Annotated in this window: 112 protein-coding genes, 5 pseudogenes, 1 riboswitch and 1 other annotated feature (1 of these 119 only partly in view); of the genes and pseudogenes, 49 read left to right on the top strand and 68 right to left on the bottom strand. The window is 50.6% G+C overall.

Going from position 1 to position 113906, the window contains the following annotated elements; genetic code table 11:
* The 3 genes from QNN86_RS01195 to ugd form a co-directional block, all read left to right on the top strand.
* Window positions 1-40, top strand: partial view of a hypothetical protein gene (locus QNN86_RS01195; protein ID WP_279277967.1) — the final stretch only. It extends 2828 nt beyond the left edge of the window; 40 of the gene's 2868 nt are visible here — the last part of the coding sequence; its start codon lies off the left edge, out of view; the stop codon is at window positions 38-40.
* A complete protein-coding gene (locus QNN86_RS01190) occupies window positions 30-404 on the top strand; it encodes a GtrA family protein (RefSeq protein ID WP_181617241.1) in 375 nt (124 codons plus the stop codon). The genes QNN86_RS01195 and QNN86_RS01190 overlap by 11 nt, the downstream gene beginning before the upstream one ends.
* A gap of 285 nt (window positions 405-689) precedes the next feature.
* Window positions 690-1856 (top strand): UDP-glucose 6-dehydrogenase, encoded by a 1167-nt coding sequence (ugd, locus tag QNN86_RS01185; protein WP_181617240.1) that lies wholly within the window; start codon window positions 690-692, stop codon window positions 1854-1856.
* Window positions 1857-2009: 153 nt separating this feature from the next.
* Here the strand turns inward: ugd and QNN86_RS01180 are convergent.
* The 12 genes and pseudogenes from QNN86_RS01180 to hisL all read right to left on the bottom strand — a co-directional run.
* Window positions 2010-2144: pseudogene (locus QNN86_RS01180) on the bottom strand (protein CapI); the annotation flags it as partial.
* A 16-nt stretch (window positions 2145-2160) separates the two neighbouring features.
* A protein-coding gene (locus QNN86_RS01175; protein ID WP_181617239.1) for an IS3 family transposase occupies window positions 2161-3272 on the bottom strand; the annotation gives its coding sequence in 2 pieces (ribosomal slippage) (window positions 2161-3011 and window positions 3011-3272; 1113 coding nt in all).
* Window positions 3273-3352: 80 nt separating this feature from the next.
* Window positions 3353-3868, bottom strand: a pseudogene (locus QNN86_RS01170) (NAD-dependent epimerase/dehydratase family protein); the annotation flags it as partial.
* A gap of 196 nt (window positions 3869-4064) precedes the next feature.
* On the bottom strand, window positions 4065-4676 hold the full coding sequence (gene hisIE, locus QNN86_RS01165; protein WP_181617238.1) for a bifunctional phosphoribosyl-AMP cyclohydrolase/phosphoribosyl-ATP diphosphatase HisIE: 612 nt from the start codon (window positions 4674-4676) through the stop codon (window positions 4065-4067).
* Complete coding sequence (gene hisF / locus QNN86_RS01160) at window positions 4670-5446, bottom strand: imidazole glycerol phosphate synthase subunit HisF (RefSeq protein ID WP_181617237.1); 777 nt, start codon at window positions 5444-5446, stop codon at window positions 4670-4672. The genes hisIE and hisF overlap by 7 nt, the downstream gene beginning before the upstream one ends.
* On the bottom strand, window positions 5428-6165 hold the full coding sequence (hisA, locus tag QNN86_RS01155) for a 1-(5-phosphoribosyl)-5-[(5-phosphoribosylamino)methylideneamino]imidazole-4-carboxamide isomerase (RefSeq protein WP_181617236.1): 738 nt from the start codon (window positions 6163-6165) through the stop codon (window positions 5428-5430). Before hisA ends, hisF begins: the two co-directional genes overlap by 19 nt.
* On the bottom strand, window positions 6165-6755 hold the full coding sequence (gene hisH / locus QNN86_RS01150; RefSeq protein ID WP_181217839.1) for an imidazole glycerol phosphate synthase subunit HisH: 591 nt from the start codon (window positions 6753-6755) through the stop codon (window positions 6165-6167). Before hisH ends, hisA begins: the two co-directional genes overlap by 1 nt.
* Window positions 6755-7822, bottom strand: coding sequence for a bifunctional histidinol-phosphatase/imidazoleglycerol-phosphate dehydratase HisB (gene hisB, locus QNN86_RS01145; RefSeq protein WP_279277968.1), 1068 nt, complete (start codon window positions 7820-7822; stop codon window positions 6755-6757). Before hisB ends, hisH begins: the two co-directional genes overlap by 1 nt.
* Window positions 7819-8898 (bottom strand): histidinol-phosphate transaminase, encoded by a 1080-nt coding sequence (hisC, locus tag QNN86_RS01140; RefSeq protein WP_137399470.1) that lies wholly within the window; start codon window positions 8896-8898, stop codon window positions 7819-7821. Before hisC ends, hisB begins: the two co-directional genes overlap by 4 nt.
* Window positions 8895-10199: a histidinol dehydrogenase gene (gene hisD / locus QNN86_RS01135; protein ID WP_115258136.1), complete on the bottom strand. Its 1305-nt coding sequence runs from the start codon at window positions 10197-10199 to the stop codon at window positions 8895-8897. The genes hisC and hisD overlap by 4 nt, the downstream gene beginning before the upstream one ends.
* Window positions 10200-10326: 127 nt before the next feature.
* The gene (gene hisG, locus QNN86_RS01130) at window positions 10327-11226 is read right to left on the bottom strand and encodes an ATP phosphoribosyltransferase (protein WP_096756624.1); all 900 of its coding nucleotides are present in this window, start codon (window positions 11224-11226) and stop codon (window positions 10327-10329) included.
* A 47-nt stretch (window positions 11227-11273) separates the two neighbouring features.
* Window positions 11274-11396, bottom strand: a sequence feature (His leader region).
* Complete coding sequence (gene hisL, locus QNN86_RS01125) at window positions 11372-11419, bottom strand: his operon leader peptide (protein ID WP_100250077.1); 48 nt, start codon at window positions 11417-11419, stop codon at window positions 11372-11374. It overlaps the preceding feature by 25 nt.
* A 175-nt stretch (window positions 11420-11594) precedes the next feature.
* Here hisL and QNN86_RS01120 point away from each other — a divergent pair, with 175 nt between their 5' ends.
* The 4 genes and pseudogenes from QNN86_RS01120 to QNN86_RS01105 all read left to right on the top strand — a co-directional run bounded on the left by QNN86_RS01120 (window position 11595) and on the right by QNN86_RS01105 (window position 15020).
* Window positions 11595-12419, top strand: a complete 825-nt coding sequence (locus tag QNN86_RS01120) for an SDR family oxidoreductase (RefSeq protein ID WP_181617233.1) — start codon at window positions 11595-11597, stop codon at window positions 12417-12419.
* Window positions 12420-12460: 41 nt separating this feature from the next.
* Window positions 12461-13445, top strand: a pseudogene (locus QNN86_RS01115) (LysR family transcriptional regulator).
* 161 nt (window positions 13446-13606) lie between these two features.
* The gene (gene yoeI, locus QNN86_RS01110; RefSeq protein ID WP_101706264.1) at window positions 13607-13669 is read left to right on the top strand and encodes a membrane protein YoeI; all 63 of its coding nucleotides are present in this window, start codon (window positions 13607-13609) and stop codon (window positions 13667-13669) included.
* Entirely contained in the window at window positions 13659-15020 is a 1362-nt protein-coding gene (locus QNN86_RS01105) for an APC family permease (RefSeq protein WP_162604171.1), read from the top strand. The genes yoeI and QNN86_RS01105 overlap by 11 nt, the downstream gene beginning before the upstream one ends.
* Before the next feature lie 101 nt (window positions 15021-15121).
* Here the strand turns inward: QNN86_RS01105 and sbcB are convergent, their stop codons facing one another.
* Window positions 15122-16546: an exodeoxyribonuclease I gene (gene sbcB, locus QNN86_RS01100; RefSeq protein WP_181617231.1), complete on the bottom strand. Its 1425-nt coding sequence runs from the start codon at window positions 16544-16546 to the stop codon at window positions 15122-15124.
* Window positions 16547-16945: 399 nt separating this feature from the next.
* Between sbcB and phsA the strand changes: the two genes are divergently transcribed.
* From phsA to QNN86_RS01065, 7 genes are all read left to right on the top strand, one after another.
* Window positions 16946-19219, top strand: coding sequence for a thiosulfate reductase PhsA (gene phsA / locus QNN86_RS01095; protein WP_181617230.1), 2274 nt, complete (start codon window positions 16946-16948; stop codon window positions 19217-19219).
* Between the two features lie 14 nt (window positions 19220-19233).
* Window positions 19234-19812 carry a thiosulfate reductase electron transport protein PhsB gene (gene phsB / locus QNN86_RS01090; protein ID WP_115258140.1) on the top strand — a complete coding sequence of 193 codons (579 nt, stop codon included), beginning with the start codon at window positions 19234-19236 and terminating at the stop codon, window positions 19810-19812.
* Window positions 19809-20576: a thiosulfate reductase cytochrome B subunit gene (phsC, locus tag QNN86_RS01085; protein WP_181617229.1), complete on the top strand. Its 768-nt coding sequence runs from the start codon at window positions 19809-19811 to the stop codon at window positions 20574-20576. The genes phsB and phsC overlap by 4 nt, the downstream gene beginning before the upstream one ends.
* Before the next feature lie 128 nt (window positions 20577-20704).
* Entirely contained in the window at window positions 20705-21877 is a 1173-nt protein-coding gene (dacD, locus tag QNN86_RS01080) for a serine-type D-Ala-D-Ala carboxypeptidase DacD (protein WP_181617228.1), read from the top strand.
* 124 nt (window positions 21878-22001) lie between these two features.
* A complete protein-coding gene (gene sbmC, locus QNN86_RS01075; RefSeq protein ID WP_181617227.1) occupies window positions 22002-22469 on the top strand; it encodes a DNA gyrase inhibitor SbmC in 468 nt (155 codons plus the stop codon).
* Window positions 22470-22576: 107 nt separating this feature from the next.
* Window positions 22577-23635, top strand: coding sequence for an FUSC family protein (locus tag QNN86_RS01070; protein ID WP_181617226.1), 1059 nt, complete (start codon window positions 22577-22579; stop codon window positions 23633-23635).
* 238 nt (window positions 23636-23873) lie between these two features.
* Window positions 23874-24209 (top strand): DUF496 family protein, encoded by a 336-nt coding sequence (locus QNN86_RS01065; RefSeq protein WP_003834176.1) that lies wholly within the window; start codon window positions 23874-23876, stop codon window positions 24207-24209.
* Between the two features lie 42 nt (window positions 24210-24251).
* On the opposite strand, the gene QNN86_RS01060 is transcribed toward QNN86_RS01065, so the two are convergent.
* From QNN86_RS01060 to pduA, 21 genes are all read right to left on the bottom strand, one after another.
* Window positions 24252-25118: an L-threonine kinase gene (locus tag QNN86_RS01060; RefSeq protein ID WP_181617225.1), complete on the bottom strand. Its 867-nt coding sequence runs from the start codon at window positions 25116-25118 to the stop codon at window positions 24252-24254.
* Window positions 25119-25212: 94 nt separating this feature from the next.
* A complete protein-coding gene (locus QNN86_RS01055) occupies window positions 25213-26427 on the bottom strand; it encodes an acetate/propionate family kinase (protein WP_181617224.1) in 1215 nt (404 codons plus the stop codon).
* Window positions 26412-26864: a propanediol utilization protein PduV gene (gene pduV, locus QNN86_RS01050; protein WP_181619493.1), complete on the bottom strand. Its 453-nt coding sequence runs from the start codon at window positions 26862-26864 to the stop codon at window positions 26412-26414. The genes QNN86_RS01055 and pduV overlap by 16 nt, the downstream gene beginning before the upstream one ends.
* A gap of 4 nt (window positions 26865-26868) precedes the next feature.
* The gene (gene pduU, locus QNN86_RS01045) at window positions 26869-27219 is read right to left on the bottom strand and encodes a propanediol utilization microcompartment protein PduU (RefSeq protein ID WP_181617223.1); all 351 of its coding nucleotides are present in this window, start codon (window positions 27217-27219) and stop codon (window positions 26869-26871) included.
* Window positions 27219-27773, bottom strand: a complete 555-nt coding sequence (gene pduT, locus QNN86_RS01040) for a propanediol utilization microcompartment protein PduT (protein WP_046275683.1) — start codon at window positions 27771-27773, stop codon at window positions 27219-27221. The genes pduU and pduT overlap by 1 nt, the downstream gene beginning before the upstream one ends.
* A gap of 2 nt (window positions 27774-27775) precedes the next feature.
* A complete protein-coding gene (gene pduS, locus QNN86_RS01035; RefSeq protein ID WP_181617222.1) occupies window positions 27776-29131 on the bottom strand; it encodes a cobalamin reductase PduS in 1356 nt (451 codons plus the stop codon).
* The gene (locus tag QNN86_RS01030; RefSeq protein WP_181617221.1) at window positions 29128-30240 is read right to left on the bottom strand and encodes a 1-propanol dehydrogenase PduQ; all 1113 of its coding nucleotides are present in this window, start codon (window positions 30238-30240) and stop codon (window positions 29128-29130) included. The genes pduS and QNN86_RS01030 overlap by 4 nt, the downstream gene beginning before the upstream one ends.
* Before the next feature lie 10 nt (window positions 30241-30250).
* On the bottom strand, window positions 30251-31636 hold the full coding sequence (gene pduP, locus QNN86_RS01025) for a CoA-acylating propionaldehyde dehydrogenase PduP (protein ID WP_181617220.1): 1386 nt from the start codon (window positions 31634-31636) through the stop codon (window positions 30251-30253).
* On the bottom strand, window positions 31633-32640 hold the full coding sequence (gene pduO, locus QNN86_RS01020) for a two-domain cob(I)yrinic acid a,c-diamide adenosyltransferase PduO (protein WP_181617219.1): 1008 nt from the start codon (window positions 32638-32640) through the stop codon (window positions 31633-31635). Before pduO ends, pduP begins: the two co-directional genes overlap by 4 nt.
* Window positions 32641-32648: 8 nt before the next feature.
* On the bottom strand, window positions 32649-32924 hold the full coding sequence (locus QNN86_RS01015) for a EutN/CcmL family microcompartment protein (protein ID WP_181617218.1): 276 nt from the start codon (window positions 32922-32924) through the stop codon (window positions 32649-32651).
* A gap of 3 nt (window positions 32925-32927) precedes the next feature.
* The gene (gene pduM, locus QNN86_RS01010; RefSeq protein ID WP_181617217.1) at window positions 32928-33419 is read right to left on the bottom strand and encodes a microcompartment protein PduM; all 492 of its coding nucleotides are present in this window, start codon (window positions 33417-33419) and stop codon (window positions 32928-32930) included.
* Window positions 33416-34048 carry a phosphate propanoyltransferase gene (locus QNN86_RS01005; RefSeq protein WP_115258153.1) on the bottom strand — a complete coding sequence of 211 codons (633 nt, stop codon included), beginning with the start codon at window positions 34046-34048 and terminating at the stop codon, window positions 33416-33418. Before QNN86_RS01005 ends, pduM begins: the two co-directional genes overlap by 4 nt.
* The gene (locus tag QNN86_RS01000; protein ID WP_096756646.1) at window positions 34048-34512 is read right to left on the bottom strand and encodes a BMC domain-containing protein; all 465 of its coding nucleotides are present in this window, start codon (window positions 34510-34512) and stop codon (window positions 34048-34050) included. Before QNN86_RS01000 ends, QNN86_RS01005 begins: the two co-directional genes overlap by 1 nt.
* A gap of 23 nt (window positions 34513-34535) precedes the next feature.
* Window positions 34536-34811: a propanediol utilization microcompartment protein PduJ gene (pduJ, locus tag QNN86_RS00995; protein WP_001057752.1), complete on the bottom strand. Its 276-nt coding sequence runs from the start codon at window positions 34809-34811 to the stop codon at window positions 34536-34538.
* 19 nt (window positions 34812-34830) lie between these two features.
* Window positions 34831-35181 (bottom strand): glycerol dehydratase reactivase beta/small subunit family protein, encoded by a 351-nt coding sequence (locus QNN86_RS00990; protein WP_096756647.1) that lies wholly within the window; start codon window positions 35179-35181, stop codon window positions 34831-34833.
* The gene (locus tag QNN86_RS00985; protein ID WP_181617215.1) at window positions 35171-37003 is read right to left on the bottom strand and encodes a diol dehydratase reactivase subunit alpha; all 1833 of its coding nucleotides are present in this window, start codon (window positions 37001-37003) and stop codon (window positions 35171-35173) included. Before QNN86_RS00985 ends, QNN86_RS00990 begins: the two co-directional genes overlap by 11 nt.
* A 15-nt stretch (window positions 37004-37018) precedes the next feature.
* A complete protein-coding gene (gene pduE, locus QNN86_RS00980) occupies window positions 37019-37537 on the bottom strand; it encodes a propanediol dehydratase small subunit PduE (protein ID WP_115258155.1) in 519 nt (172 codons plus the stop codon).
* A gap of 14 nt (window positions 37538-37551) precedes the next feature.
* Complete coding sequence (pduD, locus tag QNN86_RS00975) at window positions 37552-38226, bottom strand: propanediol dehydratase medium subunit PduD (RefSeq protein ID WP_096756649.1); 675 nt, start codon at window positions 38224-38226, stop codon at window positions 37552-37554.
* A gap of 10 nt (window positions 38227-38236) precedes the next feature.
* The gene (pduC, locus tag QNN86_RS00970) at window positions 38237-39901 is read right to left on the bottom strand and encodes a propanediol dehydratase large subunit PduC (protein ID WP_096756650.1); all 1665 of its coding nucleotides are present in this window, start codon (window positions 39899-39901) and stop codon (window positions 38237-38239) included.
* 18 nt (window positions 39902-39919) lie between these two features.
* The gene (gene pduB, locus QNN86_RS00965) at window positions 39920-40732 is read right to left on the bottom strand and encodes a propanediol utilization microcompartment protein PduB (protein WP_181617214.1); all 813 of its coding nucleotides are present in this window, start codon (window positions 40730-40732) and stop codon (window positions 39920-39922) included.
* Window positions 40732-41013 (bottom strand): propanediol utilization microcompartment protein PduA, encoded by a 282-nt coding sequence (gene pduA / locus QNN86_RS00960; protein ID WP_003030255.1) that lies wholly within the window; start codon window positions 41011-41013, stop codon window positions 40732-40734. Before pduA ends, pduB begins: the two co-directional genes overlap by 1 nt.
* A gap of 525 nt (window positions 41014-41538) precedes the next feature.
* On the opposite strand from pduA, the gene pduF reads away from it, so the two are divergent.
* From pduF to ldtA, 23 genes are all read left to right on the top strand, one after another.
* On the top strand, window positions 41539-42348 hold the full coding sequence (gene pduF, locus QNN86_RS00955; RefSeq protein ID WP_117343317.1) for a propanediol diffusion facilitator PduF: 810 nt from the start codon (window positions 41539-41541) through the stop codon (window positions 42346-42348).
* A 204-nt stretch (window positions 42349-42552) separates the two neighbouring features.
* On the top strand, window positions 42553-43464 hold the full coding sequence (gene pocR, locus QNN86_RS00950) for a transcriptional regulator PocR (protein ID WP_181617213.1): 912 nt from the start codon (window positions 42553-42555) through the stop codon (window positions 43462-43464).
* Window positions 43465-43795: 331 nt separating this feature from the next.
* A riboswitch (cobalamin riboswitch) is annotated at window positions 43796-43971 on the top strand.
* 87 nt (window positions 43972-44058) lie between these two features.
* Window positions 44059-45438: a cobyrinate a,c-diamide synthase gene (locus QNN86_RS00945; protein ID WP_181617212.1), complete on the top strand. Its 1380-nt coding sequence runs from the start codon at window positions 44059-44061 to the stop codon at window positions 45436-45438.
* A complete protein-coding gene (gene cbiB, locus QNN86_RS00940) occupies window positions 45435-46394 on the top strand; it encodes an adenosylcobinamide-phosphate synthase CbiB (protein WP_181617211.1) in 960 nt (319 codons plus the stop codon). The genes QNN86_RS00945 and cbiB overlap by 4 nt, the downstream gene beginning before the upstream one ends.
* Window positions 46395-46404: 10 nt before the next feature.
* Entirely contained in the window at window positions 46405-47037 is a 633-nt protein-coding gene (locus tag QNN86_RS00935) for a cobalt-precorrin-8 methylmutase (RefSeq protein WP_181617210.1), read from the top strand.
* Window positions 47034-48182, top strand: coding sequence for a cobalt-precorrin-5B (C(1))-methyltransferase CbiD (gene cbiD, locus QNN86_RS00930; RefSeq protein ID WP_181617209.1), 1149 nt, complete (start codon window positions 47034-47036; stop codon window positions 48180-48182). The genes QNN86_RS00935 and cbiD overlap by 4 nt, the downstream gene beginning before the upstream one ends.
* Window positions 48167-48772: a cobalt-precorrin-7 (C(5))-methyltransferase gene (locus QNN86_RS00925; RefSeq protein WP_115258160.1), complete on the top strand. Its 606-nt coding sequence runs from the start codon at window positions 48167-48169 to the stop codon at window positions 48770-48772. Before cbiD ends, QNN86_RS00925 begins: the two co-directional genes overlap by 16 nt.
* Window positions 48762-49331, top strand: coding sequence for a decarboxylating cobalt-precorrin-6B (C(15))-methyltransferase (locus QNN86_RS00920; RefSeq protein WP_115258161.1), 570 nt, complete (start codon window positions 48762-48764; stop codon window positions 49329-49331). Before QNN86_RS00925 ends, QNN86_RS00920 begins: the two co-directional genes overlap by 11 nt.
* The gene (locus QNN86_RS00915; RefSeq protein WP_181617208.1) at window positions 49324-50097 is read left to right on the top strand and encodes a cobalt-precorrin-4 methyltransferase; all 774 of its coding nucleotides are present in this window, start codon (window positions 49324-49326) and stop codon (window positions 50095-50097) included. The genes QNN86_RS00920 and QNN86_RS00915 overlap by 8 nt, the downstream gene beginning before the upstream one ends.
* Window positions 50078-51133, top strand: coding sequence for a cobalt-precorrin 5A hydrolase (cbiG, locus tag QNN86_RS00910; protein ID WP_181617207.1), 1056 nt, complete (start codon window positions 50078-50080; stop codon window positions 51131-51133). Before QNN86_RS00915 ends, cbiG begins: the two co-directional genes overlap by 20 nt.
* Window positions 51133-51858, top strand: a complete 726-nt coding sequence (locus QNN86_RS00905) for a precorrin-3B C(17)-methyltransferase (RefSeq protein WP_181617206.1) — start codon at window positions 51133-51135, stop codon at window positions 51856-51858. The genes cbiG and QNN86_RS00905 overlap by 1 nt, the downstream gene beginning before the upstream one ends.
* Window positions 51855-52640 (top strand): cobalt-precorrin-6A reductase, encoded by a 786-nt coding sequence (locus QNN86_RS00900; protein ID WP_181617205.1) that lies wholly within the window; start codon window positions 51855-51857, stop codon window positions 52638-52640. Before QNN86_RS00905 ends, QNN86_RS00900 begins: the two co-directional genes overlap by 4 nt.
* A gap of 10 nt (window positions 52641-52650) precedes the next feature.
* The gene (gene cbiK / locus QNN86_RS00895) at window positions 52651-53445 is read left to right on the top strand and encodes a sirohydrochlorin cobaltochelatase (protein ID WP_115258164.1); all 795 of its coding nucleotides are present in this window, start codon (window positions 52651-52653) and stop codon (window positions 53443-53445) included.
* On the top strand, window positions 53442-54155 hold the full coding sequence (locus QNN86_RS00890) for a cobalt-factor II C(20)-methyltransferase (RefSeq protein WP_181498348.1): 714 nt from the start codon (window positions 53442-53444) through the stop codon (window positions 54153-54155). The genes cbiK and QNN86_RS00890 overlap by 4 nt, the downstream gene beginning before the upstream one ends.
* Window positions 54152-54889, top strand: a complete 738-nt coding sequence (gene cbiM / locus QNN86_RS00885; protein WP_096756666.1) for a cobalt ECF transporter S component CbiM — start codon at window positions 54152-54154, stop codon at window positions 54887-54889. The genes QNN86_RS00890 and cbiM overlap by 4 nt, the downstream gene beginning before the upstream one ends.
* A gap of 2 nt (window positions 54890-54891) precedes the next feature.
* Entirely contained in the window at window positions 54892-55173 is a 282-nt protein-coding gene (locus tag QNN86_RS00880) for an energy-coupling factor ABC transporter substrate-binding protein (protein WP_096756667.1), read from the top strand.
* Window positions 55160-55837: an energy-coupling factor ABC transporter transmembrane protein gene (locus QNN86_RS00875; RefSeq protein WP_181619492.1), complete on the top strand. Its 678-nt coding sequence runs from the start codon at window positions 55160-55162 to the stop codon at window positions 55835-55837. The genes QNN86_RS00880 and QNN86_RS00875 overlap by 14 nt, the downstream gene beginning before the upstream one ends.
* 8 nt (window positions 55838-55845) lie before the next feature.
* On the top strand, window positions 55846-56661 hold the full coding sequence (locus QNN86_RS00870) for an energy-coupling factor ABC transporter ATP-binding protein (protein ID WP_414210522.1): 816 nt from the start codon (window positions 55846-55848) through the stop codon (window positions 56659-56661).
* A complete protein-coding gene (locus QNN86_RS00865) occupies window positions 56658-58178 on the top strand; it encodes a cobyric acid synthase (protein WP_414210521.1) in 1521 nt (506 codons plus the stop codon). Before QNN86_RS00870 ends, QNN86_RS00865 begins: the two co-directional genes overlap by 4 nt.
* Complete coding sequence (gene cobU, locus QNN86_RS00860; RefSeq protein WP_181617203.1) at window positions 58175-58720, top strand: bifunctional adenosylcobinamide kinase/adenosylcobinamide-phosphate guanylyltransferase; 546 nt, start codon at window positions 58175-58177, stop codon at window positions 58718-58720. The genes QNN86_RS00865 and cobU overlap by 4 nt, the downstream gene beginning before the upstream one ends.
* Entirely contained in the window at window positions 58717-59460 is a 744-nt protein-coding gene (gene cobS / locus QNN86_RS00855; protein WP_181617202.1) for an adenosylcobinamide-GDP ribazoletransferase, read from the top strand. Before cobU ends, cobS begins: the two co-directional genes overlap by 4 nt.
* Before the next feature lie 25 nt (window positions 59461-59485).
* A complete protein-coding gene (cobT, locus tag QNN86_RS00850; protein WP_181617201.1) occupies window positions 59486-60550 on the top strand; it encodes a nicotinate-nucleotide--dimethylbenzimidazole phosphoribosyltransferase in 1065 nt (354 codons plus the stop codon).
* Window positions 60551-60667: 117 nt separating this feature from the next.
* Window positions 60668-61594 (top strand): L,D-transpeptidase, encoded by a 927-nt coding sequence (gene ldtA / locus QNN86_RS00845; RefSeq protein WP_181617200.1) that lies wholly within the window; start codon window positions 60668-60670, stop codon window positions 61592-61594.
* A 30-nt stretch (window positions 61595-61624) separates the two neighbouring features.
* On the opposite strand, the gene QNN86_RS00840 is transcribed toward ldtA, so the two are convergent.
* From QNN86_RS00840 to QNN86_RS00820, 5 genes are all read right to left on the bottom strand, one after another.
* Window positions 61625-62299 carry an ABC transporter ATP-binding protein gene (locus QNN86_RS00840; protein ID WP_135911860.1) on the bottom strand — a complete coding sequence of 225 codons (675 nt, stop codon included), beginning with the start codon at window positions 62297-62299 and terminating at the stop codon, window positions 61625-61627.
* A 10-nt stretch (window positions 62300-62309) separates the two neighbouring features.
* A complete protein-coding gene (locus QNN86_RS00835) occupies window positions 62310-63998 on the bottom strand; it encodes an ABC transporter permease (RefSeq protein WP_181617199.1) in 1689 nt (562 codons plus the stop codon).
* Window positions 63982-65019: an extracellular solute-binding protein gene (locus QNN86_RS00830; protein WP_181617198.1), complete on the bottom strand. Its 1038-nt coding sequence runs from the start codon at window positions 65017-65019 to the stop codon at window positions 63982-63984. The genes QNN86_RS00835 and QNN86_RS00830 overlap by 17 nt, the downstream gene beginning before the upstream one ends.
* 221 nt (window positions 65020-65240) lie before the next feature.
* Entirely contained in the window at window positions 65241-66308 is a 1068-nt protein-coding gene (gene dctP, locus QNN86_RS00825) for a TRAP transporter substrate-binding protein DctP (protein WP_181617197.1), read from the bottom strand.
* A 52-nt stretch (window positions 66309-66360) separates the two neighbouring features.
* The gene (locus QNN86_RS00820; protein WP_181617196.1) at window positions 66361-66951 is read right to left on the bottom strand and encodes a nuclear transport factor 2 family protein; all 591 of its coding nucleotides are present in this window, start codon (window positions 66949-66951) and stop codon (window positions 66361-66363) included.
* A 109-nt stretch (window positions 66952-67060) separates the two neighbouring features.
* Here QNN86_RS00820 and QNN86_RS00815 point away from each other — a divergent pair, with 109 nt between their 5' ends.
* Window positions 67061-67948 carry a LysR substrate-binding domain-containing protein gene (locus QNN86_RS00815; RefSeq protein WP_414210520.1) on the top strand — a complete coding sequence of 296 codons (888 nt, stop codon included), beginning with the start codon at window positions 67061-67063 and terminating at the stop codon, window positions 67946-67948.
* Between the two features lie 457 nt (window positions 67949-68405).
* On the opposite strand, the gene QNN86_RS00810 is transcribed toward QNN86_RS00815, so the two are convergent.
* Window positions 68406-69539, bottom strand: a complete 1134-nt coding sequence (locus QNN86_RS00810) for a hypothetical protein (protein WP_414210519.1) — start codon at window positions 69537-69539, stop codon at window positions 68406-68408.
* Between the two features lie 163 nt (window positions 69540-69702).
* Window positions 69703-72369, bottom strand: a complete 2667-nt coding sequence (locus QNN86_RS00805; protein WP_414210518.1) for an AAA family ATPase — start codon at window positions 72367-72369, stop codon at window positions 69703-69705.
* Between the two features lie 479 nt (window positions 72370-72848).
* On the opposite strand from QNN86_RS00805, the gene QNN86_RS00800 reads away from it, so the two are divergent.
* The 5 genes from QNN86_RS00800 to QNN86_RS00780 all read left to right on the top strand — a co-directional run bounded on the left by QNN86_RS00800 (window position 72849) and on the right by QNN86_RS00780 (window position 81700).
* Complete coding sequence (locus tag QNN86_RS00800) at window positions 72849-75131, top strand: hypothetical protein (protein ID WP_414210517.1); 2283 nt, start codon at window positions 72849-72851, stop codon at window positions 75129-75131.
* A 38-nt stretch (window positions 75132-75169) separates the two neighbouring features.
* Window positions 75170-76396 carry a hypothetical protein gene (locus QNN86_RS00795; RefSeq protein WP_414210516.1) on the top strand — a complete coding sequence of 409 codons (1227 nt, stop codon included), beginning with the start codon at window positions 75170-75172 and terminating at the stop codon, window positions 76394-76396.
* A gap of 637 nt (window positions 76397-77033) precedes the next feature.
* Window positions 77034-77978: an ArdC family protein gene (locus tag QNN86_RS00790; RefSeq protein WP_414210515.1), complete on the top strand. Its 945-nt coding sequence runs from the start codon at window positions 77034-77036 to the stop codon at window positions 77976-77978.
* Window positions 77979-78347: 369 nt separating this feature from the next.
* On the top strand, window positions 78348-80246 hold the full coding sequence (locus QNN86_RS00785; protein WP_414210514.1) for an SIR2 family NAD-dependent protein deacylase: 1899 nt from the start codon (window positions 78348-78350) through the stop codon (window positions 80244-80246).
* Window positions 80243-81700, top strand: a complete 1458-nt coding sequence (locus QNN86_RS00780) for an argonaute/piwi family protein (RefSeq protein WP_414210513.1) — start codon at window positions 80243-80245, stop codon at window positions 81698-81700. The genes QNN86_RS00785 and QNN86_RS00780 overlap by 4 nt, the downstream gene beginning before the upstream one ends.
* Before the next feature lie 252 nt (window positions 81701-81952).
* Here the strand turns inward: QNN86_RS00780 and QNN86_RS00775 are convergent, their stop codons facing one another.
* Together QNN86_RS00775 and QNN86_RS00770 are read right to left on the bottom strand one after the other, a co-directional pair.
* Window positions 81953-83008 carry a reverse transcriptase family protein gene (locus tag QNN86_RS00775; RefSeq protein ID WP_414210512.1) on the bottom strand — a complete coding sequence of 352 codons (1056 nt, stop codon included), beginning with the start codon at window positions 83006-83008 and terminating at the stop codon, window positions 81953-81955.
* Between the two features lie 188 nt (window positions 83009-83196).
* Entirely contained in the window at window positions 83197-85248 is a 2052-nt protein-coding gene (locus tag QNN86_RS00770) for a retron Eco8 family effector endonuclease (RefSeq protein ID WP_171005104.1), read from the bottom strand.
* 379 nt (window positions 85249-85627) lie between these two features.
* On the opposite strand from QNN86_RS00770, the pseudogene QNN86_RS00765 reads away from it, so the two are divergent.
* A pseudogene (locus QNN86_RS00765) lies at window positions 85628-85959 on the top strand (zincin-like metallopeptidase domain-containing protein); the annotation flags it as partial.
* A gap of 424 nt (window positions 85960-86383) precedes the next feature.
* On the opposite strand, the gene QNN86_RS00760 reads toward QNN86_RS00765, so the two are convergent.
* The 8 genes from QNN86_RS00760 to virB11 all read right to left on the bottom strand — a co-directional run bounded on the left by QNN86_RS00760 (window position 86384) and on the right by virB11 (window position 94311).
* Window positions 86384-87457: a hypothetical protein gene (locus QNN86_RS00760; protein WP_414210511.1), complete on the bottom strand. Its 1074-nt coding sequence runs from the start codon at window positions 87455-87457 to the stop codon at window positions 86384-86386.
* 365 nt (window positions 87458-87822) lie between these two features.
* A complete protein-coding gene (locus QNN86_RS00755; RefSeq protein ID WP_414210510.1) occupies window positions 87823-88872 on the bottom strand; it encodes a DNA-methyltransferase in 1050 nt (349 codons plus the stop codon).
* A complete protein-coding gene (mobC, locus tag QNN86_RS00750) occupies window positions 88865-89668 on the bottom strand; it encodes a MobC family replication-relaxation protein (protein ID WP_414210509.1) in 804 nt (267 codons plus the stop codon). Before mobC ends, QNN86_RS00755 begins: the two co-directional genes overlap by 8 nt.
* Before the next feature lie 8 nt (window positions 89669-89676).
* Window positions 89677-91413, bottom strand: a complete 1737-nt coding sequence (locus tag QNN86_RS00745) for a type IV secretory system conjugative DNA transfer family protein (RefSeq protein ID WP_414210508.1) — start codon at window positions 91411-91413, stop codon at window positions 89677-89679.
* A 778-nt stretch (window positions 91414-92191) separates the two neighbouring features.
* Window positions 92192-92497, bottom strand: a complete 306-nt coding sequence (locus QNN86_RS00740; RefSeq protein WP_205946787.1) for a dpoa decarboxylase — start codon at window positions 92495-92497, stop codon at window positions 92192-92194.
* Between the two features lie 49 nt (window positions 92498-92546).
* A complete protein-coding gene (locus tag QNN86_RS00735) occupies window positions 92547-92849 on the bottom strand; it encodes a TrbM/KikA/MpfK family conjugal transfer protein (protein ID WP_200111838.1) in 303 nt (100 codons plus the stop codon).
* Between the two features lie 47 nt (window positions 92850-92896).
* Window positions 92897-93295 (bottom strand): cag pathogenicity island Cag12 family protein, encoded by a 399-nt coding sequence (locus QNN86_RS00730; protein ID WP_408575099.1) that lies wholly within the window; start codon window positions 93293-93295, stop codon window positions 92897-92899.
* The gene (gene virB11 / locus QNN86_RS00725; RefSeq protein ID WP_408575098.1) at window positions 93292-94311 is read right to left on the bottom strand and encodes a P-type DNA transfer ATPase VirB11; all 1020 of its coding nucleotides are present in this window, start codon (window positions 94309-94311) and stop codon (window positions 93292-93294) included. Before virB11 ends, QNN86_RS00730 begins: the two co-directional genes overlap by 4 nt.
* 37 nt (window positions 94312-94348) lie before the next feature.
* Here virB11 and QNN86_RS00720 point away from each other — a divergent pair, with 37 nt between their 5' ends.
* A complete protein-coding gene (locus tag QNN86_RS00720; protein WP_408575097.1) occupies window positions 94349-95356 on the top strand; it encodes a hypothetical protein in 1008 nt (335 codons plus the stop codon).
* A gap of 309 nt (window positions 95357-95665) precedes the next feature.
* Here QNN86_RS00720 and virB10 read toward each other — a convergent pair whose 3' ends face one another.
* The 15 genes from virB10 to QNN86_RS00645 all read right to left on the bottom strand — a co-directional run bounded on the left by virB10 (window position 95666) and on the right by QNN86_RS00645 (window position 107650).
* On the bottom strand, window positions 95666-96883 hold the full coding sequence (gene virB10 / locus QNN86_RS00715) for a VirB10/TraB/TrbI family type IV secretion system protein (protein WP_414210507.1): 1218 nt from the start codon (window positions 96881-96883) through the stop codon (window positions 95666-95668).
* Window positions 96884-96902: 19 nt separating this feature from the next.
* On the bottom strand, window positions 96903-97808 hold the full coding sequence (virB9, locus tag QNN86_RS00710) for a P-type conjugative transfer protein VirB9 (RefSeq protein ID WP_414210506.1): 906 nt from the start codon (window positions 97806-97808) through the stop codon (window positions 96903-96905).
* On the bottom strand, window positions 97808-98491 hold the full coding sequence (locus QNN86_RS00705; protein ID WP_408575096.1) for a virB8 family protein: 684 nt from the start codon (window positions 98489-98491) through the stop codon (window positions 97808-97810). The genes virB9 and QNN86_RS00705 overlap by 1 nt, the downstream gene beginning before the upstream one ends.
* Window positions 98484-98621 (bottom strand): lipoprotein, encoded by a 138-nt coding sequence (locus QNN86_RS00700; protein ID WP_040000618.1) that lies wholly within the window; start codon window positions 98619-98621, stop codon window positions 98484-98486. Before QNN86_RS00700 ends, QNN86_RS00705 begins: the two co-directional genes overlap by 8 nt.
* Window positions 98622-98703: 82 nt before the next feature.
* Window positions 98704-99768 (bottom strand): type IV secretion system protein, encoded by a 1065-nt coding sequence (locus QNN86_RS00695; RefSeq protein ID WP_408575095.1) that lies wholly within the window; start codon window positions 99766-99768, stop codon window positions 98704-98706.
* 10 nt (window positions 99769-99778) lie between these two features.
* A complete protein-coding gene (locus QNN86_RS00690; RefSeq protein ID WP_039356896.1) occupies window positions 99779-100003 on the bottom strand; it encodes an EexN family lipoprotein in 225 nt (74 codons plus the stop codon).
* 11 nt (window positions 100004-100014) lie between these two features.
* On the bottom strand, window positions 100015-100719 hold the full coding sequence (locus QNN86_RS00685) for a type IV secretion system protein (RefSeq protein WP_164268132.1): 705 nt from the start codon (window positions 100717-100719) through the stop codon (window positions 100015-100017).
* 20 nt (window positions 100720-100739) lie between these two features.
* Window positions 100740-103484: a VirB3 family type IV secretion system protein gene (locus QNN86_RS00680; protein ID WP_414210505.1), complete on the bottom strand. Its 2745-nt coding sequence runs from the start codon at window positions 103482-103484 to the stop codon at window positions 100740-100742.
* Window positions 103485-103494: 10 nt separating this feature from the next.
* On the bottom strand, window positions 103495-103788 hold the full coding sequence (locus QNN86_RS00675; protein WP_200111846.1) for a TrbC/VirB2 family protein: 294 nt from the start codon (window positions 103786-103788) through the stop codon (window positions 103495-103497).
* The gene (locus QNN86_RS00670; RefSeq protein WP_408575093.1) at window positions 103788-104495 is read right to left on the bottom strand and encodes a lytic transglycosylase domain-containing protein; all 708 of its coding nucleotides are present in this window, start codon (window positions 104493-104495) and stop codon (window positions 103788-103790) included. The genes QNN86_RS00675 and QNN86_RS00670 overlap by 1 nt, the downstream gene beginning before the upstream one ends.
* An 89-nt stretch (window positions 104496-104584) precedes the next feature.
* Window positions 104585-104806: a hypothetical protein gene (locus tag QNN86_RS00665; RefSeq protein WP_414210504.1), complete on the bottom strand. Its 222-nt coding sequence runs from the start codon at window positions 104804-104806 to the stop codon at window positions 104585-104587.
* Window positions 104807-105202: 396 nt separating this feature from the next.
* Window positions 105203-105412, bottom strand: a complete 210-nt coding sequence (locus tag QNN86_RS00660) for a TraR/DksA family transcriptional regulator (protein WP_048211278.1) — start codon at window positions 105410-105412, stop codon at window positions 105203-105205.
* Window positions 105402-105986, bottom strand: coding sequence for a DUF2857 domain-containing protein (locus QNN86_RS00655; RefSeq protein WP_408575104.1), 585 nt, complete (start codon window positions 105984-105986; stop codon window positions 105402-105404). Before QNN86_RS00655 ends, QNN86_RS00660 begins: the two co-directional genes overlap by 11 nt.
* Before the next feature lie 54 nt (window positions 105987-106040).
* Entirely contained in the window at window positions 106041-106235 is a 195-nt protein-coding gene (locus tag QNN86_RS00650) for an AlpA family transcriptional regulator (RefSeq protein ID WP_048211280.1), read from the bottom strand.
* A 608-nt stretch (window positions 106236-106843) separates the two neighbouring features.
* The gene (locus QNN86_RS00645) at window positions 106844-107650 is read right to left on the bottom strand and encodes an AraC family transcriptional regulator (RefSeq protein WP_408575092.1); all 807 of its coding nucleotides are present in this window, start codon (window positions 107648-107650) and stop codon (window positions 106844-106846) included.
* A 76-nt stretch (window positions 107651-107726) separates the two neighbouring features.
* On the opposite strand from QNN86_RS00645, the gene QNN86_RS00640 reads away from it, so the two are divergent.
* The 4 genes from QNN86_RS00640 (at window position 107727) to QNN86_RS00625 (ending at window position 111297) form a co-directional block, all read left to right on the top strand.
* Window positions 107727-109763, top strand: coding sequence for an FUSC family protein (locus QNN86_RS00640; protein ID WP_408575091.1), 2037 nt, complete (start codon window positions 107727-107729; stop codon window positions 109761-109763).
* Window positions 109753-109968: a DUF1656 domain-containing protein gene (locus QNN86_RS00635; protein ID WP_048822680.1), complete on the top strand. Its 216-nt coding sequence runs from the start codon at window positions 109753-109755 to the stop codon at window positions 109966-109968. The genes QNN86_RS00640 and QNN86_RS00635 overlap by 11 nt, the downstream gene beginning before the upstream one ends.
* Window positions 109965-110828, top strand: a complete 864-nt coding sequence (locus QNN86_RS00630; protein ID WP_408575090.1) for an efflux RND transporter periplasmic adaptor subunit — start codon at window positions 109965-109967, stop codon at window positions 110826-110828. The genes QNN86_RS00635 and QNN86_RS00630 overlap by 4 nt, the downstream gene beginning before the upstream one ends.
* A gap of 112 nt (window positions 110829-110940) precedes the next feature.
* The gene (locus tag QNN86_RS00625; RefSeq protein WP_408575089.1) at window positions 110941-111297 is read left to right on the top strand and encodes a helix-turn-helix domain-containing protein; all 357 of its coding nucleotides are present in this window, start codon (window positions 110941-110943) and stop codon (window positions 111295-111297) included.
* A 573-nt stretch (window positions 111298-111870) separates the two neighbouring features.
* On the opposite strand, the pseudogene QNN86_RS00620 reads toward QNN86_RS00625, so the two are convergent.
* Window positions 111871-112789 (bottom strand): annotated as a pseudogene (locus QNN86_RS00620) (hypothetical protein).
* 236 nt (window positions 112790-113025) lie between these two features.
* Window positions 113026-113832 (bottom strand): SDR family NAD(P)-dependent oxidoreductase, encoded by an 807-nt coding sequence (locus QNN86_RS00615; protein WP_408575088.1) that lies wholly within the window; start codon window positions 113830-113832, stop codon window positions 113026-113028.
* Between the last annotated feature and the right edge of the window lie 74 nt (window positions 113833-113906).

The following is a 113906-nucleotide window of genomic DNA, read 5'->3' as shown; positions in this document are numbered from 1 at the left end:
TAAGGTGAGGAAATATAAAGGTGTGGATAATGATTGTTAGATTCGCCATTGTCTCAGGTCTCGGATGGTTAATTGATTTTTCTATCTTTGCTTTATTAAACTCATTAGAGTTTCCTATTTGGTTGGCTAATATTGTTGGTGCTACTATCGCTGTATTATTTGTTTTTTTTGCATCAGTCAGGAAGATTTTTCAATATAATGGTCACTATGTTTTATGGAAGCTTTTTAATTATACGGTTTACCAAGTAATTGCTATAGTTTGTGCATCACTACTCATTGATTTCATAGCTCTGCAATTTGGAATGTTGCCTATAGTAGCAAAAGTTATAGTTACACCTTTAACCTTCTATGCGAACTTCCAGTTTATGTCTTTTTTGACTACTGGACGATTACGTATAAAGTAGATGTCAATTTAGATATGTAAATTCATCATTCTTTCAGCGATGTCGCTGAGTATTAATTGTATTTTTATAAGCCTGGGCCCAAAACACCTAGGCTTTTTTGTCTAAATTCTTATTGATTTTAACTTTTTTCTTAATATTAACTTAATAAATGAGGTCTATAGTAATGAAGTAAATCTGAATTGTACTGTCTTTCATTGACACTTCATCAACTCAGAGGTTACAACTTTTAATACATGTCATGATGATACAAACATGATGAGCAAAAGTTAACACTGAGATAATGAAATGAAAATCACCATTTCTGGTACCGGATATGTTGGTCTGTCAAATGGTATTCTGATTGCTCAGAGCCACGAGGTGGTGGCCCTGGATATCATCCAGACGAAAGTCGAGATGCTGAATCAGAAACAATCGCCGATTGTGGATAAAGAGATTGAAGAGTATTTGGCGACCAAGTCGCTAAATTTCCGTGCAACGACTGATAAGTGTGATGCCTACCGCGATGCGGACTACGTTATTATCGCGACACCAACTGATTATGATCCAAAAACTAATTACTTTAATACCTCAAGTGTCGAGTCTGTTATTCGCGACGTTGTTGCAATTAATCCAGAGGCAGTAATGGTAATTAAATCTACCATCCCGGTAGGTTTTACTAATTCTATTAAAGAAAAGCTGGGCACCGGCAATGTTTTCTTTTCCCCTGAATTCCTGCGTGAGGGTAAAGCACTATATGACAACTTGTACCCATCTCGTATTGTCATTGGCGAGCGTACAGAACGCGCCGAGCGTTTTGCTGCTCTGCTACAGGAAGGAGCCCTAAAAAAAGACATACCGACCCTATTTACCGACTCGACCGAAGCCGAAGCTATTAAGCTGTTCGCTAATACCTATCTGGCGCTGCGTGTAGCCTACTTTAATGAGCTGGACAGCTACGCTGAAACTCTGGGCCTAAATTCACGACAGATTATTGAAGGGGTATGCCTGGATCCGCGAATTGGAAACCACTATAACAACCCGTCATTTGGCTACGGCGGTTACTGTCTGCCGAAGGATACCAAGCAGCTGCTGGCCAACTATGAATCGGTGCCGAATAACATAATCGGTGCGATCGTCGACGCTAATCGTACTCGTAAAGACTTTATTGCCGACTCTATTCTCGCGCGCAAGCCGAAGGTAGTGGGCGTTCATCGCCTGATTATGAAGTCAGGTTCGGATAACTTCCGCGCGTCCTCTATTCAGGGGATCATGAAGCGTATTAAGGCCAAGGGTATCACGGTAATTATTTATGAACCGGTGATGCAGGAAGATGAGTTTTTTAACTCCCGAGTGGTGCGTGACTTCGAAGCCTTTAAGCAGGAGGCTGACGTGATTATCTCCAACCGTATGGCGGACGAGTTGGCGGACGTGAGAGATAAAGTCTATACCCGTGATCTGTTTGGTAATGATTAAACGTTAGATTTGTGCCGTTCCCGGCGGCGTTTCGCTTGGCCGGGCTACGATAGAAAAAGCCCGCACTGTGAACTGTACCCCAAAAGTTGGACACCCAACTATAGGGCAGGATCGTCTACCGGGGTGGGGTCAGTCCAATGTTAGGGCTTCTTTTTAAACCTTATAAAACTCACGATACCACTCGACGAAGTTTGTTACCCCGTCCTTTACCGATGTCTGTGGGCGGAAGCCGACCAGATCGTACAGCGGCTGCGTCTCTGCGTTCGTTTCCAGTACGTCGCCCGCCTGTGTAAATAGACCCGTTTTAGTTCCATGCATTTTTTGAGATCCCGGCCAAATAATGGTGCTGTCGGTATTCCTCCGGTGTCATATTGTTCAGTGACTCATGCGGGCGTTCACAGTTATATTCTGATAACCATTTCTCCGTGATTTCCCGCACTTCATTCAGCGTTCTGAACAGATAAAAATCGAGTATTTCTGTACGGTATGTTCGGTTAAAGCGCTCAATAAATGCGTTCTGTGTCGGCTTACCCGGCTGGATAAACTCCAGTTTTACTGCATGTTTCTCTGCCCATTCAGCCAGTGCCAGTGAGATAAATTCTGGACCATTATCCATGCGTAGCATGACCGGATAGCCGCGATTTGCCGCGCTCCTGTCAAGTACACGGACCACACGCAGAGCTGGCAGATTCAGATCGATTTCAATCGACAACGCCTCACGGTTAAAGTCATCAACGACATTGAACGTGCGAAAACGACGGCCACAGACCAGGGCATCATGCATAAAGTCGACAGACCAGCTCTGGTTCAGCGCTTCCGGCGTGGCCAGTGGCGAGGGATTACGCACCGGCAACCGCTGTTTGCCCTTACGGCGAAAATTCAGTTTCAGCAGACAGTAAATACGGTGGATCCTTTTGTGATTCCACGAGTGTCCCTGCCGCCTCAGAACCTGAAAAAGTTTCGGAAAGCCGTATCGTGGGTATCGCTCGGCCACTGCCTGCAACGCGACAATAACGGGTTCGTCCCGCGTGGTATCCGGACGGTAATGGTAAACCGTTCTGCTCAGGTTCAGACTCCGGCAGGCCTGACGGATACTGAGTCCAAATGTCGTTATCAGATGAGTGACCAGCTCACGCTTAAAGGCTGGTTTTAAAGCTTTTTTTCGATAACGTCTTTCAGTGCCCGGTTCTCCAGGCTAAGGTCGGCAAACATCTGTTTGAGACGGCGGTTCTCGTCCTCAAGATCCTTGATTTTTTTTATATCAGAAGCTTCCATGCCGCCGTATCTGGACTTCCAGTTGTAGTAAGTGGCTTCAGAGATACCGGCCTCCCGGCAGACATCTTTAACGGTTCGTCCGGCTTCAACCGACTTAATCACAGCGATGATCTGATGCTCAGTAAAACGGGCTTTACGCATAGCGATCTCTTTCGTTGGCAGATTGATTATGCCGGATGATCTCTAAATATGAATGGCACGATTATGCGGGATACTTACACCTGCATCGGCATCATGTTCTTTTTCGCCTCAATACCCAGCGTTTCTTCCTGCGCCGTGATGTAGTCCATCATCGACCGGCGAACTGTTACCGATATTGTAAACGCGATACGGTGCCGAGCTGGTTGCTGGGGAGCCGTTTTCGACGGTCCATTCACTGTTTGCCTCAGGAATAACATCTTGCAGACGAATTATGGCTTCGGCAATATCGTCAATATAGGTGAAGTCGCGCTTCATCTTGCCGTAGTTATAAACGTCGATAGTTTTTCCTTCAACCATAGCTTTAGTGAATTTGAACAACGCCATATCCGGCGTCCCCATGGACCGTACACGGTGAAGAAGCGCAGTCCGGTAGTAGGTAAGCCGTACAAGTGGGAGTAGGTATGCGACATTAGCCCCTTGGCTTTTTTGGTGGCGGCATATAGAGACACAAGGTGGTCAACGCTATCATCGATTGAGAACGGCATCTTACGATTCAGTCCGTAAACCGAACTGGAGGAGGTGTAGAGCAGGTGCTGGCTCACGCGAAAACCGATAAAGCCTGCCGCGCCGGTGACCAAATGTTTGATAGCATTCCTTAACATTTATTCAGATGCGAACGTCTCATTACGCGCGATCACACCGTCAGCTCCTGGAAAGATATAATCGTAATCTGTCATTTAGGTAATCGGAAGGAAGACTAAAAAAAACCGGCATGACGCCGGTATCAGTCTATTATTGATGGCGTTTGCGTAAATTCTCAATCACCGTCGTTAGATCGAGATCCTGATCCTGCAGCAGTACCAGCAGGTGGTACATCAGGTCGGATGCCTCATTGGTCAGTTCGAAACGGTCATGTACCGTTGCGGCCAGCGCGGTCTCCACGCCTTCTTCACCGACTTTCTGGGCGATGCGTTTGGTGCCGCTGGCATACAGCTTAGCCGTGTAGGAACTCTCCGGGTCCGCCGTTTTACGCTCAGCAAGTAGCTGTTCAAGTTGATACAGGAACAGCCACTGGTGGCTGGCCTCGCCAAAACAGCTGCTGGTCCCTTTATGGCAGGTGGGCCCAATCGGGTTCACCAGCACCAGTAACGTGTCGTTATCGCAATCGGGCGTAATGCTGACCACATTGAGGAAGTTGCCGGAGGTTTCGCCCTTGGTCCACAGGCGCTGTTTGGTGCGCGAGAAAAAGGTCACTTTGCCGCTTTCAAGGGTTTTGTCCAGTGCTTCAAGGTTCATATAACCCAGCATCAATACTTCGCCGGAGACCGCATGCTGTACGATAACCGGCATCAGTCCGTCGGTTTTTTCCCAGTCCAGTTCGCGGCATTGTTGCTTCGTTAACATATCCTGATCTCCACGCCCTGTGTTGCCAGGTACGTTTTTAATTCACCAATATTAATAATCTGTTTGTGGAACACTGAAGCGGCGAGCGCGCCATCAACATCCGCATCCCGGAAGGCAGCAAGGAAGTGTTCCATGGTTCCCGCGCCGCCGGAGGCGATCAGCGGAACGTGGCATACCTCCCGTACTTTTTTAAGCTGTTCGAGATCGTAGCCGTTACGCACGCCGTCCTGGTTCATCATATTGAGGACGATTTCACCTGCGCCGAGTTTTTGCACCTCTTGAACCCAGTCGAGGGTTTCCCACTGGGTGACGCGGGTACGGCTTTCATCGCCGGTGTATTGATTAACGTGATACTTCCCGGTTTCGGCGTCATGCCAGGTATCGATCCCAACCACGATGCACTGCACGCCAAAGCGTTCGGCCAGGCGGGTAATCAGCGACGGGTCAGCCAGCGCCGGGGAGTTGACTGAAATTTTATCAGCGCCGAAGGTCAGTATTTTCGCGGCATCGTCCACTGACTTAATCCCGCCCGCCACGCAGAACGGGATGTCGATCACTTCTGCTACGCGCGATACCCAGCTCTTATCGACTACACGTCCATCGCTGGAGGCGGTGATATCGTAGAACACCAGCTCATCTGCGCCCTCGTCGGCATATCGTTTTGCCAGCGGGACGATGTCACCGATGACCTCATGATTACGAAACTGGACGCCTTTCACTACCTGACCATCGCGAACGTCCAGACACGGAATTATGCGTTTTGCCAGCATTGGATGGCCTCCTCAACGGTGAATTTTCCTTCCAGCAGCGCGCGTCCGACGATCACGCCGCGCACGCCGGTTCCGCGCAGGGCGGCAACGTCATCGATATCACCAATACCGCCGGATGACTGAAAGGCTACCTGCGGATATTTAGCGCAGACTTCTTCATATAGCGATACGTTAGAGCCTGCCAGCGTGCCGTCGCGGGAGATATCGGTGCACAGCACATGCTTCAGGCCAACGGGTAGGTAGGTTTCCACCAGTTCTTCCAGCGAAACGCCGGAGTCTTCCTGCCAGCCGCTGACTGCGACCTGCTTGTTGCCTTGATCGTCAATACGCACATCCAGCGCCAACACCAGCGCATCCGCACCGAAACGCTCGAACCAGCCTTTGACGACTTCAGGTGATTTTACCGCCGTCGAGCCAACCACAACGCGCGCCACGCCGGCGGCCAGCAGGGTCGCAACGTCCTCTTCTGTGCGCACACCGCCGCCAACCTGTACCGGTACGTTGACACCGGCGACCAGCGTTTTAATCAGCGGGATCTGACGCTTGAGCGGATCTTTCGCACCGGTTAAATCGACCAGGTGCAGAACCTGTGCACCCTGTGCGGCGTAATCCTGCAAACGCGGCAGGGGATCGTTGCCGTAATCACGCTGGGTGGCGTAATCGCCCTGGTGGAGACGCACAACCGTGCCGTCGATTAAATCTAATGCCGGAATAATCATCACATCTCCAGAAAATTTTTCAGCAACAGCGCCCCAGCGGCACCCGAGCGCTCAGGGTGAAACTGGACGCCGAAGAAATTGTCTTTTTGTACTGCTGCAGTGAACGGTTCACCGTAATGGCACTGGGCAATGGTCGAGGGATTGACCGGCATTGCGTAGCTGTGAACAAAATAAAAATATGCGCCATCGTCAATGCCGCGGAACAGACGATTTCCCGCCTGCGGATACACCCGGTTCCAGCCCATATGCGGTAGCGGCAGGCCAAAGTCAGTCATCTTAGGTACGTCCTGCTCAATAATACCCAGCAGGTCAACACCATTGCTCTCTTCGCTGCGCCGACCAAGCAGTTGCATGCCTAAACAAATCCCCAGAACCGGTTGGGTACAGGCTTTGATCAGCTCAATCAGTTCGCGTTCACGTAGCTGATCCATCGCCGCCTGCGCGGTCCCGACGCCGGGCAGAAAAAGCTTATCGGCGCGCAGTACCACATCGGCGTCGCGGCTGACGATGGGGTCATAACCGTGACGCGCCACGGCAGATTTCACCGAGTTGAGGTTGGCACAGCCGGTGTCGAGGATCACCACGTTCATCACAGCACTCCTTTTGAGGAGGGAAGGGTATCGCCCTCAACGCGAATCGCCTGGCGCAGCGTGCGGCCAAAGGCCTTGAACAGGCTTTCCACACGGTGGTGATCGTTTTTGCCCTTGGTCTTCAGGTGCAGCGTCACGCCCATAGTGTAAGAGAGCGAGCGGAAGAAGTGCTCGATCATTTCGGTGCTCAGATCGCCAACGCGCTGATAGGTGAATTCAGCCCGGTATTCCAGGTGCGGACGTCCGGAGATATCCAGCGCGCAGCGGGCCAGGCATTCGTCCATTGGCAGCACAAACCCGAAGCGGTTGATGCCACGCTTGTCACCCAACGCCAGTTTTAACGCTTCGCCCAGCGCCAGACCGGTATCTTCTACGGTGTGGTGATCGTCAATATACAAGTCGCCCTTGACGGCGATTTCCATGCGAAAACCGCCGTGGGTCGAGATTTGATCCAGCATGTGGTCAAAGAAGCCGACGCCGGTATTAATTTTGCTGCGGCCCTCACGGTCCAGCCACACTTTGACGTCAATCTGCGTTTCTTTGGTATTACGCTCAACGTGGGCGTAGCGGTCGCGTTTGGTCAGCTGTTCGCTAATCATCGACCAGTTCAGGGTGTCACGGTGGTAGCGTAACCCGCCGATTCCCATGTTTTCAGCCAGCTGAATGTCGGTTGCGCGGTCGCCAATCACGTAGCTGTTCGCGGTATCCAGCGCCTGTTCAGCCAGATACTGTTCGACCAGCTTCACTTTTGGTTTACGGCAGTCGCATTCGTCTGCTGGCAGGTGCGGGCAGATCAGCACCTCATCAAACACCACGCCCTGCGAGGTGAAAATCTGCATCATCAGGTTATGCGGCCCGTCAAACTCAGCCTGCGGGAAGCTTTGCGTTCCCAGTCCATCCTGGTTGGTGATCATCACCAGTTTATAACCGGCATTTTGCAGCTTGAGCAGGGCAGGGACAACCTCCGGCTCAAAGGCCAGTTTGTCAAAGCGATCAACCTGAAAGTCACTTGGCGGTTCTGAAATCAGGGTTCCATCACGGTCAATAAAAAGATACTTCTGGCTCATACTTGCTCCGCACGTAAAGCGTCAATGACGCGCTGGCTTTCTTCACGGGTGCCGACGGTGATCCGCAGGCAGCCGCTTAATGAAGGTTGTTTGTTCTGGTCTCGTAAGATAATGCCCTGATCCCACAAAGATTTAAACACAGAACTGGAAGCGGTAAAGCGGGCCAGAATATAGTTGGTTTCAGAGGTGAAAACCTGCTCCACGCAGGGGATCGTGTTCAGGGTATCCACCAGGTACTGACGCTCTTGTAGGATCTGCGCTACGCGTTCACGCATGGCGGCAATGCCTTGTGGCGTCAGCGCCTGGGCGGCGATATCGGCTACCGGCGTCGACAGCGGGTAGGGGGCGATCACTTTCAACAGCAAGTTAATCACCTCTTCATTGGCCAGCGTAAATCCGCAGCGCAACCCTGCCAGCGCAAACGCCTTGGAAAGGGTACGCAGAACCACCAGGTGTGGATATTCCGTTAACCAGCCGGCCAGCGTCGCCTGCGGACAGAACTCAATGTACGCTTCATCGGCGACCACAATGGCTTTACCTTGGGTCATTTCAAGCAGCGAGCGTAGATCTTGTGGGTTAATCAACTGGCCGGTCGGATTGTTTGGGCTGCAAACGTAAACCACCTTCACGCCATTAAGCTTGTCGGCAATGCCCTGGAGATCGAGCTGCCAGTCGGCAAGCGTAGGCACGGTGCGGCATTCCACGCCGATGGTCTCAGCGCTGACGCTGTACATGCCGTAGGTCGGCGGGCAGTAAAGAATGGCATCCTGGCCGGGTTCACAAAACGCGCGTACCAACAGTTCGATACCTTCATCTGCCCCTCGGCTAACCAACACCTGCTCCGGTTTAACGCCCGCGTACTGTGCGTAATTCTCAATCACCGCTTTTGGCTGACATTCCGGGTAACGGTTAAGCGTCTGCTGGCTGAGCTGAAACTCAACGGCCGTCGGGAACTCGTTGGCATTCAGCCAGACGTCGCCATTACCGCCCAAACGACGGGCAGACTGATAGGGCGTCAGTTCGCGGACATTTTTACGGGCTAAATCGGTGACGCTAAGAATGTTGTCAGTGCTCATGCTTGCTCCTTGAGGGCGTTAACACGCAGGGTGACGGCATTTTTGTGGGCGGTCAGTCGCTCCGCGGCGGCCAGCGTTTCGATGGTTGAGGCGAGAGCTGAGAAACCTTGTGGCGACAGTTCCTGGACGGTCATCCGCTTTTGGAAGTCTGCCAGCCCGAGGCTTGAACAGGTCGCGGTGTAACCGTAGGTCGGTAGCACGTGGTTTGTCCCTGAGGCATAATCACCGGCGGATTCCGGTGACCAGTCACCGAGAAACACGGAGCCGGCGCTGGTGATGTCATCGACCAGTTCACGGGCGTTACGGGTCTGAATGATCAGATGCTCTGGGCCGTACTGGTTAGAAATGGCGATGCACTGCGCCAGATCCCGGGTCACAATCAGACGGCTGGCGCTCAGCGCCTGACGCGCTGTTTCCGCGCGTGGTAGTTCAGCAAGCTGGCGTTCAACGGCGTCAGCCACGCGGCGGGCTATCCCGGCATCTGGCGTCAGCAGGATCACCTGAGAGTCCGGGCCGTGCTCGGCCTGCGAGAGCAGGTCTGAGGCGACGAAATCCGGGGTCGCGCCGCTGTCGGCAATCACCAGTACTTCGGAAGGACCGGCCGGCATATCAATGGCCGCACCGTCCAGACGCTGGCTTACCTGACGCTTGGCCTCCGTTACCCAGGCATTACCGGGGCCAAAAATTTTGTCTACTTTGGGTACCGATTCGCTACCGAAGGCCAGCGCGGCAATCGCCTGAGCGCCGCCGACGTTAAACACTTCCTGCACACCGCACAGCTGCGCTGCATACAAAATTTCGTCGGCGATAGGCGGTGGCGAGCACAACACCACGCGTTGGCAACCGGCAATACGGGCAGGTGTGGCGAGCATTAATACCGTAGAGAAGAGCGGCGCTGAGCCCCCCGGAATATACAAACCGACGGAGCTGACCGGACGGGTTACCTGCTGGCAGCGCACGCCGGGCTGCGTTTCAATATCTACCGCGGGCAGTTTTTGCGCGTTGTGAAACGTTTCAATATTTTTCACCGCGACCGCCATCGCCTGCTTGAGGTCCTCACTCAGACGCGCGCTGGCGGCAGAAATCTCTTCGGCACTGACTTTCAGCGCGCTGACGGTGGTTTTATCAAATTTGGCGCTGTATTCGCGCAGCGCCGCATCACCGCGTGATTTGACGTTATCCAGAATGTCGCTGACAGTACGGGTGATGCTGTCCGAGGCAGAGATTGCCGGGCGCATCAGCAATTCGCGTTGCTGTTCGATGCTGCAGGTATTCCAGTCAATCAGGGTATTGAAGCTCATGGTCGTTACTCCATTATCGGGTGTTGCCGGATGGCGGCGCTGCCTTATCCGGCCTACAAGACCCGTAATATCAATGATTGTGACAATTCTTGTAGGCCTGATAAGCGAAGCGCCATCAGGCATCAGATCACTCCATCATCTTCTCAATTGGCAGCACCAGAATCGAACTGGCACCGAGCGCTTTCAGTTTTTCCATGGTTTCCCAGAACAGGGTTTCGCTGCTGACCATGTGCATGGCCACGCGCTGCTGATCGCCTGCCAGTGGCAGAATAGTTGGACGCTCTGCGCCTGGCAGCAGGGCGATGACCTCGTCCAGACGTTCGGTTGGGGCGTGCATCATGATGTACTTGGATTCGCGGGCCTGAATCACGCCCTGAATGCGGGTCAGTAATTTATCGATCAGCTGCTGCTTGGCTTCCGCCATCTCGCCGTCGCGCTGGATCAGGCAGGCTTTGGAGCGGTAAATCACTTCGACTTCACGCAGGCCGTTGGCTTCCAGCGTGGCGCCGGTTGAGACCAGATCGCAAATCGCATCGGCCAGGCCCGCACGCGGGGCAACTTCTACTGAGCCGTTTAGCAGGCAGGATTTAAACGTGACGCCTTTCTGATCGAGATAACGTTTCAGCAGGTGCGGGTAGGAAGTGGCAACACGTTTACCGTTCAGCGAAGCCGGGCCGTCCCAGGCTTCGTCCGCCGGGGTGGCTAACGAGAGGCGACAGCCACCGAAGTCGAGACGACGCAGCGTAAAGTAGCGCGGATCTTCGCCCTGCGCCCGGCGGTTGAGCAACTCTTCTTCTAAAACGTTTTCACCAATGATGCCGAGGTCAACCACGCCGTCCATCACCAGACCCGGAATATCGTCATCACGCACGCGGAGAATATCAATCGGCATGTTCTCTGCCATCGCAATCAGGCGCTGGGTGTGAAGATTAATTTTAATGCCACAGCGGGCCAGTAATTCGCGTGAATCATCGCTTAAGCGGCCTGATTTCTGCATAGCTATGCGTAAACGGGTATTGTCTAACATTCTCTTGTCCTCGTTATCCTGTCTGAATCGGTCTGGGTCACGCACCAAAAAAAAAGCCCCCGGAAGAATTCTTCCGGGGGCTTTCTCATGCGCTCATGCACCACTGGAAGAGTTAAATGTCTCCCAGCACACATCGCCTGAAAGACTAGTCAGGATGATGGTGATGATGGTGTTTAAATTGAGCGCGTGTCATAAAATTTTCTCGATGAATGTTTATTCATTTGATGTCTTTTAACCTAAACCACTTTAGTCACCGAAAGCAAGGGCTTTTTTTGATCATTAATTCATTTCATATTGATACTATGAATTGTCAGCCACCGTGGGCTGGCGTAGCCTTGGGTAACAGGCCACAAGTCAGGAGAGAAGGCATGAAAAAGGTCGCAATTGTCGGGTTAGGTTGGTTAGGCATGCCGTTAGCCATGTCGCTGGCGGCGCGAGGCTGGCAGGTCACCGGCAGCAAAACCACGCTGGATGGGGTGGAAGCGGCCCGTATGAGCGGTATCGAAAGCTACTCGCTGCGCCTTGAACCTGAGCTGGTGTGCGCGTCAGACGATCTCGATGCGCTGATGGATGTCGATGCGCTGGTCATCACGCTGCCCGCCCGCCGTAGCGGTCCGGGTGAAGATTTTTATCTGCAGGCGATGCAGGAGCTGGTCGACAGTGCGCTGGCATACCGCATTCCACGGATTATTTTTACCAGCTCGACGTCGGTGTATGGTGACGTACAGGGAACCGTGAAGGAAGGCTCGCCGCGCAATCCGGTGACGGCAAGCGGTCGTGTGCTGAAAGAACTTGAGGACTGGCTGCATAACCTGCCGGGGACCTCGGTAGACATTGTGCGCCTCGCCGGGTTGGTTGGACCGGGCAGACACCCAGGGCGTTTTTTCGCCGGTAAAACGGCACCGGATGGACAGCATGGCGTCAATCTGGTGCATCTGGACGATGTGGTGTCGGCGATAGCTTTGCTGCTCCAGGCACCGAAAGGAGGACACATCTATAATATATGTGCGCCTATGCATCCGGCGCGTAATGTGTTCTATCCCCAGATGGCGCGTTTGCTGGGGCTGGAGCCGCCGGAATTCCGGGACGGTGTGGATAACGGTAAAGGTAAAGTCATTGACGGCAACCGAATTTGCAATGAACTTGGGTTTGAGTACCAGTATCCCGACCCGCTGGTGATGCCGATGGAGTGACAGACCAGCAGCGTGCCGTCATATACCGCCAGGGGGCGAGTATGAAACCACTGCTGGACGTTCTGATCATCCTCGACGCGTTAGATAAAGAGGGCAGTTTCGCGGCGGCGTCGGCAAAACTGTTTAAGACGCCGTCCGCGCTGAGTTATACAGTCCATAAGCTGGAAAGCGATCTGAATATTCAATTGTTGGATCGCAGCGGGCATCGGGCGACGTTCACCCGCACCGGGCAGATGCTGCTGGAAAAGGGGCGGGAGGTACTGCATACCGTCCGCGAACTCGAAAAACAGGCCATCAAACTGCATGAAGGTTGGGAGAACCAGCTGGTTATTGGCGTGGATGACACTTTTCCTTTTTCACTGCTGGCCCCGCTTATCGAATCCTTCTACCAGCACCACAGCGTCACGCGGCTTAAATTTATCAACGGTGTACTGGGCGGCTCCTGGGAGGCGCTCACCCAAGGGCGGGCCGATATTATCGTCGGAGCGATGCATGAACCGCCTTCCGCGAGTAACTTTGGTTTTGCGCGTTTAGGTGACCTCGAACAGGTGTTTGTGATTGCACCGCATCACCCGCTGGCGCAGGAAGACGAACCACTGCAACGGCGTACCATTAAACGTTTCCGTGCCATTGTGGTGGGGGACAGTCCTCATCTGGCGAGCTTGTCGGGTTCTCAACTGCTTGACGATCAGGATGCAATCACCGTTTTTGACTTTAAAACCAAGCTGGAACTGCAGATCAGTGGCCTGGGATGCGGGTATTTACCGCGCTATCTGGCACAACGTTTTTTGGACAGCGGTGCCCTGATAGAGAAGAAAGTGGTCGCACAAATTATATTTGAACCGGTGTGGATTGGCTGGAATGAACAGACGTCAGGATTAGCCAGCGCCTGGTGGCGAGATCAGATTTTAGCAAATAGTGCTATCGCAGGCGTTTATGTAAAATCGAGTGTCGATAAATCAGGCTGTTAGAGAAAAATATTTATTTTTGGCTATCTCATTCTCTTGTTATTTCTCTCCAATTTAGTGCAAAATACGCCGCTTGCAAAAAATGACATTAGCCGACGTTTTAATACGCGTCGGTTATTTTTTTGCATCAAACCAATCATTCATAAAAGAGGCCGGGCTTCGTACCGGATAGATACTTACTAAAAACCGACAGTTGTTGTCGCTGAGGAATTCGTAAAAATGGGGCAATTTTTTGCTTACGCGACGGTATTCACCGTAAAGGGGAATGACCATGTCGCATAACGTTACTCCAAACACCTCTCGCGTGGAATTACGTAAAACGCTTACGTTGGTTCCGGTTGTTATGATGGGCCTTGCCTATATGCAGCCGATGACGCTGTTCGATACATTTGGTATCGTTTCGGGCTTGACCGATGGTCATGTCGCGACGGCTTATGCTTTTGCGTTGGTTGCCATTCTCTTTACTGCGTTGAGCTACGGTAAACTGGTTCGCCGTTTCCCGTCTGCTGGCTCTGCGTACACCTATGCTCAGAAATCCATTAGCCCGACCGTAGGCTTTATGGTGGGCTGGTCATCGCTGCTGGACTATTTGTTCATGCCGATGATCAACATCCTGTTGGCTAAAATCTACTTTGAAGCGCTGGTGCCGTCGGTACCGTCGTGGATCTTTGTTGTCGCGCTGGTGGGCTTTATGACCATCTCGAATCTGCGCAGCATCAAGGCCGTCGCGAACTTTAATACCCTGATTGTTATTTTGCAGATGGGTATTGTGGCAGTGATTGTTGGCCTGATCATTTACGGCATTATGCACGGCGAAGGCGCAGGCACGCTGACCAGCACCCGTCCATTCTGGTCTGAAGGCGCGCACGTGGTGCCGATGATTACCGGTGCAACTATCCTGTGCTTCTCGTTCCTTGGTTTTGACGGCATCTCTTCGCTGTCAGAAGAAACCAAAGACGCAGAGCGCGTTATTCCGAAGGCTATCTTCCTGACCGCGCTGATTGGTGGCCTGATCTTTATTGGTGCCTCCTACTTCCTGCAGCTGTACTTCCCGGATATCTCTCGCTTTAAAGATCCGGACGCGTCACAGCCGGAAATCATGCTGTACGTTGCGGGTAAAACCTTCCAGTGGGGCGTGCTGGTGTTCTCCAGCGTCACCGTACTGGCATCCGGTATGGCGGCACATGCGGGCGTTTCTCGTCTGATGTACGTGATGGGGCGCGATGGCGTTTTCCCGACCCGTTTCTTCGGTTATATTCACCCGAAATGGCGTACTCCTGCATGGAACGTGCTGCTGGTTGGCGCGATTGCGCTGCTGGCAATCAAATTTGACCTGGTGACGGCGACCGCGTTGATCAACTTCGGTGCGCTGGTGGCGTTTACCTTCGTGAACCTGTCTGTTATTTCACAGTTCTGGATCCGCGAAAAGCGTAACAAGACGCTGAAAGATCACTTCAACTACCTGGTCATGCCGGTGTGTGGTGCTCTGACCGTCGGCGCGCTGTGGGTTAACCTGGAAGAAAGCTCGATGGTTCTGGGTCTGATCTGGGCGGGTATTGGTCTGGTTTACCTGGCTTGCGTAACCAAAAGCTTCCGCAATCCGGTTCCACAGTACGAAGATATCGCGCAGTAATCGATGTTTGCCGGACAAGGGGCTTGTGCCACCATCCGGCAAACTGTCTAACCGGAGACATGTTCTCCGGTTTTTTTATACCTGCGTGTTAGTTTCTCTTTTTACACAATCTCTTCGGCGTATTGCCACAGTGATTTCAGCAGCACCAGCTTCTCTTTGTTGTCCGCATATTGCTGACTCAGTATCTGCAATTCATTGGCGTAGTTCTGTAAAAATTCCGTTGTAAACACCTGACGGCGATGTTCCAGCCAGCGCTGCTGTTCAGCCTCATCCAGCGTGCCGGGAAAGTTACGCGCGCGGTAATTAAACAGCAGCTTTTCAATGCGCTTATCAACAAAGGTCACATCCAGCGCCGGTAAATTGCGAGGGTCGGTTTCCAGCACGATTTTCATCGCGGCACGGTCGGCATCGCTGAAAAAACCGTTATACAGTTGGGTATCCACGTTGTCTGACGGTGTGAAGGGTTCTGCCTCGGAAAAAATAGCCACCACTTTATCGCGAACCTGCGGGTTTTCACGCAGGACGTTAAGATTATCCAGACAATGCTGACGGTTAATTCCCAGACGGTCAGCGTCTTCCGGGCGTAGCGTGTTGGCCTGTGCCAGAACCGGGCATTTGTTGATGTGCACTAGTTTCACGGGTACCGCCACGTTATCGCCCAGATCGGCTTTGGCCGTGTAAAGCCGCTCACGCAGCGTGTCGCTGTCCAGCTCAAGCAGGGGAGAAATATCACCGGCTAAGTCAACCATGATGACCGCGTTGCGATTGTCCGGGTGCCAGGCGAGCGGCGCAACCCAGCTGGTATTGCCGCGCCATGCGCCGAACATGCCAGAGACATGAACCAACGGTTTCATTTGTGGGACATCGATCAGGGCGGCAAGCTTATGCTTGTTCCGGTGGCTATAGAGATAGTCGAACAGACGAGGCTGACGTGACTTAACCAGCTGCGCCATCGCAATGGTGGCGTACACGTCGGCCATTGCATCGTGGGCGTTGGCGTGTTCAATGCCGTTGGCTTTGGTCAAATGCTCAAGGCGGAAACTGGGTAACCCGTCGTCGTTTTCTGGCCAGTTAATGCCTTCCGGGCGCAGGGCATAACAGGCGCGCATAACATCCAGTAAATCCCAACGTGAATTATCGTGCTGCCAACTCCAGGCGTAGGGGTCGTAGAAATTGCGGTACAGGATATTGCGCGTCACTTCGTCGTCGAAGCGCACATTGTTATAGCCCACAATACAGGTTTTGGGCACGGTAAACAGGGCGTGAATGCGGGCAGCAAACGTTGCTTCGTTCTCTCCTTTTTCACGCGCTTCCTGCGGGGTAATACCGGTGATAAGTACCGCTTCCGGGTGCGGCAGATAGTCGTCCGCAGGCTTGCAATAAAAAACCTCTGGATCGCCGATAATGTTGAAATCGTTATCCGTGCGGATGGCCGCAAATTGCGCGGGCCTGTCCAGCGCCGGATGGGTACCAAAGGTTTCGTAATCGTGGAAGAGGAACGTAGGGTGCTGCTTGCCGTCATTCATTGTTCAGTTATGTCCGGGATCAATTTAGCGCTTTTATAAGAGTACCAAAAAATAGCGAGGTAATCAGCAATGCGATTATCTGTTCGGGGAATCAGGTCGCAATAAAATTGAGATGAACGGTGCTTTTATATATTTCTTGAATTAATTAAACGATCGAAACTGTATTTGTTGGCATGATTATCATCAAGGATAATTTCATTTTAATAATTTGATTGATAACCATTATTGTTATTTTTACGGTTAATTGTTGAGTTTTGGAAGTTTTAAAAGTCTTTGTAAACAATAGGTTCTGATTCGTCAGGATGTTCTTGCTTCATTGTAAGGAAATGTGAGTGAGGTTAAAAATTAATAATATAAACTCCATATAATAATTGGATATATCTAATAACAGGAGGTTATATGAGCATTAGTCGGCGTAACTTTTTGCGCGGCGTGGGTATTGGCTGCTCCGCATGCGCAATAGGAACTTTTCCACCGGGGGCACTGGCGCGTAATGCACCAGAGAGTATCAAGGGGAAAACCTCACTCACGCCAAGTCTGTGCGAAATGTGTTCATTTCGCTGTCCCATTCAAGCTCAGGTCATTAATAATAAAACCGTTTTCATCCAGGGGAACCCTAATGCGCCGCAGCAGGGTACCCGGGTCTGTGCCCGAGGGGGCAGCGGCGTGAGCCTGGTTAACGATCCGCACCGTATTGTTAAACCGATGAAGCGCACCGGCCCGCGTGGCGCAGGAGAATGGCAGGTCATTAGCTGGCAGCAAGCCTATCAAGAAATTGCCGAAAAGATGAGTGCCATAAAAGCGCAATATGGTCCTCAGGGCGTTGTCTTCTCTTCTAAATCCGGCTCGCTTTCCGGTCATTTATTTCACCTGGCGACGGCCTTCGGTTCGCCGAATACCTTTACCCATGCCTCGACATGTCCCGCCGGGAAATCCATTGCCGCTAAAGTGATGATGGGCGGCGATCTGGCCATGGACATCGCCAACACCCGTTATATGGTCTCTTTTGGCCATAACCTCTATGAAGGTATTGAGGTTGCCGACACGCACGAACTGATGACCGCGCAGGAGAGAGGCGCGAAGATGGTCAGCTTCGACCCTCGCTTGTCCGTATTTTCCAGTAAAGCGGATGAATGGCATGCCATCAGGCCTGGCGGCGACTTGCCGGTACTGATGGCAATGTGCCACGTCATGATTAAAGAAAACCTGTATGACGCGCAGTTTGTGGAGCGTTATACCACGGGGTTTGCACAGCTGGCAGAGGCCGTACAAGAGACAACGCCTGAATGGGCGCAAAAGCTGGCTGATGTTCCTGCTGAAGTTATTACCCGCGTAACCCGGGAAATGGCGGCCAGCGCGCCTCGTGCCATCGTCAGCCCAGGCCACCGCGCGACGTTTTCTCAGGAAGAGATCGACATGCGGCGGATGATCTTCACCCTCAACGTGCTGCTGGGCAATATCGAACGTGAAGGCGGCATGTGCCAGAAAAAGGCGGCGGCAACCTACAACAAGCTGGCTGGCGAAAAGGTCGCACCGGTGCTGGCAAAACCGGATGTGAAATTACCGAAGCCAACCGCGCAGCGCATTGATCTGGTGGCACCGCAGTTTAAATACATCGCCGCGGGTGGCGGGGTCGTGCAAAGCATTATTGATGCCGTGTTAAAGCAGACTCCTTACCCGGTGAAGGGATGGATCATGTCCCGACATAATCCTTTCCAGACCGTGACCTGCCGGCCCGATCTGGTCAAAACCGTGGAACAACTGGATCTGGTGGTCAGCTGCGATGTCTATTTAAGTGAAAGCGCGGCCTATGCTGACTATCTGTTACCGGAATGCACCTACCTTGAGCGTGATGAAGAAGTCTCTGATATGTCAGGGCTGAATCCAGCTTATGCATTGCGCCAACAGGTGGTTGAACCGATTGGTGAGGCTCGTCCGAGCTGGCAAATCTGGAAAGAGCTGGGTGAACAGTTGGGCCTCGGGCAATTTTACCCGTGGCAGGATATGCAGACGCGCCAGCTGTACCAGCTCAATGGCGATCACGCCTTATCCGCAGAACTGCGTCAGAAGGGATATCGGGAGTGGGGCGTACCGCTGTTATTTCGTGAACCTGAGGCCGTGCGCCAGTTTATCGAGCGCTATCCTGGCGCAGTGCCCACGGACAGCGACGGTACTTACGGGGAGCAACTGCGATTCAAATCCCCGTCAGGCAAAATCGAGCTTTATTCCGCAGAGCTGGAATCGTTACTTCCCGGCTACGGTATTCCACGCGCCCGCAATTTTGCCCTGAAGGGTGAGAATGAACTCTATTTCATCCAGGGCAAGGTGGCGGTTCACACCAACGGAGCGACGCAATATGTGCCTTTACTCAGTGAACTGATGTGGGACAACGCGGTGTGGATCCACCCGACGACCGCGCGTGAAAAAGGGATTAAAAGCGGTGACGACATCTGGCTGGAAAACGCCACCGGCAAAGAAAAAGGTAAGGCGCTGGTCACGGCCGGTATTCGACCCGATACGCTGTTTGTTTATATGGGGTTTGGCGCCAAGGCCGGGGCTAAAACGGCGGCAACAACGCACGGTATTCATTGCGGTAATTTACTTCCGCACGTGACCAGTCCGGTTTCCGGAACGGTGGTGCACACCGCTGGCGTGACGCTGCGTCGGGCATGAACAAGGAGAACATCATGAATCAATCCACAAACCCCTATGTCATGCTGCATGACGAAAAACGCTGCATTGGCTGCCAGGCGTGTACGGTTGCCTGCAAGGTTTTGAACGATGTGCCGGAGGGGTACAGCCGCCTGCAGGTGCAGATCCGCACCCCGGAAAAAGAGTCAGACGTCCTGTCTCATTTTCAGTTTGTGCGGGTTTCTTGCCAGCACTGTGAAGATGCGCCCTGCGTGAGCGTTTGCCCGACCGGTGCTTCATTTCGTGACGAAAACGGTATTGTGCAGGTGGACAAGTCGCGCTGTATTGGCTGCGATTATTGTGTTGCGGCCTGTCCGTTCCATGTGCGTTATCTGAATCCGCAAACGAGTATCGCTGACAAATGCAATTTTTGTGCAGATACCCGCCTCGATGCCGGGCAGGCGCCGGCCTGTGTTTCTGTTTGTCCAACCGATGCGCTGAAGTTTGGCCGCCGCGACGACCCGGAGATCCAGCACTGGATAAGTCAAAAAGAGGTATATCGCCAGCAGGATACGCGCAGTGGTGAGGTGAGTCTTTATCGGCGTAAAGAGTATCATCAGGAGGGGAAAGTATGAATGCTATCTGGGGAGCAGAGCTTAATTATGCGCCGGACTACTGGCCGCTGTGGCTCATTTACGCAGGTGTGGTCATCCTGCTGATGATTGTGGGGCTGGTGGCGCACGCGCTGCTGCGTCGGATGCTGGCATCTAAAACAGCAACCGGTGAAGAACATCGCGACTACCTTTACTCGTTAGCGGTCCGCCGCTGGCACTGGGGAAATGCGCTGTTGTTCGTTCTGCTGCTGGTAAGCGGGTTGTTTGGTCACTTTTCGATCGGACCGGTGGCGCTCATGGTGCAGGTACACACCTGGTGTGGCTTTGCATTACTGGCCTTCTGGGTGGGCTTTGTACTGATAAATGCCACCACCGGCAACGGCTGCCACTATCGGGTGAAATATCGCGGACTGATTTCGCGCTGCCTGCAGCAGACGCGCTTTTACCTGTATGGAATTATGAAAGGTGAAGCGCATCCGTTTGCCGCGACGTCAGAGAGTAAATTTAATCCTCTGCAGCAGTTAGCCTATCTGGCCATCATGTATGCGCTGGTACCGTTGTTAATCATCACCGGTTTGTTGTGCCTTTACCCGCAGTTCATCGGCGCAGGTCCTGTGATGTTAGTGTTACATATGGCGTTGGCGATTATTGGCATTCTGTTTATTTGTGCCCATATCTACCTGTGCACGCTGGGCGACACGCCGGGGCAAATCTTTCGCAGCATGATAGACGGTTATCACCGGCATCGCAGCCATCACGCAGATGTAACACCGCGTAAAGGGTAATTGATTACCTGAAATCTTCGTTTTACGGCAAGAAAATGTGCCTTAAGTCACATTTTCTTGCAATTTATCTCTGTTTGTTCGTCAGAATTTCCGTAAAAAGAACGGCTATTTTTCCTTTTTTTGAGGACATGCTGTTGAAACGCCGTTTGTTTATTGCCGCTTCTCTTTTCGCGATGAGTTTTTCCTCCGCCTTTGCGGCGGATGTCACCCGTTTTGCTCCCCAACCCCCGGCTATCAATGCGGGCGCGTGGGTGCTGATGGATTACACCACAGGCCAAATTCTTACCGCAGGTAATGAGCACCAGCAGCGTAATCCCGCCAGTCTGACCAAGCTGATGACCGGCTATGTTGTGGATCGCGCCATTGACAGTCAGCGTATTAGCCCGTCAGACATTGTCACCGTTGGACGCGACGCGTGGGCAAAAGACAATCCGGTATTTGTCGGTTCATCGTTAATGTTCTTAAAACAAGGCGATCGCGTTTCAGTGCGTGATTTAAGTCGCGGCTTAATTGTCGATTCTGGCAACGATGCCTGCGTTGCGCTGGCGGATTATATCGCCGGTGGGCAACCACAGTTTGTCGCAATGATGAACAGTTATGTGCAAAAGCTGAAGTTGCAGGACACCCATTTTGAAACGGTGCATGGACTGGATGCTCCAGGTCAGCACAGCTCGGCTTACGATCTGGCGGTGTTATCGAGGGCTATTATTCACGGCGAGCCTGATTTCTATCATATGTACAGCGAGAAAAGCCTCACCTGGAACGGCATCACCCAGCAGAACCGTAACGGTTTATTGTGGGATAAAACCCTGAACGTGGATGGGCTAAAGACGGGGCACACCTCTGGTGCCGGGTTTAACCTGATTGCATCTGCGGTAGACGGACAGCGTCGATTAATCGCCGTTGTAATGGGGGCCGAGAGTGCGAAGGGGCGTGAAGATCAGGCGCGTAAGCTGCTGCAATGGGGACAGCAAAACTTTGACACAGTGCAGGTTCTGCGAAGTGGTAAGCAGGTCGGCGTTGAGCGGATCTGGTATGGCGATAAAGAAAAAATCAGTCTCGGTACTGAGCAAGATTTTTGGATGGCGCTGCCTAAAGCTGAAGTGGCGAATATTAAAGCAAAGTATGTGCTTGATAAAAAAGAGCTGGTGGCGCCCATTGCCGCACATCAGCGCGTGGGCGAAATTGAACTCTACGACCGGGATCAACTGGTGGCGCATTGGCCGCTGATGACGCTGGAGTCTGTCGGTGAGGGGGGCGTGTTTTCGCGCCTGAGCGATTATTTTCACCATAAGGTGTAGATTTCTGTTTGTGCGCGAGACTGGCAAGACTGCGAATCTGCTCACATAATAATCACTGTTTGCTTGTGGCCGTAATACGCAGAAATTATACTGTGTTTTTATACAGTAACATGCGGGAGGTTATATGGCGTATGAGATAAAGCAGGTAGAAAGACGCAGGATTGCCGGGTTTCACATGGTTGGACCGTGGGAACACACGGTAAAGCAGGGGTTTGAACAGCTGGTTATGTGGGTCGACGGTAACCAGATTGTGCCGCTGGAATGGATAGCCGTCTATTACGACAACCCAGACGTGGTTCCGGCAGATAAACTGCGCTGCGATACCGTAGTTTCAGTGCCTGAAGGTTTTGAGATCCCCGAAAACAGCGAAGGGGTGATTCTGACTGAACTGGCGGGCGGCGACTATGCCGTGGCCGTTGCCCGTGTTGAAAACCATGACTTTGCCACACCCTGGTATCAGTTTTTTGACCGTCTGTTGCAGGATTCGTCCTGGCAGTTATCGGCCAAACCATGTTTTGAAATTTACCGAAACAATGGCATGGAGGACGGATACTGGGATATTGAAATGTACGTGCCGGTGCAGGCGAAGTAACGGTTTTGGGTGTGAATCAGGATAAAAGGCCTGTTGATAACGGTAATGTTTTCACTGAAAAAACAGGTACAATTCTGTTCTTTGCTATTCCCTGACGGAGTGCATGAGTGCGTGCAGATAAGTCACTGAGTCCTTTTGAAATTCGCTTGTATCGTCATTATCGTGTGGTGCATGGTATTCGCATCTCGCTGGCGTTTCTTCTCACTTTTCTGCTGGTTCGCCTGCTGGACATCCCTGAAGGTACCTGGCCTCTGATCACGCTGGTGGTGATCATGGGGCCGATTTCCTTTTGGGGCAATGTCGTCCCCCGAGCTTTTGAACGTATTGGTGGCACGATTCTGGGTTCGGTTCTTGGGCTGGTGGCGCTCCGGCTGGAGCTCATTTCATTGCCGCTGATGCTGATATGGTGTGCGGTGGCGATGTTCCTGTGCGGCTGGCTGGCATTGGGTAAAAAACCGTATCAGGCGCTGCTGATCGGCATCACGCTGGCCGTCGTGGTTGGCGCCCCCGCGGGCGATATGAACACGGCACTCTGGCGCGGGGGGGATGTGATTCTCGGCTCTCTACTGGCAATGCTGTTTACCTGGATCTGGCCGCAACGCGCATTTATACACTGGCGCATTCAGCTGGCGCACTGCATTACCGGCTATAACCGGGTATATCAGGCAGCGCTATCACCCAACCTACTCGAACAACCCCGGCTGGATAAGCACTTACAGCAGTTGCTGAGTGACGTCGTTAAAATGCGTGGCTTAATCATTCCGGCCAGCAAAGAAACCCGCATTCAAAAATCAGTTTTTGAGGCCATTCAAACGATTAACCGAAATCTGGTGTGCATGCTTGAACTGCAAATCAACGCGCTGTGGGCAACGCGGTCCAGTCATTTTGTGATGTTGAATGCGCACACGCTGCGTGAATCTCAACTCAGGATGCAACAAGCCTTATTGACGATTAGTCACGCGCTGTATGAAGGCAACCCACAGCCGGTCCTTGCGAATACCGAAAAACTCAACGATACGGTAACCGAGTTACGTCAGCTTATTGAGGAGCACCAGGGCGACAACGTCGCAGAAACGCCCATTCATGGCTTTGTCTGGCTGAATATGGAGATGGCGCGACAGTTGGAACTGCTCTCGCATTTAATCTGCCGCGCTTTGCGCAAATAAAGCGCAGCTGAGGGGTTTGACATTACTGCTGCTTCGATTCAGCAACAATTAAGGGTATGATACTGAAAAAGGCTAAAACCATTGGTAACTGCAATGGCTTTACCCTCGATAACTCAGGTTTCAACCGTGCATTGTCGATGCAGATGCAACTTGAAGTATGGCGGGCATGAAAGTAATGTTGACCCACTTTAGCCGTTGTTTAAACGAATCCGAATCTCACATTATCAGGGGTGTAAAAATGGAAACTACCAAGCCTTCTTTCCAGGACGTGCTGGAATTTGTTCGTCTGTTCCGTCGTAAGAACAAACTGCAACGTGAAATCCAGGACGTTGAGAAAAAGATCCGTGACAACCAGAAACGTGTTCTGCTGCTGGACAACCTGAGCGACTATATCAAGCCAGGCATGAGCGTTGAAGCGATCCAGGGCATTATTGCCAGCATGAAAAGCGACTATGAAGATCGTGTGGATGATTACATCATCAAAAATGCTGAGATCTCTAAAGAGCGTCGCGACATTTCTAAAAAGCTCAAAGCCATGGGTGAAGTGAAAAACGGCGAAGCGAAAGCAGAGTAATGTTGCAAACGATAGGGGGGCGTAATGCGGCCCCTATCGTCTCTACTGTAATTCAACCCCGCCCGTTACCATCCGCAGCAAATGCTGCTCCGGCCAGTGTGTAGTCAGTTTTTTCTGCACCAGCATCCATTTGATATAATCCACGTCGTGACGCGTTCTGTCCAGCATCAGGCCAACCACGCTGCCGCTATGTGCCACGTTCACACCGTATAAATCACATTCTTCAACCAGCGATAATAACGAATCGAAATCCGGTTTTGGCAACAACATCTGGCTGGCAATGGCGCTTAGCGTGGCCGCTTCGCCCATCCGGTACGGGTTTTGACTTGAGCAAGCTTCCTGCACTTTTTCCCAAGCTCGTTTGAGGGCGGGTGCGCCTGCCTGTAACCCCGCCTGGCGCGGGATCCGGTGATAGTCTGCCGTGCGTAACGTTTCCGGGCTTTCGAGAACCAGCAGGTCGAGGTGGGGCTGCGCTTCACAGGCGATCTGAGTGGAAGCATTGTTATGATCAAAAAGTGTTAACTGGCGAAAAACGGTGCTGTCGGTAGGTTCGAGCGAAACGCAAAGCTGCGCTAACGTGGCTTCATCTAACTGATGGCCCAGATGGTGGGCGGTAGCGATGGCGGTGGCGGCAATATCTGCCGTACTGCTGGCCATCCCTTTGGCGATGGGGATCGTGGAGTGGATATCAATACGAATATCCTGACTGACATGTGCCGGATATTGCCAGTGCTGCAACAAGCGGTCAACCATCGACCGTGAAAGAGGCCGCTCATCGGCAAGCGGCGATCCGGAGCTGACTTCAACGGTGCTGTACCATTCAACCGGGCAGGAGACCAATTTCTCGCTGCCCAGAATCCAGCCCTGGATAAGTTCTCCGCATGATGCGGGGCATTGCGCAACAGCCACGTCTTTTCACCTTTGTGATTAGCAATCTTCGGCGCATAGTGTCATGGCGATCGCGCTATTACCATGATGTGCCGCAATCTGCGGCGCAGCAGTGTTAAGCGGGAATGCTCAGCGTCACAGTTTCTGCAATCGCTATACGCATGACGTCTTGCGCGATCATCAGCTCTTCGTTGGTATTGATGACGGCCACTTTGACCATCGCGTTTTCTGTCTGAATGAAGGTCGCATTACGTTGGTTTTTGTCCTCATCTACCGCCAGCCCTAAGAAATTGAGGTTGTGGCAAATGGCTGCCCGGGCACGAGCAGAGTTTTCGCCAATACCACCAGTAAACACCAGCGCATCCAGACCGCCCATTTGCATAATGTAGCTGCCAATGGTGGCTCGAATTCTTTCGGCAAACAGCGTCAGCGCCAGCGCTGCCTGACGGTTTCCGCTATCAGCCGCCTGTTCCACGTCACGGTAGTCAGGTGAGATGCCGGAAACGCCAAGCAGCCCCGACTCATTATTGAGTAACTGATTTAGCTGCTGTGGTGTTTTGCCTTCACGTTGGGCAATCCACGGCAAAATGGACGGATCGATGTCGCCGCTACGGGTGCCCATCATCACGCCAGACTGTGGGGTAAAGCCCATTGAAGTATTAACGGATTGTCCGCCCTTGATGGCGCAGATGCTGCTGCCGTTGCCCAGATGGCAACACACCACCCGCAGAGCGCTGAGCGGCACGCCCAGTTTTTCAGCCAGCGTATGGCTGACGTATTTGTGGCTGGTACCATGGAAGCCGTAGCGACGAATACCCAGCTCCGAATAATAACGCCAGGGCAGGGGATAGATAAACGAAGGTTCGTCCAGCGTCTGATGAAAGGCCGTATCAAAAACCGCCACGGCAGGTGTGGCCGGTAACAGCTGGCGAAAAACAGCAATGCCTAGCGCATTCACCGGGTTATGCAGTGGCGCCAGTTCTGCCAGACGTTCTATTTCCGCCAGTGATTCATCAGTGACCAGGGCTGAATCTTTAAAGATTTCGCCGCCGTGTGCCACACGGTGACCAACGCCGTCAATATCCTGCAGGCTATTGATGATGTTATGGTTGAGCAGTTTTTCCAGTAACAACGTTACCGCTTCACGGTGATCGGCAATCGGCAATGTTTCCTGCCATTTTTGCACCGGGGTTTTTATCGTGACCTTTGCATCAGGCATCCCGATGCGCTCGAGCAGCCCCTGACAGAGCATCTCGCCCTGCGGCATCGCCAGTAACTGAAACTTCAGAGAAGAGCTGCCTGCGTTAATGGCCATTATTTTGTGAGACATGACGATTCCTTTGCGTGCAGAAAATTGAACATCTCATCAACGCCGGTATTGTTCACCGCGCTGGTAATAAAAACGTTTTGCGCCCCGGCCTGCCTCAACCAACCCTCGACGAGGGCAATCTGCTGCGGGTTAGCTAAATCGGCTTTGGTCACCAGACCGATAACGGGCCGGTTCATGGGGCCGGTAAATCCAGGTGAAAAAGGTGACCAGGGCGCGTCAGCGTTGAGCACCAGCGCGATAACGTCGGCTTCACAGGCGCTGACCAGCAGCGCACTATACAGGCAGCGGTTCTCCAGATATTCCCCAGGTGTGTCTATCGCCGTGGGAGACCAGACGATAGCCTGGGTTTTCTGATAATTAAGCGCTTCGCCACGCATACACTGGGTGAGCGATGTTTTCCCACTTTGGCTGGGTCCAATGAACATGATGCGTTTCATCACGTCATGTCCGCGTAATCGGGCAGGCGGTAAAACGCATCATTTCGCCCAGCGTGCGGGTCACCTGCTTCAGCGCGTACTCAACGGCCGAAACATCACCGGTTAATACGACTGCGCCGGTAAAGCGGTCCAGAAAACCGATCTCCACCGCACCTGATTTAGTCGCGATATCACAGGCGATAATGGAGGCTTCGCTGGGCGTAATGGTTAAAATGCCAATCGCCGAGACTGAATCCTGCAAGCCAAGTTTCTTGAACAAATCTTTACCAGGATTAGCAATAAGATGCGCCAGTGTGACCTGTTTTCCGGGCACATATTCCTGAATCATACGATCCGTTGTCGACTGTATTTCCATCACCCCTCCACCATTTGGCGCCACATGCTTTCATGCGGACGTGGGATCACCGAGCGATAGACCAGAAGACCTTTTTCACCCGCACTTTCACTGGCGACCGTCACGGCGTTATTCACATCGGAAACATCGCCCGCGACAACCATGTAGCACTTACCGCCAATACCAAACGCCATATGCACTCTTACCAGCGTGACATTGGAGGCTTTTACCGCGCGGTCGGCGGCACAAATACAGGCCGCAACGCTCCAGGTTTCAACAATCCCTACCGCCTGGCGTTTATCTACACTATTGAGTCCGCTGATCGCCGGCAGAACGCTGGCATGAATGTTAGGCAGGACCAGACTGTCGACGAGCATATCTCCAGCAAGTGAGGTTCCTGTGGCAATGGCCTGCTGTATTGCGCCAACATCACCACCCAGCATCAGCAAAAATTTTCCCGGGCAGATGGTTTTACTGACCAGCAAATTCACATTAGCGCTTTTCAGCATCGCATCGCCGGCTTCCATTCCTTTGGCAATGCTGGTGAGTTCTAAAATCCCTATAGCCTGAGACATGGTTAACCTCTTATTACCGTGATGGACTGATCTGTGATTTCGCTGACAATACCGTCAATACTGGCGTGAACCGGCGCACCTAATGCGCCCTCGGGTATCTCTGCAACACATTGGCCGCGCACAACGCGCTCCCCTTTTTGCACACAAGGAATGGCACTGGCACCAATATGCTGGCGTAACAACAACGTTGTTTTTTCAGTGGGATGATCTGTCTGGTCTAATGGTGCATCGTGATACCAGTCACTGAGACCCAGTTTGGTAATAAGCCGTTTCACCGGAATCAGACGGTACTTCGCCATTTCATCTTCAGGGTTTAACGGGCCTTCATAACGATGATTGAGCGCACGTAGCTCGCGTTTGAGCATGCGGTTAATGCGCATCGGAGAAATCCCCACCGGACAGGCCACGCTTTCACAGACGTTGCATTCTGAGCAGGTCAGGGCGGTGAGCAGCAATTGCGGTGTGGCGGCCTGCTGATAGTTGACTGCACGCACCAGCAAATGTGGGGAGAGCTCATGGCCAATCAAGTGTCGTGGACACAGGTCTGTGCACAACCGGCACTGCTCGCAGACGGTTTTGGCAACCGAAAGCACGGTGCGTTCATCCTGTATTCGTCGCTGGATCAGCGCATGGGATTTCGGTAGCACCAGCAGGCCACCGGTCGTTTTACTGACTGGCGTATCCAGAGAAGTAATCAGACCGCCCATCATCGGACCGCCGTTAATAAATCCGGGGTCATCGACGGTAGCGCCGCCAGCCAGTGCCAGTACTTCGCGCAGCGACATACCGACAGGTACGGTCAGGGTAACCGGCCGGGCAACTGCGCCATTGACGGTTAATGTACGACGCGTAACGGGGAACTGCTGTTCAACGGCTCGTGCGATGTTAAGTACGGTCTGGACGTTATTGACCACCACGCCCACACTAACCGGGAGAGCAGCAGGAGGCACCCGCCGTCCGGTTGCCATCCAGATTGTCAGCACTTCATCGCCAGCCGGGTAGACATCAGGCAAAATGTGTAACCTGATATCGGCGGGCAGGAGAGGTGTTAACGCACTGATGGCTTTCTGATATTTTTCTTTAAGGGCGATAATGCCGGCGCTGGCGCCAGTGGTCTTCATGGCATACTGCACGCCGCGTATCAGTCGGGCCGCCTGCACGGCCATTAATTGCTGATCAACCTTCAGCATCGGCTCGCATTCTGCCGCATTGACCAAAAACGTATCGACCTGCGCCTGCAGTTTGACGTGTGCAGGAAAGCCAGCGCCACCGGCTCCCACCACACCCGCAGCGCGCACGCGATCGCGTATTGTCTGAGCATCATAACAAATGGGTTCAGCCGTCATGGCTGTATTCATAGTAATTCCTCAAGCAGTTCCTGAACGGCAGCAGCATCAGCAACGCGTGGATTCGTTTGCAGCGTGGCATCCGCCAGAGCTGCCTGAACCATCGAGGGGATACGCTGTGACCAGGTTTGCTTTCCGTCTTTGAGCGCGTCAGTAAAAGAGGGTAATGCGCACTGTTTTTTGAGTTGCTCAATATGATGAATTAGCGCATTGAGTGCCGCCGTATCGTTTGCAGTATCAGGGCATAAATGGCAGGCCTTCGCGAAGCGGGCATAGCGTTTCGCAGCCCTGGGCTCGCGGGCATTAAAGTGAATCACAGCGTTCAGGAGTAGTGCGTTGGCCAGACCGTGCGGCAGATGAAACTGACCGCCAAGCTGATGCGCTATGGCATGGTTAATCCCAAGACCGGCCTGGCTAAACGCCATCCCCGCGAGGGTCGAGGCGTTGTGCATTTTCCCCCGAGTTGCCAGACAATCGCCTTTGCTGACGGCGACGGGCAGATACTGGAAGACAATTTGCGCTGCTTTTTCAGCCAGGGCGTCAGTGAAGTCGCTGGCCTTGGTGGAGACGTACGCTTCAAGCGCATGCGTCAGCACGTCCATTCCGGTATTGGCGGTGATGGCAGGCGGTACGCTGACCACCAGCATTGGGTCAAGGATTGCCATATCCGGGTAGAGGGCATTATTAAATAACGGATATTTAATGCCTTTCTCCGGATCGCCGATCACGCAGGCGCTGGTCACTTCAGAGCCTGTGCCGCTGGTGGTCGGGATGGCTACACAGGTTTCGATTTCGATGCCAAACTGACGGCTGAACCAGACAATCGCTTTCGCTGCATCAAGCGCCGACCCTCCACCAAAGCCAATCACCACATCCGGTCGCAGGGACTGCATTTGTGCAATCCCTTGTACTACCGTATTGATGGTGGGATCGGGTGTGATATCACTGAACACGCTAATGCGATTATCCGCAGGCAGCGCATCGCGCAGCGTTGCAATCAGCGGCGAACGCGCAAGAAAACCATCGCAAATAATCCAGATATGCTTATTCGTGAAGCGTTTGAGCACACTCAAACTGCCCTGGCCGCTGTACAATCGAGTTTGCAGTGAAAAGCTATTCATTACGGCCTCATTAGCGGATAGAAAAACCGTTGGTCAGCACGCAACGACGAGAACGTGCAAACGTCCGCGCAGACGTTGTTCCTTCACCGGTTGGGGTGGCGATGGTAAAGGTGGTAAAACCTTCGCCGCCGACGCCAATACCGGCGTAAGAGGGGCCATTTTTCACAAAAATAGACGTTTGCAACGTGCGAGCAGCAAGATTTAAACGTGACACATTTTGCGAGTGCATAATGGCGGTGTGGTGCAGTCCCTCTTCAACCTTCAGCGCCAACGTTAGCGCACTGTCAAAATCGTTGACCGTCACGACAGGAAGCATGGGCATCAACTGTTCGCTGGTAACCCACGCATCGTCAGCTTTGACGATGCCCATCAACAGACGAGGCGCTTTTGTCGGAACGGGTATACCCGCCGCTTCCAGTAACGTTGCCGGACTTTTTCCGACAAGCTTCTTATTCGCCATTCCCTCTGGCAGACAGGCGGCGCGTAGTTTGTCCACTTCTTCGCTGTTTAGCAGCAATGCCCCAAAAGACTGCATTTGTTGAATCAGTCGTTCGGCAACCGCTTCAACAACAATCAGGCTTTTCTCGGCAATACAGGGCAGGTTGTAATCAAACGAGGCACCGTTGATGATGTCTTCCGCTGCCTTCACCAGATCGGCGGTTTCATCAACGATGCAGGGGGGATTCCCGGCGCCTGCGCCAATGACTTTTTTCCCGCTTTTCATGCCCATAGCCACAATTCCCGGGCCACCGGTAATCGCCAGAACTGCGATTTTAGGGTGCGCCATCATCTGCTGGGTAGCTTCAAAAGTGGGTTCTGTGACTGTGACGACAAGATTTCGGATCCCGCAGCAGCGAAAAGCAATATCTTCAATCATGGCAATCAGCTTGAGTGAAACCGCTTTAGCCCCCGGGTGAGGACTGAAGTAAACGCTATTCCCCGCAGCCAACATACTGATGCTGTTATTAATAATGGTTTCCGTTGGGTTGGTGCTAGGGGCGACAGAGCCAATTACGCCAAAGGGGGAGTATTCAAATAACACCATGCCACCATCGCCGGTGAGGGCGGTTGTGGTCAGGTCTTCTATACCGGGGGTGTTATCCAGGGCGGCTTTATTTTTGAGGAACTTATCCTCTTTGTTGCCCATTCCTGTTTCGTCCGCGCTTTCTGCCGCCAACGAGGCAATATGAGGCGTTAGTTCGTCCCGCAGAGCACTAATAATGGCGCTGCGGGTTTTCAGTGGGCATTGCTGATAACGTAAAAAGGCCTGATGCGCGGCATCGATTGCTTCACCGACGGAGGGAAAAATACCGCCACCTTTTACCTCGGTTTTTGCCGGTACGAGCTGTTCTGTCAAAATGGTGCGGATAAGGGTTTCAAGTTCTGATGTATTCATTGATGTGTTCTCACGTTAATCGCCGCAATGGCGGTTTCTGCAATATCCATATCCTGCTCAACGCTTCCTCCGCTGATGCCAAGACCCCCAAGAAGTAAACCCTCGCGCCATAGTGCATACCCGCCACCAAACGTGACGACTTTTCCTTGCATATGGCTTTCCAGCCCGTAAAGGGCTGCGCCCGGTTGCACCGCTGAGCTAAGTTCATGCGTGGCGGTTTTCATCGCCACGGCGGTCCACGCTTTTTTCGGCGCAAGCTCACTACTGACGAGCAGTGCATCGGGCATGCGCCAGGTCACCGTTTGTGTACCGTTAGCATCCACAATGCTGATGACGACAGGGACTTGCAGCGCTTGTGCCCGCGCTACTGCAGAACAAGTTAGTTGATGGAGTTCCTGAAAAGACAATGACATAGCAGACTCCTTAATTGCCGGTGTCTGGATCGCTGCCACGTAACGCTCAGCCACCTTCTGAATAATAGTGCTTTGGTGCGCGTCATAATCTTCAGCCCTGGCGAGCGCATATAAACAATCGGACAGACGGTTGATATAGCGCATAAGTACCTGTCGGATAGAGGCATCTGTGGAGAGTTCGACAAGCCGTCTTTCAGCGCGACGGGCAAGCGTGCGGGCGAAGTGCAGACGGCTGGCGGCTTCACAGCGTCCGGGTAAAATAAAACTGTGCAGGGGAGGCACTCGTGCCATCGCGGTATCGATGGCGGCCTCGAGGGCTGCAATGTCTTCCGAGCTGATATAACGCTGGGTGGGCGTGGGCTGCTCGCTTTCACTGGCCAGTTCGGCACTGAACCAAAACAGCTGTAACTGAATTTCTTCAAGTAACGCACGGTGTTGCGGGCTTTGTGCCGCGCAGACGCAAAGACTCAGCGCCGCGTTGAGTTCATCCAGCGTACCGTAAGCTTCAACGCGCGGGTGTGTTTTACTGACGCGCTGTCCGGTAAAGAGCGCTGTCGTACCGGCATCGCCCGTTCGGGTATAAATCGCCATTGTTCCTCCTAGCGAGAAAGCGTGTCGACAATGCCAACGATGGCCAGATCGATAGCCTCATTGGGGCCGGTAAAAACGTGCCTGGCGCTGGAGCCGCTGCTGAGTAAAACCAGCTCACCGGTACCGGCACCCACGGAGTCAACTGCGACCTCGTCACCCGCTGTTGGCGATTGCGGTAGTTCGCCGTCGGCCGTTACCCGACGTACCAGTAACAGTTTTTTTCCAACCAGTGACGGTGATTTTTGCGTGGATACCACGACGCCTGTAACGCGTGCCAGATGCATGGTTCACTCCTGCTTAATTAATTGGATATTGCGCATACTGACGGTTTCTTTTGCCAGTGCGGTCACAACACATCGACGGCGTAGCACCAGAAACCCACCTTGTAATCGGGCTACATCGGCATAACTTAAAAGCGTATTGGGATGCAGAATGATGGTTTGCCCGCGTTCATCACTGAACTCCAGCGGCAGTCGCGCGAGTTTTCGTACGGGGATCGCCGGTAGCAATTGATGCTGCAGCGATATCTTCACGCGAACGCCACAGGCCAGGGCTTCGTGGAGAGTGATCGCTGACACATCGGATGAATCGTGTTGCGCAATATGCGCCAGCAGCGGTAAATCAGCGTGCTCGATAATCAGAGCGGAGTACTGACAAACCAGCGCCCGGGGATCGGCTTCCCGTAACTGCGCGACGCTCAGAGAGAGCGAACTGTCCGCGCGTTTTTGTAATCGGGAGACGACCTCCCCGATGATGCGTTGCAGCAGTTCATTGTTCATCGTGAGCTCACCAGCGTGGCGAATGCCTGTGGGCTATCCGCCCCTGCAGCATTGGCTTCGTCAGTGTCGATATGCATTTCAAGACGCATATCCGGCGATACGCGAACGGCAACGTTATCGAAGATCAGTCTGCGTTCATCTCCATTGATGGCGACGGAGACTTTATCGCCATGTGACACGCGTAGGATCAGCGCATCAAGCGGTGACATATGAATGTGCCGCTGGGCGACAATCACTCCGCATGAGATATCCAGTTCAGCAAAAGGACTCACCAGGCGAATGCCCGGCGTTCCCTGAATATTGCCGGACATACGCAACGGCGCAGCGATACCCAGCGTGCGGGCGTCGGTGCGGGAGATTTCTACCTGGCTGGTGCTACGCAGCGGTCCCAGCAAACGCACATTTTTTAGCTGGCCTTTTGGACCCACCAGCGTAACGGTCTGATCTGCGGCATATTGTCCAGGCTGCAGCAGACCTTTTTTCTCGCTGATGGGCTGATTGGGAAACAAACGAGCGTAATCTTCAGCACAAAGATGGATATGACGATTAGAGATCCCCAGTGGAATAGGGCGCTCGCGCATTTCATCCAGTACTTTACTGACCGTAGTCTCCAGTTGCTGTTTATCCATTACGCTTCACCTCGTTTACCAGAATGCAGGCAGAGTGAGCGAGGCTCTCCCTTCTGGCGCGGACAGGCAGGGTCGAGACACAGATTGCAGCTAATCAGGTCTGTATCTTGTGGTGCTTCGGGTAATTCACTTTCCACAACCACCTGTACTTCCACCTCGACAGGTGTGGGTTCAGGGATGGGCTCAGGTGTCGAAACGACGCTGTGCGAAAGGATGCCTTCCCCGGGTCTGGAAATGACTTTGTGCGCAACCAGACCTTCCCGCTGGTCTGCAAAGCTGGCACCGGTGGAAATGGCCGCCTGCACGGAGGCCACATCACCGATGATTTTGATCACCGTCCAGCCTGAACCGTTGGTTTTTTCGAGGCCCACCAGCGTGATGGAGGCGGCTTTCGCCATGACATCCGCGCAACTGATGGCTAATGCCAGACCACTAACTTCAAGTAATCCCAGTGATTGCTTCACGCTGTGCTCCTTGTTGCAACGGTTTAAGCGGATTTAGGTAAAATGGCTTCGACGTCGCTGTGTGGACGCGGGATGACGTGGCAGGATTTCACCTCGCCAACGGCGCTGGCGGCAGCGCTGCCAGCGTCTACAGCAGCTTTAACCGCGCCGACATCCCCACGAACCATGACGGTGATAAGGCCCGAGCCAATTTTTTCGTAACCAACCAACTGCACGTTAGCGGATTTCACCATGGCATCAGCGGCTTCAATAGCGCCGACAAGCCCTTTTGTTTCAACCAGTCCCAGTGCGTTATTCATACTGCTTTTCTCCTGTGGATTATGAGTGGCATTCCCGGAAGGGAATGCCTTTAACCAGCCGCGCAGCGTTATTGCCGATGCGCCGACGAGCGTGGCTATCTTGTTGATACGTCAGCGTAAAAAGTGGCGCTGAGGTCGGTAAATTTTTGTAGTGCACAACCAGTTGTTCCCGGTTACATCCAATGCCGACGAGCAGCGGTGACTGACATGCCGCCAGCCATGCGCTGTGGATGATGTCGGCGGAATGGCTCTCCTGAACCACAAAGGGGATCCCTTCTTCTTCAATACCCAGCAGGACGTCATTCCAGAGTGACATGTCCTCTCCCAGGGTGAAGATCACGATAGCCGGTGCGCTGAGGTTACTTTCCATGAGCGAATGCCTTGTACCAGGAGAGGATAAGCCCAGTTGCGACAGCATTTCGTGGGCCTTCGGTACCGCGAATATTGCCGCGACCCGCAACCAGTCGGTAGTGCGCCAGCGCATCCGTTACCAGTTGTGGAACTTCGAAGTCCAGTGACGAGCCACCAACCAGAACCACAAACGGGATGTCGCGAATATTACCTGTGGGGCTAACCTGACGAAGTGCTCTCAGCGCATTGGTAACAAAAACGCGCTCCTTGGCGCTGCGACGAATGACGCGAACTTTCTCCAGCGCCAGGTCCCCGGGTAATGGCACCAGTTCATCGGGTTTCACCACGCAGACCCGGGCGAATACCGTTGGCGGCAGGGGAGAAGGAAAGAACTGAACGCTGCCATCTTCGTGGCGAAGGTGGAACAGGCTTTCTACTTTTGCCAGCGGATATTTTTTTATCTCCTCGGCGAGGTAGCGGTCTTCCAGCCCCAGTTCGCGGGCAATGATCATCGTGACCATATCGCCCGCGCCTGCCAGGTGTGTGGCAATAATTTCGCCTTTTGGATTAATGATGGAGGCATCAGTGGAACCTGCGCCGAGATCCAGAATGGCCAGCGGACGCGTCGTGCCCGGCGTGGTGAGGGCGCCCAGGATGGCCGCTTCGGCTTCAGCGCCGCCTACCTGCACGTCGATGTTGAGCTTTTGCGTGATCTCCTGGGCTATCATTGCCATTTGCAGGCGATCTGATTTCACCATTGAGGCAATACCCACCGCCTGTTCCAGCGAGAACTCTCCGGCGAGTCCCCCCGTCACGCTGACGGGAACGGAGGTATCAACGGCCAATAAATCCTGAATGAAGATTTCATGGCTGGGTTTGTTGGTTAACTCCGCCATCGTCTGGCGAACATGCTCCAGCATGCCGCCAATATTGGTTCCCGCTTCGCCAGTCACGTTATCAAGCCGTGGGCATTCGCCTACCGCTTTCATAATGGCATCCGCACCCGCGGCAACGTCGACGCGAACAGTACGTCCTTGCGACTGGAGTTCGAGGTTTCCGGCAGGAATAGCTCGCGCTTTTACATCACCTGACGGTGTTTTCACGACGACCGCTGAGCGGTTGCCGATCAGCGCGCGTGCCATGGGGACAATATTTTTGGTCTCGTCCGCATTCAGGTTAAAAACAGTCGCAATCCCGTAAGGGTTCGAGAGCGTTTCAATCACCTTTCCGGGTATAGCGACCTCAATAGCCGCCAGCATTCCTAACGGGATCCGGTCGATATAGAGTACTTCGTCGACGATAGGCAGCGGCGTAGTGAGACGGTTGCTGACCAGCACGCCATCGTCCTGTTGCAAAATAACGCCGGCTAGCTGATATCCGGCGCGAACGGAGGCATTAATCATGGTAGCAACATCGGCAAAATCGAATGCCGATGACACCACCAGGATATAAGGCATATCCGCCGGACGGGTTAACAACTCTTCCGGCGTAATTGTGACGCCAACACCTAACCCGACCCCACCAGGCGTTTTAGGGTTGTGACCGATCATGGTCGACTCGGTGATGATAGTTTCGGTGATCGTCTCCATCGCCACATCACCAATGACCGGCGTGGCTTCGTTAATACGGATGAGCGAAATATCGCTGACATTGATGCCTGCATTTTTTGCTGCAAGCGTAAGCGCCTCCTGAATACCAAACACATTACGCAACGTGCCCTTAATTCCAGTCGTTTCAGCCAGTGCGCTGGTTGTAATGCTCAGCGTGCCAGCATCATCCAGCGTCGCGAGAGCGACTTCTGTTGATGAGTTGCCTATGTCAATGCCAGCTATATATCGCATCATTTTTCCCTAAAATTAATCGTCACCTTTGAGTTTCTTACGCTCGACGTACAGCACTGCCGCTTCACGCACGAAGGCTGCGCAAATCTTTGCCTGATAACGATTTTCGAGATCGTCGGCGATGGCCATCAGCTCGTCTTTGGTTGAGCGGTATGGGCGCAGGGCGTTGTAGATCTCAAGGATGCGATCGTCAGGCACCGCGGTCAGTTCTGCGGCACGTTCAAAGTTCATCGCCAGCCTGTCACGTCCGGCATCTTTGGCGATATCCGCCTGAATGCGCAACGTTTCTGGTGTGATACGCATATCCTGTGCGGTGACCTTATTGCTCAGCACATTTTCGAGAGTGAAGTCATCCAACGTTTTATTGGTGGCGGTTTTTACCCACTCAGGGTGTTTATTGGCGAGCGGGTAATCCGTCACTTTCGCGGTATGCGCTGATGAACCAGTCGCGGCTGGAGTGACGGTCTCTCCCTGCAGGCTGTTCATTCGGCTCAACACATCCCGAACCATCGATTCAATTGCGTCGGTATTCATGGAGTTATCCTTTATCAAAGCGCCACGCGCAGTTCCTGCGGGTTTTTGCCCGTCACGACGTATTTGGTCTCTTTAATGTGCAGAATGGCTGATTTCGCCTGGTACTTCGGACGCGCCATCTGATCATTCAACGTCGGGACCGGTTGTGGAGATTCACGCTTGGCGTAACGCGCGGCGTTCTTACCAATCTGACGGTAGGTTTCCAGCGTCAGGAGTGGGGCCTGAGGGAACAGCTCCAGGTTAGAAAGCGGCGGTAACCCCTGCTGGTGGATAACCGTGGTGCCTTTGGACTGGATGCCGATTGAAATACCGGAACCACTCAGACGGTTACCTTCCACGGCGACAAACGCCACATCGGAGGATTTAAAGCAGCGGATGACGCGTGCTTTAATGCCTTCTTCTTCAATACCCGCGATCACTTCGCGCAAAATATTCTTGTGCGGAATACCGACGATATTGACGGTCTGCGAGAGCCCAAACGCCGGACCAACGGCAATAATCACTTCATCCTGCTGCTGGCCCTGTTTGGCTTCGCCAATTTCGGTCAGAAAACTGTCACCTGGCGCGGTTGCCATCTGCGGTGCGGTTGCCGCGGCAGACGAGCGGAAAGAAACAGGCTTATCGCTGGTCTGCATTTCAGACAGCACATCTTCAATTATCTGGCGCAGCAGCTTTTCATTGATTTCCATAGTTCACCCCTTAGCCAAGCTCGTTGGGATCAAGTGCGCCGGGGATGTTTTTAATTTCTTCCCAGCGTTCGCCTTGCAGGCGATAACCTGTTGCCGGACCGGCATAATCGTTGACGTCATTCACCGCGGAAAGCACCTGTCCGTCGCCGACGATAATGGCGGAGGTATGCAGATAGTCTCCGGTTAACTTGGCTTTCTGGATGTTGAGCATATCCTGAGCAACATCGGTAAATCCGCCCTGGGCCAGGGCTTTCACCACTTCCAGTCCGTTGCGGTTTTTGCTGATGATCTCTTGCGCAAACTTAATGTCTTCAACGATGTTACGTTCTGGCATATCTTTCGAGCCGTGGGCGTAAGTCGCGGCTTCAACTTCTTCATCGGTGATGGGTGGCAATCCCATTCCAGCAAACACTGCCTGCAGTGCGCGGGCCGCTTTGTTACGAATGGCGATGACGTCTTCTTCACGCACCGGACGCAAACCCCCGTCGACTTTCAGGTCACGCTGGAGAACGTTGTAGTCGTCAAAGTCTTCGGCATCTTCGTTAGAGCCTGCAAACATGTTGTCGTAGTTCGGCACGGCGGAATAGCCGGAAGAGATGAAGTCAGTTCCTGGCAGGAATTGCATCAGCAAACGCGCGGTACGGCGCATATCCGAGTGGGTAAAGGTTTGGTCGTTACTGGAGGCGCATTCGAGATCCAGTGACGAGCAGATCAGGTTTTCTGCCAGCACTGCGCGGATACCTGACGGTACGGCGGAAGGGACGCCGATGCAGCTAACGGACCCGTTCTGTAAACCCTGCACGCCAGCGGCTTTGGTGATGTAAATGCAGCGGGCTTCCAGATACAGCATGGATTTACCTTCTGCATAACCCATCTGCACTTCTGAGCCAGAGCCTGAGGTAAAGCGCATTTTCAGACCGCGTGAGGCATAAGAAGAGGCCAGGAAGCCTTTTGACCATGGGGTATCGTCACCATCGGTAAAGACCGGTTCAGTACCGTACACGGAAATCGTTTCTGCATAGCAGGTATGGCCTAACATGCCGAGTTTGAGCTCGGTGGCTTCTTCCAGTGAGCACTGGGTTAATACGCCGGGACGCCCAACCTGTGAACCGACCAGCAGAGCAATAGCGTTAAACGGTGCATAGCGTGCCACGGCAACGGTTGTTTCCTGCTCGTCAAATCCACGCCATGCGCCTTCTGCTGCATCGGCCGCAATCTGCACCGGGTTGTCTTTAACGTTAGTGACGTGCGCTTGTTGAGAAGGGGTACGGCGAGCACGCATTTTCTGCATCGACATCATCATTTCGACGACGTTCATATGCGAAACCACTTCGACAATTTTTGCTGGCGTCATCGCGGTGGTCAGCGGAACGATGTCTTTGCGTTTCACATTAGGATCGCAGAGCATATTGGCGAGTTTGACCGAGTCCATCGCCATCACTTCTTCAGCGCGCGCCAGATTAATACCGTAGCGGGCAATGAAATGGTCTATCAAATCAAATTCACTGGCGGCTTTACCATCCAGTTCGGTGACCATACCGTTAACGATTTTTATGGACGGTTTTGGGTCGTTCGGGCTTTCCATCGCAATGAAGCCTTCTTCGATCCACTCCTTAACGAAGCCGTCCTGATTCACAGGGCGTTTCGCCAGTGCTTCAAATCTTTTCGATCTCATGAATCAGCCTCACGGGTATCAGATGTAGGACGGACGATCGTTTTTCGGTTCTGAGCCGAGGGTCGCGAGCACGGTTTTACCGATTTCGCGGGCAGAGATAACGGCCTGACGAACGGCGCCGGAATCACCGGAAATGACCAGGATGGCTTCGTTACTGAAGCTGGTGCCATGGGCAGGGGAGCTGTAGGCAACGACTTCTACGTTGGCGGATTTCAGCGCGGTATCAGCCATCAGTACACCAACCGATGCCGGTGCGCCGACGATCACACCACAGGCACGACCAATGGGTGCGCCGAAGGCTTTTTCCAGCGCATAGCTGGCACGTGCGGTGTATTGCATTTCGATATGACCGGCTTCATTGGCGTAGACATCACCAAATGTGCGATCCAGTTCTTTCAGCGCGACTTCAATTCCGCGTTTTACGTCGGAAACATCATTGCCGCCGAGGATAATCAGTGAACCGTGGCCTGCTCCGCCTTTGGTATCTCGCGGAAGCTCAATGCTCACCACTTCAGTATTGGTGGCTTTTACCGCTTCATCAGCGGCCATGATATGTGGGCCTGCGCCGGTACGGGCGCCCAGAATGCCAATGGAGCGATAGCGTTTTTCAAGCTTCATCGCGTCCAGTAAGGCGCTGTCGACGTTGGCGATCACCAGACCGACGGTGTCGCCAATCGCGGTGCCGACAAATTCCGTTAAACTGCAGCTTTTCTCTGCCATAGCCGTCTCTCGTGTTGGATGATTATTTTCAGGGATAGCCTTGTGTTCCGGCGTTGCCACTCGAGCAATCACCTGCGCCATGATCTGTTCAACCAGTTCATTGCTGCTCATCAGCTAATTCCCTTCGGTAAGATTTTTTCGACATCGGTATGAGGACGTGGGATCACGTGTACGGCTTTCACTTCACCCACATTACGAGCGGCAGCGGCACCTGCATCTGTTGCCGCTTTTACCGCGCCAACATCACCGCGAACAATCACGGTGACCAGCCCTGAACCAATTTTTTCGTAGCCGACCAGCATCACATTGGCTGACTTCACCATTGCATCTGCGGCCTCTATGGCTGCAGTTAAGCCTTTGGTTTCTACCATTCCTAACGCTTCTTGTTGCATAAAGACCTCGTCTGGGTTGTTCCGATTTTCATGACTATAAAAAGAAGCGAGGAAAAAGAATGGCTGACTTGAAACGGAGAGTGAAAAAATAGTAAGCGATCGGTGATATAAAATTGCTTTATTTTCTTTTATATTATTGTTTTTAAATGTTTTTTGTTATTTTGTGAATATGAAAATTTGGTTATGTCAATACCAGATTTACATTTTTTCTAGTGACACGATAAATATCATTTGCTATGCGGTGGAAATGAAATTGTGATGTTTGTTTGAAAACAGAAATCTGCTGTTGGCAATATTTTATTATTTTTATAATGCGTTTTTAATAGGGCTAATGCCCGTTTTTGTTAGCTGTTTTAATAATGCTGACAGCAAGAATTTGTTATCACTACACGATTTTAAAAAGGTGGAAGTGCTCAGATTGCCAACAATTTGCCGACGGCACTTTTTATAGTAAGCCTTGAAGTACTCTACTGCCAGCAGGGAGTCCGCTGGTACAGACACGAACTCTGCTTAGAAGGTGTCACAATGAACGATTCACTAAAAGCGCAATGCATTGCCGAGTTTTTAGGTACCGGGCTGTTCCTGTTTTTTGGCATTGGATGCCTGAGTGCCCTTAAGGTGGCCGGTGCGAGTTTAGGGTTATGGGAAATATGCATCATTTGGGGTCTTGGGATTTCGCTGGCGGTCTACTTGACTGCCGGAATATCCGGGGCACACCTCAACCCTGCGATTACCATCGCTCTGTGGCTGTTTGCCTGTTTCCCTGGGCGTAAAGTTTTACCCTATACGGTCGCGCAAGTCGCGGGTGCCTTTGGCGGCGCGTTGCTGGCCTATTTGCTGTACGGCAGTTTATTCATTGAATATGAGACTGCGCACCATATGGTTCGTGGCAGTCTTGAAAGCCTGCAACTGGCCAGTATTTTTAGTACTTATCCAGCCTCTGCGCTTAGCGTATGGCAAGCGGCGCTGGTGGAAGTGGTCATCACGTCCATTCTGATGGGCATGATTATGGCGCTGACGGACGATGGCAATGGGGTGCCTAAAGGTCCTCTCGCGCCATTGCTGATTGGTATTCTGGTTGCCGTCATCGGTGCATCAACAGGTCCGCTCACAGGATTTGCCATGAATCCGGCGCGTGATTTTGGTCCTAAGTTGTTTGCCTGGTTTGCCGGATGGGGAGATGTTGCGATGACGGGGGGACGCGATATCCCATACTTTATCGTCCCGATTGTGGCACCGATCATCGGTGCGTGCGCCGGGGCAGCAATTTATCGTTACTTTATTGGCAAAAATTTACCGTGTAATACTTGTAAGCTGGAGGAAAATGAGAGCTAGCTTCATGGAAATTGTTTATTTCTGAAATGCAAAAACTGATTTCGTGATCCGGTTTCCTGAACAGCTTAAAAAGTCTCCCCACAATGGGAGACTTTTGTTATGGTCCATTAACACCTTTTATCATTGCGTCTAATAGCGAGATGAAAAGTGAATGTGAATAATGTGTTTTTATTTATAACAATAAATTAACTGAGAGGTTTTATCATGATTTCTGCGAGCGCCCTGAACTCAGAACTCATTAATAAAATCGCACAGGATTTTGCACAGGCCACCAGTCTGGCCGTTGTGGTTGTCAATATTCACGGTGATGAAATTTCTGAACTCTTTAATTTTACCCCTTTCTGCCAGTTGATGCGCCAGCACCCGCAGCACAGCACGCGATGCCGTATGAGCGATCGTTGTGGCGGTCTGGAGGCATCAAAATCAGACCAGCCGTGTATTTATCGCTGTCATGCCGGCCTTACCGATTTTTCAATCCCTTTAGTCATTGCCGGCCACCTGGTTGGTTTTGTTTTATGCGGTCAGGTGCGCTTAAGCAATGACGTAGGTCTGGTTGATATTTTGAATGTTGACGACCGCTGGCAGGCCGATCCCGAACTGCTCAGTGAATTCAGTAATGTGCCTGAAATGGACTATTCTCGGGTCATCGCCTCAGCCGATTTGTTGAAGCTGATTGTGGAAAATTGCCTTAAAAAACAATTGAATTTTGTTGTTATTAAAGACAGTCCACCACAGTCAGAGTCGGTGCGTCCAACCCGTAGCCCGACTCCGCATGACAGTAAAATGAAAAAAGCGTTGCGCTATATCGACGCACATTTGTCGGATGAGCTTCGCCTCGAGGAGGTGGCTTCTCATGTTTATCTCAGCCCGTACTATTTCAGCAAGCTGTTCAAAAAATATCAGGGAATTGGTTTTAATGCCTGGGTAAATCAACAGCGAATGGCAAGTGCTAAAGAGTTGCTTTGCCATAGTGACTGGAGTATTGCCAGCATTGCGCGAAATTTAGGCTTTTCACAAACCAGTTATTTTTGCAAAGTTTTCCGCCAGACGTACCAGGTGACGCCACAGGCTTTTCGCCAACAAATTAGCGTTGTTTCGTCTGATGAATCAGCATAAATAGCAATAATTTGCTATTGCCGATTTTTGATATCGTATTGTATGTCTGTCATTATAAAATGAAAAATAAGGATAGAAGGCAATAAATTGTCATAGCGCAACAAAGTAATAGCGTCTGAAGGATAAACTGCACCAGTTTTTATTTTTGTGATGAGATACAGTGTCTGTGTGAATGACTTTCTTTATTATTGTTTGGAGATTTCATTCGTAACGCAAATTTAAGAATGAACTGGATGATGCCATATCATTGGCTAAATGAGCGTAAAAGATATTTAAATGAATTTTTGTCATGAGGTGTGTTAATTCATCTCATGCCTGGAGCTTAATAGAATTGGCTCCTGAGCTGACAGGTTTACCACGTATGTGGTAGGGAAGGGGGTGAGAATCCCCCGCAGCCCCCGCTGCTGTGATGCTGACGACCCCGTATAGACCACTGATCGCGAGATTGGGAAGGACGGGTGAGAATGACGCTAAGCCAGAAGACCTGCCTGTCAGTGACTACCAACAACTTCGGTGGGAAGTGGGTTGCTCAGATGTATACAGTCGAAAGACTGGGTATCTCTACACCCCTACCACCCTGAACAGGATCAGGGTATGGCGGCTAATTTTCGCGCGTTTGTTCTTGCAGGTACCGGAAGCGGCTGTGGTAAAACCACAGTGACGCTGGGCTTGTTGAGTCTGCTGAAAAAACGCGGTTTGCGCGTCCAGCCTTGCAAGGTCGGTCCTGATTATCTGGATACCGGCTGGCATACCGCCGTATCTGGCACAGCCTCCCGCAATCTTGATAGCTTCATGCTCCCCACTTCCACGCTGAACGCCTTATTTTGCGAACATATGCAGCACGCGGATATCGCCGTCATCGAAGGCGTTATGGGGCTGTATGACGGTTATGGTACGGACCCCAATTACTGCAGTTCCGCCGCGATGGCGAAGCAACTGGGCTGTCCGGTCATTTTGCTGGTGGACGGTAAAGCCGTCTCAACGTCAATTGCCGCCACGGTGATGGGATTCCAGCATTTTGATCCAACGCTGAACATTGCTGGCGTGATTGTTAACCGGGTAAACAGCGAAACGCATTACCAGCTACTTAAAGTCGCCATCGAACGCTACTGTTCGATACCGGTATTGGGCTATGTACCCCGCGTGGATGGCGTGGCGCTTCCGGAACGTCATCTGGGACTGGTGACCGCACGTGAATCAATCGTCAACCAGTTGCCGTGGCAGGAATTTGCTACAACGCTCGAGCAAACGTTAGATATCGACGCGCTGCTGGCCTTAAGCCAGTTAGGCACCCCACCGGTGGGCGAATGGCCCGCGCTTCCTGCCGCCGATGCCGGAACTGGACTGACGCTTGCCATTGCTGATGACGAAGCATTCAACTTCTACTATCCGGATAACATTACGCTACTGGCGCGCACGGGCCTCAATATTGTCCGTTTCAGCCCGCTACACGACAGCCGTCTCCCTGACTGTCAGATGATCTGGCTAGGGGGCGGATACCCTGAACTGCACGCTGCCGGGCTTGCCCGAAATTCCACCATGCTGGCGCAACTGCGTGCAGCTCATCAGCGCGGTGTGGCGATTTACGCGGAGTGCGGTGGTCTGATGTACCTGGGGAGTTCGCTGGAAGACAGCAACGGCGATATCTGGCCGATGGCGGATATTATTCCCGGTCACAGCAAAATGGGCAAACGTCTGACCCGATTTGGCTATTGTGAAGCGCAGGCCGAACAACAAACCTTACTCGCTGCGCCCGGTGACGTGCTGCGCGGACATGAATTTCACTATTCCGATTTTACCCCTCAAACCCAGGCCGTGATGAGCTGTCGCAAAGTTCGCGATGGCGAAACGTTACAGGCGTGGTCTGGCGGTTGGCAGGTTGGCAATGCGTTTGCCAGCTACCTGCACGTTCATTTTGCTCAGCGTCCGGAGATGCTTAATCACTGGCTGGACGCCGCGAGGAGCGTGAAATGACACTGCTCGCGTGGTGTGTCGCCTGGCTGCTTGATTTTATCATTGGCGATCCGCAGAGCTGGCCGCATCCGGTACGTTGGATTGGCAATCTCATTACCGCTGTGCAGCGCCTGGTGCGCCGCTACTGCCATAGCGATGGCATGCTGCGTATCGGTGGCGCAGTGCTGTGGGTGGTGGTGGTCGGCGTGACCTGGGGCGTTTCATGGAGCGTACTGGCGCTGGCACAATCGCTTCATCCGTGGCTGGGTTGGGGCGTCGAGGTGTGGATGATCTTTACCGTACTGGCGGGCCGCTGTCTGGCTAATGCTGCCCGGGATGTCGAACGTCCACTGCGTGCCAATAATCTCGCGGAAAGCCGGGAAAAACTCTCCTGGATTGTCGGACGTGACACCTCACAATTGCAGCCGAAACAGATCAATCGCGCAGTGGTGGAAACCGTCGCTGAAAACACCGTTGACGGCATCATTGCGCCGCTGTTCTTCCTGTTTCTCGGCGGCGCGCCGCTGGCGATGGCCTACAAAGCGGTGAACACCCTGGACTCCATGGTTGGCTATAAAAATGAAAAGTACCGCGCTATCGGTATGGTCAGCGCGCGACTGGATGATGTTGCGAACTTTATTCCTGCCCGGCTGAGCTGGCTGTTGCTGAGCGTGGCTGCATTTTTGTGCCGCCAAGACGGATCGCGTGCTTTACAGATTGGCTGGCGCGATCGCTGCAACCACAGCAGCCCAAACTGTGCATGGTCGGAGGCATCCGTTGCCGGGGCATTAGGCATTCGGCTGGGTGGTCCTAACGACTACTTTGGCGAACGCGTTGAGAAACCGTGGATCGGTGATGCACAACGAGACATTTCAGTAGACGACATTTCCCAAACGATACGATTGATGTGGGTAGCATCGACCCTGGCCCTGGCGCTGTTTATCGCGCTGCGGTGTCTGTTGGTCGGTGTGGCCTGAGGACAAAAAGATGCAATACATTCAGCAACCCCTGGCGATTGAAGCCAAAAGTTTCGACATCATTGGCGACATTATTCGTGAAACCCGCCCGGACTATCAGTTTGCCAGCCCGTTGCATGAGGCCATCATCAAGCGAGTGATCCACACCACCGCTGACTTCGACTGGCTGGACATTTTGTGGTTTTCCGATGACGTACTGGCGCAGTTTTGCGCTGCGTTAGGCCGCTCAAGCGTGATTTATACCGATACCACGATGGCCCTTTCCGGGATCAACAAAACGTTGCTGGCAAAATTCGGTGGTGAATGCCGCTGCTACATCAGCGACCCGCGCGTGGTGCGTGCAGCAAAAGAACAGGGGATCACTCGTTCGATGGCGGCCGTCGACATTGCGGTGCAGGAAGAGGGGGAAAAGCTGTTTGTCTTTGGCAATGCGCCGACGGCGCTGTTCCGCCTGATGGAACACGATGTTGCCGTGAGCGGCGTGGTCGGTGTGCCGGTAGGATTTGTCGGCGCGGAGGAGTCGAAAGATGCGCTGACGAAAAGTCATCTGCCTGCCATAGCAGCCCTGGGCCGCAAAGGCGGAAGCAACGTCGCAGCCGCTATCGTCAACGCGATGCTCTACCACATGCAGGGGGCGCGATGAGCGACCAACCCTTTGACGCACCGGTATGGCACAACGGTAAAGCGCTGCGCAAAGGGTACACCACCGGATCGTGTGCGACGGCAGCAGCCAAAGTCGCTGCGTTGATGGTATTGCGTCAGCATTTGATCCATCAAGTATCCATAGTCACCCCGTCCGGGGTCACGCTATGCCTGAACGTTGAGTCGCCGCACATTGAAGGGCAGCAGGCGATTGCCGCTATTCGTAAAGACGGCGGCGATGATGTAGACGCCACCCACGGGATGCTGATTTTTGCTCGCGTGACGTTAGACGACAGCGGCGAAATAGCGCTGCAGGGCGGCGAAGGAGTCGGCACGGTCACCCGCAAAGGAATAGGCTTACCGGTAGGCAGTTCGGCGATCAATCGCACGCCGCGTCAGACCATCGAGTCAGCGGTTCGCGAGGCGATCGGCCCAAATCGTGGGGCACAGATTGAAATTTTTGCCCCGGAAGGTGAAGAGCGGGCGCAGAAAACCTACAACTCGCGTCTGGGTATTCTGGGCGGCATTTCCATTATCGGCACCACCGGCATTGTTACGCCGATGTCGGAAGAGAGCTGGAAGCGCTCACTATCGCTGGAGCTGGAAATTAAACGTGCGGCGGGACTGGAGCGCGTGGTGCTGGTGCCGGGTAACCACGGTGAACGTTTCGTCCGCGAACAGATGGGGATTGACACGCAGGTGGTGGTCACCATGAGCAACTTTGTCGGCTACATGATTGAAGAGGCCGTCCGCCTTGGATTCAAGCAAATCGTCCTCGTCGGGCATCCGGGTAAGCTCATCAAAATTGCAGCGGGTATTTTCCATACCCACAGCCATATTGCTGACGCGCGTATGGAAACCCTGGTCGCCCATTTGGCGCTGCTCGGCGCGCCGCTGGAATTACTGACGCTGGTCAGCGACTGCGATACCACCGAAGCGGCGATGGAACACATCGACGCCTACGGTTTTCAGCATATTTATAACCATCTGGCTAAACGTATCTGCATGCGTGTCCTGCAGACCTTGCGTTTTACCAAAAACCCGCCGACCTGCGACGCCATCATGTTCTCTTTTGATAACCAGATCCTCGGCAGCAACCGCCCGGTCGCAGAGATTGCGCAGGAGATGACATGCTTACCGTTGTAGGGATGGGACCTGCGGGGTTGCATTTGATGACGCCCGCAGCACGCGAGTCTGTCGCTACGGCGGATGTGCTGGTCGGTGGTAAACGGCATTTGCAGCAGTTCCCGGATTTTACCGGCGAGCGGTTTGCCCTTGGCGCCAATATCCCGGAGTTATTAACCTGGATTGGCGAGCATCAGGGGAAGCATGTAGTGGTACTGGCCTCTGGCGATCCGTTGTTCTACGGCATTGGCACCCGGATGGTGGCGCATTTTGGCATTGAACATGTGCGCATTATTCCTGGCATCAGTGCGGTGCAATATCTGTGCGCGCAGTCCGGTATTGATATGAACGACATGTGGCTGACCAGTAGCCACGGCCGTAGCGTCTGTTTCGATGAACTGGCACGACATAACAAGGTGGCGATGGTCACGGATGCCCTGTGCGGTCCACGCGAAATTGCACATCAGCTTATTGCCCGTGGTAAGGGGCATCGCTGGATGGTGATTGGCGAAAACCTGGCAATGGAAAATGAACGCATCCACTGCCTGCCGCTCAGTGAAATTAATGCCGACTATGACATGAATGCAGTGGTGATCCTCGATGAAAGATGAGCTTTTTCTGCGTGGAGAGAAGGTGCCGATGACCAAAGAAGCGGTCCGTGCACTTGCCCTCTCAAAACTTGAATTACACCGCGCCACGCACCTGATTGATATTGGCGCAGGAACCGGCAGCGTGTCGATAGAAGCGGCGTTGCAATATCCATCGCTACGCGTGACGGCGATTGAACGTAACCCGGCGGCACTCAGGCTGCTGGACGAGAATCGCCAGCACTTTGCCTGTGCCAACGTCGATATTTATCCCGGTATCGCGCCGATGACCATCGCGGAAAAAGCGGATGCCATCTTTATGGGCGGCAGCGGCGGTCACCTGACCGACCTGATCGACTGGTCGATGCGCCAACTGCATCCCGCCGGACGGCTGGTAATGACCTTCATTCTTCAGGAAAACCTGAATACCGCGCTGGCGCATCTGGAGCACCTTGGCGTGCAGGGTGTGGACTGCCTGCAAATGCAGGTGTCATCACTGACCACGCTTGGCAGTGGCCACTATTTCAAACCGAATAATCCCGTTTTTGTTATCGCCTGTCAGAAGGAAGGAAACCATGTCTGAGATATTTGATCCCCGTAGTGTGTGGTTTGTTGGCGCTGGTCCTGGCGATCGCGAGCTGATTACCCTCAAAGGTTACCGGTTGCTGCAGCAGGCGCAGGTAGTTATCTATGCCGGATCGCTGATTAACACCGAACTGCTGGAATATTGCCCACCTGGCGCTGAGTGTCACGACAGCGCCGAACTGCATCTGGAACAGATCCTCGACCTGATGGAAGCCGGTGTAAAAGCGGGTAAAACGGTTGTGCGTCTGCAAACCGGCGACGTCTCGCTGTACGGCTCGGTCCGCGAGCAGGGTGAAGAGCTGACCAAACGCGGGATTGAATGGCAGGTGGTGCCAGGCGTGAGCGCGTTCCTCGGGGCAGCGGCAGAACTCGGCGTCGAGTATACGGTACCTGAAGTGTCGCAGAGTCTGATCATTACCCGTCTTGAAGGTCGTACGCCGGTACCGGAGCGCGAACAACTGGAGGCGTTTGCCAGTCACCAGACGTCAATGGCGATTTATCTTTCCGTCCAGCGTATCCATCGGGTGGCTGAGCGTCTGATTGAAGGCGGTTATCCGGCGACCACGCCAGTGGCGGTCATCTATAAAGCCACCTGGCCTGAAAGCCAGACCGTACGTGGCACCCTTGAGGATATTGGCGACAAAGTGCGCGATGCGGGGATCCGCAAAACGGCGCTTATTCTGGTCGGCAACTTCCTGGGCTCGGAGTATCACTACTCCAAACTCTATGCGGCGGACTTTAGCCATGAATACCGTAAAGCCTGAGTCTATCGCGTTGTTCTGCCTGACGCCCGGCGGTGTTTTGCTGGCGAAGCGTCTGGCGGCAATGCTACCGGTGACCTGTTTCACCAGTGAAAAATTGCTGGAGGAGGGATTTCTTCCCTTCGAAAACGGGTTTGCCAATGCGGCCCGCGATGCGTTTGCGAACTATTCGGCGCTGATTTTTATCGGCGCGACCGGTATTGCGGTACGCGTGCTGGCCCCGCTGGTTAACGACAAGTTTTGTGACCCGGCGGTGGTCGTGATCGATGAGCGTGCGCAGCATGTCATCAGCCTGCTGTCGGGCCATGCGGGGGGCGCTAATACACTGGCGCGTTACCTGGCGGGCATGCTGGGTGCGGATCCGGTGATCACCACGGCGACGGATGTGAATGACATGGCGGCGCTCGATACGCTGGCGTTTCAGCTGAATGCGCGCATGACCGACTTCCGTTCAGTGGTAAAAATCGTCAATCAGATGCTGGTCAGCAACAAACGGGTTGGCCTGTGGTGGGACGACGAACTGGCGCAGGACGTCAGTCATTGCGATCGTCGTGGTTTCATCACGGTGACTGACCTGAACCAACTCCCTGAGCTGGATGCGCTGATTTGCATCACCTTGCGGACCGATCTCCCCGAGTTGCCCCTTCCGCACTGGAAGCTGGTGCCACAGCGGGTTGTCGCCGGGATTGGCTGTCGTCGCGATACGCCGTTCCCGCTGTTAGCTGAACTGCTTTCCCGCCAACTTGAAGCCCAACGGCTCGATCCGTTGGCACTAAAAGCCATCGGCAGCATCACGCTGAAAAAAAATGAACAGGGGCTTATCCAACTGGCTTCCTGCTGTCGCGTACCTTTCGAAACCTTTACTGCTGACGCGCTGCGTGAGCATGAACACCGTTTTCCTGCCTCATCGTTTGTGCGTAAAACGGTCGGGACGGGGAGCGTCTCCGGTCCTGCAGCCTGGCTGCTGAGCCATGGACAACTGTTAGGCGAGACCCTGCGTGAACAGGGCGTCACTATTACTTTGGGAGTTTCACACTGATGTTAACCGTAATTGGAATTGGTCCTGGCTCGCAGGCAATGATGACCATGGAAGCCGTTGAAGCACTGAAAGCGGCAGAAATTATCGTGGGTTACAAAACCTACACCCACCTGGTAAAAGCCTTCACCGGCGATAAGCAGGTGATCAAAACCGGGATGTGCAAAGAGATAGAACGCTGCCAGGCGGCGATTGAGCTGGCGCAGGCCGGTCATAACGTGGCGCTAATCAGCAGCGGCGATGCCGGAATTTACGGCATGGCCGGGCTGGTGCTTGAGCTGGTCAGCAAGCAGAAGCTGGATGTTGAGGTCAAGCTGATCCCGGGGATGACTGCCAGCATTGCCGCCGCCTCTTTGCTCGGTGCTCCGCTGATGCACGACTTCTGCCATATCAGTTTAAGCGACCTGTTAACACCGTGGCCGGTGATTGAAAAACGCATTGTGGCCGCGGGCGAAGCTGACTTCGTGATTTGTTTCTATAACCCGCGCAGCCGTGGTCGCGAAGGGCATCTGGCGCGGGCTTTTGAGCTGCTTTCTGCCAGCAAAAACGCACAAACACCGGTGGGTATCGTGAAGTCAGCGGGACGTAAAAAACAGGAAAAATGGCTGACCACGCTCGGCGAAATGGACTTTGAACCGGTAGATATGACCAGCCTGGTGATCGTCGGCAACAAAACAACCTACGTGCAGGATGGCCTGATGATCACGCCACGCGGTTACGTACTGTGAATTACGGTGATGTGCTGGTCATGGGGGGTACCAGCGATGCGCGCATGCTGTGCCAGCAACTGGATGCGGCGAACGTGGCTTATACCCTGTCAGTGGCCACCCCAACGGGGAAACAGCTGGCGGGCGATATTAAAGGTCAGGTGCGCTGCGGACGTCTGGAGCGGGAGCACATGATTGCCTGGTTGCAGGAAAACCGTACGCGCTGGGTGATTGATGCCTCACATCCGTATGCCGAAGTGGTGAGCCGTAACATCATGAGCGCCTGTGAAGCGGCGGGCGTGCTGCTGAGCCGTTATCAGCGCCCTGAGCAGCTGAGTGGCTTAACGCACCCGCATCTGCACACCGTTCAAAGTATTCAACAAGCCTGCGACGTAGCGCGTCGCTTTGGCGAGCGTGTGCTGCTGACCACCGGCAGCAAAGATCTGGCTATCTGGCGCGCGGGGCTGCCGGAAAAAACGCTGCTGGCCCGCGTACTGCCGGTGCCTGACGTTATCCAGCAATGCGCCGATCTCGGATTTGGTGTGGGTGAAATCTTCGCCCTGTGCGGGCCGTTTAGCGCTGAGTTCAACGCCGCCTTTTACCGTCAGTGTCAGGCTGATGTGGTCATCACCAAAGCATCGGGCGCAGAAGGTGGTTATCAGGAAAAAGTACAACCCTGTCTGGATGCCGGGATCCCCTGCATCGTGATTACACGTCCGGCACCGTTGGTGACGGGAGAAGAATTACTGGAAAGTCAGGCCGCATTTGCGGCGCGTTTAACGCGCTGGCTGGCCACGGTTTAAGGAGTTAGAGATGAAAAAGGCGCTTCTGGTGGTTAGCTTTGGTACCAGCTATCACGACACCTGCGAGAAAAATATTGTGGCCTGCGAACGCGATCTTGCGGCCAGTTGCCCAGATCGTGACCTGTTCCGGGCATTTACCTCCGGGATGATCATTCGCAAGCTTAAACAGCGTGACGGCATCGACATCGACACGCCGTTGCAGGCCCTGCAAAAGCTGGCGGAGCAGGGGTATCAGGATGTGGCAATTCAGTCGCTGCACATCATTAACGGTGATGAGTACGAAAAAATAGTCCGTGAAGTACAAAGCATGCGCCCGTTGTTTGCCCGCCTGACGCTGGGAGTTCCCCTGCTGAGCAGTCATGATGATTACGCACAACTGATGCTGGCGCTGCAGCAGCAGATGCCGTCGCTTGGTGAGCGCGAAAAAGTGGTGTTTATGGGGCACGGGGCCAGCCACCACGCTTTTGCCGCTTATGCCTGCCTCGATCACATGATGACCGCACAGGGGTTCCCGGCACGGGTGGGGGCGGTAGAGAGCTACCCGGAGGTGGATATTCTTATCGACAGCTTAGGTCGCGAAGGGATAACGGCGGTGCATCTGATGCCATTAATGCTGGTTGCCGGCGACCACGCTATCAACGATATGGCCTCCGACGAAGACGATTCGTGGAAAACATTATTTAATGCCGCAGGCATTCCGGCCACGCCGTGGCTGAGTGGTCTGGGTGAGAACCCGGCGGTACGCGCCATGTTCGTGGCACATTTACAGCAGGCGCTGAGCGTGGCGCTGGAGGAAGCAGCATGAGCGGTAAACTGTACGCATTGAGCACCGGGCCAGGTGCCTCCGATCTGATAACCGTGCGCGCGGCGCGCACGCTCGGCTCGCTGGATATTCTTTATGCGCCCGCCGGGCGTAAAGGTGGCGACAGCCTGGCGCTGTCTATCGTTCGGGAATATGTCGGTGAGCAGACTGAAATTCGCTGCTGCCATTTCCCGATGAGCGCCGACAGTGCCGAAAAAGAAGCCGTCTGGGATGAGGTCGCCGCTGCACTGGTTGCGGAAGTGGAGGCCGGCAAGCAGGTCGGTTTCATCACCCTCGGTGATGCCATGCTGTTCAGTACCTGGGTCTTTTTACTCCAGCGAATTGGTAATCCTGACTGGTTAGAAATTGTCCCCGGTGTGACCTCATTTGCCGCCATTGCCGCGCGTTCAAAAACGCCGCTCGCCATGGAGCAGCAGTCGCTGGCGGTGGTTTCGTGTACCGCGCCGGAAGCGGAAATCCGACAGGCGTTAAAGCAGCATGACAGCCTGGTGCTGATGAAGGTCTACGGTCGGTTTGCACGCATCAAGGCGTTGCTGCAAGAAGAAGGCATTCTGGACTGCGCGTTAATGATGTCCGAAGCCACGCTACCGGGTGAGCAGTGCTGGCGCCAACTCAGTGAAGTGAGTGACGATCAGCCGCTGCCGTATTTCTCGACCATTCTGGTCAATAAACAGTGGGAGTATGAAAGATGAAGCTAGAACACCAGCTAAAACAGCTGTCTTTCAGCGGGTTGGCTGCGGCGCTATTGCTGATGATTGTGCCTGAGCAGGCGTTTGCTATGCACATTATGGAAGGCTTTTTACCGCCGATGTGGGCGCTGGCCTGGTGGCTGCTGTTTTTACCCTGCCTGTGGTATGGGCTGGTGCGCCTGCGCCAAATTGTGCAGGAAGATAACCACCAGAAAGTGTTACTGGCCCTGTGTGGCGCGTTTATTTTCGTGCTGTCAGCGCTGAAAATTCCATCTGTTACCGGGAGTTGTTCGCATCCGACCGGGGTCGGTCTGGCGGTGATTCTGTTCGGGCCAGGCGTGGTGGCCATTCTCGGGGCCATCGTTTTGTTATTCCAGGCATTATTGCTGGCACATGGCGGTTTGACCACGCTGGGCGCTAACGGTATGTCGATGGCGGTTATTGGTCCGGTCGTCGGCTATATGGTGTGGAAGATGGCTTGCCGTGCGGGGTTCCGTCGTGATGTCTGCGTCTTCCTCTGCGCCATGCTGGCCGATCTGGTGACCTATTTTGTGACGTCGGTGCAACTGGGTGTTGCTTTCCCTGACCCGTCCGTAGGTGCTACGGGCTCCATCATCAAGTTCATGGGGATTTTCTGCCTGACGCAGATCCCAATCGCTATCGCAGAAGGCTTGCTCACGGTGATGATTTATGACCAGCTCACCAAACGGCAGCTCATCACCGCACAAGGACATTAACCATGAAAAAGACGCTGATTCTGTTAGCAATGGTGATTGGGCTGGTTGTCCTGCCATTTTTCATCAACCACGGTGGAGAATACGGAGGATCAGATGGCGAAGCGGAAAGCCAGATTCAGGCCATCGCTCCGCATTATGAGCCGTGGTTCCAGCCGCTGTATGAGCCAGCCAGCGGTGAAATTGAAAGTCTGCTGTTTACGCTTCAGGGATCGCTCGGTGCAGCGGTAATTTTCTACATTCTGGGTTACACCAAGGGCAGACAACGCCGTGATGACCGGTCTTGACAGGCTGAGCTACCAGAGCCGCTGGTTTCATGTCATACCGCAGCGCAAATTTCTGCTGTGGTTAGTGATGATGATTCTGGCGTTTACCCTGCCTCCGTTGGGGCAGGGTATCGAGCTGTTACTCATTGCCGCACTGAGCTGCTGGCTGCTGCGCATCTCTTTCTGGCGTTGGTGTCGCTGGATGGCATTGCCGTTTGGTTTTTTGCTGGTCGGGGTAGTGACGATCCTATTCAGTGTGAGTCGCGATCCGCATAGCTTACTGGTTAGTCTGCCGGTGGGTAGCTACTGGTTAGGCGTCACCGAAGCGGGTGTACTCACTGCCAATGCAACATTCTGGCGAAGCCTGGCGGCGCTGGCATCCACCTTTTGGTTGGTACTTAATCTGCCGTTCCCGCAATTAATTCTTTTACTGAAATGGGCGCGCGTTCCGCGCCTGCTGACTGAGCAGATCCTGCTGACCTGGCGATTTATTTTTATTCTTTTAGACGAAGCGCTCGCTATTCACCGCGCGCAAACGCTGCGTTTTGGTTATCGTAGCGTGCCGCTGAGCTATCGCTCGTTGGCAATGCTGGTGGGGCTGTTGTTTACGCGTGTGTTAATCCGCTATCAGCAAATGACCACCACACTGGATATCAAACTGTATCAGGGTGATTTTCACCTGTAAGGAAAAGTATGCTTGCCACCTCAGCGCTTTGGTTTCGCTATCAGGATGACCCGGTCCTCAAAGGGCTCACGCTGGATTTTTCCGCGCAGGCCGTCACTGGACTGGTGGGGGCCAATGGGTGCGGAAAATCCACGCTGTTTATGAACCTGAGTGGCTTGTTGCGTCCACAGCAGGGGGCGGTGATGTGGCAAGGAAAACCGCTGGATTACAGCAAGCGAGGCCTGCTGGCACTGCGTCAGCAGGTGGCAACCGTATTTCAGGACCCCGATCAGCAAATCTTTTATACCGATATCGACAGCGACATCGCCTTTAGCCTGCGCAATATTGGCGTGGCTGAAACAGAAATTGCCCGCCGGGTGGAAGATGCCCTGACGCTGGTGGATGCACAACATTTTCGTCATCAGCCCATTCAATGCTTAAGCCATGGACAAAAAAAACGCGTGGCGATCGCCGGCGCGTTGGTGCTGCAGGCGCAGTATCTGCTGCTCGATGAACCGACTGCGGGCCTTGACCCCTCGGGGCGTACGCAGATGATTGAGATTATTAAACGGATCGTGGCGCAGGGAAATCATGTGGTCATTTCCAGCCATGATATCGATCTTATCTATGAAGTGAGCGATGCGGTTTACGTTTTGCGCCGGGGAGAAGTGCTGACGCACGGCACACCCGGTGAGGTATTCGCGCGCACGGACCTGATTGAACAAGCAGGATTAACTCAGCCCTGGCTGGTGAAGTTGCACACAGAGCTAGGCTTCCCATTGTGTAAAACAGAGGCTGAATTTTATCGTTGTATGCGAGAGAACGCACTGAAGGAGGCGTCATGACGCAGGCAATAATGTTGCAGGGAACGGCATCTGATGTAGGCAAAAGCGTATTAGTCGCCGGGCTGTGTCGTATTTTTTATCAGGATGGACGACGTACTGCGCCGTTCAAATCGCAGAACATGGCGCTGAACTCGGGTATTACCCCTGAGGGGAAAGAGATGGGGCGCGCGCAAATTTTTCAGGCCGAAGCGGCAGGGATCACCCCGGATGTGCGTATGAATCCGGTGCTATTGAAACCGACCAGCGACCGCAAAGCGCAGGTGGTATTGATGGGCAAAGTGGCGACCGATATGGATGCGGTAAGCTACCACGAATACAAGCCGCGACTGCGCGAGCAGATCATTTCAGTTTATAACAGCCTGGCGCAGGAATTTGACGTCATAGTGCTGGAAGGGGCGGGAAGCCCGGCTGAAATTAACCTGCGCGATCGCGATATCGTCAACATGGGCATGGCGGAGATGGCGCAGTGCCCGGTTGTGCTGGTGGCGGATATCGATCGCGGCGGCGTGTTTGCCTCAATTTATGGCACGCTGGCACTACTGCACGATCATGAACGAGCGCGTGTAAAAGGCGTGATCATCAATAAGTTTCGCGGTGATGTAGCGCTACTGTACTCCGGTATTGAGCAGATTGAAGCGCTGACCGGCGTTCCCGTACTCGGCGTGATGCCGTGGCTGGAGGTTGATCTCGAAGATGAAGACGGCGTCGCGTTGCAAAAAGGCAAGTATTTACGCACCGACAAACGTGATATCGACATTGCCGTGGTGCAATTGCCGCATATTTCCAACTTTACGGATTTCAATGCGCTGGCCGCCCAGCCGGACGTTCGGGTGCGCTATGTTCGCCAGCCTGAAGAACTGGCGGGGGCCGATCTGGTGATTCTGCCAGGCAGCAAAAATACGCTCGGCGATTTAGTCTGGCTTCGCGAAAGTGGCCTTGCGCACAGCGTGTTGCAGCTACACCGTCAGAATGTGCCGGTGGTGGGGATTTGCGGTGGCTATCAAATGCTCGGCGAGACCATTATCGATGACGTGGAGTCGGGGCTGGGAACGCTGCCGGGCCTTGGCCTGCTCGATACCGTGACCCATTTTGCGCAGCACAAAACCACGACCCTGGTTGAAGGGCAAATGTCGGCCACGTTGCCGGACTGGCTGGCAGACGCCGCAGAGTTATCCGTTCGCGGCTATGAAATTCATATGGGTGAAACGACGTTATCCGGGGAATGTCGGTCGGTGATGACACTGCAAAAAGACGGCAGTAACGTCGCAGACGGCGCGGTCAGTCACGACGGTCTGGCGTTCGGCACCTATCTCCACGGTCTGTTTGACAGCGATGATTTCACCCGTGCGCTGGTTAATGGCCTGCGGGTACGCAAAGGGTTAGCGCCACTGGATTCAACCTTCCATTACGCGCAATATAAATCCCAGCAGTTTGATCTGCTGGCGGATGCGATGCGGCAACACATCGATATTGAGAAAATTTATACCATCATGCAGCAACACCGGGAGCCGGTATGATGATTCTGGTTACCGGCGGCGCCCGTAGCGGCAAGAGCCGTCATGCAGAGGCGCTGATCGCGGACTCCCCGAACGTGCTGTACATCGCGACGTCGCAGATTTTCGACGAGGAGATGGCGGCGCGAATTCAGCATCATCGCGATGGACGCCCCGCGCACTGGCGGACAGCCGAGCGCTGGCAACATCTTGATACGCTGATTACCGCCGGGAACGATCCGCACGAGGCGATTTTACTGGAATGCATTACCACGATGGTGACCAACCAGCTGTTTGCGTTAGGCGGTGACAGCTCACCAGATGGCTGGGACTACGCCGCGATGGAACGGTCCATTGAGGATGAGATCCGTGTGCTGATTGACGCCTGTCAGCGTTGTCCGGCAAAAGTCGTGCTGGTGACTAATGAAGTAGGGATGGGGATTGTTCCGGAAAATCGTCTGGCGCGGCATTTTCGCGATATTGCCGGGCGGGTAAACCAGCGTCTGGCGGCTGCGGCAGATGAGGTCTGGCTGGTGGTATCTGGAATTGGAGTCAAAATTAAATGAGTAAGTTGTTTTGGGCAATGCTCTCTTTTATCAGTCGCTTGCCCGTTCCTGCGCGCTGGTCGCAAGGACTGGAGTTCGAACAGTACTCGCGCGGCATCGTCATGTTCCCGCTGATTGGCGTGGTGCTGGGAGGGTTGACGGGACTGGTCTTCATGGCGCTGCAGCCGTGGTGTGGTATTCCGCTGGCAGCCTTGTTTGCAGTATTGACGCTGGCGTTGCTGACCGGTGGTTTTCATCTTGATGGTCTCGCGGATACTTGTGACGGCGTGTTTTCTGCTCGTCGGCGTGAGCGAATGCTGGAAATAATGCGCGACAGCCGGCTGGGGACCCACGGCGGCCTGGCGCTGATCTTTGTTCTGCTGGCGAAAGTGCTGGTGGTGAGCGAACTGGCTCTACGCGGAACGCCAATGCTGGCTGCACTGGCAGCAGCCTGCGTGGCAGGGCGTGGAACCGCCGTTTTGCTGATGTACCGGCATCGTTATGCCCGCGAAGAAGGGCTGGGAAATGTCTTTATAGGCAAAGTAACCGGACGACAAACCTGCGTTACGTTGGGGCTTGCGGCGATCCTTGCTGCTGTACTGCTTCCCGGCATGCGTGGAGTGGCGGCTCTGGTCGTCACGATGGTGGCAATTTTCATTCTTGGGCAATTATTAAAACGCACGTTAGGTGGGCAGACCGGCGATACGCTTGGCGCGGCTATCGAACTTGGCGAGTTGATCTTCTTACTGGCTCTGCTTTAGGCCAGTCAACACATTGAGAACCCTTATGCAGACTTTATCCGCTTTACTCCACGCGATCCCTACACCCGATAGTGCTGCAATGCTGCGTGCACAGCAGCATATTGATGGCCTACTTAAACCACCGGGCAGCCTGGGGCGTCTTGAGTCCCTGGCCGTGCAACTCGCCGGTATGCCCGGTCTGAAGGGTGTGCCGCGCGTGGGGGGGAAAGCGATGCTGGTGATGTGCGCCGATCACGGCGTCTGGGATGAAGGTGTGGCCGTTTCGCCGAAAGTGGTTACGGCGATTCAGGCCGCAAATATGACGCGTGGCACGACCGGCGTTTGCGTACTGGCGACCCAGGTTGGCGCAAAGGTTCATGTGATTGATGTGGGGATTGACGCTGACCCTATTCCTGGCGTGGTGAATATGCGCGTGGCGCGCGGCTGCGGCAATATTGCTGAAGGCCCGGCAATGCGCCGTTCTCAGGCTGAGGAACTGTTGCTGGAAGTGATGCGCTATACCCGTGAACTGGCAAAAGAGGGCGTGACCCTGTTTGGCGTCGGCGAATTGGGCATGGCCAATACCACGCCTGCGGCGGCGATTGTTAGCGTACTGACCGGCAGTGATGCCGCTGAGGTGGTGGGGATTGGCGCTAACCTGCCGCTCTCGCGGGTGGGCAATAAGGTGGATGTGGTGCGCCGGGCGATCGCCATTAATCAGCCCGATCCCACCGATGGTATTGATGTGCTGGCCAAAGTCGGTGGCTTTGATCTTGTAGGGATGACGGGTGTGATGCTGGGGGCTGCCTCCTGCGGTCTGCCGGTGTTGCTTGACGGGTTCCTTTCTTATTCTGCTGCGCTGGCTGCCTGTCAGATTGCGCCTGAGATTAAGCCGTACCTGATCCCATCACATTTTTCCGCCGAGAAAGGTGCCCGTACCGCCCTGGCGCATCTGGAACTGGATCCGTATCTCAACATGGGCATGCGTTTAGGTGAAGGCAGCGGTGCCGCGCTGGCGATGCCGATTGTCGAGGCCGCCTGCGCTATGTACAGCAACATGGGGCATTTAGCCGCCAGCAATATTGTGCTTCCGGACGGAAAAGAAGCCTAGTCAGCCGCACCCCGCTTCATGGCGGGGTTCTTATTGAGCGTGTTCGCCGTAACCCCGTTAACCCGATAAAAAAGCTATAATTAACGGATATCTGCTGCGGCGAAGGAAAGGACGAAGATGCGTCGTGTAAAACTGTTGTGTTCACTTATCATGCTACTTGCCAGTCAGGGAGCGCAGGCGGTGAGTTATCCGCTACCACCAGAGGGCAGCCGTCTGGTCGGCAGTCCGCTGACCATTACGGTGCCGTCAGCCAATACGCAACCGCTGGAAGCATTTGCTGCGCAGTACGGGCAGGGGCTGAGCAATATGCTCGAAGCCAATCCGGGGGTGGATGTCTATTTGCCAAAGTCTGGCTCTACGCTGGTGGTGCCACAGCAGGTTATTTTGCCGGATACCGTGCGTGAGGGCATCGTTATTAACGTCGCAGAAATGCGTCTTTACTATTACCCCAAAGACAGCAATACGGTTGAAATCTTACCTATCGGTATCGGTCAGGCAGGGAGAGAAACGCCACGTAATTGGGTGACGACGGTACAGCGCAAGCAGGAGGCACCGAGCTGGACGCCAACAGCAAATACCCGCCGGGAATATGCTGCTCGTGGGGAAAGCTTGCCGGCGTTTGTTCCGGCCGGGCCGGAAAATCCGATGGGGTTGTACGCCATTTATATTGGCAAGCTGTACGCTATTCACGGCACCAATGCTAATTTCGGAATTGGGCTGCGAGTCAGCCAGGGCTGTATTCGCCTGCGCAATGACGATATTAAATACCTGTTTGATACCGTGCCGGTGGGAACGCGGGTTCAACTTATCGACCGGCCTGTTAAATACAGCACTGAGCCAGACGGTAGCCGCTGGGTTGAAGTTCATGAACCGTTGTCACGCAATCGCAGCGAATACGAGTCAGATAAAAAGATCCCACTGCCGGTGACTCCGGCATTACGCAGTTTTGTGAGCGGAGAGGGAGTGGACGTCAGTCGTGCTAATGCAACGCTGGAACGCCGCTCCGGGATGCCAGTGAATATCAGCCAGGTGCAGAGATTCTAATCACTACCCCGCGCGGCCTGTATGTTACTGTCAGGCCGCGTGCTTCGTTTGAAACTGACCCATTTTCACAAAACCAATATGGTCCGCCATCAGCTGCGCTTCATGCTCACTGTGGGTGACCAGCAGCGCCGTTTGTCCGGCGGCGCGCAAAATATCCCGTACCTCGCCACCCAGACGCTCGCGGGTGCTTTTATCCAGACTGGAAAACGGTTCATCCAGCAGCAGAATATCCGGATGTGGCGCCAGGGCGCGGGCCAGGGCGATACGCTGCTGCTGCCCTCCAGAAAGCTCATGAGGGTAATGGCTGGCGTGGCTGTGTAGTTCAACCATTTTTAACAGCTCGGTGACTCTGGCCTGTTGCGCTTCTCGTGGCAGGCGGCGCAAACCAAAGGCCACGTTTTGTTGGGCTGTCAGATGTGGGAATAACGCGTATTCCTGAAACACCATGCCAACATGCCGTTTTTCCGGCGGCAGATGCACGCCGGGGCCAGCAACACGCCGCTGTGAAACATAAATCTCTCCGCGTTGCAGGCGTTCAAATCCGGCGACCGCGCGCAAAACCGTGGTTTTCCCACAGCCTGACGCACCCAGCAGGCAGGCGATTTCGCCTTTGCGCACCGACATTGAAAAGCCGGTCAGCACCGATTGCTGGCTGTTGCCGTAGGCCACGTGTACATCCTGGAGTCGTAACGCGATTTCTGACATTGTTGCTCTCTCAACCACGGCGCGTCATCTGATGACGAACCAGCAAAATAACAGGCAGTGTGCCGGCTAACACAATCATTAGCGCAGCAATTGCCCCTTCTTCATAGGTACCTCGCGCCGCTTCTGCATACAGCAGCGTGGCCAGCGTTTCGAAGTTTACCGGGCGTAGTAGCAGGGTAGTGGGCAACTCTTTCATTGCATCGGCAAACACCAGCAATGCACTGCTCACTAAAGCCGGGCGCAACAGCGGGAAATGCACGCGGGCAAATGTTCCGGCACCATTTTCGCCCAACAAACGTGAGGCTTGCTCAAGGGAAGGAGGAATACGGCCCAGCCCGGAATCCAGCGCGCCAATGGCAATGGCCTGAAAACGCATGGCACAACAAATGATCAGCAAGATACCGGCAGACATCAGCGGTAAACCGCGTATGTCGAGCAGATCGGCCAGCCAGCGGTCAACCGCCATCGCCGGAGGCAGAAAACCAATCGCCAGAATCGTACCAGGCACGGCGTAACCTAACGAGGCCAGACGCATCACACCGCGACGAAAGCCGGGCATGGCGTTGTCTGCGGCACTGTGACGGGCGCTCCACGCCACCAGCATACTGACGCAAATCACCACCAGCGTGGTGCCAGCCGCCAGCGATAGCGTGTTTTGTAATGCAGCAAGTAACGACGCGGACAGCGGATTCTCACCACCTAACCGTTTGGCGCTCTCCCACATCAAAAACAATACCGGGGCCAGGAAGCCCAGTACCACCGGGAGCGAAATCACGGCGCCGAGCAGCCAACCGCGCCAGCCGTGCACGCGTGTGGGTTGAATTTCGCGCAGGCTGCGGCTGCTGAACCCTTGCTTTCTGCGACCGTAAAACTCCAGCGTCAGAATAAAGAAGATAAACATCAGCATCATGCAGGCGATTTGCGCCGCAGCGGATAAATCAGAGCGCGAGATCCACGTGGTGTACACGGTGACGGTTAAGGTTTGTACCCCAAGGAATTCCGACGCGCCGATGTCGTTGAGTGTTTCCAGTAGCGCCAGGCTGATCCCGACCGCCAGCGCCGGACGGGCCATAGGCAGGGCGACGCGAAAGAAGGTTCCGCTGGCGCTGCAACCCAGCGTACGTGCGGCTTCGAGCAAATGCGCTGGTTGGCTGATAAACGTGGCGCGGGTGGTTAAATAAACATACGGGTACAGCACTAAACCGAGCAGCAGAATCGCCCCGGAAAGGGAACGTAAATCAGGCAAACGGAACTGTCGTGGGCTGTCGAAACCGAGTAAAAAGCGGATAAAGGTTTGCAGTGGGCCGATGGGATGCAGTAAATCGAGCCAGGCAAAGGCCACGATATAGGTCGGCATTGCCAGCGGCAACAGCAGCGCCCAGCTCAGGATCTTACGCCCGGGAAAGTCCCATGCCGTAACCGCCCACGCGCTGCCAACGCCAATTACGCCGACCATTACCGCGACGCCCGCCAGCAGCAGCGCAGTGTTTTTTAACGCGGAGGGCAACACCCAGGTGATGAGATTATCCCAGTGGGACAAATCAGCCTGGGTGGCCTGCCAGATGAGCGCCACAATCGGGGTCAGGACGCCAAGCGCAACGCACAGCGCGCCAAGATGTAACGGCGTTAATAATGACTGCGGCCCGGAAACCAGGCCGCGTAACGTCGGTAGCAATAGTGGTTTATTGATCGAATCCAACTTTATCTACCAGCAGACTAGCTTGTTTACGGTACTTCACGATTTCGGTTAACGGGATCTTGTCGACGTCGATTTCACCGATAGTGGCGCTGATAACCGGGTCGAGCGTGACGCCTTTGAGTACCGGGTATTCAAAGTTCGCTTTCGCGTACTGCTGCTGGGCAGGTGCAGAAACCAGATATTCCATCAGCTTAACGGCGTCGGCTTTGTTTGGTGCGTAACGGGCTACAGCGGCACCGCTGATATTGACGTGAGTGCCGCCTTTCTCAAATGTCGGTTTAACCACTTTAATGGCATCGCCCCACTGGCGTGCATCGCTGCCTTCTTTGGCATTTTTCATATGGCCGACGTAATAGGAGTTGGCGAGGCCAATATCACAAATTCCACCGAGGATATCGCGGGCAACGTCACGATCGCCGCCGGTCGCTTTACGTGCCAGGTTCGCTTTCACGCCGAGCAACCACTCTTCCGTTTTGGCCTCACCGTGGTGGGCAATCATGGCGGCAATCAATGCGGTGTTATACGGATGTTGCCCGGAACGGATACACACTTTGCCTTTGTACTCAGGGCTTGCGAGCTGCTCATAATGCCAGTTATCGATAGGCATCGATTTCTCAGCGTAGAGCACGCGTGCGCGCATGGAAAGCGCAAACCACTGGTTATCTGCATCGCGCAGGTTAGCCGGAATGGCGGTTTTCAGCGCATCGGACTCGACCGGTTGCGTTACGCCCGCTTCGACTAAATCGATGAGGTTACCGGCATCAACGGTCATTAACAGGTCGGCAGGGGAGTTCTTCCCTTCCGCTTTAACACGTTCAAGCATCCCATCCTTGATGTACACCGTGCTCACTTTTATACCGCTGGTTTTTGTCCAGCTATCGAGCAGGGGTTGGATCAGGCCTGGTTCACGGGTGGTATAAAGCGTTAACGTATCCTGTGCGAAAGCCGGCAGGCTGACGGAGAGGACCAGGGCAGATGCAAGCGTGATACGGCGCAGTCCGGTGCGAGGCAGAGCATTCATCGTTTATATCCCAGAGTAATTGGAACGTACAGTGACCCGAGCAGGCGCTCGTTCTTTTGGCCCGCGTACAATAAATGATAATCACTAGCACTTACAATAATGGCAAAGTTTAAACGATTTACATTTACATAACTTTAAACAACGGTGTGATGTGGTGTTTACTCGGCGAAAAGTGGTGGGTAGAGAGAGGGTGAGACTCCCTGCCTCTAGTTCATGGATAACTACCGTTTTACGCGCGCTTTTTGTGACAGGGTTTCATCCATAATGGCGCTAACTTGTTTCATCACCGTGCCTGCGTTTTTGACGCCTTTCGCTTCCTGCTCGTGGACCCACTTGGTTTGCGCAGCCCGATAATGGGTGGCGGTGTTCCACTGCGCGACCTCCTGCGATTGCAGAACGCGTACCGAGGCCCCAGCCTGGCGTAAATCGTCTATCTGGGTGTTAAAACACCGGTCCATGACTGAACCCAGAGATTGATACGCCGTTTCAGCCGCACGCTGAATGGCGGCCCGATCGACAGGAGAAAGCGCGTTCCAGGTATCTTTGTTCATCGCCAGAATGTAGAGATGGCCCAGCCACAGATCTTTGGCGAGAAGCACATTGGGTGCGAACTGATACGCTTTAAGATCGTAACCGCTGTCCACGTTCAGCATCATGCCATCGATTGCCCCCGTTTTTAGCGCGTTATAGGTCGCTTCACCCCAGGGCATGGTCACCGGCTTAGCCCCAGCGTTTTGCAGAAAATCACGGTGCCAGAAGCTGGCAGAGCGCCATGTGCCGCCTTTGATATCGCTCAGCGTCGCTATGGGCTTAGCGCTGAAAAAGGCCAGTGGATAGCCAGTGGCAAGGAAAATACTCACCACATTATTTTTCTCAAGCTCAGCCGGGAATGCCGGAATGTCAGCGTAGACGTGGCGGAAGAAGGTCACCTGTTGTTCACTGGCAGGGCCGACGGGAAAGCTTTTAAATATCTGATTCAGGGGCAGCGCGTCGGCGGTGTATTCAGGCACGACAATCGCCATATCCACTTTCCGTTCGTTGCCGACGTTGCGTAACGCATCGTAGCTACTACTGAGCTCTCCGCCCCAGTGCGCCTCTATTTTCAGGCGCCCGTTTGACTCTTTCTCAATGGCAGGGAAGAGCACGTCGTTGAGAAAGCGAGTACGCATCCCAGCCAGCGGTTCATGATCGCTGTAGGTCAGGGTTTGTGTAGCCGAAACCGTGGTCGGTAGCAGCAGGGCGGCGAACAGCATGGCCAGATATTTTCCAGGTGTCTTGTTAGGGCGCATACATTTCCTTTGCGTTGCTGAGATGAAAAAGGGCCAACGGCGGACGAAATTGTCAGGCTGGTTGCCCGGCTAACCAGCGTGCACCGCTCGCTTTCATGTGTTGTTCCAGAATGCTACCACGGGTGGCAAAGACGCGCTGGACCGGAAAACCGCTTTTTTCCAGCAGGTAAGCCAGCGCGGCGTACTCGCGTGGATATTTTCCTACCATACTTTGGTCAATGGCGACCATACCGAGCGGAAAGGTAAAACTGGCCATATCGTAAATACTCTGGCGATGGAACAGCTTCCAGACGCCATCGCGTTTTTCCGCCATATCATAGAAACGGTTATGACCAATGCAGCCCAGATTCAGCTTAACGTGTTCAGCGATAATCATGGCGTTGGTTTCAACAATAGCCCTTGTCGCATTGGCATTGAAGGTCACCACCGGCGTGCCAATCAGATGCTTGGTGCGCACATCTGACTCTCCCATTCGCATTGAGCCATCAACGAAATCGCTGGCGAGGCCTTCAAACCAGGTGATCTCGATGGTGCCGTCCGGGTGAAAAAGGTTGCGCAACTGCTCCCATTGTCCCAGATCCCGGTGCATCCAGCCCGTGAGAAGGTCGGTGATTTGTAGGCGGTCGTCCAAATAATTTTGCATAACATGTACTCCGGTACGGGATTGGATTTCAGTTTCGTCCGCAATAGAGATAAACTCAAATAGATAGATATGAATGATCAATCATTTTATTTGATGACGGAGTAACGATATGGATCTGCGCCACCTGCGCTATTTTCTGGCCGTTGCCGAAGAAGGGCATTTTGGTCGCGCAGCTCAACGCCTGAATATCGTCCAACCTGCGCTGAGTATGCAAATCAAGGCGCTGGAAGAGGAACTTGGTGGTCCGCTGTTTGTGCGTACCAGCCGTAAAGTGGAATTAACCGAAGCCGGGCGGCTATTACAGACCGAGGCGCAGCGCACGCTGGAGCAGGCGGATCACGCCCGACTGACCGTACAGCGCTCACTACGCGGTGAAACGGGTCATGTTCGCGTGGGTTTTGCCGGTAACGCCGTCTTTAGCGGCAAGCTCACCAACGATCTACGTGCTTTTCGCCGAACCTACCCCGATGCTGAGCTGGTGGTAAATGAAGTTGCCCCGTTGCAGCAAGTCGATGCTATCCTGACGGGACACCTCGACGTGGGTTATACCCCCGATCACCACAAAATCCATGACGCCGCGCTAATGGCTGAACAGATCGGTGTCTGGCACCGACAGGTGGCGATGGCTGACGACCATCCGTTAGCCGCTCAGGCGTCGCTGACAATCGATATGCTCGCCGGGCAGCCACTCATTTTTTATGACGCGCATGGGGCTGATGAGTCGCTTTACACCGCGCTCACCACAATTATGGGTCATGCTCCGCGTATCGCCCAGTGCACCGCTAGCACCCTAAGCGTGCTTGCGCTCGCTGCCGCCGGGCAGGGGCTGGCGCTGGTGCCCGATCCTCTGCAGCATGTGAATATTCCTGGATTGGTATACCGCCCACTGGATGCGCCGGAACTGTCGGCGAATCTGATGCTCATCAGCAGGCAACAAGAGAATAAGGGGGCCGTACAGGCTTTTCTGCATATAGCGCGTGAAAATGCGGGAGTATAAAAGCAAGAAGCCTGCTTAGTTTCCTAAGCAGGCTTCTTAAATATGGCTCCTCTGACTGGGATCGCCTTTGCCAGTAACTGGCTAATATGTAAGCTAAACCTGAATCCGCTGCTTGTCAAGACCACCAGAGTGACCACCAATAGATGCGGGTTACATCAATCTGGTATTAGCGTTCGCGGCACACCACACACAGCGGCCAATAAATTTCTGCCTACTAAAAATAGGCCTAACGTTGAATATTTACCGTTTTCCACCCCTCCCCCCTTTAAATACAATGATTTTGCGGTGTTCAAACGACTTTTTACGCTGTGAAATGCTGGCAGTGCATAACCATTATGGTCAGGTATGTTGCCAGTATTTAATAATATGACGGAGGTAGATATGTATGAAGATGTGAGTTGCTTCTTTGTAATTAATATCACTACTTGCTATGGTGGCTTCTACAATTAATGTTATTTTACGTGAATAGTTTGTTATTAATGAAATGAAATCCAAATCCAGGGTCAGTGAATTTTAGGTCAAATCTTCCTTTATTATACTCATTGGCTAACTCATTCTCATATAATTCTGATATTCGCCCCCAGCATTTAAATTCTATAATTTCAGCATCTTCAAGCATAAATTCACGCAATGTTATCCAGTTTGATGGTGCTTCAGGCCAAGTTGAGCTGATTTCACGCAAATAGAAGTCCGCGTCATTTATGATTTCCCATAATGAATAGGTATTACCTGTGGATTCGTACTTCCATATTATATGCTGTAGTTCTGCTGCTATGCCTTTTTCATTACATGTAAAATACAAGTTATTTTTGAACGGGTTAATATCTACAATTGTAATGCTATATGCTGCAAGACTGTACTTTCTGAAATCTCTCCATAAAAATGCGAAACCATGTGAGTGGAGTCGTGATGCTTTATTGACCATTCTTTGAAATGATGACTTAATTTGTTCGATGTTTTTTTCAATGTCATTTACCTCGCCTCCAGAATAGATGTTCTTTCCATAAATACAAAATTGATAGCCACTAAAATCTTTTGGCCTAAGTTTTTTAGCGCTATAAGATTTCGTTAAAATCGCAGGTCTTATACACTCAAGTTTAATTCCAGACTCATGTTTTACTGGTCGTAAGCAAAGAATACTCCTATTTAACCAAAAAATCTCATTGAATATATAATTTTTGATTAGGGTTGGCCAGTCATTAGATATGACTATATTTATCACATCCCCATCGGACATATTTGGAAAGTAAGTTTTCAAGGCATTGGTATATGCTCCCAGTTCGGTGCCGGCTTGTCTGGTTGGATTTGGTATATTCTTAATTTCAATAATTACCCATGCTTCGTAGTCAACTGCATATAAAAGAAAGTCCGGGCGTAAAATCTCATCGGAGAATTGTGATATATCTTGATCTTCGCAAACTACTTTAGTATTTGATAATGTTTTCAAACAATAATTATAGCTGTCTGAAATTTTTTTATCGACATAAGAGTACTCCTCGTCTGAAAGTGGAATTATTAAGCTAGCTAATCCGTCCACTTTACTTAGCTCTGAGCTCAACCACATTTGCATTTCTTTTTCAGATTTGAACAAATCATCCTCACTTATTATATATAACGCTTGACTGCTTGTGCTAAAAAAGTGTCCGAAATGATTAGACTATTACAGTTTTAGAGTCTGGCTCATTTCGCTGCATTACGCTTTGATCTACGTTAATTGACTTGTCCAGTCGAGACCAAATTAGCAGCAACGAGTGCTAGCGCCCGGCTCGCAGATCGAGTCGGTCAAGTTCTTCAAGAGTTTGGACAACGGACTCCACAAGTTCCCCATCAAAGTCATCGCGCTCGGCCTCCTCATGAGTGCCTTTGTTGAGATAGGTCCAGACAAGATTGTTAACGGGAATCCCCAAAATACGTCCATAAGCTGTAAGAAGCGGCTCTTTGTTCGCGTGATTAAAGGTTGGAGAATCTCGCAATTTCTTGACCAATGCTTCGCATAAGTTTCTCAATCCGGGCTCAGCACCGACGCCAGCGAGCATGAGGTTTAGCACACCAAGATCATGACTTCCAAGCCAGCGCCAAGTTTTCTCGCTCAGCATCTCCAAAGCTTGGCGTGACGCAGCCAACGCATCTCTGTCGTTCAGCGTTTCTCTTGCTGCTCTGGCCTTGGCGATGTAGTTCGCGCTAGATATGTTGCCAGTTACTCTCGGTTGATAGTTACCATCGTGATGTCTTAGTAGATAAACCTGGCATCCATTCCTACGCTGAGTAGGCAGGTGTTGCTGGATATCTTTTATAAACTCATTGCTATGGCAGGTGACGATCAATTGGGTGTTTATGAAGTGGTCACTTTCAAAAATAGCCTCTCGGATTCCACCTCTATGGTCATGGTCGATCGCATTGATGGCATCATCGAAGACGATAACTGGACAGCCGATGCTCTTCGCTTTGGTCATCAGGATTGCCAGTCCGAGACAGCGAATATGCCCCTCACTAAGAACATGGAGCGCATCGACGCGAACATCAGGATTGCCCTGAAAACTGATTTCGATCTTGCCATCATCGGTTAAAGGCAGATACAGCGCTGATAGCTTGTCTTCTTCGCGATCATTACGATTGAAAGCATTATAGAGATCTTTAGCTGCTTCGTTTAGGCCAGCCATTAACTGACCGGGAAGTTGATCTCTATAAGACCTCAATGTTTCAAGAAATCTGTCATAGGCAGCCTTGTATGGTGTATCGCGGACGATATCTAGTGCTTCCTGATCCGCTTGCGCGATCAACCCAGCATTTGTTTCATCGAAGGCTTTGATTCGGTTACGCGCAGCTTCAATATCCGCTTGCAGTTGTTGCCGTTTGAGGTCTTGCGCTTGGACCTTTAGTTGAAACTCATTGAGTCGCCGACGTTCGTCGATGTGCGGTTGTCGCTCTCTCTGAGCCTTCCGTGACGCATCGTCTTGAGCTACCATGCGATCTACAAAAGAGAGAATATCTTCAAGTGACGGCAATCCGTGCGAACTTGCGGGCAACTGGGGGTAGATATTTGTCCACCATCGTCCGACAGGCTCAGCAGGAAGTTGCAAAACCCAACGACCGATTGCTGTTTCCTCTTCTTGATGAGCAGTTACAAATGCGCAGAAGGAAGTTAGCATCTGCCGCAACGCGCGAGATGCCTGACCCAGTTTTACCTCAATAGTTTGCTGTTTGTCTTGAAGGGCACCCAGTTCTCCAAGCTGCACCAAGCCATCTGTTGCTTTCCTAAACGGATCTACGGCAACACGAGCATCACCTGTCAGTGGCGTATCGCAGGCGGGGCAACGATCTCCAATAGCCTTCTGCAGGGCGAGAACTGAGTTGTAAAGATTCTTGAAGGAAACCAGATCGCTTTTGGCACGAAGATCATTGATTACTGCATCAAGTTCTTCGGAGCATTGATGTGCCTCAGCAAAAGCGTCTTGTAGACCTTGACGTGTGATGCCAAGAATATTCGGTGGAATCGCCCCCAAAATGTCTTCAAGCTCTTGAAGACGACCTGGAGCTTCAGTAGTACCAATCAAGCCCTTGAGGGCTTGATATGTGAGTTCAACTGAGTACTCCTTTGCCAGATAAGACTCCTCTTCATCTAATATTTGCAGGGAGGCCGCGGCACCCTCAACGGCCAATCGATCTGCCGCCAACGCGTTACGGCGCAGTGACAAAGCATTTTGTTGTTCACTGATTAGAACAAGTTGTCCATCGATGCTTTCGTTGAAGTTTCTTACGAACTCATTGAACTGGTCCATACCAAATAGCGTAGCAATCAGTTCAGCGCGTTGGGCATTGGGTCGGGCAGCGATTCTTGAGAATGCATCAATTCGGTTTTTTTCAATAAAGCAGAAGCGATAGGTGTCGAGGTTGGCAACAACGTCAACCTCACGTCCTTGTTGATCTGTTGCCTTCAATACTGGGGGGGCGAATCTTTTATCGTGTATATTCGATAGGTACGTTCTCGCCGCAATGCGTTTGCTTCCGGCCTCTTCGACATCTCCAAGAAGGGCATATTCTAATCCTTCGCAAAGGCTGGTTTTCCCGCTACCATTTGGACCGTAGAATAGGATGATCTGCTTTGTTAGATCGAAAGGTTCAGGTGCACGGAATCCCCTAAATGGGCCGAGTGTCAGATGACGCAACCTGTTCCAAGACCAAACACCGGCGTTTGCTTCAGCTATGTCGGGTGGAGGCACCTCAGCTATGCTGCCAAGCTCACGCCGCATTAGACTGACGAGAAATGTGGAGCGCTGACTTCGCTGTCGTGAGGTTCCCGCCAATTCGTCAAAGTTAGCAAGGGCCAAAGTAGCCAAGCGGCGAACGTCACCCTGAACTTGCCTCTCAGGGTGGTATAGCCATCGAACAAAGCTTTCAAAATCCTGTCTCGCAGATGCCATGCCCATCTCCCTTTGAGTGACGCTATCTTTGATTAACTTATCGCAACGGACGTTCGTAGCTCAATATAAAATTCTATCAATCACTTAGATATTTATAATTATTTGACACAGTCTGGCACTTTATGCCTGTACTGAACAAAGGGAAGAGATCAATGCGGCACACATCAAACTACAGTCATCAAGCTATGATAAGCGCTGTGAAACACAGGCTACTACGTGAGATGAAGGCGTGTTGGACTATCGAGATAATCACAATTCTCGAAATTATCGGCAAAAGACCTACCGAACACTGGTTACGTCAACTATTAAACCTATTACTTAGACATTACGTCAGAAATGACAATTTTCATTGGCTACCACTAACAGCAGTTCTTGTTTGAGTAAACACTTATCTCACTCGCTTCTTGTAATCAATCCCTAGACATCCCCAACATGCACTTTAAAATAAGTATCTATTAAATCCGAAATTCTAAAAAACAATGCAATCAATCCAGTTCGACCTCCACAAACTTGGATGGAAAGCTTTCGAGGATCTCGTATCATGTATCTTGAAAGAGACCTTTGGGCAGACATTTCAAGTGTTCTCTGACGGCGTTGATGGCGGCCGCGATGGGGCTTTCTATGGCACCTGGTCTGGAACTGGTTTCGGCGATGACGTCAGCAGTAGTTTTACTACTCAATGTAAGCATTCCAGCAAACAAGATATGAAGCTTTCAAAGGGAGTTGTTAGTGATGAGCTTCCTAAGATTGCGCGGCTTGTGAGTAAAGGGCTGGCCGATGTATACCTTCTATTCACTAATTGTTCAGTTTCCGCAGAGACAGCCGCCTTGATGGAAGAGGACATACGGAAAGCTGGTGCAAAGTTCGCAAGGATTTACGGGGCCGAATGGATAAACCACAGCATATCCTCACACCCAAGTCTTAGGCGTATGGTACCCCGAATATATGGTCTTGGTGATCTTTCCCAGATAATTACAAATCAGGCATTCCGGCAAGCAAAAAGTGTTCTCGATTCGATTGCTCCAGATCTTGCATGCTTCGTCCCTACAGAGGCATACCGACGTTGTGCACATGCTCTCAGGGATCACGGATTCGTGATGCTTATAGGTGAGCCTGCAAGTGGTAAGACTATGATAGCTAATTTGTTAGCGCTTTCAGCGGCTGATGAGTGGGGGTTGCAAACGCTGATTTTAAGTTCGCCGGAAGATTTGGATAGGCAATGGAACCCAGACGATCCAGGACAATTTTTTTGGGTTGACGATGCATTTGGATCTAATCATTGCGACTTTAACCGAGTCCAGGAGTGGAATCAAAGGCTTCCTAAGTTGAAAGCTGCTATACATAAGGGAGCGCGAGTGGTTTTCACTTCGCGCAGCTATATCTTCCGTGCAGCCCAGAATCGCTTAAATACAAATAAATTCGAGTTATTCAAAGATAGCCGAGTCACAATTGAAGTTGAGAAACTCTCCGATCCTGAAAAAGCCATGATCCTGTACAATCACCTGAAGCTTGGTAAACAGACTAAAGCATTTCGAAGGGCAATGAAGAGTTTTCTACCGTCAGCAGTAACAGTGCCCAAATTTCTTCCGGAAATTGCCCGGAGGTTCGCCAATCCCCAGTTCACGAATAAGCTTGTGCCTAACGAAGTTGGGGTCGTTGATTTTTTCTCAAATCCCACGGGGATCATGGCAGACATTATTGGTGGGCTTGCACCCGCTGAAAGAGCGGCCTTAGCCCTCGTATTTGCTAATGGAGGGGAACTACCAATCCCACTGCGGTTAGAAAACCCTCAGACAACCAATATCATCACGTCCATGCAATCAAATCTTGGCGACGTAAAAGCTGCATTGTCAGCATTAGATGATTCACTCATCAGAATTAGCAAAACACAAGACGAGCACTACTGGAAATTCCGCCATCCAACCATTCGCGATGCTTTTGCAACTGATGTTTCGGATAATCCAGAACTCATCGATATATACCTTTCCGGAGTCACAAAGGAAAGATTAATCGAGGAAATCAGTTGTGGGGATATGGGGATTGAGGGGATAAAACTGGTTGTGCCACATAGTATGTTCAACAGCGTTCTGGACATCATCGATCCTAGTGGCAACAGAGCCTCTATCAGTAAGCCAATACTCTCATTTTTGGCAAGCAGGTGTTCACCTGAATTCTTGGGTCTTTATTTTTATAACAACAAAACAAAGGCTAATTTGCTTGATTTAATCAACTCTGCGAGAAGATACGATAATAGCCTCACAATATTGGGTAGGCTGAATGAAAATGGTCTACTCGGTGATGAGCTCAGAATAAAAGTACTCGACCGGCTGAGCGTTCTTGCCGCAATAAACTATTCAGATTGTTTCATCGATGCTGACTTTGTCGGAGTTTTACTCTCGCAAGAAGAGAATGCAGTCAGGCTTTCAGTCCAAAAAGTCGGGTTTTACTCTAACATGAATGAAATAATCCAAGATATAGAGGATTCTTGGGGTACAGATGATGATGTAGACGAAGCATTCTACGATGTCACACGCCTTTTGGAGCGATTTCGTGACGAGAACAATGAACTTTACTGTGCGGAATTTTATGATGAAGATGAATGGCAAAAATCTGAACAATTCATCCGTGAAATTGAAGCTAAGAAAGATAGGTTGAAGCAGAAGCAATCCGAGGCAGTGGATTACGAAGAATTAGAAACAGAAGAAGCCCAGAGTACAAATTTTTCTTCAGGGCGGAGTATTTTCGATGATGTTGATGAGTAAAATCTTAGCAGTATTGTTATTAATGATTGAGGCCTAAAATGGATTGGGAAATATTCAAACTCTCTCTTGCGCAGCGAGACCTTTCGGGGCTTGATTCAGAATTCACATTATCAACAAAGCGTTTAGTTTCACTTTTTAAAGCAGATGGGGCACATCTTAATAAATGGTGGGTTATGACCCCGGTAGAGTGGATTTGCCCCTGCTGCAGAAGGAGAAAAGCAGAAATAGTGAGGCTGAATAAAAATAATTTTTTAAGCTGTCAACTACATGAACATCATGACCATATGAAAGAGGTCGTAAAGTCCCTCTTTGAGGAATTCTCAACAAAGAAAAAAAACATTGTTGCGGATGCTCTCTCTGAACGATTTGCCATAAAGACAGCATTTTCTTTATCAGCCTATGACAATACGGTAATATGTTCTGACTGTAATAAAGCCGATGCTGATGCTAAGCGCTTAGTTAAATGCCATCGTTTTTTTTCATTTTCACCAACGGAGATATCGGAATTTATTCATGTTGCCAGTAATCGCGAACATAAAATAAATTTTGAGGCTGCCAAAAAAGTGTGGGAGAGGGTAGAGCCTGTATTTAATATTCGCATGGATATGGCTAGAAAATTTGCAACTATAGCTGCCGAAAAACAAGACTGGTACCAGCCATCAGAAAAAACTGCTAAACAGACAGAAACTTTAGCCAGGCATTTTTTTAGGGTTAATGGATTGTTAGAATTTGATCAGTATTGGCCTGAAAGTTTACTGTATAACACTGAGGTTTTTAAAGGAAAAACCAACTCTTGGAGGATGAAAAAAAGGTCTGTCGCTAAACGTGAGCCAACATTAAATGAGATTTCTCACCTTTCCTCTACTAGGGGGAAATATTGGAATAGATATGATGAGCGATGGGTGTGTCCTTGTTGTGAACGAGTTAAAATTGAGTGTGTCAGAGCTTCGAAGAAAAACCCTTGGGTACTTGAAATAAAGAAGGTTCCTCTATTCAACTCTGAGAAAAAAGCAGTGGATTATGAGAGCTCGCCAATGTGTGCAGATTGTATCGACTCAGTAATACACTTAGGTCGTGAGGCTTTAATCTTAGCTGGTTCAGATGCAGTTTTTCCAAGCTCGGTTATCACATTACAGGAGTTGTCTTCTATAATATTACCTCGGCCATACTCCAGACATGCTTTAAGGAATGATTTAATAGATAATATGTTGCCATCGATTATTGAGAGATGCTCTATGTTTTTTGGATATCCAAAAAACAGTTGAAATTAAACTGACGATTCTATTTCGATAATGGCTGGGAATGGATGGTTTTTATAAAAAACATCATTACATCTTAAAAAGTAAAATAGAAGCTGGAATTGTAAAGGAATTCTCTCCTTGCTCAGGGTTGAAATAAATTACATGTTTTTCATTTGTTTTCATTCATATTCAATAAGGAGCTGAAACTTCAGGTAATTACTTCTCGATGAAACTAAGGATTTTAAAATCGGCCCAGAGCTTATTGATTATTAAATTATAGGGTTAGTTTTTTTTAAAAATACTATTCATACATTTGCTATAGCTGCTACATGTAGCAGACCCTGTAAGAGTTAACACCCCTGCTTTTTATTTTCCTTTTAGACCTTATCCTCAAGTCAATCAAGCCACTACAAATCTCTAGCCTTAACCTCTTTCACCACTGCAAACCAAGGGGCGCTACGCCCGCCTATGCAGGGGCAGTTTTTTCTCCCCAGTGATTTCCGTTCCCGTATCAGCTTCCGGCTAATCGTTTCCCAACACAACCCGTCCCGCAAGGGTAAATGGCACGCATGCTGCGCCCTTGCGTGCCGGAGCGATGCCGGGAAAGCGAACCGTCAGGCGATACGAAGACGAAAATCACACCACTGACGGAGAAAAAACCATGACGATTTCCCTGCATATCCAGACTAGCGCCCCTAACACCGCAGCGGCGACCAGCGTATCCCCGCTGGAGCAGTCAGGCTCCTCAAAAACGAAATTTTCTCAAACCAGAACAGATATTTATCAGACCGTCACCGACAACATCATTGCAGCACTTGAAGCCGGTGTAAAACCCTGGTCCTGCCCATGGCAACGAGTACCGGGCATGTCTGGGTTGCCTTCCAACTTCGCAACCGGTATCTCGTATAGCGGAATGAATATCATGTTGTTGTGGTGCAGTGCGTCAGAACAGGGCTTCGGTGATTCACGTTGGATGACCTACAAACAGGCGCAGGCAGTTGGTGGGCAGGTTCGCAAAGGCGAGCACGGCACGACAGCCATTTTCTATACAACCTTAGAGAAGGAAAACGAAGACGGCGAAATCGACCAGATCCCTATGCTGAAAACCTTCAATGTGTTCAATCTTGAACAAATTGATGGCTTTCCGCTGACAACTAAAACAGTCAGCCCAGAAGCAACCTTTGACCCATTGCCGGAGGCTGAAAATCTGTTCCGGAAGAGTAGCGCGGACATCATCGAAAAAGGACAAAATGCCTTTTTCAGACCGTCTACCGATGAAGTCTGGTTGCCGGAGCGTAGTCTTTTCGCTGATGCCGCCAATTTCTACGCTACTGGCCTGCATGAGCTGGTACACTGGAGCGGCGCAAAAAGCCGTCTGAACCGTGAAATGAAAGGGAAGTTTGGCAGTGAAGGTTATGCGTTTGAAGAATTGATCGCCGAGCTGGGAAGTGCGTTCCTGATGGCGGATCTGGGGATTGTCGGAGAGGTTCAGCATGAAAGCTATATCGCTTCCTGGCTGAAAGCACTGAAGAACGATAAACGCTATATCTTCAAAGCCGCCAGCGCAGCATCGAAAGCGCATCGTTATCTGATGGATAAACTCTGAGGCCAGAGCTGGATAACCGCAAGGGAATGCGGTTATAAGGTTTTAACGGCAGCGTTGCGAGGCACAGATTGAGGCTGGACGCAGCATAGCGAGTATTGAACAGTACGCCCCGCGCATTGGAAAACAATGTGGAAAACAATATTGTCAATGCTAATCATACTATACTGACATGTGTTAAATCGGGTGCACTTACTTCATTGGGTCAAATCAACTTTGATGTCGGGCAATGGCAGTCGCAGCTGATACTAATTTTAAAGCATGTTAACCCGCCGGGAGTATGTCATTTTGGATAAGGCTTGAAATATAAGCCATTACGTATTAATTGAGGTAGCATGTAACAGATTCTAAGCAAAGTTGAATCTGCGATCGTTGGAAATCATTAAATTACCTGACGAGGATATTTTGTTGATTAAGATATTCACAGGACCACAGTTTGCAAATACCTTCTGCTTGAGGCCTGAACAATTTACCTGGTTTCTCGGTGCTGGGGCTTCGGCGTCAGCAGGTATTCCAACCGGTTACTCGATGATTTTAGACTTCAAAAAACGTTTGTTCTGTCAGTTGACCAAAATCAGCTTACGTGAAGTAGATTCCAATGATCCGTTGTGGCAACAGAGAATTGATATGTTCTTCAGTAAGCGTTCGGAATTACCTGCGCCAAACGATCCCACTGAATATGCAAAAGCCTTCGAGGCTGTGTACCCGACAGCAGAAGGTCGACGTATCTATATAGAAAAGGCGGTCACGATGGGTACACCATCGTATGCTCACCGAGCGCTCGCCTCGCTACTGACTACTCGTCGTATTCCATGTGTCTTTACAACCAATTTTGACCAATTGGTCGAAATTGCAACCACATTGACTGATCAGTTAGTTCCAACTACTGAGCGTGCGAACCTAACAACTGCTGCAATTGATAATGCAGAACGTGCAGAACGTTGTTTACGCGAATCAAACTGGCCATTTCTGGCTAAACTGCATGGTGATTTCCAGTCGGTTGAGTTGAAGAATACAACAGGTGAGCTTAGAGAGCAGGATGTTCGAATGCGTCGTGTTTTTGGCACTGTCTGCGCTCGTTTTGGATTAGTGATTGTGGGCTATAGTGGCCGAGACGAATCGATTATGGCAGTGCTAAATGAGGTATTAGAACAACCAAATGCCTTTCCTGGAGGTATCTACTGGGTTACCCCTTCTACCCATTCCGTTCTACCTGCTGTTAGCGAATTACTTGATAAAGCTATTCAGAAAGGAGTAACGGCAGCGATTGTCGAATCTCCTACGTTCGATGAGTTAGCCGGATATATCATCGATGAAATAAGTTTGCCGCCATCTTTATTTCAGCATGTTCAGATGGTTCGTGCGGCTCAGGTTTTAGCAGAGATACCACTTCCTGTACAGGAACAACGCAACTTCCCTGTGTTGCAATGCTCTGCACTACCAATCCTCTCTATGCCGCAGCAAGCCCGTCGTATTGAAATCAATACTGCTATAACGACGGTTCGTGCTCGAGAACTGATTCGCGACGCGAAAATAAAGGCTATTGTAGCTAGTATTGGTAGCGAAATTGTCGCCTTTGGTCACGATGCAGAACTACTTAGCGCATTCTCATCAGTTGGAGGACGGCTTGCAGGCACCGTCGATCTTCAACCCGAAAATGACAGTTGGGCTTTGGGCCTGCTGTACGATGCTTTGGTTTGGGCTATTTGCAGAGGTAGGCCGTTGTTACCACGTTTGCGGCGTAGAGGTCATGCAATTATAGTGGCAAATGGCTCTTCCAGAGACAAACCAGAACATGTTACATCGCGTAAAAAGAAGTTATCTTCTCTTCGACAAGCATATTTAGCACCATTGACAGGGAAAGTGGATGGGTACGGCTATCCGTTCAACGAAGGAGTGCAGATTCGATTGGATTATATGGCAGAGCGTTGGTGGTGTGTATTCGAACCTTTTACTTGCGTTGAATTACCTCGCCTAGAGCGTGGTGGAGAATCTAGCCCTGGTGACAACGTTTCATCATTTGTCCATGGGGCAAATCCCTCAATCGATTGGCAAAGGGAACGGTGGGCTGGTCGACGAAATAAGGAATGGTCACGCATTATTGCTGGATGGGCACAATTTTTGCCTGGAAGTAACGGTGGCCTCATTAAAGCTATCGGTTTTAAAGATGATTCTGGATCAAGTTTGGACGCAGAATTTCAGCTGTCTTCCATTACAGCATGGGGGCGGCCAAGCCATGAGCATGATTATTTCCAACGGAGCGGGCGATGAATATTCGGTATGATACGTCGAAACTTCCACCTTTTTCTTTATTAGAAGAACCTCTCCTTACTTTTAATCCAGAAGATACGTTACTAGACGTGAACCCCTTGCGGGGGATTGTTCAAAACGGTGCTTACAGCAGTTCAATTTTTCCAACCTACACTCCAGAACTTAGGATAGCGACGATAGGGCCTGTTAGTAGATGGAAAAACCTGCGTAATTTGGTCGATACGTTGCGATCAAACCACGCTCCAACTGATCGAAAGCAGTATGTGCCAGGATTTCGTGGCTTTGAAAACACATTTAATATTCCGCTGGTCGCAGCTAAAATTAGTGAAGTACACATCAAATTACCGGATGACCTTGGATCTTTAGGGGCGGAAGGTCCACCACATATCCGTCTATTAAATGCGTTGCGGACAGGAATACAATGCCTAGCATTAGCACGCGATCACTTTGATGTGGTATTAGTGCATCTTCCAGATGATTGGCAGAGCGCATTTCGTGCTCCCGGTTTTGATGTACACGATACACTTAAGGCAATTGGTGCGGGCTATAGTATTCCGACTCAGGTTATCAATGACCGAGTATTTTCGTTTGGGTATAAAGCATCGCTAGCGTGGCGTTTGTCAATTGCACTTTATGTAAAGGCTGGAGGAATACCCTGGAAGTTAGCGCCATTAGAAGGCGTGCCAGAAAACACTGCGTATATCGGATTAGCCTATGCACTGAGGGGTAACCCAAAAGATGCTCGTTATGTGACTTGTTGCTCGCAGGTTTTTGATGCCGATGGGGGCGGTATGCAGTTTGTTGCTTTCGAAGCTCGGGATCCTGTCAGGGACATTGAAGATGCGCGTCGAAACCCCTTCCTTAGCCGAAATGACATGAGGGCTGTGCTAGCTCGGAGCTTGGCGCTCTATCAAAGCCGTAATGGTGGTTTGCTTCCCCGTCGTTTGGTCATTCATAAAACAACATCATTTAAATCAGAAGAATTGGACGGAGCCTTGGACGCGCTTTCCGCTATTCGTGAAGTTGAGTGTGTGGAAGTATCTAGTAATTCTGGATGGCGTGGTGTGTGGTTACAAGAAAACCTGAATCCAGCATCTCAAAAGAGAAGTGAGCCTGATGGTTATCCTGTACCAAGAGGCACTATCCTACAGCGTTCGGGAAATGCGGCTTTAGTTTGGGTTGCAGGAAATGCTCCTCGTGCCGCATCTCGTGGAGACTATTACCAGGGGGGTAAAAGTATTCCGCGTCCACTCAATATTGTAAGGTATGCTGGTTTGGGTCCAATGGAATTAACTGCATTTGAAGCTCTTGCTTTGACAAAAATGGACTGGAATAACGATGCCTTGTATGACCCCGTTCCTGTTACTATTCGGTATTCCCAACGTTTGGCAAAAACCATCGCTAACGTCCCTACGTTACCAGGAAATGCATATGCTTATCGATTGTTTATGTAGATTAATGGCTGCCTAGGATGACTAAATCAAGACCTGCATATAGGTCTGAGGATGCTAATTGTGTACCCACGCGACTTAGTTCTTCGTTGAAGATTGAAGAGTTTTTTGAGTTGGCTAGCTGGAACGAACAAGGTTTAACTTGGCCCTGCGGTTCAATTCGAGTCGAGGCTTGAGCTTGATATACTGATGCTACTAAGCAGAGCGCCAGTATGTTTTTGTTTTTAAATACATAAAATCCATAGTGGCTTCTTATTAGTTTCTGTATTCGTTCAGTATTTTGTCCAGGTCTGATATGATTAAATTATATTTAATTATGGATTTTTCATCTAGAACATTATGTTCGGAATCAAATTTTAAAATAGAGATAAAATAAGCCCTATAGCCTGATAATTTGTTCAAAACGATATTTTTACAATATATCTCGAAGTACTTGCCGGTATTAGCATTGTGATAACGGAGGTTCTTAATATTTAGCCCGTAATATTTGCACGCTATAGCCGAAAATCTTTCTTTTTTTAAGATAATCAAACGAATTGTTTTTTTTAACTTCATCGTTTTTTCATTTGAAACTCGAAGAGTATTTGTTGTTCCATCAATAACATAGCCATTTAACGATATATGCCCAGATGTTATAACTGTTTTTGATTCATTCAAAGTCAATCCTATATGGGAAATAATTCTATTAACGGAGTTTTTTATTTCCCCATTGAAAAGTGATAGCATATACTTTGAAGAAAAAAGCATATCATCGGCATATCTTGTATAGATAACATTATGCTCTTTGCAGATTTTCTCGATTTGTATATCTATAGGCCTTAAAACTAGATTCGAAATAATCGGTGAGCAGGGGAATCCAATTGGGAGGATTTTTTTACCTATGAAATATTGGTTTTTTGAATTGGCTGGCACTTCATAAGTTAATTTTTTTAAAATTAAATCTATTAATCTAACATTGGAGTCTTTATCTAACTTATCAACAAAGTACGGCTTTAGTTTCTTTGAAATATCATCAGCAGAGATTGAGTGAAAGAATTTTTTTATATCTAATCGAGAGAAGTATTTTGAATCCAGATGAGGAGAAAGAAAATCAAAATATGATTTTCCTTTTACAAAGCCGTATGAAGAACGGCTTACAGGGATATATTTAGATATCAGGATCTCAATTTTTTTGTGATATCTGGCTGTTTCTTCTGATTCTAGATGATAAAAAAAATCTTTTTTAATCTTCATCTCTCTCACTAACTGAACGTCATCGTTAGTAAGAAAGGCTCTCAGATCATCTGAGAGCGCTATCTTAGTTATTTTCATGTTTAATCCGATACAAAAACAAACATTCACGTGTGACACATAATGCGCGAATATCAAAGTAATCACACTGGTATGTGGAGACTGTTCTAACCAAGCTTAAGCATAAAATTTTACTAATGATATAAAATCTACACTGTCGCAAAGATAGATGGTAGGTTCCCCTACATTGCACAAGGCAATCTCTATTACTACCGAATGTAAACATTTCTGATGATACCATCGATTTCTGGGAAATGTCTAGTGAATTCATGCAAAACCTCTGAGTCGGAAGCACATCTCCTTCTTAGTGTTTCAATAGCAAATGTTAAAAAAGAAGTGACCCAACCGCTCGTCTTCTTTCTGGAGCTGAGTTGCAAGTTATTTACAATGAAATCTTTAATTCTCTTTGCTCTTTGATACTTATTTATATTTATCTGTGTATCAGGCTTGCCGTTCATTATCACTCTTAAATAATGAATTAACATATCTTCATTAATAATATTCCTTCCTTTTATCTTGTTCAAAAGAGTATAAATATCACACCCTTCTATTTCGAATAACCATCTATAAAATAATTCCTTGGATTCAATATTAATCAAAGCGCCTTCTGTTGTATTAAATAGAACATTGACATTTCTGCCTTTGACGTATTGACGAATTAAACTTTGTAATGTCTGAAATGATGATCTTTCTTTAAAATCGACAAGGTTACTTCGTATACGAAAAAATCGTTCATGATAGTTGTTTATTTTATCAATTAGCTCAACCATTTTTTTGTGTTCGAGACTATATCCTTTTTTATAGTACAGTCTATCTGTTGAAAGAGCCTGTTGACTGAAATTCATGATGCTACTGGTATTCTTCAAGTCGATCTGTAATTGATTAAATTTGTTTGTTTTTTTAAATGAAAATGCTTTGTCAATATCATATACAAACAGATACGGAATTGACGCATTCGTGCATGACGGGTTAATGGTTTCGGATATTACATTATCAGCGCATTGGTAAACATCTATATATTGCAGTACAGGATATAACTTTTGAAGAGCTTCATTGGCAAAAAGTTCTTCTTCAGTTGCACCTTCTACGAATAAAATAAAATTGCTAAAAAAAAGGCGTGCTTCATTATCACTAAATTTGGTTAGGAACTGATTGTTTTCGTATGTCGATTTTAATTTGAAAACTTTGGATGAGCCATCAAAGTTGTTCATGTTATAAATGGATTGTTTATCTTTAAATTTTCTAATTGTTTCTTTTACTATGTTAGGAGAGTGAGTGGATAAAATTATTTTGGGCAAGGGAGTGTTTACAGGTCGATTATTAGTATTTTTTTTTGATTTTTGAACCGTTGCATGAAGATTATTTATTAGCTGCTCGCTTTTTTTAGGGTGTAAACCAACCTCTGGTTCATCAATGAATATTATTGGTGAAATATATTCTCTTCTTGTAAGAGTTATTAATAATTTTAAAGCAGTATCGATGTAATTGAATGAATTAGTGCCATCAGATTGTTTGATAGTAAGCGAGCCTGAACTATAAAAGGTATCTCCTGGAAGACTTGCTTTTATTAAACTCAGAAGTTTTTCTTTATGTGTGTATTTTTTAATGTTTATGGAATTTTCAATCAGCGCTATAAACTGACTAAATTCATCACTTCCTTGGGTTATTTGTTCATCGTAAAAATCTCTTATCGTATTGTGGCTAATTCCAGATAGCTTAAAGGATTTTATTTTTATGATTAACTCCCAGAGTTTATCCCAGTCATGAAGATTTAAGTGCCTTGCATCAACCTCAAAAAAAGGGAATAAATAGTTAATTATGCTTCTGCGTTCACTTTCTTTTTCTGACCATTCTATCGAGCCGTTTTTATTGACAATCAATTGTAACTTATACTCCTCACCTACATCATAGGTTTTGCTTGAATTGTCATCATTAAGTAATTCTCTAAAGATATCGAAAAAAGAATTGTAGATATGGTTGAAAAACTTATTTTTCTTTCCTGTTGAAGACAATACTATTCTTCTTATTCTGCTCAAATCGTAAGTAATCTCGATTTCCCCTTGCATACCATAATTAGAAAAAAGTTCAGGTGGTAACTCTCTCTTGTTTTCTAGTTGGCTATAAAAAAAACTAATGACCTTTAATAGATTAGACTTCCCTACATTATTACGCCCGATTATACAAGTTAAATCCTTTATGTCTTTAATCTCAATAATATCGAATGATAAAATATTTTTAATGGAAATTGATTTGATAGACATGATGTTATCCATGTGAAATAAACTAATATACATCATTCTTTAACGTATTTAAATGTTTTTTTATTTGAAGTTTGATTATGTCTCAATAATTCTAGGTTATCTATTTGTTTCTATTATTACTAATAAATTTCTCTTTAATATGGCTCTGATAAATATGTTATAAAAACGTCAGTACGTAATGCATGGATTTTTCTATCATACTTACTGGCTATTAGTATTGTTGAGATTTAAATATCTATTTTAGATGAAAGAACTGATGTTCACGGTACCGCATTATTATAAATATTTACACAGAGCAAGCAGCAAAATTAATAAATTGAAAACGATGGTCTGTTAGGGGGGGCGTTTCCTGAGAAACATTTATCAAAGCGAAACCCCAACTGAGAAAGTCTGGATCCCGGAGCGTTACATTTTCTGATGCGGCCAATTTCTACGCCACCAGACTGCATGAACTAGAGCACTGGAGTGGTGGTAAAACCGTCTTAATCGGGGGATGAAAGGAATATTTGGTAGAGAAAATTATGCTTTTCAGGAGTTGATCGCCGAGATTTAAAGCGCATTCATGATGGAGGATCTGGGAATTGTCGGAGAGGTCCAGCACGAAAGCCATATTACTTACTAGCTGACAACACTGAAAACGACAAATACTATATTTTCAAAGCTGCCAATGCTGCATTAAAAGCGTATATGTACTTGATGGAAGGAGCTTAAGGGCAGGGGGAAGAAGCCATAATGGAATGTGGTTTTAACTTTATAGAACAGCGGGGAGAGTAACGGTGGCTTCAGGGATGTATAATTCCCCTGCGAATTTTCGTGGCATTGAGTGTCATGAAAAATCGCAGGTTGCAGGGCGGGCGGAAAAGAGCCCGCTGATCCTTTGAGATGTATTGACTCAAACCTGATCTAGTTGTGTTCTGTTTTAGAACTCAATTAAACCTGATAGCCAGTTAGGAGCTAGAAACGGATCTATCGAGGATCAAGGTGAGGCACCACATCATTTTGACTCTGGACCAGTTACTGGGGAATGCTCCTTCATTCCCAGCAGTAAGACCATGTTGGGTAGCTCAATTACTTTAATAATCTATAGCGCTACGAAAAGCAGCATCATTATATATGAGAGCGATGCCCCTTTTTTTTAGAAAGTATGATTATTTATAAGATCACAAACAACTAAGAACAACAAGTCAGATGAGAATTTTAAGGTTGTTGATTCCTTATTAAATGGAATGAATCTAAATGAATGATCCGCTTGCTCACCATGTAATATTTTGTTCCTTAAGTAATACATATAACAGTTACATAGTACATCAACTAATTCAATGTTGTTTTTAGTTGCGTTACCTAGTCTTGAAGCTATTACTGCTGATGAATGTGTTCGTAATGCTTGTGCTGTCCAGAAATTTCTTTTGAAATCAATTGTCTCACTTGCTATTTCAATCAATCGTAAATCATGATATTTTGTGAGGAAGTCAGAGAATTCTTGCTCTCTTCTACTTATCTTCATCCTTGTTATGAATTTGTTTTCTAGCATGGCATGCCATCGAGTAGCATCTATTATATCTGTTTTGGTTAAACTACTGACATGTGTTGTGGAAAGCGGGTAATCCGTAGGAGTGTTTATCATTAAACTCCCCATTTCTTCAAGGCATTCCCATTCCTGACTTTTAGCGCTTCGCACTCTATAAATTGAATTGTATGATTTCCAAAGCTTCTCGAATATATCGTTCTCATCATCGCTACAGAGTGAGCGAATCAAAGTGGTTGTAGCGTATAAGTGTTTAATGCCTTCATTTGTGGATTTGAATATAATTTGCAATTGTGTTTTATCAATCTTCTGAAAAACTGCCGCACTCCTTTTTGGCTGCAAGTTTCTTAATTCACTTTGAGTATAATTTTTTACAGGAGTGTTTTTTTTATCGTAGCAAACTATTGATTGTATTTCAGGGATGACTCCATTTGTTATTGAATAATATACATATGACTTAATAAATTGAAAATAAATCTCACTCTTGTTGTTTTTAAACACATCATCAAAGTTTGGGTTTTGAGAACGGGTTCCTGATATTGTTATTTTGTTTGATGAGATTGTCAGTTCATCGGTGTGGCTTCTAGAGAATTTATATTGAAGAGTGTGATGCTCATCTTGTATGTTCAGAGCGCCACTAAGTGTTGCAATTATTTTAAATGCATTTCGTGTTGCGTTACCCATTTTATCTTGTCTCCTTATTTAAGTCACTTGTAGTCCTAACCAATCAGAATTTTTATACATCCCCTTGATATAGCATATACTAGCAAAGTAAAGATTCTGTGTTATATAAGCACATTAGTAAATATTGATAAACTTGTCCACGCAATCTGCAATATGGTCCGTAACTGACCAGTTGTTGAGTCCGAACTTGCTGATAAATGTAATTGCGTGCAATTGGCCAATCTGCCTTATAACTAATGCACAACCTTATCGATAAGGTCCAATTATGGCAGCAAAGCTGCCTGTCAGATTAGGTTATGGCCCTGAGCCATAAAAATGTTAGCTCAAATCTGAGCTACACAATCTTAGATGCATTTTACCCGGCTTCAAGTATCAATGTGTTTTCCTGCACCGCCCGAACGAACTGTGGTGCTCCGTGCTGCCGCAATACGCCTGCGAGCAATTTTCACATAATCCTCTTCTCGGTCAATACCGATGAAACAGAAACCTTCCATCGCCGCAGCTTTGCCGGTACTTCCACTTCCCATAAAGGGATCAAGTACAGTGCCGCCAGTGGGAGTAATCAGGCGGCAAAGGTAACGCATCAGCTCGGTGGGCTTTACACATGGATGATTGTTACCCTCACCACGGTCCTTTCTGCTGGCTTTCGCACAATAGAAGAATCGACTGGCGCTGCTAATTTCTACCTGCTGAGGGCTATCCCGGAACCAGGCAAGCACTGCGTCACTGCCATCATGGATAAGATTGGCGGGCCAGCGACCATCGGGGTTTCCTTGTTTGGGGGAATCACCATCACCTTTATTTCTGCCTCGCCACATATGGTTAGGATCGGAACCTCCCGGTCCATTTGGATAATCATAGGGTGGTTCTCCTTCTGCCAGAGGGATCCTGCATTCGCTGATGTTCAGCGCGCCGGTACCATATACGCCTACATTGGATGCTAAGGACCCCTTGCATGGCTTACGGGCAAGGGTAATCGTTTCCAGTGCCGGTTTTAACGCGTGGTGAGATTTAGGAAACCCTGATCCGTATACCCAGCTCAGCATTCCTTCACGTCCAAATGCTGCGTCCAGCAATTTGAGCTGGTCCGGAGACAAACTTTCAATGAGGGCCTGAGCAGCATTGCTGGTCTCGTAGAGAAATACAATCATGTCACGTATTTCAAAGCCCGCATCCTCTATACGCGCTGCCATTCGGTGTTGAGTGCGAGAGCCCGCGAACGACAGCAGATGGCCACCGGGTTTGAGTACGCGCAGACATTCTTTCCAGATGGCCGGTGAAGGGACATCGTAGTCCCATGTCTTCCCCATGAATTTAATTCCATAGGGCGGGTCGGTCACGATGCTGTCCACCGAGTTGCCTGGAATATTGCGCAGTACGTCAAGGCAGTCGCCATGAGTCAAAACGTCATACATGGGGTTCCCTCCCGACATCGTCACCAACTGATGAAGAAGGGGCCCCTTGTTTATCACTGACACTATTTTCCAGTTCATCAAGGGTGCGGAAGAGAAACATTTCCCGGTTATTTGCATCAAACGGAACGGGAACACTGTTTCTTATCACCGTTCTGATGCTGCCAAACAGCCTGATCAGCGATTCTTTAGTTTTATCACCCGGCATAACATACATCGCATAGTGCCAGCGTCCAGAGTCGCTGGCGGCCAGATGACTGTTAATTATGCTGATGTAACGGGCACGGGTTTTCATTGTTCGCTCAGTTTCCACCGCAACGATGGCACCGCTGCTTAAGGTAATAATGCCGTCCGGTCGGTGTCGGACTCCCCTATACCGTGCTGTAAACTCTCCCCGATCGCCGTTAAGCCAGCCCGTACCGCCTTTTTCCTCAAGGGCGATCCTGACCCGCTGGTTTAACAGGCGATGCTCTAGTGTCCAATGTCTGAGTTTTCCCGGCTCAAAATAGGCGGGGAAAACCCTGTCATTAGCGCTAACCACCATTGCCAGTCCCTGCATGGTGATCCCCCACAATGATTTTTTCCCGGTCAATACTGGATACTCATGTTTATTCAGGAAACCCATTGCAACCGCTTTATTCAGCAGGTTATACATCGCATGGTTATGTTTACCTTTATAACCGACAACTCTTTTTAAGGTCCGGAAATCAGAGAACGTTTCTTCCTTGAGGAAATACAGCAATGCCCGCATTCTCCGTTTTGCGGCTTCATTTCTTTCAGCAACGTTATGAATAAGCATTGATAGCCTCACAGGTTAATGGAAGGTTTGTGAATCTGATTTTCTTTTTCGGAGTGCGGAGGGTTTTTATGCTCAAAAGAAAGCAGGTCAATATATTGCTTCTTCGCCGGTATGTGGAATAGTTTGGTTGCCTTCGCCAGATCGTTCTGGGTAAAAACAAAACCAACAAATTTGGGGAGGTTAAGCAACATGTTGCTGTCTATATAATATCGCTCAGCCTGGCGGATCATCCTGTCTGTTTCCATTTTCTCCGTCAGGGAAATATCCGTTTTAACTTTCCTCATTTCATCGTCAACCAGTATAGAGCCTGTCATTCTGGCGACCCAGTCGGCAGTATCCGGATCGCGAAGGCGATAAACCAGCATAAACTTGCAATTCTCAATCACCGAACCGGCAACGGCATCACCCTCCAGATCTGCCGGACAGTCATATAAATCTTTTACCGACTGGTGAGCCATGATGATATGCACACCTTTATCCCTTGCTGCGCCAAGTCCTTCAAGCGCAGGGCGGGACAGGTGATACTTGAGTTCATCAAGGAAAATAGCGACAGGACGAGGTTTGCCTTTTATCCGATCACGCGTTTCGGCTATCTGAATCAGGCGAGTTAAAATCATTCGCTGAGCCGATATGATTTTCTGGTTACGCATCGAGCCGATGATGTAGCAGCATCCGCCTTCATCAAAAATGGTCTTTAAGGAAAATCCGTTACGGGCATTAATGGAATTCACTAAAGCGATTTCCTCAAGCTCGCCATAAAAAGCAGGTACATCTTCACTGAGGGATTTCACAAAGTCAGTGTTGAAAAAATCACGTAATGTCATGCCCTTTTCATAAATAGCTGCCGTATTTCTGGCTGCGCGGCGATCGGCGATACGGTAAAAGTCAGCGCCTTCGCCTTTTTTACCCAGGCTGAAACCGGCATTAAACAACTCCTCCAGTTGTTCATGAGAAATATCAGCCAGTAAATCAAGCTGGAAATTAAGATCATTCAGGTTAATGAGGACAAATTGTTTTCCCGTTTTCAGGCAGGCTTCCCGCAGTACATGTGGTGCCCACTCATCATTTTTAGGATCTTCGACAAATACGCCTTCACCTGAAAGTATTGCCTGATAAAGCAGTACACAGGCGCTCACCCCTTTACCAGAGCCTGTGGTGCCGATAAGGTCAGCGTGTTGAGTTTGAAATTCTTCGGGGGTGATATATTGCGGATGGTCGTCTTTATCCAGTCCGATAAAAATACCTTTATTCAGGTCAATATAATCCAGCGGATTATACGCAATGCTGTCAGGTAACATGTCTCTGACTTCACGAACATCCGTTCTGACATTTCTTTCCAGTTTACTTTTTTTAATCATCCTGTGTTTTAGGCTGTCGATTTCTCCGGCCAGCACCCTTCGGGCAGCAATATGAAAAGCCAAACCGGCAAGCGTAAATCCGACAGTCAGCACCCAGAGTGACAATCTGAGCAGAATGTTATTGTCGAGTACGTTAAAGAAAAAACTCAGCCCCTGAATGGTCAGCGGTGACAGGGTGCCAAATATGAGAAAGAAGGTGGATGCTCCCGCTACCGATTTTAACCAGAAGGGGGCATTTTTTCTTTCTTCACGTGGCAGATGAAAGATGAATGGCAGCGTCAGTCCGGCAAATATGGACAGTATTACCGGGTTGTGTTGCAGCCACAGCAGAAAAACAGAAAAGGCATCCGAAAAGGCATTCAGCCTTTGCATCAGATGAGTTCCCATTGCAGTGATCTCCGGTCTGATTTCGGTGTGAAGGGCGCATCACATGGGCGTCTCCGATGGACGTTAAACCCCACGCCCACACGCGACGCCTATTGAGGACGCCCATAAAAGGATGAACAGTACTGAATGTCTCCGATGCTCATGCCCGTTATCCGCGCTTTCAGAAAACAGCCGACCAGTGGTCGTCAGTCTCCTGAAACGCCCGAATGACGGGCAACGGCGTGTGGCATTACGCTCGGGCTGGACGCTCTCCCTGCATGTCACATGGGGGTAATGTCGTGGCTGGACGCCGCGCCAAAACCCCCAACGTCAACGGCGGCACACCGTCGCACGCTACGCGCGACCAACCCCTTTAAGACGCGCGTTTCGCCTGTTTTTTCTCGCAAGCTCCAAAAAACGGGAACGCTGCTTTAAAGGGGTTGGTCGCGCCTGATCGGTAATATTCCCCGCTGGGGCGGGAAATATTACCTGGCTTGACGGTGTGCGGGGCAAGCCCCCCAAATAAACCGCTGTCGTGGGCGACAGCTTTTCGCTCGCTGGGGCGGCGAAATTTATTCGGCTCCCCCGGCCTGCTCAATTCGCTTTGGGCGAATGTTCGCAGGTGGGCGCGGTGCCTGAAAATTAACAATTTCTGCGAAATTGAATTTTCTGTCCGCGCTCCACGTGTTTATTTTACGGCTTAACAATTTCTCCGAAATTGAAGCCAAAAATAAGCAAGCCTGAAACCCGTCGTCTGTCAGTCTGTGGCGTCGTTCGATACAGTATCAGTGTCTGTGATTCACATCTGGTCGCGGGCTATTTCAGCCCGGCATTCCCGTTCGGCGTTTAATGCCGCATGGTACGTTTCGTCATCGGTCTTCGTTCCCTGACTTTCGGCATACCGCCGGAGCTTTTCTGCGTCCGATTCATTAAGCTGTGACAGATGATGTCGTAATAAACAGATAAATCGGCTCTCATATATCTCGTAATAAACCCCGCATCCCTGATGTGCTTTTTTTGACAGAGAATCATAGATACATGTGACAGATATTCTGTCGTGATGTGTTGAGTGAATGTTGGAAATAAACAGATCTTCTTTATCCACTTTTGTGTCTCCATGCAGGGAAATATATTAAGATAACGGCAGTATTGTATTAGCCTCTGACCCTGCCAAACCTGGACAGGATTTTATTCACCGCCTCCGGGTCAGCACTGGCACATTCTCCTAAGAAAGCTTTTCTGGCATTGAGCGTGTGATTGGGTAAAAAACCGTGTTTATTCTTTTTGACGATATTAAAGAAAGCACGCTCCGCAGAACGACATTCACTTCCTCCATTGTTTCCGGTTGCTTTACCGTACATACAAAGTACAACTTCGCACGGGTCGGCAGAGAAAGAATAAACAGGCGTCCCGGCAGTAATGCACAGCACTGCCGCCGCAATAATGGAATATTTCATGATGGATACCTTACCCTAAGATTAATTTCAGGATGTGAGGGGAGGATTTAATGTGAAAAATAAATGCGAGTGTCGCTGCATGTCAGGCATCCAGAGACAGGTTGATATTCAATAACGCCTTTAGCACCATATCGCCGTAGCCAGTTTTTTGCAGTAAAGAAATCTGCGCCTGATGGTGCAGCAACAACTATACGCGCAGAGTGGGTGACCGCGTAAAATACGGCTGGCGTCCAGCTAGTCTCATTAAAATTCCGTGCTTGAATGGATAATAACCATTTATCGTTAACCACCGGGGAAAGAATAATAACCGGGTTGTCCCGCCATTGCGGTAAACCGGTATTGACTGACAGGCCCTGTTTATCCCATTCAACAGGAACCGGTGGCGGGGGTGAAGCACAGCCGGAAAGTACCAGTGAAAATAGCAGCATAGTGATAACCTTCATCATGCTTTCATCTCCTCAAAAAAGGCGCTGCGGTGCAGTGGCCGGAAATAAATATCATTCATCCGGCGCACATTACCGTCCAGGTCGATACTAACGATAACGTCCAGACTGTCCAGTACCTTGCGTAACATAAAGGTGTAAGGGAGTTGGGCGCATTGCGGGTTTTCATAACAGCGGGTAATAAACCCGTCCACCGCTTCCATTGCTGAACCGGCATGGATAGAGGTCATGCTGCCTTCATGGCCGGAGCCGGTTATCTTGAGAAAATCCCAGGCCTCACCGCCACGCACTTCGGTTAATAGTATGCGGTCGGGATTCATGCGGTAATTCCAGCGCAGCAGGTTGGCGGGCGTCACAATTGACCCTTTTTCATCTGCCGATTCCGACGGATAAAAAAGGTGGACGTAGTTTTTATGCATAAATAAGGTGATTTCCGGGTTATCTTCAATGGTCGTAATACGCAGATGAAGGGGGATATAACCAATCAGCATCTTCATATAGGTGGTTTTACCGGTACTGGTTTCCCCGGCCACCGCAATGGTTTTACCGTATTCCACACATTTCTCCATAAAGCGCGGAATGTCTTTCGCGTTATATAAGGCCAGTAATTCTTGATCGTGCGTCTGCGTTTTTTCCGTGCCCGTCACCCGGTTATAAAACCCGGCGGCGATATAGTCCTGATGCGGGATTTGCACCTGTGAGGGTTTACGCAGGGTGATGGACACCGTGTTACGCTCGCAGGCCGGGGGTACAATAACCTGACAACGTTCGCCGGATTCCAGCGTGGCTGACAGCCCCGGCTTGATATCTTCGATATTGTCGCCATGATGCTTCGCCAGGCATCTGGCAAAGTTGTAGCAGCCCTCATAATCCAGCGGGACAGTATGCTGTTCCCAGATGCCATCAATTTTGGTGAATAGCTCACCCGGGCGGTTGACGGCGATCTCTGTCAGTCCTCGGCGATCCAGAAAATCGCCAAAAAATCGCTGCTTATAGCGGTCGAGAGAGAGGTTTTTCATGTGATATCCTTGGATCGGATAAATGTGTGGAGGGAGCATGTCGAAGACGAAGGTACTGTTCGCTTATTGCCATGAACTGGGGCGCTGCTTGTCCATTGATGAAGCGCGAACGGAATTTTTCTCCAGAAAGCCGGAAGAAAGAAAGCGGTTCACTTTTTCCTGTAGCGATCGCAACTGTAATGTCACCATCAGTGGCGTTAACTATCACGTCAAAGCTGAAGATGGTGAAAAATTCAAGGCTGCACACTTCCGTTCACCCCATCCTCACAAGTTCGGATGTGAATGGGTCGAGTTCACCGAAGATGCCGATCAGGACAGACGTCCGGACGAATCAGAAGCTGATTTCACGGAAAGAAAAGCCAAGCAAAAGCTGACGGACTATATCAACTGCTTTGATCCTTCAATTGATGATCCTGATGGCGAGCCAGCCGCTCCCGTTAAGCTTGCTACTCCTGCACATGTAAAAAAAACTGACGGGGGTGATGATAAGCCGGGTACAGGTGAAGAGCCCCGCTGGAGTCGCTATACGCGAACTAACCAGCTTCAGCGACTTATCGACACATGGCAGGAAGCGAAAGAAACGCTGCCTCAGGATGAGTTCAGGGCGTTGAGACTCAGGATCATGCACCACAGTCAGGTCTATCTTCATGAATATATAACGCATATTCAGCGAGGATTGACTAACCCGTACGCGGGCGTCATCTATGGCGGTGGGACCCTGATGCATCGGTATGGGCGGGGTTTTCTTATTAATTTCTTTGATAAACATGAGGGTAAACCTGTTCGCCTGTACGTCAGTAAAGATCTGATGGCGAAAGGCCGGTTTGGTCATTATATCGATGAAATTCTGGACACAGAAAACGTCAGATATTTCCGTGTGTTTCTGCTCAACCCGGTTGTTTCTGAACGGGAAAATAGCGCAGGAAAAAGCGTTATCAACCTAGAAATATCAAAGCTGCGTCAACTGGCGATTTATTACGAGCTGAACTCCAGCAAGGAAGATGATTCTCCATCAACGGAGCAGGAGGGGGATAGTCCGGCATAGCGGGCTAATGTCGTCACAAGAATGATAATATCGGTGACATCAGGCAGCGATATCTGCTTATGTGCCAGCCGGATATCGTCTGAGGAAACAGGTGGTGCATCCAGAGGACCTTCACAGATGGTGAGGCAGAAAGTTTGTCCTTCTCCTGAGTCAATCATGAGCTCTGTCAATGCGCCCCCGGCACGATAACATGTCATGACTATTCTCCTGATCCCGCTAAGGTGTGACATTACGTCGTTGACTACGGCATTGTTGTAATCGTCCCTTACGATGACGTCTGTCGCGGTGACGCCAAACAGAAATTTTCGATTATTCACTCTTCATCCTCAGTGCATAGATGCCGGAAAAATCAATATCCTGTCCGGTGATCAAATTGATGATCTCACCCTGATTTTTGTAGAGGGTCGGTGGGATATTGATGCTGTTTTCCAGCGTGGTTCGCGCCATATCCGCCATGGCCTGACGGCTGTTTTCGGTATAGTCCGTATTACGATCTTTCTGACCGGCGCTGTTGGATGCCCACGCCCCAATATCCGGGATCATACCAACCAGTAATGCGCCGCCGAACCGCTCTCGGAAATGCGTGTCGATCCAGCCGTCAACGCCAGCCTCGCCGAGCTCTCCGGCAGCGCGGGTATCGACCAGCGGAATATCAAGATAAGGGGGCTGGCGGGTACGCAGCTTTGTGATAATGAGAAAGGCGCGCCCCTGTCCGTGCGTCATCCCGGTTTCTGCGCCAGTCTGGTAAATGCCCGTGGCGGTGCTCCCTTTTTCAATCAGCTTCGTATTACCGCTGGCACTCCAGATATCTTTGGCGATCGTGCAGCGGATTTTCCCCGCCCGATCCGAGACAAAGCGGTAATCCAGTGAACAGGGAATAGCGGTATTTTCCGGGACGTACAGGTCCGGGTTGTAAGGAATACGCCGGACTGCCGCCGGGGAGGGGGCCGACGGTGGCGATGTGGTGTCTGGTTGCTGTCCGGCAGAGGCTGCCTGCGTCATCTCCTGCTGCCTGGTCCGGGCCGGGTTTTGAGCCGCAGCGGCTGAACCATCACGCCGAACCAAAAAATGGGCTTTATCAAGTTGAGGCGGCATCTCAGCCTCTGGGGCTGTCGTGATGCGCGGGTTGTTTTCTGCCGGTAACGATGCTTCGGCTTCGGTATCTTGGGTACCCAGATCGGTACGCTGCCGGTAATCTGTCCGGTTCGTCTGTGGCGTAGCATCCTGCCGCTTCTCTTCACCGGGTTGCCAGAGTAGATTGCGGTATACCCAGTTGCCCGCCCATGCCAGCGCAATCAGTGCAACGGCGGTGATCGCCAGAAACGCGGTGGCTTTCCCGCGCCTGCGCTTTTTCAGTTTGTTGACGGCGGGTTGTAGCGGGTCGTTCTCTTCATCGTCCTGAGCGGTGAGAAGCGTCGCTTCCCGCTTTGCACGGGCCTCGCGTTCCAGCGCGGCAATATCGTCATCCTGTTGCGAAGGAGAAGGCTCTGCGCCATCAGGCACCGGATGCGGGTGTTCATCGTTCATCTGCATGACTCCTCAGTTGTCAGTGGGTTGTGGGCATTTCCACCCGCTCAACCAGCGGGGAAACCGTGGCACCATAAGCGGCCTGGACCTTACCGAAACCACGATTTTCCAGGCCGACCACGGCGTTACCGGAACGCAGGACCAGACGGGGCGTGACCTCCTGAATGACCAATACGGTGAAGTTGCCTTTTCTGCGGATACTGCTGTTAACCACATGCTCGTGGCCGTTCAGCTCTTTTGTCACGGAGGGAATAGATTTGGCCGGGGAGAAGCCCACGAACGTAAAACGGCCATCGTCATACGCAAAATCGGGAACGATACGGGTGCTGTCGCGCCCCGGATATTTGAGGTAGTCCCAGTTGCGTGGCGTCTGCGCGGCATTCAGGGACTGCTGAATATCAGCCTGCTGCTGTTTTTGCTCCCGCTCCCGCATTCTGGCCGCTGTCTCACGACTGGCCTTTTCCTGTGCTTCACCCGGATAACGGTAACTCACCTGGAAAGCGGGCTGCTGCGGTGACTTATCATCGATGACGTTCAGCTCGACGTTGTACAGCCGACGGGTGGTGACGATCAGCAGGTTGGTATGCCAGTCCTGGCTGTTAGGGGGGATCACCACCTGCGTGGTGTTACCGTCCGCGCCGGGCGCGCCCTGAACGAGCGCCACCGGGCGGATGTTGACCCGGTTGGCGTCCGGTGTGGCTTCCCACGCCTCCTCAAAACCGGGTCTGGCGCTGATAACCGCCTCGTCGCTGTCAAAGACCAGTGTGGTCATGAAACCGGGACGGGTATTGACGACGGTAACGTTCAGCGGGTTATAGACAACCTGCTGAACGCGGGCATCATAGCGGCTGGCCTGCGGGATGGCCGCGCACCATGCCGTGCCACACATCATCAGCGCCAGCGGGATAAGAGTGATGCTTTTCATTATTCACCTCCTCGGATTTCACGGTCTGCCTGCCAACTGGTCACGATAAAACCGAACGGGTTAACCTCCCGCTCCGTATCGCTCATTTCTCTGCCGGGGTCGGAGTGAAATGTCAGGCGGGCATCCCAGTATTCGGTGCGGGTGCTGTTGTCCGCGAGGCGGCGAATGGTCTTTTTGTAACGGAGGGTGGCGACGTTATCGGGGTCAGTGCCATCAGTGATCTGGTTTGACAAAATGTCGATCCGCACGGTATGCGCCCCATTCTGGTACACCTTGTCCGGGGCGTCTTTTCCGGCATACAGCGCCAGATAGTCATCGTTGACCTGAGGACTGTTATAAACCTGTACCGTGGCGTAATCGTCCTGCAGGGAAGGGTAAACGTACTGTTCACGCAGCCTGACGTAACTGGACGTCATCGCCTTCTGATAAGCCGCCTCCGCCGTCAGACTGGTTTTCGATGCACGGGTGACGTGCTCCACTCGTCCGGTATGATTATCCACGGTGTACAGTTCAACGACCGTCTGTTTCAGGGGCAGCATCAGCACCACGGCGGTAAGCGCCAGTAGGGCGATGAGCAGGCCCGCGCCGCCCATAATAAACCCGGCTTTTGTGGCACGTTTGTCCCGCTCAATCATCTGCTGCTCAAAGGTGCGCGAATCCGCAATGAGGGTCTGTTCACTCATGACTGTTTAACTCCGCCATTATCTGAGGGGTGTTCACCGGGATGCCCTGACCACCAAAGGCCGGGGGACGGGGGGACTGCGCGCATCCGGAAAGCGCGCACAGCAAAACCAGCGCAATCAAGCGTTTCATGGGGTGTTTCCTTCGTGAGATGAAGACAGGGTTATGTTTTAGCCGGAGGGATCAACGGAGTATTTCAGCAGGGATGACAGGTTTAACGATGGAATTTCTGAACGGCCGTTTCTCTTGATTGCGCCAGTCGCCGGGCTTCGTTGCGGGCGATCATCTGTTCAATCGCATTCTTACGTGCCTGAGCTGCGCTGTATCCCGGACCGCTGCCGGGTTTACCCGCACTGGCATCTTTCCAGCCCTGGATAGTGTCCTGAAGGGTGCGGGTAGTCTGCTTACCGGCTCCTGCTGCCAGTTTCCCGGCACCAAACGCCGCCGCACCAATACCCACCGCCGCCAGCCCCTGCATGGAGACGGTTGCCCCGGCCCCGGCCAGCGCGCCAGCCAGTTTTGCGGAGAGGTAGACCAGTATTGCTGCGCAGATACCGGCCAGACAGACCTGAGCACCTAACTCCACAATGTTGGATTGTGTAGACAGTTGTGTTGCAATATCTAACCGCGAGTTTAAATAATTAACGACAATGCGTAGCGACAATGCAGAAAACAGAACCGTTAATATGGCGGCGAACACATTTTGCAGCCAGTTGTTAAACATGGGGCGTAAAAAACCATACAGCAGACAAAAGATAAATAAGGGGGCGGTAATACTCAGCAGTAAAACCATGACTTCCGCGATCATTGAAATAAAGGCGGTGATAATCATTAAAACGAATATCCCGAGCCAGACATAAAATTGAGCCGTCATACCCTCATCTTTTATGTATGTTGAGTTATCCATGTCGTGTAACGTTTTACCCAATACCTTCGCTTTACCCCATAAGCTATCCAGTAACTGCCAGATATTATCGCTGCCGGAAAATCCCTCCTTCAGGCCATTAATGGCATCAATAACCCCATCGAGATAACCGCTGACATTTGCCACAAAGGACAGGATAATTGCCATCCTCATGATGTCCCACATGACATCCTCCATTGGCGTGGACAACTTACCTGCCAGGGTCTGGTATCCACGCCACATGATATAGAGCGTGGCTGACGTTGCCGCCAGCCCCACCATCATGGAGGAGTATGACATCATCAGTCCCTTTGTGGCGTCAGTAACTCCTCCTATCAGGTGTTTTTCAACACCGATAAATACACCACCGGGCATATTAACCTCACTATGAGTTCAGGTCGGGAGTGGGAGCATTTAACTGCTGAATTTGATAATGGGCTTCATTGGCGTTTTTACAGTTATCTGAGGCATCGCCGGTTTTTTGGCATTTTTCATACACCGCTTTTAGCTCATCGGGATGATCTTTGTACCACTGAGTAGTTTTGGCTTCTTCTTTGCAGCCACTGATGATAAATAATAAAGACAGGAAAGAGAGGGTTAATAAACGCATGTGAGACTCCTTTAGCCGTTTAAATCAGGGGTTGGCGCAGTTAACTGTTGCTGATTCCACTGTTTAATACGCACATCCTCCAGTACTTTTTCGCGCTTTTCTGCTGCCTTTACGCTCATTTCCCATTGGTCAGTGAGCGTGTTCAGCATCACTGATTTTAGCTGAATACTGTTGGCAAGGTCCTGAGACTCCTTTGAGTCTTTGGATAGTGCGATACGGTTCGAGAGGCCGTTAATCTCGCCCAGTGTCTGGCTGACCTGTTCCTGGATCTCGTCAGTCTGCTCAAGCTGGATCGCCTTATTGATGACCAGCTGTTTGCAGGTATCTGCATAGCGTCCTGACTGTTCGGGATTGCAGGTATCGAAAACCCGGTACTTCGCGTACAGCGTATCGAACTGTCCTGAGGTGCCGCCGGAAAGTAGCAGATCATTGAGTGTCTGGCCTGGCTTGCGCAGTTTTTCCAGATCCGATTTCAGACTCTTCGCCTGATCCACAAAATCTGCAATATCCCGGACGCCGGTGGCCGTCGCTAACTGATTTTTATACGCCAGGATCTGGCTCTGATAATGTTGCGCGGTCTGCATCCAGCGCTGCGCTTCTTTCAGCCATTCGAGCTCACGCAGCGGGTCAGCATCAACAAGGACAGGAATACCAGCGTGCGCCAGCGGGCTGGCAATGACGCACGCGAAAATCAGGGCATGAAAACGCCTTTTCATCATGGATCTCCTTTGGATTATCAGAGTGCCTGAGCCAGGTAGGATTCCAGCCATTCATGGGGCTGCATCCCTTCGCGGTACAGGGAATCAAAGATTTCGAGGTTGTCCGCGCTGCCGCTCATCACTCGGGTGTATCTGCCGATACCGGAGAGGTCGAGCGTCACGCGGGCAGCAAAACGTTTTGTGTCGCCACGCCTGAACTGATTTTTGACGACCACATACTGGCGGGCCTGCGGATCCAGATTTTTCACCACATCGAACACTTCCGGTTCAAACTTCATCCCGTCAACATAGTGGGCCCGGTCGGCACTGGGGTTGGCTGCCAGGATCTGCGTGCCGCACTGCTCAATGATGGCGGGCGCAATCTCATCCCTGATGATCTCCGCCGGAGACTGGGTGCCCACAACCAGCATCCCGTTGAGTTTACGAATGGTTTTCAGTCGGTTATAGGCGAAATCCTTAAAGATCGGATCCCGGAGCCATTTCCAGAACTCATCCATGAAGATAACCAGTCGCCGTCCGTCGAGCAGCGTGGTGATGCGGTACAGCAGGTAAAAGGAGATCGGCGCACAGACATTGGCCTCATCCAGAAACTCTGTGCCGTCAATGCCAAAGTTATCGCAGTGGATGATATCGAAGGTATCCGATGCGTTATCAAACACCCAGCCAAACTCGCCACCCTGCGCCCACTGCGACAGGCGAATACTCAGGCCGTTCTCTTGTGCCTCCCGGGTGGCAGGCTCCGGCAAATTCTCCAGTAAACGGGTGATCCCATGGATGCGATATTGTGGTTCATTACTCATCACCGCCAGTACGGCGTCATTCAGGCGGCGTTCATCACGGGGCGTGATGGTCGCACCGTTACGTGTACACAGCAGTTTCATCAACTGACTGATGAAACTGATATTGCGTTTCGTGGGCAACAGCGAAAACGGGTTCCAACCCGTGGGGTCGCCATGCGTGATGCGATAGTAACGACCTCCCAGCGCCCGGATATTCATTTCCGCGCCCCGATCTTTGTCCAGATAAACGGTGGTCAGTCGTTTGGTTTTCGCATCCGGAGAAAAACTGTCCGGACGGCCGTATTTCTGCTGCATGTTTTCAAGGAACGTCATCAGCATGGTTTTACCCGAACCGTTGGTGCCGAGAATGCAGGTACTGGCCGGGTTCTTCTCGTTGAACTCGTCCTTGTCCGCCAGCGTGTTATGCAGGTTCAGATAGTAGCCATCCCCTGACGGGGTGCGCAGCAAGGCCATCGCATCCCCCCAGGGCGCGTTATCGCGCTTTCCGGGATAGAAATTGTGCAGTGCGGCCAGCTCAACAAAGTTCTGACTGCTCAGCTCTCCCTTACGGGGGCGCAGGTGATAATTGCCGGGCAGTTGTGCCATATACGCGGCTGAAAGAGAAAGCGCGGCGGGAACCGGTGTAATGCCGAGGTTGTTCAGGGCATTGCTGATTTCACTGGTATCAGCCACCAGACTGTCCAGCGAGCGGGAAAACACCATGATGGAGAAATGGTGTTTTCCATAGGCGATTTTCCCCGATGTCAGCAGGTCAAGCGCCACATCCAGATCCAGTCGCTGTGACACCGCATCATCATCCGAACTCATTAACAGACGTCGGGTACGTTTGATGGCCTTGCGGGCTTCTTCACGTGACATGCAGGTGTACGACTGGGTGATTATATAATCGCAGGGGGCGTACAGCAGCGAGTCCATCATCCCTGTCGCGGTCTCCTCCGGGAACTCCTTCACCTCCAGCCCCCGGAAATATTGCGTACCGCTGGCGTTGTTTATCTGCCCGGACTCGCCAGAAAAGAACAGCGCCGCCGACCCCATCATCGAATACGCCGGAGCGCGGGTGACGCGCACCCTGCGCCACTGGTGCGTCAACAGGTACTCATAAAAGGATAACTGGGAGGAGAATACTGCGTGATCTTCGGTAAACGTGCCAAGAGGACGTGCGGCGTAGCGTGACAGTGCGGTATCGAGCGAGCCTTTGATTTCCAGCATTTCCTGCAGTGCAGCGTCAAGCTCTTTCAGTTTCTTGCCGTCATTCATGCGTCTGCGCCCGGCTTTTTCTAGGCTGACAAACGGACGGTAACAGACGGTCAGGAACAGGCGGTTACGGCGAAATGGGTCCGCCGCCAGCGAGGCATAATACAGACGGCTGATTTCATCGGCGTAAGGGTTGCCGGAGGGTTTGTGCAGAGAAGCGGTAAATGGCTCCCGCACGTTATGGATATAAAAGGTGACCGGCATCCCCTCGAATGAGCGGATGAGTCCGTGCAACTGGTTGCGGTCAATACTGAGGGTTTCTTCTGATTCGCAGTCAAACGGGGTCCCCGTCAGTTCCCAGGTGCAGTAGAGGTCACTATTGGGAGAGCGGACAACATTCTGATGAATATGCGATGAATACGGAATGTACTTCCTGAGCGTGGCACATTGATTCAGTTTCATGGCGTTGAGAAACTCCGTGATATCAACAGCATCATGCTCAACGGGCATAAATACTGTTGCGCCAAACAGCCGGTTTGCTGCCGGTTTTCCTCTTGCCCTGAGCCAGACGGCAATCAGACTGAACCGCATGGGTTCATTCCGGGTGACAGACTTCATTACCAGAAATTCAACCGGGAGCAGGGCAAGGAAAGCGACGGAAGTCCAGACAGCGACGATGATGGTGATACCGGTGACACCCAGCAGGGGCACCATCGGCACCCCCCACAGCGCCGCCGGGCGTTTCATTGCTTTGAGCAGCTTTGCCATAGATGACCCCTCAGCTCATCAGCAGCGCGCCAATCTCACTGCCCCCACCAATCAGGATCCCGCCAATAATGATGTAGGCGCACTGGGACAGGCTTTCGCCTTTCCAGAGGGTCTTGTAACCCACCCAGATCACGGCCACTGTGATGGTGATGGCCGCCAGACCATGAAGACCGGTGGAGACCTTTTCCATCACGGTATTTGCGCGAGTGAAACCATCGGCAAAGGCCGGGGTTGTAGAAAAAACCATGAGCACACCTACGTAAACAGCACTGACAGCGGTCTTTAGCTTGCGAAAAAGTGTCATTATTCTTCCTCACGGGGTGACTGATTGAGGCTGCGACGTACTGACGGCGCGGAGGTCTGTGCGATGGCGATTTTCCCCCGACGGAGTTTTGCGGGGACGCCCCGGACAACGGTCCCCGGCCAGATCACACGGGGAGGGGATGGCTTATCAGCAGGAATGGCTTCGAGGGGAGTCAGCGTTGTGGATTTATCCTCGCGGGTGCCCGGTACAGCATAACGGGGAGATGCCGAAACATAACCCATCCGCTGCACATAGCTGGTCCCGGAAAAAGCCGCTTCAGGTTGTAGTCCTGTACGGAAATTGCCGGAGTAATAGCAGCTCAACGCTCTTTTCAGGGTGCCGCCACGTTGGTAGCAGTCGCTGAGAATGCGTTCAAAAACCAACAAATTGGTGCAGGGATCAAGCAGATCAGAGGCCGTCACGCCGTAATGATGGAAATTGGTGCTGGTGATTTGCATCAGTCCCACAGAGTAACGGCGTCTCTGTGCCATAAGGCGGCGAATAATATGCTCAGCTTTGTCCCGGCTGGCGGGCTGATGGGAGATAACATTGTTATCTCCGAGGGCGCGAGTGGCCTTCGGGATAATTTCGGCGATGGCATAAGGGTTAAAACCGGATTCCACCCGTGCCACGTCGAGTGCAGTGGACGGATGAATGCTGGCGGCACACTGCATGGCCGCCGCCAGAAAGGCAGTGGTGGAAAGCATGATGGCCTCGGAATTGAAGGCAACGTGCACAGTCAGTTGACCCGGCACGCTGCGGAGTAAGGAGTAATAAAGAAGGGTTAAAGCGCCGTTTAGTCGGGCTCCGCACTCTGTGGAAGATTGCTATCCTCCCGTGGCTCAAGCAGTACCAGTTTGCCGGAAACCGCAATACCGGGTGTCAGGACAATATTCAGGCCGGGCTTGCCGTTATGGGCAAATGCCACGCCAACCCTGGTCCAGTAGGTGTTTTTTTCGCCCTGCATATCAGGCGTGCCTTCCTGGGTGACAAATACGTGGTAGATGGGTTTTCTCATGAATTATCCTCTCATCAGAACTACAACGAATGAAATAAACGGGTCACATCCCGATTCTGCATTCCGGTTTTAACGGGTCAGCGAGAACATTCAGCGGCACCCTGAATTGTGGTTTTGTGACAGCCCGTTCCGTATTATTAAAGAGCAATACCCGGCCCGGACGAATTAACGTCCATCAGGGCAACCATTCTGTAATGGCGTGTTCAGCATGAGGGATCTGGATCGAGTCATGAACGATAAACTCAAAACAAAAATGAAAGAGTTAATCGGATGGATAAATAAAGAAAGGGAGGAACAGGAAAGGAAGTGGAAGTAAATTATGGGGGTTTATTTTTATTTTCTGATACAGATAAAGACGTATGAGAATTTATTACTCATACGTCTTTTGGCTCACATTTAACACCGACGGCGTTCAAGTTTATCCTGACATTCCGTACAGGTTGTTACGCCCGGTAGTGCTTGCCGTCGTTTTTCAGGAATAGGTTTACCGCATAAACGGCAGTGGAATAATGATGGTGTTGTTCCTGGTTTGAAACGGCTCTGTTCAATCATCTCTTCCAGTCGTTGTTCATTGAACTCCTGATCGCGGTCGATCTCATCCGGCATGTGATGCCCTCCTGTTGGCGGCTTCCTTTTCGCAGAGTGTGATGCGCTTCCAGACGGTGGTGAGAGACAGTCTTTGGAACCTTGGTAGCAGGACTTCAGTTATCTGCATCATGGCCATCAGCGCATCTGGCGACTCCAAGTTTTCCACCCGGCGTTGTTGCCATTGCCGCCAGATAGAAGCATCCGTCTTCTCATCCGGTTCAGGCGTCCGGCCATACGGCACGCTGACACCCAGTAACCGACGGCGAAGGCAGACGTCATTAGACGTCAGGCCAAAAAACTGGTTGAGCAATACGATAGAACCACCCAAGCGGATGGCCTTGTTAATCTGCTGATGTTGCAGGTATTCCTGGTGAGCCTGCGCCAGTAAATGATGCAAAACATCATGACGGACTGTGACCGCAATAAAAGGAGCTGCCATCCGGCTGACGGCAAAGAGTTCATCAAGTGATAGCTGACTGAGCGCATTCATTTCGTCGAAAGTAAATCCCAGTAATTCGCAGTAACGAATATTCCCTTCATGCAAAGCGCGCAAAGCATCTGTCAGAATGGTGTAATTAACTGATGGGATCATCATATTATCTCCTCACACTGTAGTTCGGGAAGAAGGTAAAACAGACAGGTGTCTTCAACTGGCTTCTCGCCCGGCTAATTTAAGGTTGATCCATTCATCAATTTCCGATTCGAGCCATGCCACACTTGCCGGTCCAATTTTTATAGACCGTGGGAATGAACCACTTTTCATATACAGGTAAATCTGGGAGCGTTTTAGGCCGGTTTTTTCTTCGACCTGTTTTAAACGTAATAACTGATGAGATGTCATCGTATTCTCCTGTTGTGGAATAACTGGTATATGTCCAGATAAAATAAAAAAACACAGCAGAAAACTTAGGGGAAGTCGAGGACCCCTTATTACGGACGGGAAGGCCCTTAGTACGGTTTTGTAGTAAAATAAATACGTCGTTAGTTGGATAAGGATGTGGTGAAGGGGGATGCTGCAGGGCAGTTTCCAGCGTGTCGCTGTTGCAACGGCATTATGGTTTAGCGTGATTATGAAGAGAATAAAAATATGCGGTTAAATACATTCATTGCGAATTTCAGTCAGGGGGGCGTTACCACTCTGGCAGCAATACTCTATGAAGCATGGTCATAGAAGTGTTCTGTGTGGTCGAAACATATATGCTCAACTACTTCCTTGACACAATGCCGAATTGATTGTGCTTCCCGATCATGTATAGACCGATCCAGCAGATATAATACTGTCCTTTGATTATTGTTATCGTTAAAGTGGCTGAGGCAATATGGTCCTGGCTGGAGGTTCCATGTGGTAACGATTCTGTGGTGCGGTACCCCGCACAGGGAGACGGATACGTCAGGATGCTGCATACGGTTCTATGACTCACCTCTGGTTTCTTGGATAACCTGATGTCGCTAAATCTCGGTTAAGTGTGCGCTTGTTTTCCGTTCGGCAAAATAGTGCGCGGGTGTACTGCCCATTGTTTTTTTGAACATGGTGATAAACGCATTAACCGATTCATACCCCAGATTAGCTGCAACATTCTGAACCGAAACGCCGCTAGCCAGTTCCCGGAGAGCAATTATCAGTTGCAGTTGCTGACGCCAGCGTCCGAACGTCAACCCGGTTTCGCGCAGCATTAAACGCGCGAGAGAACGCTCGCTAAGCGCCAGTCTTTTTGCCCATGCTTTGAATGTGCTTCGGTCATCAGGTTGACTGACCAGAGCATCGGCCATGGCGCGGATTTTAGGATGCGACGACACAGGGAGGCTCAGTTTCTGCTGAGGCATGGTGGCTAATTCATCGAGTGTTACTCTGGTCAGTCTGGCGGGATGGCTTTCCGGTGGATATTCGACGCCCTCGCGGGTTAAACGGGCAACAAGTTCTTTAATCAGACTGGAAATTGCCAGAGTACAGCATCGCTCCGGCAGCGCGACAGCTCCGGGTTCGATAAACAGATAGTTGAGATGCGCATTCCAGGTAGCTTTGGCGCTGTGCGGCACTCCCCCAGGGATCCAGACGGCACAATCAGGCGGCACGATCCAGATATCATTTTCGGCGCGACAAATGACCGCCCCATAGAGGGCAATAATTAATTGCCCTTTGCGGTGCGTATGCACAGGCACTTCGGCCGCGTAATCGACAAAATCCAAATGACGCGCGACTGCGGGGCAGGGGGTGGCATCCGGATCAAACAGCGTATTGGCGAGTGGGGGTAACATAGATTGGCAACATTTAGGTATTTTTTGACAGAATAGAGTATTTAAGTGGATATGCAAGCCGGTAATAATTTCCGGCATGAAAAAAATTAACGCGAGTTACTTTCATTTTTTACACACGATATGCCAACGTCTTCGCGGTATGGCTTCTCCTTCACTACTGAATGATGCGAACGCTCTGCTCTATTCCGCGAAGAGTTTTGCCGCAGCGATGCTCGCATACTACATTGCACTGTCAATTGGCCTGGAGCGGCCTTCTTGGGCAATTATCACCGTGTATATTGTTTCCCAAACCTCCGTCGGAGCGTCGCTGAGCAGAAGTCTGTATCGTCTGGTGGGAACGGTAGTCGGCGCGGGCATAACGGTATTAATTGTACCTGCTTTTGTGAATATGCCGTTATTTTTCAGTGTTATACTGACGGTCTGGATCACCTTCTGCCTCTATTTATCCTTGCTGGAACGCACGCCCCGCGCCTATGGTTTTGTCCTGGCTGGTTACACTGCGAGTCTGATTGGCTTCCCTGCGGTATCCGATCCTGGTGCGATTTTTAACATCGCTATTGTTCGGGTACAGGAAATCATGATCGGTATCTTCTGCGCGGCACTTATTCATCGCTATGTATTGCCCGCGCGCATAACGGGCCAGTTCAACAGTAAATTGTCGCAGACGCTGCTCTCGGCGCGACAGCGTGTCGCAGATACTTTAGCAGGCAAACCCGACGCTGTTTCCGGGCCGCTGCATATGGCACTGGCATTACAGTTCCTGCAGGGTATCAGCCATCATATCCCTTATGATTTTGCGTTCTCTGCACCGGTCCGGCAAGCGAGAAAAAGGCTTCATGATCGGCTTGCGCGATTAGTCATTGTTAACTGTGAGTTACGCGACCGTTTAGCTCTGATAGCGACGATACCTGTAGATGTGCAAATTCTGCTGGGTGATGTTGAGGTCTGGCTTGCCTGCAAAGATGAAGGAAAATTCAAAAGCGAGGGTGAAGCGCTCAAAAAAAGGAGTGAAAAATTACTACAGCGCTATTCAGTGTATGAGCTGACGTTTGAAGAAGCGCTGCGTAAAAGTTTTATGCGCTACCTGTTAGAGGCCATTGTCCTTGTGCAGCAGTGCTATCGTCTTTCGGATGCCATTCATCACGCGAAACAGACGCCTGCGCACTCGGAAAAGAATACCGTGAAAGGATATGTATTCCACCGCGATCCTCTTACTGCTGCCCGCACCGCACTGGGCGCTTTCGCCATCATTATGAGCGGCTGTCTGGTGTGGATTTTCTCGGCATGGCCTGATGGTGGTACGGCGGTTTCTATCCTTGGCGTTTGTTGCACACTGTTTGGCAGCTTCGATACGCCTGCCCCGCATATTGTTAAGTACATTATCGGCTCCTTCTGGGGCGTTGTGATAAGCCTGATCTACAGCTTCGTTCTACTACCACAAGTCAGTGATTTTATCGTGCTGGTAACGGTTTTAGCTCCGGTATATCTGCTGGCCGGATCGCTCCAGGCCAGACCGCCTACCACGTTTATGGCTATGGGGATCACACTGACGCTGCCTATTTTGTGCGAGCTGGGTGCCCACTACAGCGGGGATTTTGCCGTGGCGGTGAATACCTCTATCGCACTATTTTCTGCTACTGGTTTTGCAGTGCTCGGCATGAGCCTACTGCAAACTGTGCAGGCTGATTCGGCGATAAAACGGCTGCTTCAATTATGCCAGCGAGATATTAACCGCAGCGTGGAAGGTAAGCTGAATACAGACGAAACCCTCTGGACCAACCTTATGATCGATCGGGCAGCGTTGATACTGCCGCGATTGCAGCGCAGTGGACAGTCACCGGAACGGGCACATCATTTGTTGTACGCCCTGCGTATAGGGCTGTGTGTAATGCGATTACGCCGATGTGATGCGCATGCGAACAAAGAAATAAAAGAAGTGCTCACTCTTCTTACACACTCGACAGATATTGACACCTTACTTCAACGGATCGCCAGTCTGACTGAGCGCAGCTTGAGCGTAACAGATGAACTATCGCGGCATTATGTTGATCAACTGGTTGATCTTTACTGCGCATTAAGCGTTCAGAAAATGGAGCCTGCTAATGATCAATGATTTCAATATTGAGGGCGTTTTTGTACCCGGTCTGCTGGTAATTGCCCTCGTTGCACTGACCTGTACACTATTTCTCGTACATCTTTTCTCTTTCAGCAAGGGTTACCGCCGCTTGCCCTTTAGACCGATGATCGATTTTTCCGTCTTCATTATTACTTTTTACCTGCTGTTGCAGGGGCTGACCGAACTGGGGTTTTTTAAATGAAATCGTTACTTTCTCTACTGGGCCGCTACGTGCTGACGTTCAGCGCTGTGGCGGTGGCTACGCTTTTGGCTTTTATTCTCTGGAAACATTATGCGCAAAGCCCTTGGACCCGCGATGGTCGGGTTCGTGCGGATGTGGTACAGATTGCGCCGAATGTCTCCGGACCGTTGCTGAATGTGTCCGTCCGCGATAATCAGTGGGTTAATCGGGGTGATGTGCTCTATTCCATCGACCCGCACTGGTTGAGGTTGGCAGTGGACAGCGCACAGGCAGATGTTGAGGCGAAACGTCATGAAATGCTGATGCGCCAGGATGCGGCGAGGCGACGCTCTCAGATTAAAGGGGTGATTTCCAGCGAGGATTTACAGCAAACAGCCAGCGCAGCCAGCGTCGCTGCGGCCAATTACCACGGTGCACTGGCTGCGCTGGACCTTGCAGAGCTTAACTTATCGCATGCTATTGTTCGGTCTCCGGTTGCGGGCTATGTCACACATTTGCGGCTTCGCCCTGGCGACTATGCCACAGCGGGAGAAACTAAAGTTGCCATCATTGATGCCCATAGTTTTTGGGTGGTTGGCTATTTTGAAGAGACTAAGTTGCAACATATCCGCACGGGAAATACTGCACACATAACGCTGATGGGATTTAAGCCGGTGATCACGGGTCATGTTGAGAGTATCGGACGCGGAATAGATGATAACAATGACGAGACCGGGGGGCTTGGCCTGCCTAATGTCGAGCCAACCTTTAGCTGGGTGCGGCTCGCGCAGCGTATCCCGGTTCGGATTCATATTGACAGATTGCCGGATGGAGTTGAATTGGTGGCTGGACTGTCTGCGAGTATATCCATCACACCATAATAAAAAGTATGGTCTCTATTGAGGATTTATGCAGAACTTAGGGATTGTCAGTTCTTGATCTAAATGCCTGATGAGAATGTATTTCTGGTAGAGTAACTATGAGGTTTCGGTTATGAAAAACAGAAAAGATTTTGTAAATGACTTAATTATTTGGATAAACGATAATATCGAGATGCCACTAAAAATTGATGATGTGGCTATAAAATCCGGATATTCAAAATGGCATTTGCAGAGAGTGTTTTTATCTGAAACCGGTCAGAGTCTAGGAGGTTTCATCAGAGAGAAAAAATTATGTCTTATTTTAGATGCTATTATCACAACAAATGAACCTTTGATAAACATAGCGATGCGATTTGGCTTTGACTCTCAGCAATCATTAACTAGGGCATTTCGAAAAAGATATAATGTCCCACCACACCGGTATAGAAAAAATGCCGTCAATATTAAAAATAACTCTTCCTGGGGGTAAGGTAATTACCCATATCATAAGGATGAGTTTTTAAATCTTTAGTAAGCATCTGGATTATGGGCGGGGTTCATCTTGTAATAATGGTCTTAGTACCTCTGTTATAGATTTTTGAAGAAAATAAAAATTCTCATTTATTTCATTGTAAATGAACTTAAGGCTTCCTATGCAATATGTTTTTTTCATGCTTTTGCATGTGTAAGGTATCGGTTAGTACAGTCGAATTCATTAATTGGAATATAATTACGAACCCATGCATGTATTTAATAGTTGGATGAGCTAAGGTTAATCTATTTCGTGGGTTTTGGATTCGAGCGAACCTATGCAATTCGACTAAACCCTCCTTTAATAAGGAGTGACTTCTATGTATATGCGTGGTTGCGAGCATTTAAGTACTGTTTTTCTTTTACTTTTCTAATGCTTGATAATTGATGATATGTATTGATACCAGTAGTACAGAAATACAATGTCCCTTGAGGTGACAAGGAAAAAAGAGTCAGAAAAATTAATTATGTCCGTATTACTGATTTTAGAGTCCTTAATACGGACATTTGGGTTTAGTAAATTTCACTTGCGTCAATCCGACATTGATGTGGGGGAACCGCGTACGAGTGCAGTTTTTAACGTATCACCACTGAGCCTGTCGGTAATGCCTTCATCAGATGCCCATTGTTCGAAAATTGATAGCAGTTTGTACGGTTTATTAATTAATGGACGGATGACTTCATTGTTTTTACAGGCTAGCCAGAAAAAACGAGATAGTGGTGTTGATATTCGCGTTGAAGATGATGGGGGCACACTGTTATTGGTTGTGATGTCAATTAATTTACCAAGTTCAGCATGTCGAATAACAAACCAGGCATCCCGAGGTAAAATATGAGCCGGGAAATACTCTTTTTCCAGGTAATTATTTATCCTCTGTGAGAATATCTCTTCATGTACATCTAGTGAAATTTTTTTAGGGAGTTGCATAATTTTTTGTGTTATTCTTTCTTGCCATGTCATTCTGTCGAATAGTTGAAATACTTCTCCTTGTAAGCTAACTGTTATGCCATGATTAAAATCAATAGCTCCTGTTACAGGCAATGGTATTTTAAGAGATTGGGCAAGTAATTTTTGTACTAGAACATATTCATATCCAATCAATAGAGTGTCAATGACTCTCTCTGTGGGAATGATATATTTGCCAGTAGTGCTAATAATAAAATTATGCCCCTTAATAAAAGTTTTCTTGTCAAGAAGGCACAAACGATTTATTGATGACATCTCAGATGATCTAAGCCTTAATTTGTAGCCCGATCTTTGTACTTTACGTAATGTAATTGGCGATTGAAAGTAAATAGAGAGATGAATGCTGCCATGTAATGCATGTCTGTAAATGTCACTTTTTTTTAATTTTCAGTCCTTTTTTATTTATCACGTCGACTGCTTCACGGATAGTCAGCCAGTCAGGCGAGCTATAGTTTGTATTTGATAGGGTTTGTTTTTTTGACATAGTGGTTTCCTTCTATATCTATTGTTTTTTAAAAAATACCATGGATTTTCCAGTGAAATTAATTTCATGGCGCGGTATCTATTGCGTTATGAAGTTTGGGTTATATTGGCTCGGGGGCTTCTTAGCGTTTCAGACCCCCATGTCCGGCCTCATATTTCGCAGTGGTTGAAAAGAAGAACAAATACCAAGTTAAACTAATTCAATCCTCCAAAATTATTTGAGTTGAATGGAAGAAATTACATAAATCTGTCTGCTCCGCCTGATGCTTCGATTGTCTGTCCAGTAACAAACTGATTCCTTCCAGAAAGCAGGAACGCAGTAATCGCAGCAATATCTTCAGGAAGTCCAAAGCGGCCCACAGGCGTTTTCTCTTTACCCAGTAATGCAATTACCTCTTCGTCTGTTCTGTCATTCAGTTCAGGACGACGATTGCGGACATTCGGTAGCATATTCTGCGCCCAGTTATCCGTCGCGACAGCACCCACTCCGATCGCATTGACCAGAATGCCATCCTGAGCCACGCTAAGTGCTAAACTACGGGTCAGGTTGTTGATAGCGGCGCTCAGTGCGTGTGAGATGGTAAGTTGCGGGTTAGGATAGATACCGCCAATGGATGAGATATTAACAATACGCCCCCAGTTTCGTTTCTGCATCCCGGGGATGACGGCCTTACAAAAACGTCGCATGGCGGAGAGTTTGGTCTCAGTCATTAGCTGCCAGTCTTCTTCCGAAGTGGTTAACAGCGTTCCCGTATGTGCTCTTCCGGCATTATTTACCAGTAAATCAATACGCTGAAAAACCTTTTCCACTTGTTCAACCATCAGGGAAGGGAGTTTGGGATCAGTCACATCCCCGGCAACAGGCAGCACCGAAACACCGTATTTCTCTGATATTTTTTTCGCAGCCAGAATCAGCTCAGGTTCTCGTCTGGCCACCATGACTAAATGCACACCATTCACGGCCAGCTCTTCACAAATGCTGAAACCAATTCCGGTTCGGGCTCCGGTTACCAGAGCCACTTTTCCAGTCAGTTTTAAATCCATTTGCTGCTCCTCAAGTTAAGCACAGTTAATAACATGAGCAGTATTAGTAACAAATCTCTTTTTCAGGAGCTTGT

Source organism: Citrobacter sp. C348 (assembly GCF_047467975.1).
Classification (GTDB): Bacteria; Pseudomonadota; Gammaproteobacteria; order Enterobacterales; family Enterobacteriaceae; genus Citrobacter; species Citrobacter gillenii.
The sequence above is the reverse complement of the archived record's forward strand: the minus strand, read 5'-3'. Positions and strand labels throughout refer to the sequence as shown.

Excerpts from the sequence above, each read along its gene's own strand:
- QNN86_RS01190 (WP_181617241.1), top strand. The coding sequence starts at position 30 with ATGATTGTTAGATTCGCCATTGTCTCAGGTCTCGGATGGTTAATTGAT.
- ugd (WP_181617240.1), top strand. The coding sequence starts at position 690 with ATGAAAATCACCATTTCTGGTACCGGATATGTTGGTCTGTCAAATGGT.
- hisIE (WP_181617238.1), bottom strand. The coding sequence starts at position 4,676 with ATGTTAACGAAGCAACAATGCCGCGAACTGGACTGGGAAAAAACCGAC.
- hisF (WP_181617237.1), bottom strand. The coding sequence starts at position 5,446 with ATGCTGGCAAAACGCATAATTCCGTGTCTGGACGTTCGCGATGGTCAG.
- hisA (WP_181617236.1), bottom strand. The coding sequence starts at position 6,165 with ATGATTATTCCGGCATTAGATTTAATCGACGGCACGGTTGTGCGTCTC.
- hisH (WP_181217839.1), bottom strand. The coding sequence starts at position 6,755 with ATGAACGTGGTGATCCTCGACACCGGCTGTGCCAACCTCAACTCGGTG.
- hisB (WP_279277968.1), bottom strand. The coding sequence starts at position 7,822 with ATGAGCCAGAAGTATCTTTTTATTGACCGTGATGGAACCCTGATTTCA.
- hisC (WP_137399470.1), bottom strand. The coding sequence starts at position 8,898 with ATGAGCACTGACAACATTCTTAGCGTCACCGATTTAGCCCGTAAAAAT.
- hisD (WP_115258136.1), bottom strand. The coding sequence starts at position 10,199 with ATGAGCTTCAATACCCTGATTGACTGGAATACCTGCAGCATCGAACAG.
- hisG (WP_096756624.1), bottom strand. The coding sequence starts at position 11,226 with ATGTTAGACAATACCCGTTTACGCATAGCTATGCAGAAATCAGGCCGC.
- QNN86_RS01120 (WP_181617233.1), top strand. The coding sequence starts at position 11,595 with ATGAAAAAGGTCGCAATTGTCGGGTTAGGTTGGTTAGGCATGCCGTTA.
- QNN86_RS01105 (WP_162604171.1), top strand. The coding sequence starts at position 13,659 with ATGTCGCATAACGTTACTCCAAACACCTCTCGCGTGGAATTACGTAAA.
- sbcB (WP_181617231.1), bottom strand. The coding sequence starts at position 16,546 with ATGAATGACGGCAAGCAGCACCCTACGTTCCTCTTCCACGATTACGAA.
- phsA (WP_181617230.1), top strand. The coding sequence starts at position 16,946 with ATGAGCATTAGTCGGCGTAACTTTTTGCGCGGCGTGGGTATTGGCTGC.
- phsB (WP_115258140.1), top strand. The coding sequence starts at position 19,234 with ATGAATCAATCCACAAACCCCTATGTCATGCTGCATGACGAAAAACGC.
- phsC (WP_181617229.1), top strand. The coding sequence starts at position 19,809 with ATGAATGCTATCTGGGGAGCAGAGCTTAATTATGCGCCGGACTACTGG.
- dacD (WP_181617228.1), top strand. The coding sequence starts at position 20,705 with ATGCTGTTGAAACGCCGTTTGTTTATTGCCGCTTCTCTTTTCGCGATG.
- sbmC (WP_181617227.1), top strand. The coding sequence starts at position 22,002 with ATGGCGTATGAGATAAAGCAGGTAGAAAGACGCAGGATTGCCGGGTTT.
- QNN86_RS01065 (WP_003834176.1), top strand. The coding sequence starts at position 23,874 with ATGGAAACTACCAAGCCTTCTTTCCAGGACGTGCTGGAATTTGTTCGT.
- QNN86_RS01055 (WP_181617224.1), bottom strand. The coding sequence starts at position 26,427 with ATGTCTCACAAAATAATGGCCATTAACGCAGGCAGCTCTTCTCTGAAG.
- pduV (WP_181619493.1), bottom strand. The coding sequence starts at position 26,864 with ATGAAACGCATCATGTTCATTGGACCCAGCCAAAGTGGGAAAACATCG.
- pduU (WP_181617223.1), bottom strand. The coding sequence starts at position 27,219 with ATGGAAATACAGTCGACAACGGATCGTATGATTCAGGAATATGTGCCC.
- pduT (WP_046275683.1), bottom strand. The coding sequence starts at position 27,773 with ATGTCTCAGGCTATAGGGATTTTAGAACTCACCAGCATTGCCAAAGGA.
- pduS (WP_181617222.1), bottom strand. The coding sequence starts at position 29,131 with ATGAATACAGCCATGACGGCTGAACCCATTTGTTATGATGCTCAGACA.
- QNN86_RS01030 (WP_181617221.1), bottom strand. The coding sequence starts at position 30,240 with ATGAATAGCTTTTCACTGCAAACTCGATTGTACAGCGGCCAGGGCAGT.
- pduP (WP_181617220.1), bottom strand. The coding sequence starts at position 31,636 with ATGAATACATCAGAACTTGAAACCCTTATCCGCACCATTTTGACAGAA.
- pduO (WP_181617219.1), bottom strand. The coding sequence starts at position 32,640 with ATGGCGATTTATACCCGAACGGGCGATGCCGGTACGACAGCGCTCTTT.
- QNN86_RS01015 (WP_181617218.1), bottom strand. The coding sequence starts at position 32,924 with ATGCATCTGGCACGCGTTACAGGCGTCGTGGTATCCACGCAAAAATCA.
- pduM (WP_181617217.1), bottom strand. The coding sequence starts at position 33,419 with ATGAACAATGAACTGCTGCAACGCATCATCGGGGAGGTCGTCTCCCGA.
- QNN86_RS01005 (WP_115258153.1), bottom strand. The coding sequence starts at position 34,048 with ATGGATAAACAGCAACTGGAGACTACGGTCAGTAAAGTACTGGATGAA.
- pduJ (WP_001057752.1), bottom strand. The coding sequence starts at position 34,811 with ATGAATAACGCACTGGGACTGGTTGAAACAAAAGGGCTTGTCGGCGCT.
- QNN86_RS00990 (WP_096756647.1), bottom strand. The coding sequence starts at position 35,181 with ATGGAAAGTAACCTCAGCGCACCGGCTATCGTGATCTTCACCCTGGGA.
- QNN86_RS00985 (WP_181617215.1), bottom strand. The coding sequence starts at position 37,003 with ATGCGATATATAGCTGGCATTGACATAGGCAACTCATCAACAGAAGTC.
- pduE (WP_115258155.1), bottom strand. The coding sequence starts at position 37,537 with ATGAATACCGACGCAATTGAATCGATGGTTCGGGATGTGTTGAGCCGA.
- pduD (WP_096756649.1), bottom strand. The coding sequence starts at position 38,226 with ATGGAAATCAATGAAAAGCTGCTGCGCCAGATAATTGAAGATGTGCTG.
- pduC (WP_096756650.1), bottom strand. The coding sequence starts at position 39,901 with ATGAGATCGAAAAGATTTGAAGCACTGGCGAAACGCCCTGTGAATCAG.
- pduB (WP_181617214.1), bottom strand. The coding sequence starts at position 40,732 with ATGAGCAGCAATGAACTGGTTGAACAGATCATGGCGCAGGTGATTGCT.
- pduA (WP_003030255.1), bottom strand. The coding sequence starts at position 41,013 with ATGCAACAAGAAGCGTTAGGAATGGTAGAAACCAAAGGCTTAACTGCA.
- pduF (WP_117343317.1), top strand. The coding sequence starts at position 41,539 with ATGAACGATTCACTAAAAGCGCAATGCATTGCCGAGTTTTTAGGTACC.
- pocR (WP_181617213.1), top strand. The coding sequence starts at position 42,553 with ATGATTTCTGCGAGCGCCCTGAACTCAGAACTCATTAATAAAATCGCA.
- QNN86_RS00945 (WP_181617212.1), top strand. The coding sequence starts at position 44,059 with ATGGCGGCTAATTTTCGCGCGTTTGTTCTTGCAGGTACCGGAAGCGGC.
- cbiB (WP_181617211.1), top strand. The coding sequence starts at position 45,435 with ATGACACTGCTCGCGTGGTGTGTCGCCTGGCTGCTTGATTTTATCATT.
- QNN86_RS00935 (WP_181617210.1), top strand. The coding sequence starts at position 46,405 with ATGCAATACATTCAGCAACCCCTGGCGATTGAAGCCAAAAGTTTCGAC.
- cbiD (WP_181617209.1), top strand. The coding sequence starts at position 47,034 with ATGAGCGACCAACCCTTTGACGCACCGGTATGGCACAACGGTAAAGCG.
- QNN86_RS00925 (WP_115258160.1), top strand. The coding sequence starts at position 48,167 with ATGCTTACCGTTGTAGGGATGGGACCTGCGGGGTTGCATTTGATGACG.
- QNN86_RS00920 (WP_115258161.1), top strand. The coding sequence starts at position 48,762 with ATGAAAGATGAGCTTTTTCTGCGTGGAGAGAAGGTGCCGATGACCAAA.
- QNN86_RS00915 (WP_181617208.1), top strand. The coding sequence starts at position 49,324 with ATGTCTGAGATATTTGATCCCCGTAGTGTGTGGTTTGTTGGCGCTGGT.
- cbiG (WP_181617207.1), top strand. The coding sequence starts at position 50,078 with ATGAATACCGTAAAGCCTGAGTCTATCGCGTTGTTCTGCCTGACGCCC.
- QNN86_RS00905 (WP_181617206.1), top strand. The coding sequence starts at position 51,133 with ATGTTAACCGTAATTGGAATTGGTCCTGGCTCGCAGGCAATGATGACC.
- cbiK (WP_115258164.1), top strand. The coding sequence starts at position 52,651 with ATGAAAAAGGCGCTTCTGGTGGTTAGCTTTGGTACCAGCTATCACGAC.
- QNN86_RS00890 (WP_181498348.1), top strand. The coding sequence starts at position 53,442 with ATGAGCGGTAAACTGTACGCATTGAGCACCGGGCCAGGTGCCTCCGAT.
- cbiM (WP_096756666.1), top strand. The coding sequence starts at position 54,152 with ATGAAGCTAGAACACCAGCTAAAACAGCTGTCTTTCAGCGGGTTGGCT.
- QNN86_RS00880 (WP_096756667.1), top strand. The coding sequence starts at position 54,892 with ATGAAAAAGACGCTGATTCTGTTAGCAATGGTGATTGGGCTGGTTGTC.
- QNN86_RS00875 (WP_181619492.1), top strand. The coding sequence starts at position 55,160 with ATGACCGGTCTTGACAGGCTGAGCTACCAGAGCCGCTGGTTTCATGTC.
- QNN86_RS00870 (WP_414210522.1), top strand. The coding sequence starts at position 55,846 with ATGCTTGCCACCTCAGCGCTTTGGTTTCGCTATCAGGATGACCCGGTC.
- QNN86_RS00865 (WP_414210521.1), top strand. The coding sequence starts at position 56,658 with ATGACGCAGGCAATAATGTTGCAGGGAACGGCATCTGATGTAGGCAAA.
- cobU (WP_181617203.1), top strand. The coding sequence starts at position 58,175 with ATGATGATTCTGGTTACCGGCGGCGCCCGTAGCGGCAAGAGCCGTCAT.
- cobS (WP_181617202.1), top strand. The coding sequence starts at position 58,717 with ATGAGTAAGTTGTTTTGGGCAATGCTCTCTTTTATCAGTCGCTTGCCC.
- cobT (WP_181617201.1), top strand. The coding sequence starts at position 59,486 with ATGCAGACTTTATCCGCTTTACTCCACGCGATCCCTACACCCGATAGT.
- ldtA (WP_181617200.1), top strand. The coding sequence starts at position 60,668 with ATGCGTCGTGTAAAACTGTTGTGTTCACTTATCATGCTACTTGCCAGT.
- QNN86_RS00840 (WP_135911860.1), bottom strand. The coding sequence starts at position 62,299 with ATGTCAGAAATCGCGTTACGACTCCAGGATGTACACGTGGCCTACGGC.
- QNN86_RS00830 (WP_181617198.1), bottom strand. The coding sequence starts at position 65,019 with ATGAATGCTCTGCCTCGCACCGGACTGCGCCGTATCACGCTTGCATCT.
- dctP (WP_181617197.1), bottom strand. The coding sequence starts at position 66,308 with ATGCGCCCTAACAAGACACCTGGAAAATATCTGGCCATGCTGTTCGCC.
- QNN86_RS00820 (WP_181617196.1), bottom strand. The coding sequence starts at position 66,951 with ATGCAAAATTATTTGGACGACCGCCTACAAATCACCGACCTTCTCACG.
- QNN86_RS00815 (WP_414210520.1), top strand. The coding sequence starts at position 67,061 with ATGGATCTGCGCCACCTGCGCTATTTTCTGGCCGTTGCCGAAGAAGGG.
- QNN86_RS00805 (WP_414210518.1), bottom strand. The coding sequence starts at position 72,369 with ATGGCATCTGCGAGACAGGATTTTGAAAGCTTTGTTCGATGGCTATAC.
- QNN86_RS00800 (WP_414210517.1), top strand. The coding sequence starts at position 72,849 with ATGCAATCAATCCAGTTCGACCTCCACAAACTTGGATGGAAAGCTTTC.
- QNN86_RS00795 (WP_414210516.1), top strand. The coding sequence starts at position 75,170 with ATGGATTGGGAAATATTCAAACTCTCTCTTGCGCAGCGAGACCTTTCG.
- QNN86_RS00790 (WP_414210515.1), top strand. The coding sequence starts at position 77,034 with ATGACGATTTCCCTGCATATCCAGACTAGCGCCCCTAACACCGCAGCG.
- QNN86_RS00780 (WP_414210513.1), top strand. The coding sequence starts at position 80,243 with ATGAATATTCGGTATGATACGTCGAAACTTCCACCTTTTTCTTTATTA.
- QNN86_RS00775 (WP_414210512.1), bottom strand. The coding sequence starts at position 83,008 with ATGAAAATAACTAAGATAGCGCTCTCAGATGATCTGAGAGCCTTTCTT.
- QNN86_RS00770 (WP_171005104.1), bottom strand. The coding sequence starts at position 85,248 with ATGTCTATCAAATCAATTTCCATTAAAAATATTTTATCATTCGATATT.
- QNN86_RS00760 (WP_414210511.1), bottom strand. The coding sequence starts at position 87,457 with ATGGGTAACGCAACACGAAATGCATTTAAAATAATTGCAACACTTAGT.
- QNN86_RS00755 (WP_414210510.1), bottom strand. The coding sequence starts at position 88,872 with ATGTATGACGTTTTGACTCATGGCGACTGCCTTGACGTACTGCGCAAT.
- mobC (WP_414210509.1), bottom strand. The coding sequence starts at position 89,668 with ATGCTTATTCATAACGTTGCTGAAAGAAATGAAGCCGCAAAACGGAGA.
- QNN86_RS00745 (WP_414210508.1), bottom strand. The coding sequence starts at position 91,413 with ATGGGAACTCATCTGATGCAAAGGCTGAATGCCTTTTCGGATGCCTTT.
- QNN86_RS00735 (WP_200111838.1), bottom strand. The coding sequence starts at position 92,849 with ATGAAATATTCCATTATTGCGGCGGCAGTGCTGTGCATTACTGCCGGG.
- QNN86_RS00730 (WP_408575099.1), bottom strand. The coding sequence starts at position 93,295 with ATGATGAAGGTTATCACTATGCTGCTATTTTCACTGGTACTTTCCGGC.
- virB11 (WP_408575098.1), bottom strand. The coding sequence starts at position 94,311 with ATGAAAAACCTCTCTCTCGACCGCTATAAGCAGCGATTTTTTGGCGAT.
- QNN86_RS00720 (WP_408575097.1), top strand. The coding sequence starts at position 94,349 with ATGTCGAAGACGAAGGTACTGTTCGCTTATTGCCATGAACTGGGGCGC.
- virB10 (WP_414210507.1), bottom strand. The coding sequence starts at position 96,883 with ATGAACGATGAACACCCGCATCCGGTGCCTGATGGCGCAGAGCCTTCT.
- virB9 (WP_414210506.1), bottom strand. The coding sequence starts at position 97,808 with ATGAAAAGCATCACTCTTATCCCGCTGGCGCTGATGATGTGTGGCACG.
- QNN86_RS00705 (WP_408575096.1), bottom strand. The coding sequence starts at position 98,491 with ATGAGTGAACAGACCCTCATTGCGGATTCGCGCACCTTTGAGCAGCAG.
- QNN86_RS00700 (WP_040000618.1), bottom strand. The coding sequence starts at position 98,621 with ATGAAACGCTTGATTGCGCTGGTTTTGCTGTGCGCGCTTTCCGGATGC.
- QNN86_RS00695 (WP_408575095.1), bottom strand. The coding sequence starts at position 99,768 with ATGCCCGGTGGTGTATTTATCGGTGTTGAAAAACACCTGATAGGAGGA.
- QNN86_RS00690 (WP_039356896.1), bottom strand. The coding sequence starts at position 100,003 with ATGCGTTTATTAACCCTCTCTTTCCTGTCTTTATTATTTATCATCAGT.
- QNN86_RS00685 (WP_164268132.1), bottom strand. The coding sequence starts at position 100,719 with ATGAAAAGGCGTTTTCATGCCCTGATTTTCGCGTGCGTCATTGCCAGC.
- QNN86_RS00680 (WP_414210505.1), bottom strand. The coding sequence starts at position 103,484 with ATGGCAAAGCTGCTCAAAGCAATGAAACGCCCGGCGGCGCTGTGGGGG.
- QNN86_RS00675 (WP_200111846.1), bottom strand. The coding sequence starts at position 103,788 with ATGACACTTTTTCGCAAGCTAAAGACCGCTGTCAGTGCTGTTTACGTA.
- QNN86_RS00670 (WP_408575093.1), bottom strand. The coding sequence starts at position 104,495 with ATGCTTTCCACCACTGCCTTTCTGGCGGCGGCCATGCAGTGTGCCGCC.
- QNN86_RS00665 (WP_414210504.1), bottom strand. The coding sequence starts at position 104,806 with ATGAGAAAACCCATCTACCACGTATTTGTCACCCAGGAAGGCACGCCT.
- QNN86_RS00660 (WP_048211278.1), bottom strand. The coding sequence starts at position 105,412 with ATGCCGGATGAGATCGACCGCGATCAGGAGTTCAATGAACAACGACTG.
- QNN86_RS00655 (WP_408575104.1), bottom strand. The coding sequence starts at position 105,986 with ATGATCCCATCAGTTAATTACACCATTCTGACAGATGCTTTGCGCGCT.
- QNN86_RS00650 (WP_048211280.1), bottom strand. The coding sequence starts at position 106,235 with ATGACATCTCATCAGTTATTACGTTTAAAACAGGTCGAAGAAAAAACC.
- QNN86_RS00645 (WP_408575092.1), bottom strand. The coding sequence starts at position 107,650 with ATGTTACCCCCACTCGCCAATACGCTGTTTGATCCGGATGCCACCCCC.
- QNN86_RS00640 (WP_408575091.1), top strand. The coding sequence starts at position 107,727 with ATGAAAAAAATTAACGCGAGTTACTTTCATTTTTTACACACGATATGC.
- QNN86_RS00635 (WP_048822680.1), top strand. The coding sequence starts at position 109,753 with ATGATCAATGATTTCAATATTGAGGGCGTTTTTGTACCCGGTCTGCTG.
- QNN86_RS00630 (WP_408575090.1), top strand. The coding sequence starts at position 109,965 with ATGAAATCGTTACTTTCTCTACTGGGCCGCTACGTGCTGACGTTCAGC.
- QNN86_RS00625 (WP_408575089.1), top strand. The coding sequence starts at position 110,941 with ATGAAAAACAGAAAAGATTTTGTAAATGACTTAATTATTTGGATAAAC.
- QNN86_RS00615 (WP_408575088.1), bottom strand. The coding sequence starts at position 113,832 with ATGGATTTAAAACTGACTGGAAAAGTGGCTCTGGTAACCGGAGCCCGA.